We start from the raw sequence: 112,542 nt of genomic DNA on the forward strand, positions 1-112,542 counted from the left end.
GGCCTCGCCAGCGAATATGGTGACCCCCATATCGCGGCAAGCATCGAGGTCCACAGCGTGGCCATCCAGCATCGACAGGCAGCCCGACACATGAAAGCCGCCGATCGCCACGGCAATTCCAGCTGCTCGAAATGGGCGTGCGATGTCGAGTGCACGAGGATACTGATTGGATTGAACACCGATGAGGGCAACGCATCCGAACCCGTTGTGACGACCGAAACAGGAAAGAAGCGCCGGGATATCCACGCGCGTATTCGTCTCGTCGATGACCTGGATATCGACGGCTACATCCGGGCCCAGCACCCGACGTTCGGCGCAATCGGATGCTATGCCGTATACCGCGGCCAATGAGTTGGACGGGGTCATCGCGCGCCACCAGCGGATCACGTATCCGTCATCGTCATAGTGAGACGGCTTGATCAGGACGAGCTGAAAGCGCCGCTGCTCCGCTACATTTGGTTGCAGCATTGACGCTCTCCTGATGATGCACCCACGCCTTAGCACGGCAACCGATGATAAGCACCCGGCTATCTGCGGAGCGACATCCGGCTGATCCGGAATGCCGTGTGCCAAATCCTGGCTGCAATGGCGTTCTTGCTGGTCAAGGTGCTGATCCCCGCCAACCATTTTCTCGAAACCGAACTGGAGAAGCTGCGGGCGGCGGTCTCGACGGGTTATGCGAGAGGGAACCTGTCGTGTGATCGCTAGGATTGGTACTTGCCTTCGATGTCGGCTTCCTGGACAAAACCGGCATCGAACCAGCCGACAAGGAGACGTTTCACCGTGGTCGAGAAGCTCAGGCAGTCGGAATCGCAGTAGCCCAGGAATCTAGCGATGGCTATCATTGTCAGCCGCCACCCCAGAGCGAGATCACCGGAAAATGACCAAATCAGAAGACAGCCGACTGCTGGAGGTGCGAGAAGAAATGCGCCACCGGTGCGTCTGACCATTTGCATTGGTTGTCGAGTAACGGACGATTTGGCCGGGTCTAATGGATGTTGCGATGCGACAGCGCATTCGCGTCAAAGGAGAGAAGCGATGGACCTGAAGGGCGCGGTTGCACTGGTGACGGGCGGCAATGGCGGGCTGGGGCAGCGCATCTGCCACGCGCTTGCGCAGGAAGGCGCACATCTCGCTGTCATGTACGCTCGCAGCCGCGCCCAGGCGGAAAGCGTCGCCGGCGAACTGGCGTCGCGTTATCAAGTCAACGCTCGAGCTTTCGCCTGTGACATCACCGACGGCGCGGCTGTGGATCGGCTGGTCGGCGAGGTGACCCGGGCCTTCGGCCGCCTTGATGTCCTGATCAATGACGCCGCTTACAATATCTCGATCCCCTTCGGCGATCTCGACAATCTGACGCTGGAGGTATGGAACAGGATCATGGAAACCAATCTGACGGGGCCGATGCGCCTGACCAAGGCGGTAGCCCCTGTCATGAGGGCCCAGGGGCGAGGCCGCATCGTCAACATAGCTTCGGTCGCAGGGCTCAGCCCAACCGGCTCTTCGATCGCCTATGCCGTATCGAAGGCGGGGCTCATTCATCTGACGCGTTGCATGGCGGTGGCGCTGGCGCCCGAGACCCTCGTCAACTGCGTGGCGCCGGGTCTCTTGGACGGCACGCGCGCGACAGCCAATCTCCGGCCCGAGCAGATCGAGCGCTCCGCATCAAGCTCGCTCCTGAAGAAGCCGGCCGACAAGGACGACTGCGCCGACATGGTGGTCGCCATGTGCCGCACCGAGACCATGACCGGCCAGACCGTCGTCATCGACTCCGGACGCATCTTTCATTAAGACGATGGGCTCGAGTTGCAGCGGACGAGTTCTCATTCGATGCCGCCCGGTTTGGGGGATATCGGAGGTTCGATCGATGGTTGTCTGGTCTCCTTTGAGATTCAACAGCGGACGAGAGATGGCAAACCGGTTTGCAATTGCTCCGCTGACAACCGATTCGTCCCATGAAGACGGGACGGCTACCGACAACGAGCTCGAATTTGTACGGCGACGTGCGGCCGGCGGTTTCGGAGTCACCATTTCTTCCGCTGCTTACGTCGAGCAGAACGGGCGTTCCTGGCAGGGAATAGGTGCGGCACATGATGGGCACTTGTCCAGTCTCCGCCGGCTCGCTGAAGCGATGCGTGCCGCAGGAGGTCTTGCGATCCTCCAGATCTACGATGGTGGCCGCATCGCAAAGCCCGAGTTGATAGGCGAGCAAGGCTTGCGTGCGCCGTCTGCGGTTGCATCGTTGCGGCCCGGAGCAAGGACGCCAAGGGCGATGACGGCCGATGAGGTCGGAAACCTGGTTGCAAGCTTTCGGGATGCTGCTTCGCTGGCTCGAAAAGCCGGGTTCGACGGCGTCGAGATTCACGGAGCCAACCACTACGCGGTTCATCAGTTTTTTTCGCCGCGGGCCAATCATCGCGTTGATAAATGGGGAGGCACGCTTGCAAAGCGCATGAACTTTCCTCTCGCTGTCGCGCAGTCCGTTCGCGACGCACTCGGTCCGAAGCTGATCGCAGGGTTTCGCGTCACGCCATTCGAGGCCGAGGCGGATGGCTATACGCTCGAGGACGCCAAGCTGCTTTGTCATGAGCTTGCCAGGCTGGATCTCGACTACATCTCCGTTTCGCTCGATGATTATCGGAAGAGCCGGCCTGTGGGAGAGACCCGTGTCTATGATGGTCCGGTCCAGAAGATTCATACCCCGGCAGAGAGTCCGATCACGGAATTTGCCCGCGTCATAGCCGGCCGCAGTGCGGTCATGGCAAGCGGCGGGATCAAAACGTGCATGGATGCCGAGGGCGCGATCAAGCTGGGAGCCGATCTGGTTGCGGTAGGACGCGCCGTGGTGGTCGATCCGGAGTGGCTCTCCAAGGTCCGGAACAAGAGCGAAGCATCGATCCTTGCGGGACTGCCAAGGGATGAGCTCGAGATAGCCAAAGCTTTAACCATTCCTCCGCGCATGGTCGAATATCTGTTGAGCCGTCCAGGTTGGATCCCTCGTCTTTAGACCGAGCGGAGATTCGCTCGTCTCCGCTGCTTCACCCGAAGAGGCGAATCTTTCAGCCGAATCCAATCTCGCTTCGGCCGGCGCCCTAAGAGCGAAGGCGGAAGCGAGGATCGGCCTCGCGCATCGCCAGCCGCCCGTTGCGGACTCGACACGACCGGCAATTCGCACATATCCGCCATGCGCAAATTGCCCGTCGTGTTACTTTGCCGCACCACTTCGGACTTGTCGAAATCGGCGAATCAGAAATAGATTCCACCCCAGCCCGCCTCGCCACGAGGGACGTTACGGCCAATCGTCACGAAACGTGAGGCGGGTTGCGATGGACGCAAGGCGCGCCAACGACGAGGCGCGCGAAGCGTTCGACAAAGCCGTGTGGTCCCGACACCCCGATGCTGGTGTCAACCCCCGGGTCATGAGCCCGGGGGGACGGTGACTAGAACGCCCGGTACACCGAGGAGAGCACGGAATAAGTCGTCCAACATCGCGCGGGGAATGCCGGAGTGTGTTCGGTTGTACCTGTAGACTACTCGTGTGCGTTCTTTGCGCACTTTGTTGCACACGAGACTGCGGGTGCAACGGCACCCGGTGTTCCCCGCGCCCTCCTCCTTTCCCGGCGGGCGTTGCTTTCGAAAAACTCGGGCGCATCCCGCCGCGAGATCGGGAAGGCATGCTTAAATCACATTGTGAAGGATCATCAGGGGCTCTCGCTTGGGTTGCGAGAAGATTCCCATGCGATGGCCGCAACTGTCACTCTCGCGAGACAGCTCCCGCGGATCGATGCACGGCGCGCATCGATCGATACACAATCGGGAATGGTGTGCGGCCTTGCCCGCGCGCAAGCTTTGGCCCTGCAGTCGATGCAAGAAGCCGCTGCAAGCGCGAGCCTCGCATCGCGCGCGTGCCAGCCATGACCAGCGTCGCGCATCAAGCTGCTGGATCGTGTGGGCGGGCTGGGCTATGTGCTTCATCCAGCCGGTTAAAAGATCGGCCATTCCAGGGAGAACGAAGTGAATTCCAGGTTAATCCGTGCCCTTTCATTTGCGGTCGCTGCAACCGGGCTCGTTGCCGTCTCGGCACCCGCGCTCGCGCAGCAGAAGACCATCACGGTCTGGTGGACCAAGGGCTTCTACAAGTCTGAAGACGACGCGCTGCTTAATGTCGTGAAGAAATTCGAGGCGAAGACCGGCATCAAGGTCGAGCTCTCGCAATATGCCGTGCAGGACATGATTTCGAAGACCGTGGCTGCGCTCGATGCCGGCACCGTGCCCGACGTCGCCTATTCCGACACCTATGACGTGCAGGCGCAGGGCAAGTGGGCCTATGAGGGCAAGCTCGAGGACCTCTCGGACATTCTGGTGCCGATGAAGGCGGAGTTCGCGCCGAACACGCTTGAGACCACCTACCTCTATAATGGCCAGACCAAGAAGAAGGGCTATTACGGCTTCCCGCTCAAGCAGCAGAGCATGCACGTTAACATCTGGAACGACCTGTTGGAGAAGGCCGGCTACAAGCAGAGCGACATCCCGACCAAATGGAACGATTACTGGTCGTTCTGGTGCGACAAGGTGCAGCCGGCGATCCGCAAGGCGACCCACCAGCGCATCTACGCCATCGGCCAGCCGATGGGCGTGGAATCGACCGACTCCTTCCAGTCGTTCTACACCTTCATGGACGCCTACAATGTCAAGCTCGTCGACGACGACGGAAAGCTTCTGGTCGATGATCCCAAGGTCCGCGATGGCCTGATCCACGCGCTGAAGGACTACACCGACACCTACATCAAGGGCTGCACGCCGCCCTCTTCCACGAGCTGGAAGGACCCCGACAACAACGTCGCCTTCCACAACAAGACGATCGTGATGACCCACAACTTCACGATCTCGATTCCGGAGAAGTGGTACGAGGATTCCACCAATCCGGCGCTGACGCCTGAGCAGCGCGCCGCGGGCAAGAAGGCCTATTATGAGGACATCCTCACCACGTCCTTCCCCAACAAGCCGGATGGCAGCCCGCTCAAATATCGCTCCGACGTCAAGACCGGCCTGATGTTCGCCAACGCGAAGAACAAGGCGGAAGGCAAGGAGTTCATCAAGTTCCTGCTGCAGGAAGAGAACCTCGGGCCCTATATCGAGGGCGCACTGGGACGCTGGTTCCCGGTCACGGTCGCCGGCCAGAAGAGCCCGTTCTGGCAGTCCGACCGTCATCGCAAGCAGGTCTATACGCAGTTCACCAATGGCACCGTTCCGTTTGACTTCACCAAGAACTACAAGTTCACCATCCTCAACAACGAGAACGTCTGGGCCAAGGCGATGAACCGCGTGGTCAACGAGAAGGTTCCGGTGGACAAGGCGGTCGACGAGCTGATCGCCCGCATCAAGGAAGTTGCGGGCTAGCTGCTGCTTCGCCATCCCCGCTTGCGGGGAGAGGTATCCTAAAATAGATGAACGATGCCGGCCGCTCCCAAAGCGGCCGGCTCCGCAATTGAGCAGGTATATGACGATCACACTCTCCGCATCCGATGTCCCCGGCGCACCCCTGTCGGCGCGGTTCTCGCCGGCGCAGGTGTGGGGCATCGTGCTGCTGGTACCCTACCTCCTGGTGTTCCTCGCCTTCGTGGTCTATCCGATCGGCTACGGGCTGTGGCTCGCACGCGAGCCCGCAAGCTATGTCGCGCTGTACAACGACCCGATCTTCGCGCGCGCGGCCGTCAACACGCTGATCTTCCTCGTTATCGGCATCAATCTCAAAATGCTGATCGCACTGTTTCTGTCCGGCTTCTTCGTCGAGGAGCGCAGGTGGATCAAATGGCTCTCAGTGCTGTTCATCCTGCCCTGGGCGGTGCCGTCGATCCCGACCATCCTGTCGGTGCGCTTCATGCTCAATCCCGAATGGGGCATGATCAACCAGATCATCTTCAATCTTACCGGCGATGACGGCCCGAACTGGCTCAACGATCCCACGATCGCGCTCGCGATGGCGATCGCCGTGCACATCTGGAAATCGCTGCCGTTCTGGACCTTGATCCTGATCACCGGGCGGCTTGCCATCGCGTACGACCTGTTCGAGGCGGCTGCCGTCGACGGCGCCACCTGGTGGCAGAAATTCCGCTACATCACCTGGCCGTCGATGCAGACGTTGTACATCACCTGCACGCTGCTCTCGATGATCTGGACGCTCGGCGACTTCAACAGCGTCTATCTGCTCACGGGCGGCGGGCCGGCCGACCTCACCCATGTGCTGTCGACGCTCGGCATCCGCTATCTCGGGCTCGACCAGCTTTCGCTCGCGATGGCCTCCATCGTCTGCGCAATGCCGCTGGTGCTGCCGCTGGTCTATTTCATGATGAAACGGTTATCGCGATGAAGCTCCCCACCCTCCGCGAGGTCTCCAACGAGGCGCGGCTGCTGCTGATCGGCATTCCCGTCTTCATCTGGACCATGCTGCCGATCTACCACATGTTCCTGTTCGCGATCTCGCCCAAGGAGGATGCGTTCTCCGGAAAAATATGGCCGGACCATCCGACCCTGCACAATTTCTGGATCGTGTTTCACGAGCAGCACTATTTCCTGCGCGACTTCTATGTGCAGTTCTGGAATTCGGTGGTGATCGCGGCCGCCGTCGGCGCGCTGACGCTGTTCGTCGCGACCGCCGCGGCCTTCGCGATCTCGCGGCTCAAGGTGCCCGGCGGACGCGTGGTGATGAATCTCGCGCTGTTCACCTATTTCATTCCGGCGGCGTTCCTGGCCGTGCCGATGTACCGCACCATGGCCAATTACGGGCTCTTGAACAATCAATGGTCGCTGATTCTGGCGATGGTGACGGTCGCCTCGCCCTACGCGATCTGGGTCCTGAAGCAGGCCTCCGACAAGCTGCCGGTCGAGCTCGACGAGGCGGCGGTGATGGACGGCGCGACCACCCTGCAGATCTTCCGCCTGGTCTATCTGCCACTGATGATGCCGTCGCTGGTTGCGATCGGCACCTACGCGGTGCTGCTCGCCTGGAATGAATATCTCTATGCGTTCCTGCTGCTATCGAACGATACCGACATCACGCTGCCGGTCGCGCTCGGCAATTTCCTGTCCGCCGACGATTCGCCCTGGGAGCTCTTGATGACCACGGGCTTCATCTACGCGCTGCCGCCGGCTGCGGTCTACTATGTCTTCCGCCGCTACATGGTCGGCGGGCTGACGGCGGGCGCAGTGAAATCCTGATGATGGAAACTTACAACGGCGCGGCGCTTTCGCCACGCGCGTTCGCCAGCTTTGAGGCGAACGAGGCAACCACGATGACGACCGCGATCAAGGCGATCACCAGCGTGCAGATCGCGTTGATCTCGGGCTTCACGCCAAGCCGCACCTCCGAGTAAATCCTGATTGGGAGTGTTGCCGAGCCCGGGCCGGTCGTAAAGCTCGCGATCACGAGGTCATCGAGCGACAGCGTGAACGCCAGCATCCAGCCCGCGACGATGGCGGGGATGATCAGGGGCAACGTCACCATCAAAAACGCCCGCGCCGGATCGCAGCCGAGATCCATCGCGGCCTCCTCGAGGCTCCTGTCGAGCGAGCCGAGCCGCGATTGCACCACGACCGCGACGAAGCACATCGTGAGCGTGGTGTGGGCGATGGTCACCGTCCAGAAGCCGCGCTCGGCGTTGATCGCGACGAACAGCAGCAGCAGCGAAAGCCCGGTGATGACCTCGGGCATGACCAGCGGCGAATAGAGCATGCCGGAGAACAGCGTCCGGCCGCGGAATCCCTCGCCGCGCGACAGCGCCACCGCAGCGAGCGTGCCGAGCACGGTCGCGATCGTCGCCGACGTCGCCCCCACGGTGAGGCTCATCCAGGCCGCCTCGATCATCGCGCTGTCGTTGAAGAACTCGCGGTACCAGGTAAGCGACCAGCCGCCCCAAACCGTCACCAGCCGCGAGGCGTTGAAGGAGTAGATCACGAGGATGACGATCGGCAGATACAGGAACGCAAGCCCCAGCGTCAGCGAAGCGATGTTGAAGCGCGACACCCTGCGCCGGGCCATCACCGCGCCTCCAATTGCCGCCGCTGCAGCCGGTCGTAGAGCAGGAGCGGCGCGATGAGGAGCACCAGGAGCACGATGGCGCAGGCGGAAGCGACCGGCCAGTCCTTGTTCATGAAGAATTCCAGCCACAAGGTCTGGCCGATCATCAACGAGTTGGAGCCCGCGAGCAGATCGGGGATCACGAACTCGCCGACGATCGGGATGAAGCAGAGCAACACGCCTGCGCCGACGCCCGGCAGCGACAGTGGGAACGTCACGAGCCAGAACACCTCGGCTGGCGCGGCGCCAAGATCAGCGGCGGCCTCCTCCAGCGCCGGGTCCATCTTGGTGAGCGTCGCGTAGAGCGGCAAGATCATGAATGGCAGATAGGAATAGACGATGCCGAGATACATGGCGGTGTCGGTCGACAGCCACACCACCGGCTGCGACACAAGGTGCAGCGTGAGCAGGATGCGGTTGAGCAGGCCGTCATGCTGCAGGATGTTGATCCAGGCATAGATACGGATCAGAAACGAGGTCCAGAACGGCACGATGACGAGCATCATAGCCACGCCCTGCCAGCGCTTCGGCAGCCGCGCCATGCCGTAGGCGATGGGATAGCCGATCACAAGCAGGATCGAGGTCGAGACGAGCGCGACGACGACGCTGCGCAGATAGGACAGCACATAGAGATTGTCGGAGACCAGCAGGCGGAAATTGTCGATCGAGAGCGCGGCGAAGGCAGCCTTGAGCGCCGCGACGCCGGCGGTGAGGTCGAACACCGGCGTATAGGGCGGCCGCGCGATCGCGGTCTGCGACAGGCTGATCTTGAGCACGAAGCCGAATGGCACCAGGAAGAACAGCACCATCCAGACATAAGGCGCGATCGCGGCGAAGCGCGCGGGGCGAGTGAAAATCTGCCTGGTGCTCATTGCGCCAGCACCATGCAATCGTCCGGCGTGAACCACGCCACCACGCGCTGGCTCAGGCTGTAGGCATCGATGTCGATACGCGCGGTATTGGCCATCGTCGAGCGCACGATCGCGCCCGAATCGAGTTTGACCTTGTAGACGGTCAGGCCGCCGAGATAGCTGACGTCCGTGACTACACCTTCAAGGCGGTTGATCGACTGCGCGTGCGATGCGTCCGGGATCGGGCCGCGGCGCGACAGCTTGACCTTCTCGGGCCGGATCGCGACCGAGACCGCGTTCCTTGTGATCGCGTGGCGCGGCTCGGCGACCACGATCGCGCCGGCGTCGCGGGTCGAGATCACGAGGCGGTTGGGCTCGCGGCTTTCGACCTCGCCGTCGAACAGATTGACCTCGCCGATGAACTCGGCGATCCAGCGCGACAGCGGCGCCTCGTAGAGCTCGCGGGGGGTGGCAACCTGGTCGAGCCGGCCCGCATCCATGACGCCGATCCGGCTTGCGACCGTCATCGCCTCCTCCTGGTCGTGGGTGACGATGATGAAGGTCATGCCGAGCCGGCGCTGCAGCTCCATCAGCTCGAGCTGGGTGCTTTCGCGCAGCTTCTTGTCGAGCGCCGCGAGCGGCTCATCGAGCAGGAGCACCTGCGGCCGCCGCGCCAGCGAGCGCGCCAGCGCCACGCGCTGCCGCTGGCCGCCGGAAAGCTGGTCGGGCTTGCGCTTCTCCAGCCCCCCGAGCTTGACGAGCGCCACCATCTCGGCAACGCGGGTGTTGATCTCCTCGCGCGCCATGCCGGCACGCCGCAAGCCGAAGGCGATGTTGTCGCGCACGGAAAGATGCGGAAACAGCGCGTAGTTCTGGAACATCATGTTGATCGGCCGCTCATGCGGCAGGACCTGCGCGATGTCCCTGCCGTTGAGCAAGATTCGGCCCTCGTCCGGCGCCTCGAAGCCGGCAAGCATGCGCAAGAGCGTGGTCTTGCCGCAGCCGCTCGGGCCGAGCAGCGCGAAGAACTCGCCGGCGGCGATGTCGAGCGAGACGCCATCGACGGCACGAAAGCCGCCGAATTTCTTCACCACTTCCTCAATGCGGAGCAACGGAACGTCCGGCTGAAGCTGGACGTGCGTTTCGGCTCTCTCGACCAACGTGGCGTGCGGCTCGGACCTGGGCGGCGGCACAGCCTGCACCGGTCCCGAAGCCGAATCGTTCTTGGGTGCTTCCTCAGCCATGTTCCCCTGCCCAACGCCCCGCGCCAAGCTAGCGGCGGAAGCGCATAGGCTCAACCGCTCCTTTGTCGGATAGCCGAATGGAGCGAGCTACACGCCCGCCCCCTTCGCCATGAAGGCCGCCAGCGCCTCCCGATCCTCCGCCGGCATGGTCAGACCGAGCTTGGAGCGGCGCCACAGGATATCATCGGGAAAGCGCGCCCATTCCCTCGTCATGAGATAGCGGACCTCGGCTGCGCTCAACTCGGGACCAAAGCTCTGCCCAAGGTCGGCGCGGCTCTTGGCCTCGCCCAGGATGTCGGCGATGCGTTTACCATAGGCGCCGAATAGCCGCTGCGCCTGCACCTCCGACAGAAATGGCCAGCGCTCACGCACCGCCATGACCTCCCAGTCAAAGCGCTCCCAGGAAAAGTCGCCGCCCGGCAACGGCGCCGTCGCGGTCCAGCGTGGCGACATCGGGAAATAGCGCGTGAGCTCCGACACTGCCTGCTCGGCGCGCCGTCGCGAGGTCGTGACGTCGCCGCCGAATAGCGTGAGCAGCGGCGGCTTTCCGCGCTGGTGGCCCAGCATCATCGCGCCGTCGCGCATGGCAGGGTAGCCGCCGCGCTCCGGCGCCAGATTGACGCCGGAGACGCTGCGGACCACGTCGGACGCCTCGATCCGCTCGCGGAAATAACGGTTGGCCGCCTCGCAGAGATAGGCAACGTCGGAGGCACCGACCGCGACGATGGCGGGATCGCCGGTGAAGGCATGGGCGATGGTGCCGATCAGCGTGAAGTCGCGCTCATAGGGGCTTGCGAAGATCAGCCTTCGGTCGGAGTTCTGAAAGACATAGACGTTGTCGCTGTCGAACAGGCGGCGCACCACGATCTGGCTGACCTGAACTGCGGCGAGTTTCGGAAACGGGATGCGCAGGACGGTTTCCGCCACCATGCTGGTCCAGCCCCCGCTGGTGTTGGCAAGCGCCCTTGCCGTGATCACCTGGCGACGGCCGCGGTCGATCACCGCCAGCCGCCAGAGGCGTTCCCGATCGGCGCGGACGCAGCGGGCGCCGGTGCGGATATCGGCCCCCCGCTCGGCCGCATCGCGTGCGACGAGCACCACGAGGCGGGAATCGTCGACGACGCAGTCGGAGTATTCGAAGGCGGTGCCGAACGGCCGCCTCAGCGCGTCGCCGACGGGATGGTGGTTGATGTTGATCATCGCCGAGCGCGGCAGGCGGCTCTTCGAGGCAATGCGGTCGTAAAGCCAGAGCGCGGTGCGCAACTTCCAGCGAGGACGTTCCTCGACATGGGCAGGGATTGCAAAGCGCATCGGCCGCACCACATGCGGCGCGTTCCTGAGCCAGGTATCCCGCTCGTTGAGCTGGGTGCGCACGCGCGCAAACGCGCGGCGCTCCAGCACCGAGAGATCGCCATGGATCAGCCGCGACGTCGCCGACGAGGCGGCACCGCCGAGATCGCCCTGCTCCAGAAGGACCACGCGCAAGCCCCGGCCCGCAGCGTCGCGCGCCACGCTGACCCCGTTCAGCCCGCCCCCGATGATCGCCAGATCGTAATCCGCCATGCGCTAGCTCTAGCGCATGATCTGGAAAAGTGTGTAGCGGTTTCCCGAAGAAATCATGCAAGCAAAAACGGCGAAAGCGCGATCTCGCTTAGCCTGTCTTGCGCACCGCCTCCATGCCGGCGTTGCGGCCCACGAGCGGGCCGTACTGCCCGATCGGCAGCGGCCTGCCGATCAGATAGCCCTGCACCGCGTCGCAGCCTTCGTCGGCGAGGAAGGCGAGCTGTTCCACGGTCTCCACGCCCTCGGCCACCAGCGACATGCCAAGGCCATGGCCGAGGTCGATGACGGCCGAGATGATCGCGGCCGATTGCGGATTGCGGCCGAGATTGATGACGAAGTCGCGGTCGACCTTGATCTTGTCGAACGGGAACGCCTGCAGATAGCTCAGCGAGGAATAGCCGGAGCCGAAATCGTCCATCGAGATGCGCACGCCGAGCGCCTTCAGGCGCCGCAGCAACGCAAGACCGCGGTCGAAATCCTCGATCAGCACGCCCTCGGTGATTTCAAGCTCGAGCCGGCCGGGCATAAGCCCGGTCTCGAGCAGGATCGAATGGACGAGGCCGACAAGGTCGCCGTGCACGAATTGTGCCGGTGACAGGTTGACGGCGACCTGCAGCGGCTTCGGCCAGGAGGCGGCCTCGCGGCAGGCCTCGCGCAGGATCCATTCGCCCATCTCGACGATCAGGCCGCTCTCTTCGGCGAGCGGAATGAAATCGCTGGGCGGAACGAACCCGCGCACCGGATGCAGCCAGCGCGCCAGGGCCTCGAAGCCGGTGATCTCGCTTTCCTCGACGGTCGAGCCCGACATCGCCTGCGGTTGGAAGTAGAGCGACAGCTCGCCGTTGCGGATCGCAACCGAGAGGTCCTGATGCAGCACGCGACGGTCGCGGATCTGCTGGTCCATCTCCGGTTCGTAAACGCTGATCGTGCCGCGCGATTTCTGCTTGGCGCGGAACAACGCAGCGCCGGCATTGGCAAGCAGCGAGGCCGCGTCCGCTCCGTTGTGCGGGAACACCGAGATGCCGGTGGTGAGACCGGTGCGGACCGACTTGCCGTCGATCAGGAATTCCCTGGCCATCGCTTCCACAAGGTGCTCGGCGAGCTCGATCCCGGCCGCGGGCTGCTTGCCGTCGATGATGAGGCCGAATTCGTCGCCGGAGAGCCGCGCCACCACGCCGCCGCGCGCCGCAGCCTGGATGCGGTTGGCGACCTCGATGAGGAGCTTGTCGCCGGTCGCGTGGCCGAACACGTCGTTGACTTCCTTGAGGCCGTCGAGATCGACCGAGAGCACAGCGAATTCCTCGCCGGTTCCGGCGCAGGCCTCGATCATCTGGGTCAGCGCCTTCAGGAAGGCAGGGCGGTTCGGCAGGTCGGTCAGGCCGTCGTGATAGGCCATGTGCGCCATGCGCGATTCGGTCTGCCGCCGGTCGGTGACGTCTTCGTGGGTCTTGATCAAATATTTCGGCTGGCCGGCCTCGTCGAGCACGGTCATGCGGCGGGTCAGGAACAGCCGCAAGCCCTCCTTGGTCGAGATCGGATGCTCTTCGGTGAGCAGGTCGCGTTTCTTGATCGCGGCCTCGTCGCGGGCAATGATCAGCTTGGCCTCGCGGGGATGGAAGATGTCCGCGGCAGTCAGTCCCGTGACCTCCTCGCGCCGGCGGCCGAGGATCGTCTCCGCGCTGCGGTTGGCCAGCAGATAGCGACCGTCGCTGACGCGCTCCACGATCAGCGACACCGGGATATTGTCGACCACGAGCTCGAGGAACTTCTTGGTGCTTTCGAGCTCGACCGACAGCGACCGGCGCTCAGTGACGTCCTCGAACAACGCGATCAGGAACACCGGCTGGTTGTTCTCGTCGCGGGCGACGACGCGATTGGAGAAGAGCACGCGCTTCTCCGGACCACGCTCGACCAGGAACTCGCTGCGATACTGGCCGTCCGGCGAATCGAGGGCAGCGCGGTCGGCGGCATCGATGTTGGCCGCGGTGTCGGGCTGGAAGATCTCATCGCCGCGCTTGCCGACGATGCGATCGCGCGAAAACCGCGAGAAGCGCTCGAACGCGCGATTGGCGAAGATGTAGCGGCCGTCCTCGATATTCTTGGCGGCGACGCAGACCGGCACGTTGTCAAGCACCGATTCCAGGAATTGCTTGGTCGACGCCAGCTCCCGCGACAGCTTGCGCTGCTCGGTGCAATCGAGATGCGTCGCAATCGAGCCGCCATTCGGCAAAGGGAAATATCTGACGAGGATGGACCGGCCATTCGGCAGTTCGGTGATCAGACCTTCGGCTCTTCCCGCCGGCGCATAAAAATCATCGTCGCTGGCGTCGAGGGCGCTCGCTGCGCGGCGCAGCTCCAGGAGCTGCGCGCCGGTCATGTTGGGCGGGAACGCAGAGCGCGACAGGCCATAGATTTCGAGATAACGCTCGTTGACGAACACGACCCGCTGCCTCGGATCGGTCATCACCACGCCCTGGTGCAGATTGTTCAGGGCGGAAGAGACGAACGCGTTGCGGCGCGCCTGCGAACGCTTGACCCGGCGCAGCGCCGAATAAATCCACAGCGCAATCGACGCCAGGAAGGCGCAGACGACGATGCCGCCGATCAGGAGTTCCCAGAGCACGTTAGGATCAAGCGAGCGGATATAGCTCGCGGGCGCGATGGTGTCGGACATCGCCCAGGCGCGCCCCGAGGACGCGGCGACCGCGGCCAGGCACAGAAGAGCCTGCGCAGGAATCAGATCCTTGCTGCCTGCCTGCCAATTCTTGCCAGCCATCGGTCACCCGCGGATTTCAGCGGCGGAGTGTCTGGCTTGACGGGTTTGGATCGGGTAAACGCGTACCCGCGCGGGTTCGAAATATGACTCAAATTACGGCAATTGCCCTGACATGATTAATGCTTCTCTAACGGCGCATGGCTCAAGTGATAATCCAGACGATCCAATGGCTTGACCGCCGGCTTTCGTTAACGACAGGCTAATCTTCAACGAGCGGCGAGCCCCTTCGCTGTGGCAATTCCGGACTTGAAACTCAAGCAAATGGACAAGGTTGAGTGCGTCGTAGTCGGGGCGGGCGTGATCGGCTTGGCGATCGCGCGGCGCCTCGCACAAGGCGGCCGCGAGGTGGTCGTGCTCGAGGCGGCCGAGGGCATCGGCACCGTGACCTCCTCGCGCAACAGCGAGGTGATCCATGCCGGCATCTATTACAGGGCGGGCAGCCTGATGGCGCGGATGTGCGTGACCGGCAAGCGCGCGCTCTACGACTATTGCTCAAGCCACGGCATTCCGCACAGAAATTGCGGCAAGCTGATCGTCGCCACCACGCCGAAGGAGACCGAGAAGCTGCAATCGATCCGCGCCCATGCCGAAGCCAATGGCGTGCTCGACATGCGCCTGCTTTCGGGCGAGGCTGCGCGCGCGCTCGAGCCGGCGCTGAACTGCGACGCCGCATTGCTCTCCCCCTCGACCGGTATCATCGACAGCCATTCCTACATGCTGGCGCTGCGCGGCGACGCGGAAGCGGCAGGTGCTGCCTTCGCCTTCCACACGCCGCTCCTGCGTGCCAAGGCGAAAGCCGGAAGGATCGAGCTCGATGCCGGTGGCGAGGCGCCGATGAGGCTGGAATGCGAGCTTCTGATCAATGCCGCGGGGCTCGACGCGCCGGCAACCGCACGGCGGATCGAGGGCATGCCGGAAGCGCTGATCCCGCAGGCTTATCTCGCCAAGGGCAATTATTTCAGTTGCAGCGCGCGGGCGCCGTTCTCACACCTGATCTACCCCGTGCCCGAGCCGGGCGGACTCGGAGTTCATCTCACCCTCGACATGGCGGGACAGGCGCGGTTCGGCCCCGATGTGGAGTGGGTCGATCGCATCGACTATGCGGTCGATCCGGCACGTGCAGAACGCTTCTATCCCGCGATCCGCAGATACTGGCCGACGCTGCCCGACGGCACGCTGATGCCGAGCTATTCCGGCATGCGGCCGAAGATCGTGCCGCCGGCGATCGCCTCGCAGGACTTCGTGATCCAGGGCCCGCACGAGCACAGCGTCGCGGGGCTGATCAATCTGTTCGGGATCGAGTCGCCGGGACTGACGTCTTCACTCGCGATTGCAGATCACGTGGGCGAGCTAACCGGCATGTAGGCCACCGCAGCGCGTTTTCGCGCGATGCTACCTAAGGGAGAATCCCGCCGCTCGGACGATGAGCGCCAAAGAGCGCTCATCCGGGGCCGGGGATCATAGCGACGCTAAAAATTTTCGTTAATGCAGTGTTTCGTCAGCGGACTGCTTCAACCGCTCGATCTGGTCCTTCACCATCAATTTCCGGCGCTTCAATTCGGCTATTTGCAGGTCGTCCGTTGAAAGGTGGATAAGGGCTTCGTGCAGTTCGTTCTCGAGGCTCTTGTGTTTCCGTTCCAGTTCAACGAGATGTGCCTGAATCGCCATTCGAAACCTCCTTGGTTGATCAGAAACCTCAGATTCGATCCGGAATTGCAAGTGTACACTTCCGACCGAATCTGTCGATGGTTATCCGAATCAGCCCGCGTCATTTTTTGACGGTCATATGTAATGAAGCGTGAGCACGGAACCGTGATCCCCGGCGTCGGTCAAATCCTGACTTTGCCAAAACCTTTAAGGTCTTGCCTGTGGGTTTGCCCGTTGCGCGGGGCGGCGGCAGGGGCGATATTTCCCACAGGGTTTCCACAGCCTTTCGCAATCTCATCGCGTTTTTCGGCTAAGCTATATCATGACCGACGAAGATGAGCGTGCGCTGCATGCCGAGCTCGCACGGCTGCAGCAGGAACACCGCGACCTCGACGCGGCGATCGATGCACTTCAACAATCGCCGGCGCCCGATCTGCTGCGGTTGCAGCGGTTGAAGAAGCGCAAGCTACAGCTGCGCGACCGCATCGCTTTCATCGAAGACCAGATCACCCCCGACATCATCGCCTGATCGGCGGGTGCCGGCCCGCGATCCGTCAGCGGCTCTCCCTCAAAATTTCCGCACGCCCTGGCCCGGGCCCTTGACTCCGTGAGAACAAAAGAGGAACATACCGATCGTCCTCGACAGACCCGGAGTGTCGCCATGTCCGTCTCACCGACCGCGTTTGACAACAGCCATTACGAGAAGGCCTGCGATCAGGCCATCGCGATGTGCGACGGCAACCTGCGCAGCACGATCAAGGCGCTGATCATGGCCAATGAATTCCTGGAAGCCGAACTGATGGAATTGCAGGCGGCGATCTCCTCAGGCTGCGCGCCCTTGCAATCGGAGCCCACCGAGAACGCGGCCTGACGGAGCAAGACGATCCATGGCCGACATCACCTATTACGTTGCGATGCCGTTCCTGCAGGACGACACAGGCGCGCTGATCGCGGGTGCCGCAGAGGAATGCCAGAGTCCGACCACCGCGCTGCGGCGTGCCGAGACGTTGTCGCGGATCGCCGGCAATATCGGCGCGGTGGCGTTCAGCCGCAGCGGCGATCCCATGGCCGGCGAGTTTGGCGATGCCAAGCTGCTCAGAAAATTCGGCGAGGTGCCGGAGGATCTGAGCGCGCTTTAACCGGCGGCCGATTTCGTCTCATGCCGGCGCTGGGCCTTGCGCATATACATTGCGCTATCGGCCTCTTCCAGCGCGCGAGCCGCTTCGGATTGCGGTCCGAGGATCGCAACGCCGGCGGACGCGCCGGCCGTCACGTTCCGTCCGCCGAAGCTGAAGGTCAGCCGGTCAATATCGGCTTCCAGCGCGGCTGCTTTCGCGCGCGCATCGGTCTCGGTGAGATTCCAGAGCAGGATGCCGAACTCGTCGCCGCCGAGCCGCCCCACCACGTCGGAGGCACGGACTTGCCGCGTCAACACGGCAGTGATCGCCTTCAGCACCTCATCTCCGGCGGCGTGACCGAAAGCATCGTTGACCGGCTTCAGGCGATCGACATCGAGCAGAATCAGCGCCCCGCTCGCATGGTAGCGCTTGATATAGGCGATGGCGCGTGCGAGCTCGTGCTCGAAGCCGCGCCGGTTCGGAATCTCCAGCAGAAAATCGGTATCGGCGGAGGCCTGCAGCTCCTCGATCCGCTTTAGCGCGGCCGCAAGCTCGGCCCGAAGCTTGCGGATGATGGCCTTGTCGCGCTTTTCCGCCCTTGGCGATCCGGACGCCGCCCGCGTGCGGGCCGCTGCGGCCGCTGTTGCGGGTGTCCGAACTCGCTTTTTCATGGGCATGAAAGGGCTGGTGGGTGCGTTTGGAGACTTGCCGGATTTGGCCAAGACAGGATAGTGCATTCCCGCTCCCTTGCCACGCCTTGCCGACATCGGGCCCGAACCTATAATCCGGCCTATGTTTTTGGATTCCTGAGAAGAATTAACCCTATGCCCGCTCCCGTCGCCATCATCATGGGAAGCCAGTCCGACTGGGAGACCATGCGGCACGCCGCCGAGACGCTCAAACAGCTCGGCGTCGATTGCGACAGCCGCATCGTTTCCGCCCATCGCACCCCGGACCGGCTATTCAACTTTGCCAGGGGCGCCAAGGCGGCCGGTTTCAAGGTCATCATCGCCGGCGCCGGCGGGGCAGCACATCTGCCGGGCATGACCGCCGCGCTGACGGAACTGCCGGTGTTCGGCGTTCCCGTCGATTCGAAGGCCCTGTCGGGTATCGATTCGCTCTATTCCATCGTCCAGATGCCGGCGGGCGTGCCCGTCGGCACGCTCGCGATCGGCCGCGCGGGCGCCATCAACGCCGCGCTGCTGGCAGCGAGCGTGCTCGCGCTCGGCGATGCCGCGCTGGCCTCGCGGCTTGCCGCCTGGCGCAAGAAAAACACCGATGCGGTCGCCGAGCGCCCGGAGGGATCGGCGTGAGCACTTCCAATCGGGTGAAGCTGAAGCCCGGCAACACGATCGGCATTCTGGGGGGTGGCCAGCTCGGCCGGATGTTGGCGATGGCGGCCGCGCGGCTCGGCCTGCGTTGTCAGATCTTCTCGCCGGATCCGGACTCGCCCGCCTTCGACGTGGTGCTGAATGCGACCTGCGCCGAATATGCCGATGTCGAGGCGCTGGAGACGTTCGCCAACGATGTCGACGTCATCACCTATGAGTTCGAGAACGTGCCGGCCTCCGCCGCACTGGTGCTGGCGGCGCGTCGTCCGCTGCTGCCAGACCGCAAGATCCTGGAGACGACCCAGGACCGCCTCGCCGAGAAGAATTTTGTGACAAAGCTAGGCATCGGCACGGCCGCCTATGCCGACGTCTCAAGCGTTTCCTCCTTGCGCGAGGCGATCGCGCACATCAGCCTTCCCGCGGTGATCAAGACCCGCCGCTTTGGCTATGACGGCAAAGGGCAGGCTCTCGTCCGCGAGGGCGACGATCTCTCGCAGATCTGGACAGAGCTCGGCACCAAATCCGCCATCCTCGAGGCCTTCGTTCCCTTCGAGCGCGAGATTTCGGTGATCGCCGCACGCTCGGCCGACGGCGAGGTCGAGTGCTTCGATGTCACCGAAAACGAGCATCGCGACCACATCCTGAAAATCTCGCGGGCGCCGGCCGCGATCCCCGATGAGCTGGCTCAGGAAGCGCTCGGCATCGCAGCCAGGATCGCAACCGCGCTCGACTATGTCGGCGTGCTCGCGGTCGAGATGTTCGTGGTGGCCAATGGCGCCGCCCGCCCCAAGGTGCTCGTCAACGAGATCGCCCCGCGGGTGCACAATTCCGGCCATTGGACGCTCGACGGCGCCTCGATCTCGCAATTCGAGCAGCACATCAGGGCGATCGCCGGCTGGCCGCTGGGAAGGCCGGCGCGCCACGGCAACGCGATCACCATGACCAACCTGATCGGGGACGAAGTCCTCGGCTACCAGGAATGGCTCGCCGTGCCCGGAGCCAGCGTCCATCTCTACGGCAAGAGCCCGCCTCGCCCGGGCCGCAAGATGGGCCATGTAACCCAGGTCGGACATAAGGTCGGACACAAGCTCGCCCCCCCGGTCGGAACGACACCTTCAAAAGACGGTTAGCGGATCGCAAGGCCCTATTTTCGCCGCTCAAACCGTATCTTATTGCGTCCCGAGCGGTGGACATCGGACCTTTTGTCTGATACAGACGCGCGCTCAAGCTCGGGGGCAAGGTGGTCTTGCCGGCCCTGGAGCCTTTACCCGATTACATTTCGTTTGACTCAAAAGAGGATGCCGCGTGCAGGTTCTCGTCCGCGATAACAATGTTGATCAAGCCCTCAAGGCGCTGAAGAAGAAGATGCAGCGTGAGGGGATTTTCCGCGAGATGAAGCTCCGCGGCCATTACGAGAAGCCATCCGAAAAGAAGGCCCGTGAAAAGGCCGAAGCCGTGCGCCGCGCACGCAAGCTGGCTCGCAAGAAGCTGCAGCGCGAGGGCCTCCTGCCGATGAAGCCAAAGCCCGTGTTCGGCGCCGGCCCCGGTGGCGAGCGTGGTGCGGGCGGTGGCCGTGGCGGTGCAGGCGGCGGCTCGCGCGGAATGCGCTAAGCGGACAAGCTGATCGATATTTCGGGCAACGCGGGCTTTTCGCCCGCGTTATTGTTTTGCAAGGGCTGCTTTTTGCGGCGCGCCGGGCTACCAATAAGCGTGTCGTTTGCGCATGAGTATTTCGCAGACATGGCCAGTCCGGTTTCCCGCCGCGGTTCAGGCGCTTCGCATCCTTACCCGTGCGGGCCGCTTTGCGCCGCCCTGATTGCGGTCGCGCTCGCCGGTTGCTCGATCAATCTGGGATCGCTGACGTCTTCCTCCGAACCGGAGCCCGCCGAGCTCACGTCCCCGACCAACATCGCTTCGCTCTCTGAAACCATCAAGAACAACCCCAACGATCCGCAAGCCTACAATATGCGCGGCTCGGTACTGGCGCAGGCCGGCAAGACCGATGAAGCGCTCGCCGATTTCAACAAGGCTATCAGTCTCGATCCGAATTCCGGTCAAGCCTATGCCAATCGCGGGCTGATCTACCGGCAAACCAGGCATCTCGACCAGGCGATGGCCGATTATGAGCACGCGATCTCGCTTGATGCCGGCTACGCGCCCGCCTATCTCGGCCGCGGCATGGTCTATAAGGCGCGGAATCAGCCGCAGGAGGCGCTGGCAGATTTCAACAAGGCGATCACGCTCGCCCCTGACAATGCCGAGGCCTATTACAACCGCGGCCTGCTCTATCAGGCCGAGAAGCAGCACCAGGAAGCGATCGATGATTTCACCGCGGCCAATGGGCTGGTGCCGCAGCAGGCCGAGCCGTTGCTCGCACGCGCGCTGAGCTATCTCGCAACCGACCGCGCCAAGAAAGCGGCCGCCGATCTCGATGAGGCGGTGCAGGACGATCCGCAAAATGCGCAGGCCTGGCTGACGCGCGGGCTCGCCTATGAGCGGCTGGGCGACAAGACGAAGGCGGCCGGCTCCTACGGGCGGGCGATCAACCTGCGGCCGAGGGATGAAGTGGCGCGAAACGGCTTTAGCCGCGTCGGCGGCAAGCCCGGCCAGAGCTACGATACGTTCTGATCAGACCAATTCGGGTAGCAGCGTCAATCCGTGAACTGGCTTGCGCTGCTGCTGTCGTCTTGCCGGTTCGAACCCGGCAGAACCGCGTGGAACATCGACCTCGCCGCATGCAGCATGTCCTGGGCCATGTTGGTCGTACGGGTCGCAAACTTGTTGGCGCCGGCCCTGAGATCGATCGGCGGCGCCGGCGCGGGCGGCGGAATGTCCGCTGGCGGGATCGGCCGGTTCGGATCGTCATTGCTGATCGAGGCTGTCGCGGTCGGCCCTTCTACCGGCGGGGCGGCGACCGTGATCGGCGGCGGCAACGGCCGGACTGGCGCAGCGGCCATGGCCGGCGGCGGGGTCACAGAGCGGGGCACTTCCTGCAGGCGCGGCGCCTCAGGCGCGCGCGAAGCGTCCTGGGCGCGCGACTGGCTGTCCGCGTTACGCAGGCGTTCGATCGCCGCGCGCGCCAGTTCGTTGACATCGCGGTCCTCCGCAGCCGGCACCGGCGCTACGGCCGTCTGAACCGGTGCCGCGGGGGACGCAGCCGGCGTCTTCGCGATCGCCTTCTCGCGTGGAGCGGCAACCGGCGCGTGGCGGCGCGCGTCGGGAATCGAGGCCGTGTCGGTCGGCCTGGCTTCGCGCTGCTTGGCTTCCTGGGCCTTGGCTTCCTGGGCCTTGGCTTCCTGAGCCTTGCCTTCCTGAGCCTTGCCTTCCTGAGCCTTGGGTTCTTGCGCCTTGGCTTCCACCGGCTTGGGCTGGGTCGGCTTGACTTCGGCCGGCCTCTCCGCCGCCGACTTCTCCAGCATGGCGCGCTCGGAGATGCCTTTGGCCGTCACGCCCGGCTCGGGGATGTTTGCGACTTCAGCCGAGCCGTTGGCCGGTTTGACGTTCTTCTTGGCGTTGGCAGCGGTGACCGCCGCGGCAACCGGGGCGTTGGTGGCGGGTCTGGAAACGTAGTGATTCACGATGTAGGCGCCGATTACCGTCGCGGCCACCGACGGCAGGATCTCCAGTGCGAATTTCTTCAGGTAATTCAGCATTGCCGACCACTCCCCAACAGCGAGTCTTGGGGGAACTTTGAGGCACATTGAGGGATCAACTGCGGCACGCTAATGGCAAACCCGTAAATGATTGATTTAGGGCTTCAACTCGACCTCAAGAAACACGATCTCGGATGCCGTTTCATTGAGCACATCGTGCTCCACCCCGGCCTTCCGGAAGTAGGATTTACCGGCCCCGAGCTGGGCCTTGGAGCGCTCGCCATTCGGCGCCACAATGGTCATCTCGCCTGCGGTCACGGGGACGATGACATAATCCATTTCATGGGTGTGGTGGCCGGTGGCGCTGCCGGGCACGAGCCGCCATTGGGTGACGCGGACCTCGGGGGTGTCGACCTGGACCTCGGATTGGGCAGCGAGCACGGCGATCTCCAGTTACGGGACGAAGACAAGAAACACGAATATCGCAAAAACCACCATGTGAACCAGCCCAAACAGAATGTTGGTCCGCCCCGTTCCGAAGGTCAGCATGCTCAACGCGAAGGTGAGCACAAGTTCCACCGTGTTCTGCTGGTTAAGTCCAAGCTCAAGCCGTTTGTCCATGGTGAAGGCGGCAATCGCCACCGCCGGCACGGTCAAGCCAATGGTTGCCAATGACGAGCCAAGCGCGAGGTTGATGCTCTTCTGCAGGTCGTTCTTGCGCGCGGCCGACACCGCCGCGACGCTTTCGGGCAGCAGGATGAGCAGTGCCACCACCACGCCGGCAAACGCCGCCGGCGCGCCGATCGCGGCGGTCGCGGCATCGACCACGACTGAGAATTTCTTGGCGAGCAGCACAACTGCAAGCAAGGAAACGAGCAACAGGATGACGCTCAGGGCGAGCTCACGTGCCGGCATCGGCGCGCCGTCGTCGGCCAGGCCCGCAACATCGCGGACGAAATAGTCGCGATGCCGGCTGGTCTGGGTATAGAGGAAAACGCCGTAGAGCAGGATCGTGACGACGCTGACGACCTCGAGCTGCGCCTCGGAATAGATCGGACCCGGCGTGGTCAAGGTGTAGTTCGGCAAGATCAGCGTGATGGTCGCTATCGTGAACAGCACGCTGAGATAGACGTTGGCGCCCGAGACCTGGACATCCTGCTCGCGGTAGCTCAGACCGCCGATGAAGATGCAGATGCCGACGAGGCCGTTGCAGACAATCATGACCACCGCGAAAACGGTGTCGCGCGCGAGCGTCGGCACTTCCTTTTCGCCGAGCATAAGCGTTGCGATCAGCGCGACCTCGATGATGGTGACCGAAAGCGTGAGCAGCAGAGTGCCGTAAGGTTCGCCGATCCGGTGCGCAATCACCTCGGCATGATGCACGGCCGCAAACACCGTGCCGAACAGGATCACCAGGAGCATGACGGCGAACAGAACGCCGCCCGCGGAGGGCGAAAAGCTGTAGCCGGTCGCGGTCACGGCCGCAAACAGCAGAACCGCCAGCAGAGGAAATATCCACGCCGATTTCGGCATCGGGCCGCGCGCGCTCATCGATCCTCAATGCGCAAATGATCGGTGCGATCAGCCTTTCAAACCGCCGATGAATTGTCGAGCGGTTTCAATCGCACCGAAATCATCCAGATTGTCGTGGCCGCCGCCGCGAAAACGGATGAATTGCTTGGGTTCATGAGCGAGCGCAAACAGCCGCTCGCCAAAGGCGATATTGATCGCGTCATCGCGGTCACCATGCATGATCAGGAGCGGCACACTGACGCTGGCGATGCGCCGGTCGGAGCGGAATTGATCACGCATCAACAGCCTGACCGGCAGAAACGGAAACGATGACGTGGCGATGTCGACTGTCGAGGTATAGGGCGCCTCCAGGATCAATTTGCCGATCGGATGCTCGGCGGCAAGCGCGACCGCAACGCCGGTGCCGAGCGAAAAGCCCCAGGCAACAATCCGGCTCGGCTCGTAGCGCGCGGCGGCGAAGGCGTAAGCCGCCGCCGCGTCCTGCAATAGCCCCGCTTCGCTCGGCGATCCGCTCGATCCCGCATAGCCGCGATAGGACAGGGCCACGAGGCCGCTGCCGTCGGAGGTTATGGCCTTGAAGCGACCGACGACGCCGGCAAGGACATCGCCGTTGCCGGGGAAATAGAGGATCACGGGGCGGCCGGCTTTGGCCGGCACGTACCAGACGATGACCTTCTCGGCATCGGCGGTGGTCAGCACATGTTCTTCGGCTTGCGGAAGACCGGCGACGGCCGGCGCGATGCGCCCGACCGGCGGGATCGGAAACAGCAGGGCGCGCTGCCTGAAATAGAGCACGGCAAGACCGCCGAGATAGATGAGCGCGGTGACAATGATGATCCATTTCAGCGCGGTCATCACGGGCTGCCGCTAAAGCGCAATGGTTTGAGGATAAATCATCATCGCGCTTTGGCTCTTTTTGTTTTGCGCATGATCTTTTCGGAAAACCGCTCAACACTTTTCCGGATCGGGGGCGCGCCTGCGCGTCTTCAAAAGCTTCTCGACGTCGGCCTTGATGCTGTCCGGAATCTCGCGGCACGAGCAGTCGCGCGCATGCGCGACGTGCCATCTGATGCGCTGCTCCCGCGTCGCCCGCGGTGGCATACGATTTAGCCGATGCCACTCCTTGTTGAGGGCCACGGCGTGAGCCTCACATGCCCTTGACGATGTTCTCGGTCATCTTCTTGGCATCGCCGAGCAACATCATGGTGTTGTCGCGATAGAACAAGGGATTGTCGATGCCGGCATAGCCCGAGGCCAGCGAGCGCTTGATGAACATCACAGTGCCCGCCTTCCAGACCTGCAGCACCGGCATGCCGTAGATCGGTGAGGACTTGTCCTCTTCGGCGGCGGGATTGGTGACGTCGTTGGCGCCGATCACGAAGGCGACATCGGCCTGCGCGAATTCGGAATTGATATCCTCGAGCTCGAACACCTCGTCATAGGGCACGTTGGCTTCGGCGAGCAGCACGTTCATGTGGCCGGGCATGCGGCCCGCGACCGGGTGAATGGCGTATTTCACCTCGACGCCTTCCTTCTTCAGGCTGTCGGCCATTTCGCGCAGCGCGTGCTGCGCCTGCGCCACCGCCATGCCGTAGCCGGGCACGATGATGACCTTCGAGGCGTTCTTCATGATGAACGCCGCGTCGTCCGCCGAACCGAGTTTTGCGGGCTTCTGCTCGCCGACGCCGCCGCCGGCCGCCGCAGTCTCGCCGCCGAAGCCGCCGAGGATGACCGAGATGAAGGAGCGGTTCATCGCGTGGCACATGATGTAGGACAGGATCGCGCCGGAGGAGCCGACCAGCGCGCCGGTGATGATGAGCGCCGAATTGCCGAGTGTGAATCCGATGCCCGCCGCGGCCCACCCGGAATACGAGTTCAACATCGAAATCACGACCGGCATGTCCGCGCCGCCGATCGGGATGATGATGAGGACGCCGAGCAGAAGCGCCGCGATGGTGTTGAGCCAGAAATAAGCCGGGCTGCCGGTGAGCACGAGGCCGACGATGAATGCGATCAGCGCGATGCCGAGCGCGATATTGATTACGTGGCGCGCGGGCAGGATGATCGGTGCGCCGCTCATGCGCGCCGAAAGCTTCAGGAACGCGATCACCGAGCCGGTGAAGGTCAAGGCGCCGATGGCGACGCCGAGCGACATTTCGACGAGGCTCTGCTGATGGATGTTGCCGGGCGTGCCGATGTCGAAGGCTTCGGGCGCATAGAACGCACCGGCGGCGACCAGCACCGCGGCCATGCCGACCAGCGAGTGGAACGCGGCGACGAGCTCGGGCATCGACGTCATCGGCACGCGGCGGGCGATGAAGGCGCCGATGCCGCCGCCGATCGCGACCGCGAGGATCACAAGCAGCCAGGCGATCGGGTCGGCGGGAGGGTGGTTGGCAAGCGTGGTCGCTACCGCGATCGCCATGCCGATCATACCGAGCAGATTGCCCCGGCGCGAGGTCGCCGGGCTCGACAGCCCGCGCAGCGACAGGATGAACAGCACACCCGCCACGAGATAAAGAAGTGCCGACAGATTGGCGTTCATCTCAGGTCCTCATCTTTCCCCATCACCCTGAGGAGTGTTTCGCTCACTTCGCCTTCCTCTTGTACATCGCCAGCATGCGCTGGGTGACCAGGAAGCCGCCAAAGATGTTCACGCAGGCAAAGGTGAGCGCGACAAAGCCGAAGCCGCGCGCCCAGGCGCTGCCCGACGAGACCAAACCGACGCCGACCGCGAGCAATGCGCCGACCACAATCACCGACGAGATCGCGTTCGTCACGCTCATCAGCGGCGTATGCAGCGCCGGCGTCACCGACCACACCACGAAATAGCCGACAAACACCGCCAGCACGAAAATCGAAAGCCGGAACACGAAGGGATCGACGGCCTGTGCCATATGCTCCATGGCTAGTCTCCTCTTTAAGCCTTCTCTTTAGGCCTTCGGCTGGAAGTTCGGATGGATGACGGCGCCGTCCTTGGTCAACGCGGTGGCCTTCACCAGCTCATCGTCCCAATTGACCGCGAGCGTCTTGTTGGCCTTGTCGATCATCGTCTCGATGAAAGCGAACAGGTTGCGCGCGTAGAGGCCGGAAGCCGACGCGGCGACGCGGCCGGCGACATTAGTGTAGCCGACGATCCTGACGCCATCGATATCGACGACCTCGCCCGCCCTGGCGCCCTCGACATTGCCGCCGCGCTCGACGGCGAGATCGACCAGCACCGAGCCCGGCCGCATCGATTTCACCATCTCGGCCGAGATGAGGCGCGGCGCCGGACGGCCCGGGATCAACGCGGTCGTGATAACGACGTCCTGCTTCTTGATGTGCTCGGCGGTGAGCGCGGCCTGCTTGGCCTGATACTCCTTCGACATTTCCTTGGCATAGCCACCGGCGGTCTGCGCGTTCTTGAACTCCTCGTCCTCGACGGCGAGGAACTTTGCGCCCAGGCTCTCCACCTGCTCCTTGGTGGCGGGCCGTACATCGGTCGCGGTCACGATGGCGCCAAGCCGCCGCGCGGTTGCGATCGCCTGCAGGCCTGCGACGCCGACGCCCATGATGAACACTTTTGCGGCCGGCACCGTGCCGGCCGCGGTCATCATCATCGGGAAGGCGCGGCCGAAAGCCTCGGCGCCCTCGATGACGGCGCGATAACCCGCCAGGTTCGCCTGCGAGGAGAGCACATCCATTACTTGCGCGCGGGTGATGCGCGGCATCAGCTCCATCGCGAAGGCGGAGATGCCGGCGTCCGCCATCGCTTTCAGCGCGGCGTCGTTGCCGTAAGGATCCATGATCGCGATCACGAGCGCCCCGCGCTTGTATTGCGAAAGCTCGGATGCCTCCGGCCGCTTCACCTTGATGACGATGTCGGCATCCTTCAGCGCATCGGCGTTGACAGCGGCGCCGACCGCGGTGAAATCGGAATCCGGCAGGCCGGACTTGATGCCCGCTCCCGGCTCGACCGCAACCTCGGCGCCAAGCGCCTTGAATTTCTTCACCGTGTCGGGCGAAGCCGCGACCCGTGGTTCGGCGGGATCGATCTCCCTGGCAACCGCAATCTTCATGAAGCCTCCGGACGGCGCGAGGCGCGCGCAAGACGAGCATTGCGCAGGCGCGGCGCGGCGCAATGCTGATGGATCAGATCAGAGCAGGAAAATCGCCATCAGGATCAGGATGAGCGCGACCGTGCCCGTGCCGTATTTCACCAGCATGATGAAACCCTCATAGGTCGCCTCGTGGGCCGGATAGTCCATGCCGTCGGCGGTCGTGAAGGCTACTTCGCTATGATCTGCCATTGCTGTCCCCAGTCGGAAATCGAACGTTGCGCCGAATTACCGCAAAGAGACCTGCAGGGCAACGGCGCGCGAACAGGATGTCGTTCTCTTATCGGCTCATTTCGCAGGCCAATTGTCCCTGATCCAGCGGGTGAGGCTTTCCTCGCTGACTTCACCAGCGGCGAGCGCAAGGATGATTGTCGTCGCCTGCGCGGGATCGGGGGAGAACGGGACGCCATTCTTGTGCAGGAACGTCATCATCGCCATGAAGGCGATACGTTTGTTTCCATCGACAAAGGCATGGCTCTTGGCCAGCCCGAACGCATAGGCGGCCGCCAGCTCTGCGAGCGGAGCCTGCTCGTAGGTCCACTTGTTGACAGGGCGCTCAAGCGCTGACCTCAGCACGCCCTCATCGCGCAAGCCGGGCGCACCGCCAAACCGGCGGAGTTGGCGGCTGTGGATGGCGATGGCTTGCTCGTAGGTAATCGAAAGTGGCTCGTTCGGCTCGGTCATTTGGCGAGCGTCGCAAGCGTATCTCGATATTTCTCCATGATCTCGTCGGCGATCTCCATCGTCCGCTCGAAATCAGGATCATAAGGAAGCGCCTGGAACCCGCCGCCAGGCAGCTCCGTGATGTGGAGCTGCTGACCACGCTTGAGGTCAAGCCGCTGCATCAATTCACGAGGGAGCAGCAGTCCGTCGGAATTGCCGATTTTCTTGATCTCGATCTTCACGGCCGTTCTCCCTTCGAGAAAGGTAAACTGAAAAGGAGCATGTTATACAATTGTATAACATGCTCTCTCGGCTCGTTCAACAAATGTTTTACGGCCGCGCCGCGCCCGGCTCAGCCCATGGCCTCCAGCTCGTCGATCATGCCGGAAATGACGGACAGCCCGCCGTCCCAGAATTTCGGGTCCTTGGCGTCCAGACCGAAGGGTTTGAGCAGCTCCGAATAATGCTTGGTGCCGCCGGCAGCCAACATCTCGAGGTAGCGCTCGGCGAACCCCTCGGAGGCGTGCTCATAGACCGCATAGAGCGAGTTCACCAGGCAGTCGCCGAAGGCATAGGCGTAGACATAGAACGGCGAATGGATGAAGTGCGGGATATACATCCAGAAATTCTCGTATCCCGGCTTGATCTCGATCGCGGGTCCCAGGCTCTCGCCCTGCACGGAAAGCCAGATGTCGCCGATCCGCTCGGCGGTCAATTCGCCGTTCTTGCGCTCGGTGTGGACGGCGCGCTCGAAGGAATAGAACGCGATTTGCCGCACCACGGTGTTGATCATGTCCTCGACCTTGCCGGCGAGTAGCGCCTGGCGCTGCTTGGCGTTCCCGGTTTGCGACAAGAGCCGCTTGAAGGTCAGCATCTCGCCGAACACGCTCGCGGTCTCGGCAAGCGTCAGCGGGGTGGGCGCCATCAGCGCGCCGTTCTTCGCCGCCAGCACCTGATGCACGCCATGGCCGAGCTCGTGGGCGAGCGTCATCACGTCGCGTGGCTTGCCCTGATAGTTCATCAGCACGTAGGGATGCGCCGACGGCGTGGTCGGATGCGAGAATGCGCCCGGCGCCTTGCCCGGCCGCACCGGCGCATCGATCCAGCGATCGGTGAAGAAGCGCTCGGCGATCTCGGCCATTTTCGGCGAGAAGCCGTGATAGGCGGTCAGCACCATACTCTGCGCCTCCGGCCAGGCGATGGTGCCGGTCGCAGCAAACGGCAGCGGCGCATTGCGGTCCCAATGCGCGAGCTTCTTCTTCCTGAACCAGCCTGCCTTCAGCCGGTAGTAGCGATGCGACAGCTTCGGATAGGCCGCGCGCACCGAAGCGACCAGCGCGTCCACCACCTCGCGCTCGACGCGGTTGTTCAAGTGGCGCGAGTCCGCAACATCGGCGAAGCCGCGCCAGCGGTCGGAGATGTCCTTGTCTTTCGCCAGCGTGTTGGTGATCAGCGCAAAGGTGCGCTCATTGGCCTTGAAGGTCTTGGCGATCGCCTCCGCCGAGGCCTTGCGCTTCTTGCCGTCGCGATCCTGCAACAGATTGAGCGCCGGCTCGATCGCGAGTTCCTTGGCCCCGACCTTGAAGCGCAGCGAGGAGATGGTCTGATCGAACAGCCGGTTGAAGGCGGAATAGCCGGTCTGGGATTTCTCGTGGAACAACTGCTCGACGCGATCCTCGAGCTGGTAGGGCTTGTCCTTGCGCAGGTCCTCGATCCACGGGCGGTAATGGGCGAGCTCCGGCGTCTGCATCGCGTGCTCGATCACGGCATCGTCGATACGGTTGAGTTCGAGCGCGAAAAACAACAGATGCGTCGAGGCCGCCGTCAGCCGCTCGGACACGTCGCCATAGAATTTCGAGATCGCGGCATCGACACTGTCGCCGGCATGCACGAGGCCCGCATAGGAACCGAGGCGGCCGGCGAGATCGTCGATCGCCTCATAGCGTCGCACCGCTTCCGCGAGCCATTGTCCGCCATCTTCGCGCGCCGCGTGCTCGGCGAGCTTGCCCTTGTAGTCGGTCTCAAACGCGACGCATTCGGCATCCATTCTGGCGAGATCGTGCGCAACTTCCGGCGCCTCGATGCCGGCGTAGAGGTCGGCCAGATTCCATTCCGGCAATTTGCCGGTCTTGACATGGGTCTTGACTGCGTTCTTGGACTTGGTTGCGGGTTTAGCGGAGTTCTTTTTGCGGAGAGCAGACGTGGAGCGCGAGGTCATCTGGATGGAAACCTGTGTTCAACCGGGGCGGACGGCAAAATTTAAATGTGCGTTAATCGGCATCGGCGAAAGTGCCCCGATTCGAGACAAATAATGTAGCGTTGCGGGGAAAGCCATGGCTGCCAGCATTTTGATCGCCGACGATGATGCCGTACAGCGTCGCTTGGTCGAGAATATGGTGCAAAAATGCGGGTATGAGGCCGTGGTTGTCGATGGCGGCGATGCCGCGGTCGCCCTGCTCACCGGCGCTGATGCGCCGGCCATCGACGCCGTCGTGCTCGATCTCGTGATGCCGGGCCTCGACGGCATGGGCGTGCTCACAAAAATTCGTGAAGCCGGGATCAACATCCCCGTGATCGTGCAGACGGCTCATGGCGGCATCGACAACGTCGTCTCCGCGATGCGCGCCGGCGCGCATGATTTCGTGGTGAAACCCGTTGGCATCGAGCGGCTTCAGGTTTCGTTGCGCAACGCGCTCAACACGTCGGCGCTGAAAGGTGAATTGCAGCGCATCCGTCACAGCCGCGAGGGACGGTTGACGTTTTCCGACATCATCACGCGCTCCGAGGCGATGGCGCCCGTGCTGCGCACCGCACAGAAGGCCGCGAGCTCTTCCATTCCAGTGCTGATCGAAGGTGAATCAGGCGTCGGCAAGGAGTTGTTCGCGCGCGCCATCCATGGCTCGGGTGAGCGCAAGTCGAAGCCGTTCGTCGCGGTCAATTGCGGGGCGATCCCCGACAATCTCGTGGAGTCGATCCTGTTCGGTCACGAGAAGGGCGCGTTCACCGGCGCCACCGAGCGCCACGCCGGCAAGTTCGTCGAAGCCCATGGCGGCACACTGTTCCTCGACGAGGTCTCGGAATTGCCGCTGACCGCGCAGGTGAAATTATTGCGCGCGCTGCAGGAAGGCGCAGTCGAGGCGGTCGGCGGCCGCAAGCCCGTGAAGGTCGATGTCCGCATCATCTCCGCAACCAATCGCAGGCTGCTCGATCGCGTCAAAGGTGGGCATTTCCGCGAAGATCTGTTCTACCGCCTGCATGTGCTGCCGTTGACAATCCCGCCCTTGCGCGCGCGGCGCGAGGACATTCCGCATCTGCTCAGGCATTTCCTGGCGCGGTTCGGCGCCGAGGAAAACCGCACCGTCACCGGCATCAGCGGCGAGGCGATGACCTATCTTTCGCAGCTCGATTGGCCCGGCAATATCCGCCAGCTCGAGAACGCCGTTTACCGCGCGATGGTGATGAGCGAGAGCGATCAACTCGGGCTTGCCGATTTTCCGTTTGCACAGGCCCAGGCGCCGGCGCTCGCTGAGATGCACTGCGAGCCGCTGATCGTCTCCCCTGCGATCCAGGCGTCGGCGCCGGCAGTGGTTTCCGGTAGCGAAATACCTATCGTTCCCTCACACGCCAATGGCGCGCTGTCGATGCTAACCCCATCCGGGGAAGTACGGCCCCTGGAAGAAATGGAGAACGAAATCATCCGTTTCGCGATCGCGCATTATCGGGGTCAGATGTCGGAGGTCGCCCGCCGCCTCAAAATTGGCCGCTCAACTCTCTACCGCAAACTCGATGACGCTACGGCCGATCATCACGCCGGCGGCGGCAGCGAACCGTGAAAGCACTGGAAGCCTCGGTGATTTCAGAAGATTTGAACCGTGGCCTGGAGGTGACAGACAAATAAGGACGTGCGTGGCAAAAGCGCACGATCGTCTTGGGAGGGGCTTGCTCAAGGTCGCGGAAGTCAGTTTGTCGTGAGAGGCTCTTTGAGGCGCTGGCTGACAAGGCGGCGCCTGTGTATCGTCTGCCAATGAATCGTGGCGTGCAGACGGAACAACGTCGGCAGGCCGGTTTTTCGCGGAAGCTGACACAACAATAACCAGGACTGTTCCAGCCGGGGCAGTGTCACCCGAGGGGTGTGATGATGCGAGACTGTTTGAATCATCGTGGTGGATTTGACCGCGTATTGACGGCCGTCGCGGCGACGTTCCTCACGGTGTCGGCAACCTCGGCAATGGCGCAGGATGCTCCCCGCGCTACGCCTGCAGAGCTCGCAATCGAAGCAGCGATCCCACGCCCCGAGCCCGCCAATGTACCGCCGCCGACCGCGGCCGACTTCAAGATGGACAACACGGCGTCGACGACGCCGGCACCTGCCGACGCTGCCAAGCCGGCCACGACGGATGCGGCCGCGGCGGATGCCGCCAAGCCGGCCGCCAACGATACCGCGAAGGCGCCCGCTGTTGATGCCGCCAAACCTGCCGCTGCTGATGCGGCCAAGCCGGCCGAAACCAAGCCTGCGGATACCGCGGCTGCGCCACCTGCACCCGCCGCGACGGACAACGCCGCGCTGGCGCCCGCGGTCCCGCTTCCGGCTACTCCCTCCGCTGAGCCCGCCGCGCCCGCGACGGCCGCAGTTGCTCCGAGCGCGCCGGAGGCGAGCCCGGCTGCTCCGGCTGCAGAGCCGACCAAGGTCAGCAGCGTCCCGCCGGCCGACCAGCCCGTCGCCGACAAGCTGAAGGACATGCTCGCCAGCAAGAGCCTGCACGACTTCGAGCGCAAGGCCGAGCGGACGGACGTCGAGAAGTTCTACACCGCGCGTGAGTTTGCGCCGCTGTGGACTCAGGGCGGCAGCCTGACCGACAACGCCAAGGGCGTGATCGCGCGCCTGAAGGACGCGGCCGTCGACGGTCTCAACGCGAGCGATTATCCAGTGCCGGATTTCGCCGCGGCCACCACGCCGGAAGCACTCGCCGAAGCCGATCTCAAGCTGACCGAGAGCACGCTGGACTATGCGCGCCAGGCCCAAAGCGGCCGCATGCACTGGTCTCAGGTATCGCCCGACATCCAGTATCCGGAACATCCGACCGATCCGGAGCAAGTGCTCTCCAATGTCACGACTGCAAAGGACGCCTCCGCCGCGCTCGAAAGCTATAACCCCCCGCAGAAGCTCTACCAGGAGCTGAAGGAGAAGCTCGCCGAGCTACGCGGAGAAGGCAAAGGCCCGGTGATCACGATCGCCCAGGGACCTGCGCTGAAATACATCCCGGCCCGGAACAAGAAGCAGCCGGCTGTCGTGATGCAGGATCCGCGCGTGCCGCAGCTTCGCGCCAAGCTCGGCGTCGAAAATGCCGACGATACGCATTACGATGCCAAGGTCGCCGAAGCGGTGCGCCGCTTCCAGGATAGCGCCGATATTCCTGTAACCGGCGTGCTCGACAACCGCACCGTTACAGCCCTCAACAGCCCGAAGCGCGACAGGCAGATCGACACCGTGATCGTGAACATGGAGCGCTGGCGCTGGCTGCCGCGCGATCTGGGTGCGCCTGCGATCGGCGACGCTTACGTCATCCTCAACATCCCCGACTTCACGCTGAAGGTGATGCAGCACGGCGCGCAGCTCTGGACCACCAAGGTCGTGACCGGAAAGCCCGGCATCCACGCCACGCCGCTTCTGACCGAGACGATGAAATACATCACGGTCAATCCGACCTGGAACGTGCCACCGTCGATCGTCTACGGCGAATATCTGCCGGCCCTGCAGCAGGATCCGACGGTGCTGCAGCGCATGGGCTTGCGGGTCGAGCAGGAGCGCGACGGCAGCATTCATATCTCGCAGCCGCCCGGTGACGGCAACGCGCTCGGCCGCATCCGCTTCAACTTCCCCAACAAGTTCCTGGTCTATCAGCACGACACGCCGGACAAGTACCTGTTCGCGAAGGACGAGCGCGCCTACAGCCACGGCTGCATGCGCGTGCAGTATCCGGATCAATACGCTTCCGTCCTGCTGAACATCACCGAGCCGAACGAGCATTGGACGCCGGAAAAGATCCGCAGCATGTACAGCTCGAACGAGGTTGATCTGAAATTCCCGACCCCGATTCCGGTCAACATCACCTACCAGACCGCGTTCGTGGACGATGCCGGCAAGCTCGAATTCCGCAAGGACCTCTATGGCCGCGACGCCACCATGATCGCGATGCTCAAGGCCCCGCACACGCGGGACCTGGAGAATGTGGTCGCGCATTCGCAGCCGAGCTATAGCAGGCCGGCCGGCTACACCCTGCCCCCGGGCGTCGGTTACGCCAGCAACGAGGGCGGTTTTTCCGGCTTTTCTTCGGGACCGTCGTTCTTCGAGCGGCTGTTCGGTGGTGGACCGCCCACCCCGCCTGCCCCGGTCGGCCGACATCCCACCCAGCGGCGGATCTTCACCCGGTAATCCACAGCCCGCTGTCCGGATATTCCGTTTTGGAATCAACGACCTCGCCGCAAAGCGAGGTCGTTTAGCGTTGACTATTGTCTATCCGGCTTCGGGCGGCTGGCACTTTTTCGCCATACTCGACGGGTTAGCTGAAACCTAACTTGGGGGCGGGATGGTCAAAGTTCATTAACCATCTCGCTTTAAGAGAGTGTTCATTCTCTCTTTCGCCTCACCCGGGGTTGGCGAAAGGTGTTTGACCGCTCCGCGATCGGGTGGGCTCATCGTGCTGATTGACCTCGCACGTCAATTCAAATTGCTGTCCACGCCCAACGCAGGGGTCAGGGCCGCGGGTTTCAGGGTCGGAACCCGCATCGGCCTCGCTTCGCTCTTGCTCCTCTTCGGCGCCGGATCTGTCCACGACGCGACCGCGGAAAACGAGACCCGCACGCTTTCCTTCCACCACACGCATTCCGGGGAAGACCTCACTATCACTTTCAAGCGCAACGGGCGTTATGACGAAGAGGCGCTGAAGCAGCTCAATCACTATCTCCGCGATTGGCGTACCCAGGAACAGACGGTGATGGACCCTCACCTCTTCGACATCATCTGGGAAGTCTATCGCGACGTCGACGGCAAGCAGCCGATCCAGATCGTCTCCGCCTACCGCTCGCCCGCCACCAACGCCATGCTCCGCCGCCGCTCCGCGCATTCGGGCGTGGCGCGCTTCAGCCAGCACATGCTCGGCCATGCGATGGACCTCTATATTCCCGGCGTGCCGCTCGAGCAGATTCGCTTTGCCGGCCTTCGTCTGCAGCGCGGCGGGGTCGGCTTCTATCCGACCTCGGGATCGCCTTTCGTTCATCTCGACACCGGTAGCATCCGTCACTGGCCCCGGATGACGCACGACCAGCTCGTCAAGGTGTTCCCGGATGGCCGCACCGTCCATATCCCCTCCGATGGCGTGCCGCTGAAAGGTTATGAGCTCGCCAAGGCTGACATCGAAAGGCGCGGCGACGAAGCCGGGCCGGCGAAGCCCTCGTTCCTGGAGGCGCTGTTCAAGGGCAGCAGCAAGGCAAGCGACGACGAGGACGATGCGGCTGGTCCCACCGCCGACGAGCAGGCCGCTCCGGTGGTCGTCGCGGCCAAGCCAGTAGTTCCCACTCCGCTGCCGCGCGCAAAGCCGCGGCTTCCGGCGGCGCTTCAGCTTGCCTCGGCAGACGCTCAGGTGGTGCAGCCGTTGAAGGCGAAGGCGGCTGCGGCCGACGAGGCTGACGCCGGGCCGGAGACGCCGGTCGACATCATCAATGCCCGCGGCTTCTGGGGCGATAGCGCGAGCGCGCCGAAGCAGGAATCGGCCGCCCAGGTGATCGCCGCGGTCGCCGCCCGCAAGGCGCTGGAAGCCGCCGATCCGCAGTCGACCGCCAGCGCGTCGGCGCCTTACCAGGCGATGGCTTACGCGCCGCCGGCCTCGTCCCCGGTCGATCGCGCCAACATCGTCGCCGTGTCCGCGCCGATCTCACGCACCACGCGCCCTTCGGCGCCGCGCAATCTGAACGTCGCCGCCGAGATCAACGCTGTCGCCGCTCCTGGTGCATCCGGGCAGAGCGATCGGATCGTTGACGCCGCGCGGATTTCTGCCGCCAGGGGCGACGAGATCTGGCTCCGCATTGTGATGCTGGCGCCGAGCGTGACCACCGGGATGTCGGTGACAGTCATGGGCGACACCGACATGACCCAGATGCGGGCCTTCTTCGTAAAGCCGCAGACCTCGATCTCGATGGGCTTCTCAGACGATCCCATGCAGGGGCTCTCCACCGACCACTTCTCGGGGTCGGCGACCACCAAGCTCAAGATCGCGCCGTTCTCGCTGCGTGCCGCGCTGCTCCAGTAAACGGTCGACGCGGTTCTTGTCGATTCGCGATCTCAATTTCCCCTGGTGAGGAAGCCTCCCGGCACTTGAGGTTAAAGTCGGCCGACCCTCGTGGTCGCGCTGACCTATGCTAGAATCCCCGAAAGATTCGCCCGGAGAATCGAGACCTTGCAAAGCAACGTCGGCGGCCGCGCCTTGCAGAGCGCGAAGCTGCAGAAGAAAATGAGGAAGCAGGCGGAGACGTTGCTGACCGCGTTCACCGCCTATCGTGAGGGCAGGCACGCGGATGTTCAGTCGCTTTGCCGGCGCGTGCTTCGGGATCTGCCCGACTTCTTTGATGCCGTGCATCTCATGGGCGTGTCCGTGCTCGAATGCGAGCGGTTCGATGAGGCGCAGCGGATCCTCGAGCGCGCGGTTGCCCTCGATCCGTTCTCGGCGGAGGCTCATTCCAATCTCGGTTTTGCGCTGTTCAATCTCAAACGCTATGATGAAGCCCGTGCCTGCTGCGAAACGGCACTCTCGCTGAAGCCGAATTTTCCGACGGCCCAGCGGAACCTGGGCAATGCGTTGTTGCGCCTCGAACGGGGCGAACCGGCGGTCGCTGCCTTCACGCGCGCGATCCAACTAAAGCCGGACGACATCGACGCTTATTGCAATCGTGGCGTCGCAGAAATGATGGTCAAGCGACACGAAGCAGCCCTCATGAGCTACGAGCGGGTGCTTTCGCTTCAGCCGCGCCACTTCGAAGCCATGGTTGGCAAAGGGCTGGCCCACCTCGAGCTCCACCACTACGCGATAGCGGAAGCGGCGTTCAATGCGGCGCTCGCAATCAGGCCGGACATGGCGGAACTGCTCGCCCACCGCGGACGGCTCAATCTGCTGCTCAGACGGAGAGCTCAGGCGGAAGCCGATTATGATGCCGCGGTCGCGCTCGAGCCTTCGCTCGAGCTGGCATGGCGGGGCAAGGCGCAAGTCAGCATGCTCACTGGCAGCGTTGCGCAGGCAATCGTCGCCTGCAAAAAGGTGCTCGAGCAGAATCCGACGTCCGAAATCGGCCTCACCTTGCTCGGCGCTTGTCTCGGAAGGCTCGGAGACACGCGCGCCGCAATCCAGCATTTCGATCGGGCGCTGGAGATCAGACCGGATTGCGATGAGGCGATTTCGAAGAAGATTTTCTATCTGGACTTTCTTCCCGATGCGGGTTTCGCCGCCCAGCAGGCGACGCGAAAATACTGGTGGGAAGCGATCGGCTGCAAGTTGGGAAGGCGGAAGCTGGCGGCTCGGCCGCTCGATCCGCAAAAGCGCATCGTCGTCGGATATGTTTCTTCCGACTTCAGGACGCATTCGGCGGCATTTGCTTTTCTGCCGGTGCTGCGATGCCACGACAAAGCGAGCTTCCAGATCAACTGCTATTCGGGCTCGCCGGCGCGAGATGCGCTGACGGACGTTTTCCAGTCACTTGCCGACGTCTGGGTCGATGCCCTCAATCTTTCCGATAATGAACTGGCCGACCGCATTCAAGCCGACGGCGTTGACATCCTTGTCGACCTCTCGGGCTATACGACGGGCAATCGCATCGGCGTGTTCGCGCGCAAGCCGGCGCCGGTTCAGGTCACCGCCTGGGGCAGCGGCACGGGGACGGGCCTGAAGACCATGGACTATTTTTTCGCAGACCCCGTGACCATTCCCCAAGACGTCCGGCATATGTTTGCCGAGCGCGTATACGATTTGCCGTCGGTGATCACGATGGAGCCCATCTCCGAGGTGCAGCCTTCCACGCTTCCGATGCTGCGCAACGGCTTCGTCACCTTCGGCGTATTCAACAGGATCGACAAGATATCCGACGAGGTGCTGGCCGTCTGGGCAAAACTGCTGCGTGCCGTGACGGGATCGAAGATCGTCGTCAAGCACCTTGCCCTCGACGAAGCGTTCTTGCGAGATGGCCTGGTCGGCCGTTTCGTGGCCCAGGGGATTCCGCAGGACAGGGTCATTTGCATGGGCTCGAGCCAGCGCCGCGAGCATCTCATGGCTTTCGATAACGTCGATATCTCGCTCGATCCGTTTCCGCAGAACGGCGGCATCAGCACCTGGGAATCGCTCTATATGGGCGTTCCGGTCGTCGCCAAGCTCGGCAACGGCGCATCATCTCGCGCTGCCGGAGCGATCTTGAAAGCCATCGGTCTCGACGACTGGGTCGCCGAGAATGACGACGATTATGTTGCGATTGCGCAGAAATATGCAGCGATGCCCTCGTATCTGGAGCAACTGCGGGCTGACCTTCCGGCTAGAATCGCGAGCTCTCCGGCCGGAAACGTCACCGTCTACACACAAAGGGTCGAGGCGGGTTATCGCCAGTTCTGGCGCGATTATTGTGCGACGGCCTCCAGCGCGGGTTTCGGGTGACAAGTAATTGAGTTCGTCATGCCCGCCTTGTGCCGGGCATCCACGTCTTCATTGCCAGCAAAAGACGTGGATGGCCGGGACAAGCCCGGCCATGACGAAAGCACATGGATACGCGGGTCAAGCCCGCGCATGACAAGCCTTACAGCATCCCCAGCGCCTGCATATAGGTTTCCAGAATGGTCTCCTGCTCCTGGCGCTCGTTGGGGTCCTGCTTGCGCAGGCGGATGATTGTCCGCAACGCCTTCACGTCGAAGCCGTTGCCCTTGCTTTCGGCATAGACGTCGCGGATGTCGTCCGAGATCGTTTTCTTCTCTTCTTCCAGCCGCTCGATGCGCTCGATGATCGACTTGAGCTGATCCTTGGCGAAACGTGTCGCCGGTTCTTCTTCCTTCACGGCGGCGGGGGTAGCCATCTCTTACTCCTGAAAGCGAACTGACAATGAGCCTGGAGCGCGCAAGCCTGCTTCCATCGCCCGCGGCTCTTCGCGGACGACCCTCAAGTTTGGGGGGACTTCCGTCAAGGCAACAGGCGGTTCATCCACAGCGGCACCCACACCTTCCCGCTGAGTCGGAGAAAGCTGTGGATCGCGGGACGGGGCGCTCCTGTAAGGCTACGGGAGTTGCGTCTAACCGGGGATCAGTGACCCGGATGCGCCTTCTTCATCGCCGCCATCTGTTCGGGCGTGGCGCCGCCCTGATATTTGGTCTTCCACGTCTCGTAGGGCATGCCGTAGACCGCCTCACGGCTTTCGTCCTTGGTGAGCGCGACGCCATGCGCGTCGGCAGCCTCCTTGAGCCAGTTGGACAGGCAGTTGCGGCAGAAGCCCGCGAGATTCATCAAGTCGATGTTCTGGACATCGGTCCGCTCGCGCAAATGCGTGACCAGGCGCCGGAAGGCGGCGGCTTCGAGTTCCGTTCTGGTTTTGTTGTCCATGATCGTTATCCCGCCGTTACACATTTCGCTATTATGTGGACCTTGTCATAGATTTTGCCATATCGCAGCATAAACAGGCGCTTATGGGACGATTCGGCCGGTGTCGGCCCCTGAAATACCCGCCCAAACGTTGACGCCGCCTCGGCTTTACGCGAAATCGATAAGCAACCCATAGTGCTTCGCGCAATGATCCCTCAAAGCTTCGCTCGCCCTCGCCATCTCACCGCCAGCGTACTGCCAGCACTTGTGCTTGCATTCCTCTGCCTCTGGAACAATCCCGCTGCCGCAGACTTTCGTCTGTGCAACAACACCTCCAGCCGGGTCGGCATCGCGCTTGGTTACAAGGATGCCGAGGGATGGACAACCGAAGGCTGGTGGAACATCTCCTCGCGAAGCTGTGAAACCTTGCTGAAGGGCGCGCTGGTGGCTCGTTACTATTACATCTACGCGCTCGATTATGATCGCGGCGGCGAGTGGTCGGGACAAGCCTTTATGTGCTCGCGCGACAAGGAGTTCACGATCAAGGGCACCGACAATTGCCTGGCACGCGGCTTCGACCGCACCGGCTTCTTCGAAGTCGACACCGGCGAGCAACGGGCCTGGACCGTGCAACTGACCGACGCCAATGAGCAGCCCACGCCGCAGACAGTGCCCGGCCTGCCGGGCACGGTTGGGCCGGGCGGCAAGGTTCCGGGCCTGCCCAATACGACGCCGGGTACACCGGGTGCTGCGCCTCCGGGCGTGACTGGTCTGCCGCCAGCCGCCACGCCCGGGACCAAGCCATGAGACGGCTGCGCCGTATCAAGATCCTCGCTACCCTCGGACCGGCCTCATCGGACAGCGCGATGATCCGCCGCCTGTTCGAGGCCGGCGCCGATATCTTCCGCATCAACATGAGCCACACGCCGCACGACAAGATGCGGGAATTGGTGGCAACCATCCGCAACGTTGAATCGAGCTACGGCCGGCCGATCGGCATTCTGGTCGACCTGCAGGGCCCGAAACTGCGTCTCGGTGCGTTTGCGGAAGGCGCAGTGCAGCTCCACAACGGCCAGAGCTTTGTGCTCGATTCCGACAAGGCGCCCGGAGATGCCACGCGCGTGCAGCTTCCGCATCCGGAAATTCTGGCAGCGCTCCGCCCCGGGCACGCGCTCCTGCTCGATGACGGCAAGGTGCGGCTGATTGCCGAAGAGACTTCGCCCGAGCGCGCCGTTACCCGCGTCGTGATCGGCGGCAAGATGTCGGACCGCAAGGGCGTCAGCCTGCCCGATACCGACCTGCCGGTCTCCGCGATGACGCCGAAGGATCGCGCCGACCTCGAGGCGGCGCTGACCACGGAAATCGACTGGATCGCGCTGTCCTTCGTGCAGCGCGCCGAGGACGTGATCGAAGCCAAGAAGTTGATCCGCGGCCGCGCCGCGGTGATGGCCAAGATCGAGAAGCCGCAGGCGATCGACCGCCTGCCCGACATCATCGAGGCCTCCGATGCGCTGATGGTGGCGCGCGGCGATCTTGGCGTCGAGCTGCCGCTGGAGCGCGTGCCGAGCCTGCAGAAGCAGATGACGCGGCTTGCGCGCCGCGCCGGCAAGCCGGTGGTGATCGCAACCCAGATGCTGGAATCGATGATCCAGGCGCCGGTGCCGACCCGCGCCGAGGTCTCCGATGTCGCCACCGCCGTCTACGAGGGCGCGGATGCGATCATGCTCTCGGCGGAATCGGCGGCCGGCAAATTTCCGGTCGAGGCGGTCGCGACCATGAATCGCATCGGCGAGGAGGTGGAGCGCGATCCGACCTATCGCCAGGTGGTGACGGCGCAACGGCCCGATCCGGAGGCGACCGCGGGCGATGCCATCGCCGACGCTGCGCGGCAGATCGCCGAGACGCTCGATCTGCCCGCGATCATCTGCTGGACGTCGTCGGGCTCGACCGCAATCCGCGTGGCGCGCGAGCGTCCCAAGCCGCCGATCGTCGCGATCTCCCCGAACCTCTCCGCCGGGCGCAAACTGTCGGTCGTCTGGGGCGTGCATTGCGTGGTCGCCGAGGACGCCCATGATCTCGATGACATGGTGGACCGCGCCGGCCGCATTGCTTTCCGCGACGGCTTTGTCCGCGCCGGTCAGCGCGTCATCATCGTCGCCGGCGTGCCGCTCGGCATTCCCGGCACCACCAACATGGTGCGCATCGCCTCCGTCGGCCCCGACGGCGACGCGAACATGTGAGCGCGGCTCACGCTCCGACCAGTGTTTTCGCCGGCAGCACCGCCTGCACCACGAGGCCGCGGGCACGCGCGTCCATCACGCCCACGGCGCGGAGCGCCAATAGCGTCACGCTTTGCACCGTGTCGCGCATCTTTCCGGGATCATCGAGGTTGTCCGGCGCGAGCGGCCCGACGAGAGCCTCGTGCAGCGCGCCGAGCAGCGCGGTTGCGGCGAGCTGGCTATCCTGCGCCGGCAAATGTCCGGCCTTGACCGCGGCATCGATGCGGCTTGCGATCTCGCCCGCGATCTCGCGCCGGCTCGCGAGCCGCGAGGCCGTGACATCGACGTCGACCGGCTCGGCCAGAATGCCCCAGGCAAGCTTGCGCTGGGACAGCACATGCACCGCAACCGTCGAGACCGCGGCGGCAAGCGCCGACGACGGCCCCGGCGCCGCATCCGCCGCGCGGCGGATCGCGGCGAGTTCGTCGCGGGAGACATCGGCGATCAGCTCCGAGATCAAATCCGCCTTCGAGGGAAAATAGCGATAGACGGTGCCGGCGGCGACATTGGCGCGGACCGCAACCGGAGCAATCTGCACCGCCGACATGCCGGCCTCGGCCGCCGCATCGCGCGCGGCCGATAAAATCGCGCTGCGGCGCGCCGCAAGACGCTTCACGACTTGATGGGTCCGCCGATAAACCATGGCGCGTTTCTCGTCCCGTTACGCGGACCGGCTTCGAGGCACGATCGAACGCGTCTTCACTGTTTTGAGCGATTTGGCTTGCAAATCGCTGTGAAGAACTGAACTACTATTCAGGACGGAACACAAGAAGCAAATATGACGGTTCTCTATGTTTCTATACGGGAGCCGCAGCGCCGGCGGACGCCGGCTCTCGCCGCCACCAGGGACCGGCGCGGCGCATAACCAGAGCGCCGATGATCAAGGTCGCGCCGAGGCCGGTTGGAATGCCCCAGAAGGTGAAGCAGAGGATCAGGCCAAGCGCACAGGCAAAGCCCGGCAGCTCGTAAGGCAGAAATCCCTCCGCAAGTCCGAGCCGCGCGAGATAGGCAACCGGAATCGCCAGCACCATCATGTCGTACATGAAGAGATACGGCGTGATCAGCATGGTGCCGATCGCCAGGCTAGCGGCCTTCAGCTCATAGCGTACCTTTCGGCTGCGCCACATCATGATGAGCGCGACCGCAACCGCGAGGCTCACGATCCACTGGCAAATCCAGGCAAGCTGCTCGCTGCCGCCAGAGTAACGCACCAGCGACAGCACGCTCTGCAACTTCCACCATGTCGCCTTGCCTTCGGACAGGAAGGCTTGCGAGAACATCGGCATCCAGTGGAAGAACGCCTGCCAGCTCGCGGTGCCGAACGCAAGCCACGACGCAAAGGCGAGCGCGACCGCCGTGATCGCGGCGCTCATGAACACCGTCCATTCCGACGCCGCGATCAACACAAGCGGAAACAGCAAGCCGTATTGCGGTTTGTAGGTGAGAAGCCCGAGACAAATACCGGACGCGACCGGACGCGTCGGCATCAGATAAAGCGTGCCGCCGATCAGGGCCGCGGTCAGAAATCCGTTCTGCCCGACCAGCGCATTGTTGAGCACCATCGGAAACGCGACCGCGAGCACGAGGCCAAAGCCGCGGCCGACGATCGCGCGCATCACGGCAAGATAGGGCAGGATGCTGACCGAGACCCAGCCGATGAAGGCGGCAGCATAGGGAAACATCGCGAGCAACGACGCGACGAACAGGAACGGCGGCGGATAGTGCCAGGCGAAATAGCCGATGAAATCCTGCTTCAACAGCGCGAGCTCGACCTGCTTCTGCAGGTCCCAATCGTAGGCAAGCGCGGGGTGTCCATCGAGCACCATCCTGCCGGCGGCCCACACGTTGACGAAATCGGTCGGCACGCCGAGGCCATGGTTGTCGTAGATCCACGCGTGCGAGAGATATGCCACCGGAAACAGCGAGAGGTTGATGACGAGCAGCACGAAGCAGACGTTGAACAGGGCTGATGGCACGCCGTTCGGCGCAACGTCGAGTTTCGAAGTGGGAACGGCAGTTGCCGAGTCAAGTGCCATGGGAAGCCTCATTGCGCCTTGACACCGGATCTGCGGGCGCATGCGCTCCAGCAATAGGCTCGTTTGCGTTGAGGAAATCTTAAGGTTTGGCGGCGGGCCAGGCGGAATCACGGTCGCAACTCCATAGTCTCGCGGCATGACATGCCCGAGTGATGCACCGTCATTGTCCCTCGGAAAATTCAGAGGGCGCAGGGAATGCCGGGCGCCGTTGCACCCGCGGTCTCGTGTGCAGCAAAATTAAGGGAACGCACACGAGTTGGTCACAGGTACAACCGAACACGTCCGGCATTCCCCGCGCGATGTTGGACGACTTACTCCGTGCTCTCCTCGGCGTACCGGGCTTTGTAGTCACCGTCGCCCCGGGCTTATGACCGGGGGTTGACACCAGCATCGGGGTGTCGGGACCACACGGCTTCGTCGGACGCCTCACGCGCGCTTCGTCCTTGCGCGCCGACGGCGTCCATCGCATCCCCGCCTCACGTGTCGTGACGATTGGCCGAACGTCCCTCGTGTCGAGGCGGGATGGCAGGACTATATTTCTGATTTGTCGATTTCTGCAATATCGAAAAGATGCGACAAAATAACACGACGGGCAATTTGCGCATGGCGGGTATGTGCGGACTGCCCGTCGTCGGGCAATCACTTCTCCGGCCATTCATGCCGGCCTGGCGGCGAAAAACTGCACAAAATTGCACCGCGATTGCCAAGCCGATATCGTGACACCTCGACCAAAGCAAAGCCAACGGCAACCATTCGCGTTCAGGGAGAGAAGCCATGACCAACACTTCGCGCATGCTCGGGCTTTCGCGCCGTCATATCCTTGCCGGACTCGCCGCCACTCCCGCCCTGAGCGCCGCCTTCCCGGCGGCCGCACAGACAGCCGGACCGCACTGGACACCGCAACAGACACAGGCGGCACTGAAAGACGCCAAGGGCACCAAGCTTGTGCTGCTCGGCACCGCCGCCGGCCCGGTGCCCGGCCGCTCGCGGCAAATGACGTCGCACGCGATGCTTAGCAACGGCTCGGCCTATGTGCTCGATTGCGGTATGGGGGTCACCGATCAATACGCACGCACCGGCATCCCGTTCAGCGCGCTCAAGTCGATCTTCATCACCCACCATCACCCCGACCACAATATCGAATACGGCCCGCTCTTGATCGTCGGCTGGGTCCAGGGTCTGCCGCTCGACATTCGCGCCTTCGGTCCGCCGCCGCTCAAGCAGATGACCGAGGACTTCATGCGCGCCTACAAGCAGACCGTCGATTTCTGGGCCGAGGATTTCCACATGAAGCCGCTCACTGCCGTCAATGTGCAGGAGGTCCCCGGCGCCGGACCGGTGATGCAGGACGACAACGTCAAGGTCTCCTCGATCGTCGTTGAGCATCCGCCGGTGAAGCCGGCGCTCGCCTATCGCTTCGACTTCAAGGACCGCTCGATCGCCTTTTCCGGCGACACCACACCGCTCGAGGCCGTCGCGGAAATGGCGAAAGGCGCCGACGTGCTGGTTCACGAAACAATGTACGTGCCGGCCGTCGAGACATATGTCAGAGGCATGGTTGCCCAAGGTCGGCCGGTCAAATTCGACGCCTTCATGGCGCATATGAAGGCAGACCATACCCCCTCCGAAGATGTCGGCCGTATCGCCCAGGAAGCAGGCGTCAAAACACTGGTGCTGTCACACCTCACTCCGGCGATCGATAGCATCGACGATGAAACCTGGCGTGCCCCGGTGGCAAAATACTTCAAGGGCGAGATCATCGTCGGAAAGGACCTGATGGTGGTGTAAAACGGTCAGAGCCCGCGATGCCCCTTTGGCATTTGCATCGCTCGGGCGCGGGTCGGCTCATCCGGTCCGCCCTCGATAACGGACACGTAAGCGAACACCGGCACTCGCCGGCCGTCACTGACATCATTCGATCCGGACCGACCACTCCGTGGGGCGATCACTGGGCGCTGCAAGTCGCCGACGTAATCCGCGGCTTGTCGCAATAGGCGAGTCCGAAGGATGTCACGAAAGTGTATTGTCGTTTTCCCGGTTTGAGCCGATGACTTATCTTGATCGCGCACTTGTGGCCGCGAACTGTGAGATCAATCACCAGCTTGTTGTTGGGATAGTCCCGTATGGCGCGAAGACTTCGCCTGCTGGTCACTCGCAGTGAGGCAGAGCCGCTCTCGGCCTCTATCGGCTTGCCTCCAAGCTTTGCATTGTAGATCGTATTTTCAACATTGCCCGAGACGGCCAGGGTGGCGGTTCGGTCGGTCGATAGCTGTCCCGCGCCATCGATATGAAGAGGATAATCGCGAACGGCAGGTTGGGTGCAATTGACCAGTCCATCGACGGTGAATTTTGCTTCTGCTTGAGCATGTGCCGGCAACGAAGAGAGCAAAAACGACAAAAGCGAAGCAACGACCACCGTACCGCGCATAACTCTTCGAGCTCCACCCAGCAATGTGCAACATTATCATTGCGCAAGACGCGGGGGAAGCCCGTGGCTAGACCACCCTCAGCCGTCATCCCAAGTCAGCCCCGCCAGGTTGAGCCCTGAGTGAGAGCGATCCTGTCCGCTTGGCGCCCAAACCGGCCCAAAAGCAGACAAGCGAACATCGATGCGATGGGCCAATATATGCGACCTGGACGTGTTCGGCTGCGCGGACCTCCAGGGTACTGGGTCCGCCCTGACAAGTTCATTTTGGGATAGTGAAGCCGCTTACATTTGTCTGCTCTTGGACGAGCTAGCATTGACCCAGCTTCTTGTTTTCAAGGAGGCGTCCGATGCTAAGGGTGATGAACAAGCGAAAGACCCAACATAATGCTCACGACTGGATGACGACGCTCTTGGGTAGTGTCGGCTTTCCGCCATCGATTGTGTTTCGAAGGGAGCGCGGTGAACGCAAGCCCAAGCCGGCCTGGAAACAATTCGACGACACCCATCATTGGAATTCAACCGCTGAGGAATGGATCCCGAATGATCTGACGCGATGATATTGTTCGACATGCACTGGCACCGGTCAGCGAGAAAGCGGATGAATGCGCGTCGTTCGGTCGATTTGGCCACACTCGGCGCTTTGCGGTTCAGCCCGAACAGCCGCGTGCGGATGAACGCCAGCCTTCGTCGGTAGGGGCCAGTTGCGGAGTCTGCCCATGTTTGGTGGCTCACTCCGCCCTGACACTAGCGTCTTGACGCCGGCGGTGCTTTCGACACGGGTCGTGTCTTCATCAAGCTGCGCGATATCAAAATCTCCTTTAAGGGGAGATGACCATGATGGTTCTATTTCTCGTTGCTGCCATCGGGTTCGATTTAAAGATCGCTGGCGACTGCGAGGCGAAGTCCAGTTACTACGTTGTTCGCGATTGATCGAACTCAACGATCCGCGGTGCAGATTGATCTGCAGCACTTGGATGTCCTCTGATACCGATTTCGTTTCCTGCTTTAGGCGCGAAATCGCCATCGGATTCATCGGACACAAACTCCCTCCGGCACCTGTTCATTTTGCGCCGAGGGTGAAAATGACCGAAATCTATCGCGTGGGACATTAACGGTAATGATCAAGCGAGGGTTCGATCATGCCCGCCATATTCGATCTGATTTACCGCGAGTACTGCCGTGCCCGCCTCGCCGAAATGCGAAAACAGCTTCGGCTCTCGGTTGCTAGCGATGAAATCCCGGAAGCGAGTTGGGATGCCAGCGATCCTGCCGGCCCTGGTGATCGGGTTAGCGGTTTGGGCGACGGCGCCGCGACGAAAGAAGCCTCAGCCATCCAAGCCTCGGAACCGCGCAAGGCACGATCTGCTTGGTAGCGCATCTGTATTGTCGCACCACTCGCAAAGTTCGAGCGCCAGCCGCGGCTGAATGCCGCAAACCAATTCATGTTAATCTCGAAACGTGAAAAGATTGGGATATCTTTCTTTGCCGTAGCCCAGGATTTCGGCTAGCCGCCAATCAGTCAGTGGTGGTGCGAAATGCAGCAAATTGCGGACTGGCTCAACACACTTGGCCTGGTGCAATACGCGCAGCGTTTCGCCGACAACGACATTGATCCAAGCATTCTGCGCGATCTGACGGACGAGGATCTCGAAAAAGTCGGTGTCTCGCTCGGCCATCGCAGGAAGATATTGCGCGCGATTGCGGGGCTCGACCAGGACGGACCGAGACCCAGGATGGAGGCCGAGAGACGGCAGGTCTCGGTTATGTTCGCTGATCTTGTTGGCTCCACGGCGCTTTCGACAAGGCTCGACCCTGAGGACTTGCGGGAGATCATTGGTGCGTACCACCGCTGCTGTGCCAAGCAAATCGAGAAATCTGGCGGGTTCGTTGCCAGATACATGGGCGACGGCGTGCTCGCATATTTCGGCTATCCACGGGCGGATGAAGACGACGCTGAGCGCGCGGTATCCGTCGGGCTGGCATTGGTCGCGGCCGTGGCAGGGCTCGATACTGGCCCGGAGGCAAGATTGCGAGTGCGAGTTGGCATTGCCACCGGCTTGGTGATCGTCGGAGATCTCGTCGGGAGGGGCGCATCGCAGCAACATGAGGTAGTCGGCGAGACTCCCAACCTAGCCTCGCGCCTTCAGGCGCTGGCCGAGCCGGATACTGTCGTCATCGATGGCAGCACCCGCCGCCTCGTCGGTGGGCTCTTCGAGTATCTTGCTCTCGGGAGCGTGCCCATCACAGGCTTCAGCGAGCCAGTGCCGGTCTGGCGAGTCATCGGTGCGAGCGCGGTCGATAGCCGCTTCGAGGCCTTGCGCGTAGCCAGGACGCCACTGCTCGGCCGCGATGAGGAGATCGAGCTACTGATGCGACGCTGGCAGCAAATAAAGCACGGCGACGGCTCGGTCGTGCTGATATCGGGTGAGCCCGGCATCGGCAAATCACGCCTCGCCGAAACTACGCTGGAGCAACTGAGCAAAGAGCCACACATCCGCTTGCGCCGTTTTTGCTCACCGCACCATCAGGACAGCGCGCTGTTCCCAACCATCTCACAGCTTGAGCGGGCGGCGGGATTCCGGCGTGACGATACGGACCATCAACGGTTGACCAGGCTAGAGGCCTTGCTCGCGGAAGCAAACGTTGACCTCAGCGAGGCTGTTCCTCTGATCGCGGACCTGCTGTCGGTGCCAATCGGCGATCGCTATCCACCACTCAACCTCAGCCCGCAGAAGCGCAAGGAGAAGACGCTTGGTGCCCTCCTGGCCCAGCTCGAGGGGCTGGCGGCGCGCCGGCCCGTGCTGATGGTGCTCGAGGATGTGCACTGGATCGACCCCACATCGCTCGACCTGTTGGACCGCATGGTCGACCGGGTGGCCACCCTGCGGGTCTTGCTCATCATCACTTTTCGTCCGGAGTTCGCGCCAGCCTGGATCGGGCGTTCGCATGTAACATTGATCAGCCTTGGTCGCCTGCCACGTGGACAGTGCGCCGAGATGATCATGCGGGTGACCGGTGGCAAGGCGTTGCCCCGGGAGATCGCCGAACGGATCATCGATCGCACCGATGGAGTACCGCTATTCATCGAGGAATTGACCAAGACGGTGATCGAAAGCGGCATGCTGACCGACGCGGGCGACCGCTTTGATGCGAGGGGGCCCGTGCCTCCGCTTGCCATCCCAAGCTCGCTCCACGCCTCGCTCCTGGCACGGCTCGATCACTTGGCACCCGTGCGCGAGATTGCGCAGATCGGTTCGGCTCTCGGTCGGTCGTTCTCGCATGAGCTTATCAGTGCCGTCTCGCCCATTCCGCGGCAACAGGTGGACGAGGCCTTGGCGCAGCTCGTGCGTGCTGAACTAGTCTTCCAGCGGGGTACCGCGCCCGAGGCAGAGTACACCTTCAAGCACGCGCTGGTCCAGGACGCAGCCTACAGCACCATGCTGCGCGGCCGACGCCAGCAGATTCATGCTCGCGTTGCGACGACGCTGGAGAGCCAGTTCCCTGAGATCGCAGCCGCTCAGCCGCAACTCATGGCCCACCATTGCGCGGAGGCTGGTTTCAACGACAAGGCGGTCGGCTACCGGCTCAAGGCCGGTCAGCAGGCGCTCGCGCGGTCGGCGATGACGGAAGCGGTGGCGCAATTGCGGAGGGGTCTGGAATTGCTGGCGAACATGCCCGAGGAGTCGCGGCCCCCGCAGCATGAGCTCGACCTGCAAATTGCCCTCGGGCGGGCCCAGATGGCAGCGAGCGGGTATTCGGCACCAGTGGTGGCAGACACCCTCCTCAGGGCGCGAACACTCGCTGAGCGGTTCGACCGGGCGGATCGTCTCGCTCCGCTGCTCTATTTCCAATGGGGTTTCCATATGGTTCGGGCCGAGCACGAGCTGGCGGTGTCGCTTGCCGAGCAGATGGAGAAATTGGGTGAGACAAGAAAAGATCAAGCCACTCTCCTGCTGGGTCACTATATTCACGGCGCCAGTTGCTACTTTCGCGGGGAGTTTGTGGCAGCGCGAACCCTTCTCGAGCGGTGTGATGGCCTGAGAGATCCGGCCGCCCGCACGATTTGCGCCGCGATAGCCGTGGCCGATCCGCACGCGGCGAGCCTGGGTCACTTGGCGTCGACATTGGCGCTTTTGGGCGAGATCGATCAGGGATGTGCGCGCGCGGACGAAGCGTTGTCGGAAGCCCGCCGGCTCGACCATCCGTTCACGGTGGCCTTTGTGCTGAGCAAGGTGTGTGCGGTGGAGGCGGCCGCCGGCTTGCTGCATGACGCAAGGCGGCACGCGGAGGAGCTCGTGGCTCTCTCCAACGAGCACGGCTTTCCGCTCTGGTTGGGCGTCGGACTTCTTCAGCACGGTCGTTCATTGACAACACTTGGACAGGTGCAGGACGGCCTCGCGCTGCTCGCCAGGGGGCTCTCGGTGCTTCGTGCTGCCGGAGCCGTCGTGCATACGCCGCTCGCGCTCTGCTTTCTCGCCGAGGCTCACGCCAAGGTTGGGCTTCTGCAGGAGGGGCAGAATTGCCTCGTTGAGGCTGCGCAGCTGATCGAGACGACCAACGAGCGGTGCGGCGAGGTCGAGCTGTATCGACTTCGAGGCGACATGATGAATGCGCGAGGCGACCAGGCTGCTGCAGAGCAGAATTATCATCGAGCGCTCGCTCTGGCGGAGCACCAAAGCGCGAAGACGCTTGGGCTCCACGCGGCAACCAGCCTCGCCCGCCTGTGGCGCGATCAAGCCAGGTGCGCCGAAGCTCACGACCGCCTCGTACCGGCGTATCTCTCGTTCACCGAGGGCTTCGACACGCCGGTCCTGCGAGACGCCAAGGCGCTGCTCGACCAGCTCGCCTGATGCAGTTCACCGCTTGCGCGGCGGGATAGCCGTTCATCGCCTGCACTGTAAGGCTTGACGCATTTCGGCCGATGATCCCATCACGTGTCAAGTGCAGCTCGTCGCCGCCGGTGCGCAGAGCGTGAGCATGGGGTACGATTGCAGGCGCATGACCCACGTCGTCGGGCTCGAAAGCGGACCGCTGGCGCCAATGGCCCCTGATCGAAGTCGAGGCCGTCCGAACTCTTATGCGGCCATCAGCATGTGGATGTCGTGGTCCTCGTCCAGCGTGGCGACCTGGCGCTGGAGCATGCTCGCTCGTTCGGCTCCAATGACCGGATCGGCGAGGCTATGAAATTTGGCCACGAGGCGCCCACCCTGGCGATCCAGATCTCGATCCGGGATCGCCACGTCAAAGCTGGCGTCAGCCGTTTGGCCGCCGCTCGTCTTGACCATGACGTGGGCATCCCGGCCTGCACCGCGATCGGCGTGCACAGTCACCCGTTCGCGAACCATGGTGAGCGTCGCATCACGGGCGTTCTCATCGGAATAAGTCTGGATCGCGGCGGTATCCTTGCCGCAAGCGGCGAGGGAAGCAGTGTGACGCAGACTGAACTTGGTTTCGAGCCCGCTCCGCGGCGAGGCAATGTTGCAAACCGACAGATGTCCCGGCCCGACATGGATGTCGATGCTTGCCACATCAGGGCCGCTGAAGGACAACTGCCGGCGCAACAGCTTGATCGCCTCGATGCTGGAATGGGTGAGATAGCAGGCGGCGTGGTATTTGAAGAGCGTCTCCACAACCAGGCTGCCCGGACGCGGCAAGGGCAGATCGGCCGATGGGTCGCCATCGCTCTGGGTCGCGACGAATCCCTGCGCCGCCTCGAGCACGCCGGGATTGGCCGTGAATCCGCGCGCCGCAAGGCGTGCAGCGAGCACGCCGTTGGCCGCGGCGCGACCGGCATGGAACGGCTTGGCCATGGTGCCAAACATCGATTTCAGCCCGGCCGCCTGGGTGCCGGCAAGACCAAGCGCAATCGTCATCTGCGCCTCATCGAGATCGAGCAGGAGCCCAGCCGCTGCGGCCGCACCGAACGAGCCGAGGGTCGCGGTCGAGTGAAAGCCACGCTCATAGTGTGAGCGCATCACGAGCGAGCCGACAAATCCGGCCGCCTCATAGCCTGCGATGAAGGCACGCAGCACGTCCATTCCCGAACGCCCTTTCGCCTCAGCGATCGACAGCACCGCCGGCAGCACTGCGGCGGTGGGATGACCGATCAGCGGATGAACGTCGTCGTAGTCGAGCGCATGGGAGGTCGCGCCGTTGATCAAGGCAGCATCGACCGGCGAGCAGCGCAGATTGAAGCCCACGATCGACGATGGACCTTGCGCAGAGGCCGCCAGCTCCTCACGCAGAATGCGCGCAACCGGCTCGTTGGTGCCGGCAAGCGTAACGCCGTACCAATCCAGAACGCACTGCTTGGCCACCGTCAGCGCCGCGCGATCCAGCTCGGCGCTGCGATAGCCAACGATATGGCGGGCAAGCTTCGCGGTGAGGTTCGGCATGTTTCGCTCCCGTGCCTTAGGACTTTGATGAAGTTAAGTTTGAACTGACGCGGCATCGGAGCTTCCACCTCTCCCTTTGGGAGAGGTGAACCGAATTCGCGGCCGACTGATTCAATCAGAACTCATCCTGCCTTTTGGATACGGCACTGTCACGCGGCGCGCCGTTGTATGCAAGACCGGGATGCTCCCTAAAGATCGAAATTCGTGGGCAGCATGACGACGTCGCGAATGGTCATGCCGCGCGGCCGCGTCAGCATGAACGTCACCACATCAGCCACTTCGCTGGCCTCCAGGAGGCTTCCCGACTCCCTGGCTTCCTTCAGCTTCTCGGGTGGCCAGTCCGCGAGCAGTGCGGTGATGACGGGTCCGGGCGAGATCGAGCCCACGCGAATGCCGTATTTGAAGACCTGTCGTCGTACCGTCTGGACAAAGCAGTTGATCGCCCATTTGGACGACGCATAGACCGGTTCCCATGGTGTCGGAAAATGCGCGGCCAGCGAACTTGTAATGATGATGTCGCCCGTCCGGCGCTCGATCATGTGAGGCAGCACGTCGTGCACATTCTTCATCACGACGTTGATATTCAGGTTCAGCATCCGGTCGATCGCTGCCGTATCGGCATCCACCAGATCGCCGCCGACATAGGTCCCCGCATTCGCATGCAGGATGTCGAGTTGGCCGGTCTTCTCCAGGATTTTGGGCAGCAACGTCGCGCAGTCCTTCGGCTCTAGCAGGTCGATGACCAGGGGGACCACGACGTCGCCGTGCTTGTTGCCGAGCGCCTTCAGGGCCCTCTCGTCGCGGTCGACCATCACCACGCGCGCGCCTGCCGCCAGCATCGCCTCGGCACTCGCCAATCCGATGCCCGACGCCGCCCCGGTCACGGCGGCAATCTTGCCTTCCAACTCTCTCGCCATCGCTCTCCACCCTGATCGGGTCACCATGACACGTACAGACCGAACCAGCTAGCTAGACCGCGCTGATCGTGTGCAACGCCTTCAACATCACGAGCGCCTTTTCGTCGCCGACGCCGAACTCGTTGATCACATCCGCAAGCCCGATTGCAGCCTTGGACATCGGTGGCGGCGAAATGCAGAGCTCGCATTTGACATCTTCGGGCAACGTTGGCGCAGCCATGGCGGCGGCATAGTCGATCATGGCAGCGTAGCAGATCACGTGATGATTGCAGAAGATATCGAGGCGGATGTCGGCCTGCGCCGTTGACGGCTGAAGGACGGTGGCCTTCGACAGCGTCGCATATCCGAGCGCAGGGACATGCGTCACGAGATCGAGGATGTAGTTGTAGAGCTGGTAGTTCGCGACGGTTCCGTCGAACAGCGCCGTCCAGGCGGCATCACCGGTGCGCGGCGAAGCGAACAGGCACGCCGTGGCGCGCGCTCCAAGTTTCACCGCAACGTCGAGGGTGAGATAGGTCGCGAGCGCGCTGCCGAGACTATGGCCGGTGAGGGTGACGGAGCCGGCGCCGATCATGGCCGCGATGCCATCCGCCGCATTTGCATGCGTGGTCGCGCCCGTCGCGGGATCTGCAAGACTCATGGTCTGATAGACACCCAAAAATCCCTGCTCCACCTGAGTGGTGGGATAGGCCGGATGCTTGACGAGCAGGAATTTCGCATCGATGAGCCATTCGACCAGACCGTCGGTGCCGCGGACCGCTACGACAAAGGACGCGGGATCTGCCTTGCTCTTCGCAAGAAAGCCGTAGAACACGCGCTGTGACCGATCGACGGTCAATCGACGGTCCGCGTCGCTGGGGTCTGGGATCAGCACATCGTTGGCGGTGAGATAAGCCGCGATGTCCCAGCCTGCCGCGGCGACGCGGGGATCGGCGGGCGGATTGAGCAATCCACCGGTGTACATGTCCTCCGCATACATCGCGAGAAGACCGAACGAGACCGCTGTGTTCATGGAAACTACCGCGTGCTGGAGGTGGCGATTATTTCGAGGATCACGCCACGGATCGAACCATCGGACCGGGCGGGATGCAACCTGAAAGTGAAACTGACACCTGAATTGGGTTCGCCGAACCTCCACTCATTAGCGAGGATGCGAATACCGATGCGACGGCCCGTTTGCCGAACAATGGGAGACGTCAGGGAAGCCCAAGAGAATCGACTATCCGGCGCAGCCCGTTGACCGATCGTCGCGTGGTTGCGGCCGGCTCCGAGGCGGCATGCGTCTCGATCGTCAGCGTCAGGGGCGCCTCGCGGGCGGGCAGCGTCGCAGCCAGCAGGGCCGCGATCGGGATGTCTCCCTCGCCGACGGCGACGAAACGGCGCGCCGCATTGGCGTAGTCCTTGATGTGCAGGATATCGGTGAACGGCAACAGCCGCGCGAGATCGACTGCCGATGGCGGCGTGGGCGTCAGATAAGCATTGGCGATGTCGGGCAGTGCCCTGAGCCGCGGATGCCGATACGCCGTGATCAGCGCCTCGAGCTCGGCTAGACCAGCGATGTTGCAGACGCCCTCATTCTCGACGTGCAATGTCATGTCGAACTTTTCCGCAAAGCCGAGCAGTTCGTCGATCGGCTCGCGCAGATCATCCTGGCGGTAACCGTCGTAGGCGAGGTAGCTGAAGACGCGGAGCTTGCGCGCGCCGAGGATCTCCGCGGCCGCGAAGGCGTGGGCGTAGACGTCGCGCGGCGTATGGTCGCCGAGCTTGAAGCCGAACTGATCGCCTTCGCTTCGCGCCGTCTTGCCGGGCGGGCTCCATTTCAGGAGCGGCGTGCAGAGGCACGACACCGATAGTCCCGCAGCCCGCACGCGCCGTGCCGCCTCGGCCAGCTCGCCGCGTGACAGCGCCAGCACATTGCGGCCATCGATGACGCGCAGGTCGATCGTGCCGATCCCCTCCTCGCGTGCGAAGGCGAGCCCGTCGTCGAGCGAAGGCGAAACCTCATCGGTTATCAGGCCAATTGTCAGATCCGAGCGGCGCATGGGGGATTTCCGGTTCATCGCAAGCCGGACTCACGAGCGCAAATTCCTCACGGGTGAAGATCAGCCGGGGAGCATGCGCTGCATGACGCGGTCCCGATAGACGAAGATGTGCACCAGGGCCGCAAGCACATGCAAGCCGACGAAGACCAGCAGCGTCCACTCGGCCACCTGGTGCCAGCCGTCAATCGCCTTGCCCGCGGCCGCATTGTCGGCAGCGAGCATCGGGAGCGGAAACAGGTCGAAGAAAGACACGGTCCAGCCACGAAAGGATGCGAACAGCCAGCCCGACAAGGTCGTTGCGAGCACCAGGACGTAGAGCGTCCAGTGCACCAGTGCGGAGCTCAGGCGCTGCCAGGGCTGCAACGTGCTCTCGAGCGAGACGGGATGGGTAAGGCGCCAGATGAAGCGCAGCACGATCAGAATGAGGATCGAGATGCCCAGGGAAATGTGGGCGGTCATACCGGCACCGGGCTCTTGACCGCGGTGAATGTCCGGCATCAGCCAACCGATCAGGTACTGCACGACCAGCAGCCCGACGATGAGCCAGTGAAACACCTTAGCCGTCGTGCCGTACTGGAGGCGTGCAATCATGGAGAAAATCGCCTTGAGACTCGTGAACCCACAACCAGCGGCCGCGCAGCGCAAGTTGCGAGCCGCTTCGTAGCCGGCTCCCGCGCCCATGTCCAAGGCGTTTTACGGAACCTCTCGGCCAAGGTCGAGTGCAAGTCCATGGACTTCGAGCACGCCGACCTGGTCACGGTTTCCAACGGCGTATCAACCAACAGTTTTCAAGTCACCAGGACGATCCAGCCCGGGTTGAACTACAAATTCGACTGGATGCCCTGAAGGTGCGCTCAGGGCCTCAGACTGGCTGATGCCGACTTGATCTATTGGCGCCCACCGAGGCTTTGAAAGAACGATGGGGCCTGGGGTGGCTGGGCATTTTGTACGGGCTGACCCTGTGCTTGCCGGGGTTCAACCGGCGCATTCCGATCCCGCTGGACCCTTGCGCGGGGGTTCCGCACCGGTCGCATCTCTGCCCGCGCATTTTGGTCTGCCCGCGCATTTTGCACGTGTCGGATCTTTTTGTGCTTTAGAGCGGGCCGGACCGATGCTTGAGCATCCTGCATAATTGGTGCTGGTCCATCTTCGACAGGCTGCACCGGCTCGACTTGCGCCCGTGCGTCTTCCACGGGTCGCACAGACTGCTCGACTTGTGCCTCTGCATCCTGTTGAGCCGCCCATGCCTGAAATTGCTGAAACAGGGCGGCAGATGATGCCTCGCTGGTTTCTGCCTGCTTCTGATCGGCGTTGTCAAAAGTGGCAGAAATGATGTTGTCGCGCCCAGGCGCGCCCGTCGCGGTCGGAGGCAAAGTCGCCGGCAAAGCCTGAACGTCAGCGGCTGATTGAATTTTCACCGTCGCTCGAACGGTGTCGGGCCGAGAGGTCGACGTGCCGGTCAGCGAAGCCCTGACGTCAGCAAAGACCTTCGCCGGATTTCCCAGCGATAGCATCATCGCCAACCCGACCAGCGCCGTCGTCAGGACCAAAATGCTCATATTGAGGAGTACGGGCGAGTCGCGCTGCTCCTCTTCATCAGCGTGACGAGAGAGAAACAGGGGCAAAGGATCGTCAGGGGCAAACCTGTCTTCCGTCGGCACTGGGACGTCTCCTCTTGTTGTCCTCTTCGACCGGTAGCCTGCTATCGAGGTCCAAAAGAGGAGAAATCTTGGATTCAACGGGGCCGGCCCCCCCCGGAAGGGGCTACCGGCGCCGGATTGGCAGGGTGGCCCGCGGCCGTTATGGTTTGGCTGCCACTTTGGCTGCCTTTTGGGCCAGGACCGATCCTATGACCGATCTCAGCTTTGAAGCCGCCCTGAACGAGCGCGTCGGCGAGATGCTGGATGCCTGCACAAGGTGCGGCAAATGCGTCGAGGCTTGTCCGAGCGTTCGGCCTGCGGGTATCGCGGACGCGTCCCCGACCGATGTGATCGCCGGCGTGATCGATTTGGTGCGGCTGGGCGAAGGCTCCGAAGCCTCGCGCAAATGGGCATCCTCCTGCATGCTGAGCGGCGACTGCATCCGCGCCTGCGACTACGGCGTCAATCCGCGCTTCCTGCTCGCGATGGCGCGCAGCGCCATGCGGCGGAAGGAGTCGGATCTCGCCACGCGGCGCCGCGCCGGCGTGACCCGCTATCGCGAGACCAGCCGTGACGTCGCGACGCTGGCGCGGATGCAGCTCGACCATGCCGCACTGGAGCGCCTCGGCCAGGGGGCGGCCACGCTCGCCGCGAAGGACGAGGTGCCAGATTTCGTATTCTACACCGGCTGCAACGTGCTGAAGACACCGCACATCGCGCTATTGGCACTCGACATCATGGATGTGCTCGGCATCTCCTATTCGGTGATGGGCGGCCCCAGCCATTGCTGCGGCGTGATGCAGTTCCGCACCGGCGACACCGAAATGTCCGGGCGCATGGGCACGAGCTCCGTCGACAAGATGTCGAGCAGCAGGTCGGGCGTCTTGTCCTGGTGCCCGAGCTGCTATGTCCAGTTCAGCGAGACGACGCTGCCGGCGATCGAACGGCAGCGCGGCGCAAAGCCGTTCGAGATGACGCCGTTCCTGCGCTTCCTGCGCGGCCGGCTCGACCAGTTGCGGCCGCATCTGCGTGCGCCGGTCGAAATGCGCGTCGCGCTGCATCGCCATTCCGGCGTCGCCGGTATCGTCGAAGCCGTGCTCGAGTTGCTTGAGGCCGTGCCCGGCATGGAGATCGTCGATCTCAGGCAGCCAGCGGCCGGGCTGCAGAGCGCGAGCATGTCAGTGCTCCCCGACTACAAGCGCGAGCTGCAGCGCGCCGAGCTGGAGGCGGCACGTGAGGCGGGCATCGACGCGCTGGTCACGATCTACCATTCCGATCACCGTGAGCTGTGCGCGCATGAGCGCGACCAGCCGTTCCGCATCCTCAACATCCTGGAGGTGCTCGGGCAAAGCATGGGCCTCCATCGCCGCGACCGGCACAAGGAATTGAAGATCACCCAGGATGCCGACCTGATCGTCAGGGAGTGCGAGGATCTGATCGCCGCGCACGCGCTCGATTCCGCGTTCGCGCGCGAGGTCGTCGTCAAGGCGATGCTTGGCGACCAGCCGCTGCCGCTGGAGGCAAGCCCGCGGCCGTGATGGTGCCCTTCCTTCTCCCTCTCCCCGCTCTTCGCGGTAAGAGGTTGGGTGAGGGGCTGGTTCAACGAAGGATACGGTGAGCGACGGAACCGCGGAGAGTCCAAAGCGTCAGCGCTACTTCGAATGCTTGCCGCGCTCCGCCTTCGGGATCACGAACTTCAGCCCGGACCACACCTCGTCGACGGCGCAGACCCTGGTGTCGACGAGGCCGAGCGGCAACGCGGTGTCGCGCACCGCGACATCGCTGAGATAGGTCTCTACGCCTGAAGCTTTTTTCGGCCAGGACACCCAGATCATGCCGTCGGGCGCGATCATCTCGCGATATTTGCGCAAGGCAGCGGCAAGCCCCTTCGCCTCGCTTGTGAACAGATGCACCATGTCGAGCGGCACCTGTGGTTGTCGCACGAGCTTCGCGCCGTCAGGCCATTCGCCGACGATCTTGCGATAGTCCGCGGGCGAGCCGTCCACGAAAATACAAAAGCCCGGCTTGATGCCGAGCTTTTGCGAGAGTGACTTACCGGAATACCCGGCCATTTTCGAAGGACCTCAAGCCTGCGGCTGCGGCTCCAGGCCGGGGTCCGGATCGGGACGCGGGCGCGGCTTGCCGGCCGGCGGCACCGCGGAGGCGCGAGGCGTGGTCGGCTCCAGCACCGACTCGCGGTTCGGCTTCTTGCCGTTGATAAGCTCCTTGATCTCGTCACCGGTCAGCGTTTCGAACTCGAGCAGACCCTGAGCGATCTTCTCCCAGTCGCCGCGGTGATCGAGCAGGATGCGGCGTGCCTCCTGCTCGCCGTCCTCGACGAGGCGGCGGATTTCCGCGTCGATCAGGCGCGCGGTCTCTTCGGAGATGTTGGTCGAGCGCGCCACCGAATGGCCGAGGAAGACCTCCTGCTCATTGCTCTGGTAGCGCACGCGGCCGAGCTTGTCGGACATGCCCCATTCCATCACCATGGCACGCGCGAGATTCGTCGCCTGCTGGATGTCGCCCGAAGCGCCATTGGTGACGCGGTCCGGACCGGAATTGAGGATCTCGGCCTCGCGGCCGCCGAGTGCGATCGCAAGCCGCGACACGCACCACTGGCGCGTATAGCCGATGCGGTCGCCTTCGGGGAGCTGCATCACCATGCCGAGCGCGCGGCCGCGCGGGATGATGGTCGCCTTGTGCACGGGGTCGCTCGCAGCCACGTGCAGCGCCACGATCGCATGCCCCGCCTCGTGGTAGGCGGTGTTGCGCTTTTCCTCTTCGGTCATGACCAGCGACTTGCGCTCGGCGCCCATCATGACCTTGTCCTTGGCCTCTTCGAACTCGGCCTGCGTCACCATGCGCTTGTTGCGCCGCGCCGCGGTGAGCGCAGCCTCGTTGACGAGGTTCATCAGGTCGGCGCCCGAAAAGCCGGGCGTGCCGCGCGCAATCGTCTTCAGGTTGACGTCGGGCGCCAGCGGCACCTTGCGGACGTGAACTTTCAGGATCTGCTCGCGGCCGACGATGTCGGGGTTGGAAACCACGACCTGGCGGTCGAAGCGGCCGGGGCGCATCAGCGCAGGGTCAAGCACGTCGGGCCGGTTGGTCGCGGCGATCAGGATCACGCCTTCGTTGGCCTCGAAGCCGTCCATCTCGACCAGGAGTTGGTTCAGCGTCTGCTCGCGCTCGTCATTGCCGCCGCCGAGGCCGGCGCCGCGATGACGGCCGACCGCGTCGATCTCGTCGATGAAGATGATGCAGGGCGCGTTCTTCTTCGCCTGCTCGAACATGTCGCGCACGCGCGACGCACCGACGCCGACGAACATCTCAACGAAGTCGGAGCCCGAAATGGTGAAGAACGGCACGTTGGCTTCGCCCGCGACCGCGCGCGCGATCAAGGTCTTGCCGGTGCCGGGAGGGCCGACCAGGAGCACGCCGCGCGGAATCCGTCCGCCCAGGCGCTGGAATTTGCCGGGGTCGCGCAGAAACTCGACGATCTCCTGCAGGTCCTGCTTGGCTTCGTCGACGCCGGCGACGTCCTCAAAGGTCACGCGGCCATGCGCTTCGGTCAGCATCTTGGCGCGCGACTTGCCAAAGCCCATCGCCTTGCCGGCGCCGCCCTGCATCTGCCGCGACAGGAAGATCCACACGCCGATCAGCGCGATGAACGGCAACCAGGAGACGAGCAGCGAGACGAACCACGGCACGTTGTCGCCCGGCGGCTTCGCCGTGATCGAGACCTTGCCGTTATAGAGGCGCGAGACCAGCGTCGGATCGCTCGGAGCATAGGTCTGGAAGCTCGAGCCGTTGGTGAAGGTGCCGTGAATTTCGGGGCCCTGGATCACGACGTCGCGCACATGGCCCTGATCGACTTCGGTCAGGAGCTGCGAGAACGAGATATCCTGGGAGGAGGTGCGTTGACCGGGATTCTGGAAGAGCGTGAACAGCGCCAACAGCAACAGCACGATGATGACCCAGAGGGCGAAATTGCGCAGATTGGCGTTCATCGATTTTCCTTCGTGGTCGCGCGGATCGCGGCCTTGTGTCCTTTTTGGACTGATCCCTTGGTAGCCACGAGGGAATCCCCTCCACGACCATATTGCAAATTTAGGTGCCGCCCGCCTCGATGCCAAGGGAACCACGCCTGACTATTTAGCGCATCCGGGCGAGATTCCCGGGAAAAAAATGGTGCTGGAAACGGCCTTTTCTGAGGTGGTTAAGACTCTGCAACGCGGATTATGACGCAACCTTCGGTGTTATTTGCCACCCGTTGAGGCTGATCCGCGTCGCCGCTTGGGCGCCGGCGTAATCAGGACCCGGCCCCGGCTGACGCTTACCAGGGCGCCTGCAAGGGTCTGTTTCAGGTGGATTTGCGCTCGCTTCGGGCTGCTTTCGGCGCCGTTTGCGGCAAAACACCGGTCCATTTGCGCGAGCAGGGTCTCGGCCTTGCCGAGCTCGGCCGGGCCCTCATGTCCGAAGGCGTTGATAGCGCGGATCAAAAGGCGAAGCCGGATCTCCTCGGGCAGCGCGGCAAAGGCTTCCGCATCGAACTCCCGCCCCTCCTGCCGCGGCGGCGCGCGCCCTCTCAACGCAAGATAGCGCTCGGCGCCATCGGCCAGCACCTCGACCGCCTCATTGGCCCGACCGAGCCGTGCGGCAAGCCGGGCGAGGCCGCGCGCGTCGCCGCCCTCGGCTGCAAGCATCGGCAGCAGCGCACGCAAGCGCGGGCGGGCGAACGCAAGGTCGCGGTTGGTCGGATCGTCGGCGTAGGCGATGCCCGCTTTGCCCAGCGTCGCCACCAGCCGCGATTTCGGAACGGAGAGCAGCGGGCGCGCCAGCACGACGCCGTCGCGCATGCTCTCGCGCGCCATCGCCGACAGGCCCGCAATGCCGCTGCCGCGGAACAGCCGCATCAACACCGTCTCGGCCTGGTCGTCGCTCGTATGCGCGGTGAGGATATGGGTCGCGCCCGCGCTTTTCGCGGCGTCAGCGAGCAGGCGGTAACGCGCGGCGCGGGCCGCGGCCGGAATGCCGTTCTTCGGCTTGGCGCCGGTCCATTTCATGGTGCGATGTTCGATTTCAAGTGAACGCGCAAGCCGCTTGACGTCGCGCGCCTCGCGCGCAGATTCCGTCCGCAGGCCGTGATCGACGGTGACCGCGATCAGGTGCGGCCCGCGCGAAAGCGCGCGGCGCCAGCGCGCGAAAAGCCACATCAGCGCGACCGAGTCGGGCCCGCCGGACACCGCAAGTACCAGGGCTGGCGCGTTTCTCCAGCCCGCGAACAGGGTTTTCGCGTCGCTGGCCGAGATCGGGGATTGGTCGTCATCTCGCATGGCGGTGCTGCAGTTCGAGCCCGCTCATCCTAAGCGCGCGAGATGCGAGGCGCTACCGGATCAGGCGCAGCGCACGCCTCGATCTCAGCACTTGACCCGCTTCTGCTCGCGGTCGACGGCGGCTTTGACGCCGGCGGCGGCGCGCGGATATTTGCGCATGACCTCGCCGAAGGCGGCGCAGGCGGCCTCCTTCTCCTTCAGTGCGGCGAGCGATTGTCCGAGCCGCAAGAGCGCATCGGGCGCCTTCGTCGCCTTGTCGTACTTGCTGGTGACATTGAGGAAGACTTCGGCGGCGTCGCGATATTGCTGGCGCTGGAAGTAGCTTTCGCCGAGCCAGTATTGGGAATCGCCCACCAGGGGATCGTTCGGATATTTCTGCGCAAAATTCTTCATCGTGTCTTCGGCGAGCGCGTAGTCCTTGCGCTGCATGTAGCCGATGCCGAGATCGTATTCGTCGCGCGGCGAGTTCGTGGGCGGCGCGGTGACGAGGCCACCGCCGGTGCCGTTGGGATTGCGCGGCGGCGGGGGCGGCGGAGCACCCTGCTGCGGCGGCAGGCCGGCCTGGATGTTGGCGCCGTTGGAGAGGTCGAGCGGCGCGCCGGGTACGCGCCCGTCGGGCACAGCGCCCGAGCCGTCGGCCTGAATCGGCATTCGGCCGCCGCCCAAGGCCTGCGGGGCGCCCGGCGCGTTCGGGTTCTGGGTGGGATCGAAGGCATCGCCGCGACCGCCGCGCGACGCCGGTTCAACGATCGGCGCGGGAGTGGTCGCGATCTGCTGCTGCGGATAGCCTTGGCTCGGGTAAGCCTGCTGCTGCGGATAGCCCTGCTGCGGCCGGCTATAGCCGGGCTGGGGTTGTTGCCCGTAACCCGGCTGCGTGTAACCGCCTTGATAGCCGGGTTGATAACCCGCCTGGGCCGGCTGCTGGTTATAGCTCGGCGCGGTCTGCGCCGGCGGCGACGCGGCGACGCTGGGCTGCTGCCCCTGCGCCGGCTGTGGGTTGGCCCCGAGTTGCCGCAGTTGCTGCTCGAGCAGTTGATTGCGGTGCTGCAATTCCTCGTTCTGCCCGGTGAGCTGCCGAAGCTGCTCTTCCAGCTTCTGGATGCGCATCTCCGGATCCGCATCATCCGATTGAGCAAAGGCCTGCGACGACAGAAAGACCAGCGCGGCGATCGCCGCGGCGCCGGTCAGCTTGAGGAAATTCGACGACATATTGCCCTGACGAGGAAATCAGCCCGACATCGGCGAGCCCGGCACAAATGGGAGACGGAGTACGCCGGAATTGTGACCGGAGTTCCGAATCCGACGCCGGATCGCGCAGGTCAGGTTTAGTACCGGCTTCCAAACAAGCAAGGGGCTTGTTGGCGCAGGCTGTTCATCAAGATGACTGAGGCCGGAACCTGGGGCAATTCCGCGGTTCATCCCACGCCGGCTTCAGCACCGCCAGCCGCGGCGCGCGATGCCCGCGTGCGAGCCTGCTGAAATGAAACCGGCGCCCGAAGGCGCCGGCAAATTCGAGGCTGGCTTGCGCGCCGCTTTCTCAAGAGCTCGCGTTCAGCACAGTGACCGCACGGCGGTTCTGCGACCAGCAGGAGATGTCGTTACAGACTGCGACCGGGCGCTCCTTGCCGTAGGAGATCGTGCGCATGCGGCTCGGATCGATGCCGTGGCCCTGCATATAGGCTTTGACCGTCTGGGCGCGGCGGGCGCCGAGCGCGATATTGTATTCGCGGGTGCCGCGTTCGTCGGCGTGGCCTTCGATGGTGAAGCTGTAGCGCGGATAGGCCTGCAGCCACTGGATCTGCTTGTCGAGCGTGGCAACCGCCTGCGGGCTCAAGTCGGTCTGGTCGCTGTCGAAGAAGACGCGGTCGCCGACATTGACCACGAAGTCCTGCTGGCTGCCGGGTGTCGCAGCGCTCGCCATCGCGTCGGCCCCGAGCTTGTTGGCGCAGGCGCCCATTGACAGCGCGACAGCCAGCACCGCAGCCAGCCTCAATCCCTGGAGGATACGCATAGCATTTTTCATTCCGGAGCCTCCACGCTCACGTCTTGGTACTGCCATCCGGTCTACAGGGGGTTGGTTAAGCGAACGTTCCGTCAACCTTGATGGGGTGTTGCCTCGCCCGATCAAATGCCCCCGAACCGCGAAAAGCCGCGGCAATAGTTAATGGGTTGTAAATGTGGCGCGAGGGTGAAGGCAAGTCACGTCAGGCAGCGCAGGCGCCCCTTTTCGCGGGAATTTTGCCCGTGTTGTCCGAATGCCACCGCGGAGCGCCGCGGGTGAGAGGGAACCGGCGGCCGGCTAAAGCGATAGGGCCTCGTCCGGGCTGAGCGGCACCGAAGCGAGGACCGGCCGCGGCGAAGCCTTGCGGTGGCTTGTGCGGTCGAACAGCATCCGCCGCTCGAATGCATTCGAGCGCATGATGGGAAACCGCGCCAGAATCTTTTCACGGACCTTCCGGAAGTCTGACGCCATCAAGACGACCTGTCTGGTATTCCAGCCCGGAAATGGACGCGGTCCGGCGATCGTTTCGGACAGAAGGACGCGGCGATAGAACGCCTGATGATCGGTACGCACCATCGCAAGGCCCGTATCGGCGTTGAAATAATCGCAGGCCATATAAGCGAGCCGAACCGTCAGATAAGGGAGTTCCTGGAACCGTTGCGCCTTTTCCGGGTCTGCCGTGAAGCGCGCCGGGTCGACGAAAACTTCGCCTCGATCGAGGCGTTCGTGAAGGACATCGCCAAACAATTCAGTTGAATAGGACTGCCGCCACTCCGACGTCAGCACATGGATACGGAAAGAACCACAGAGCTCTCCATCGACGAATATGCCGAAAAGCCAGACGTTAGGCGCATCGTCATAACGATCAATGACGCGCCGCGACTCCGATGGCGAAATCAATCCGCCATGCAGGTAGGCCCGGTAACGCATCAAGTAGATGGCATCTTTTTCTTCGGGAGCTTCGATCAGCCGGTAGTCGACGCGCTCAAACAGCCTTGCTCCTCGCACAAGCGGCGAGCTGGGTTCGGCGCCGGACTTCATCAGGTACTCCCAAACTTCCTATCAACTTCCGCGAGTGGGAGACCTTAACGGTTCCTTAAGGAAATTGCAAAGCCTTGAAAGGGTTAGGGTTAACCTTTCGGCACCGCAAAAACCCGGTTATGCCGGGGAAAAAAGCGGCGGATCGGGACAGATCAGGCGATCGATCGCGAAGGGACGGAGACGATCCGATCCTCCGGAGTGCGGCGGCCATGCGAAGCGTTGAGGAGCTGGCGCACGCGAACCGCAGGGACCGGCCGGCTGAACAGATAGCCCTGCGCCTCGGTCACCGTGCCGTCGGCCGAGATCCGCTCGAGCTGCTCGTTGGTCTCGATGCCTTCGACCACGACGGACATGCCGAGATCGGCCGAAAGCCGAGCCACCCCTCGCAGCAGCGTCAGCGGGCGATCGCTGTCGATGCCTTCGAGGAAGGAGCGGTCGATCTTCACCTTCTGCAGCGGGAAGTTATGCAGATAGGAAAGGCTCGAATAGCCGGTGCCGAAATCGTCCAGCGAGATACGCACGCCGGTGGCGCTGAGCTGCGACAGCACGTCGTGAGTGAGCTGCGTGTTGCGCAACAGCGAGGATTCGGTGATCTCGATCTCGAGCCGTTGTGCCGGCAGGCCCGAGACCTCGAGCGCATAGCGAACCTCGCTCAGGATATCGCGCTGATGGAATTGCTGCGGCGAGAAGTTGACGGCGACGCTGACGCCTTCCGGCCATTTCATGCATTCCATGCAGGCCTTGCGCAGGATCCAGCGGCCGAGATCGACGATCAGTCCCATGTCCTCGGCAACCGGGATGATGTCGATCGGCGACACCGTGCCGCGCACCGGATGATTCCAGCGCAACAGCGCCTCGCAGGTGGTGATCTTGCCCGACTTCAGATTGACCAGCGGCTGGTAGAAGAGCTCGAACTCCTCGTTCGCCAGCGCCTTGCGCAGGTCGAGCTCGAGAGTCCGGCGAGCCTCGACGATCTGCGCGAGCTCGTCGCGGAAGAAACAGAAGGTGCCGCGGCCGTCCGCCTTGGCACGGTATAGCGCCATGTCGGCGTTCTTGAGCAGGGTATCGGCGGAGACGCCGGGCGAGGTCATCGCGATGCCGACGCTGGCGCCGATCTCGACAAGGTGATTATCGATCTTGTAGCGCTCGCTCAAGTGGTCGACGATGCGACGCGCCAGGCCGGCCGCGTCATCGGCGCCATGGATGTTCTGCTGGAACACCACGAACTCGTCGCCGCCGAAGCGCGCGACGAAATCTTCCGGCCGCATCATGTTGCGCAGCCGCTCGGCGACGGCGCACAAGAGCTGGTCGCCGCAGGGATGACCTAGCGTATCATTGACCTGCTTGAACTGGTCGAGGTCGATGAACAACAACGCCGAGAGCCGGTCGGCATCGCACGGCGCCTTGAGCAGGCGTTCGATCTCGTCGCGGAAATTGACGCGGTTGGGCAGCGCGGTGAGCTCGTCAAAGCGCGCCAGATGGATGATCCGGGCTTCGGCGTTGCGCCGTTCGGTGATGTCCTCGAGCAGCACGACGCCGCCGCCGGCCATCGGCTGGAACTTCCAGGACAGCGAGCGGCCGCGCGCAGAATCGGGATCGGTCGTGATGATCTCGCGCGTCTGCGTGCGCTCGATCTCGGCGAGGATCATCGTGCCGCCCTCCGCCGGGATCGATCCCGCGGCGACACAGGCTTCGATGAGATCAGACGCGCTCAGATGGCGGTCGAGGGCGTCATCCGGCAGGTTCAGCATTTCACGGAAGCAGTTGTTCATCACGACCAGTCGCCCGTCGGCCCGAAACATGCAAAGGCCGTTCGGCATGTTGTTCAGGGCCGTGTCGAACTGGCCCGCCAGCGCTGCTTCGCGTTCGCGCGCCACGACCGCGCGCATGAAAATCCTGTGCAGATTGGCCGAGAGCTGCATGACGGCAAAGAGGAATGCGGCGCAGACGGCCGACATCGCGATGTAGTAAGGAGTGGCATGCAACGCCAACGCAATCACGGTTGGGCCGAACATGATGATAGCCTGGAGACGGAATATCCCCTTCCGTCCGTAGGCCCTCCCGGCAGCTCCCGCCACAATTCCCGTGGTAACGGACAGGGCGATCATGTGAGCGACTGCGTCGTCATTGCTCAACAGGCTGGCGAAGCACCATAGGCCGATCACGGCCGCCTGGATCATCGCTCCCACCTGATAGCGCCTCTGCCATCGCGCAGCTTCTTCGGCGGTCAGGGTCGATTTGCGGGTCTGGTACCGCCACAAATCATACGCGCGGGCAGCTCCGGCGAGAATGAGCAGCGGAACGAACATCCAGATCAAAATCTGTCCCGTCTTCAACGCGGTCAGGGATGCCGCGAAGGCCGAGAAGACAATGCCGGTCAGCACCGTACCAGGAGCCTCGAAGAGAGAATCGGTCAGCGCCGCCGCAACGTTCGGCGAGACCTGCTGATCTGTCTCCTTGTTCTGGCTTTGGAGCTGCATTTGAAGACGGCGCGTCCTGTTCGAGAGCAGTTCTACAATTGCTAAATGAAGCCTTTCTGAGCGAACATCGTTAAAGGCGCGTTGTCTCGCATCGCGCATGAACGAAATTCCGTCATACAATCAATTGAATAGGAAAAGTTTGCCGACCACGATGCAAAGCGAACGCGCATGCGCCTGAAAAAGCGTGCAAAGTTTTCCGAAAACAGTGCGTGTTCAGGCGGGCGGCGACAAACGCAATGGGAAGCGGACGAATGTCCTTTTCGCTCAGCCTTCCTGCTCGCTCGCACCTGATTGGCCTGAAAACCGATCGCCGACTTTACGCCGGCGCGCACCTCCGGGTCCGGATCATCCGCTCGCGCATGCTCACGACAACAATGGCGACCAGGCGGGGTCGGAGGCATAGCCCGGCGTCGGCACGCGTTGCTCGTTGCGGCCGTTGACGTCGACGGTAAACAACGACGGCCCGCTGTTGCCGCCGGGGTCGCGGAAGAACATCAGCACGCGCCCGTTCGGCGCAAAGGTCGGCCCTTCGTTGTGGAAGCCGGAGGTCAGGATGCGCTCGCCGGAGCCATCGGTCTTCATGATGCCGATGGCGAACTGGCTGTCACCCTGCTTGGTGAAGGCGATGTAGTCGCCGCGCGGCGACCAGACCGGCGTCGAATAGGTGCCGTCGCCGAAGGAGATGCGCTGCGCCTGCCCGCCGGCCGCCGGCATGACGTAGATCTGCGGCTTGCCGCCACGGTCGGACTCGAAGCAGATCTGGCTGCCGTCCGGCGAATAGGAAGGCGCGGTATCGATCGCCGGCGTGTCGGTGAGGCGCGTGGTCGATTTGGAGCGCAGGTCCATCACGAACAGGTTCGCGTTGCCGCCCTCCTGCAGGCTCATGATGATACGCTGACCGTCCGGCGAGAAGCGCGGCGCGAACGACATGCCGGGGAAGTTGCCGACGATCTCGCGCTGGCCGGTCTCGAGGTTGAAGAGATAGACGCGCGGCTCGTCCTGGCCGAATTCCATATAGGTGATTTCCTGGGTCGAGGGCGAGAAGCGCGGGGTGATCACGAGATCGGCGCCCTTGGTCAGGTAGCGCACGTTGGCGCCGTCCTGGTCCATCAGCGCGAGGCGCTTGATGCGGCGTTGCGAGGGGCCGCTCTCGTCAATGAACACGACACGGCTGTCGAAATAGCCCTTCTCGCCGGTGAGCCGCTCGTAAATCTGATCGGAGATGATGTGAGCGATGCGGCGCCAATATTCCGGCGATGTGACGTATTGCTGGCCGGTGAGCTGCTGGCCGCTTCCGACGTCCCAGAGACGGAATTCGGCTTTGAGCCGGCCGTCGCTTTGGCGGGTCGCACGGCCCGTCACCAGCGCCTGTGCATTGATCTGCTTCCAGCTTGCAAAAGTCGGAGGCTGGTCAGGGTTCTTGATTTGCTCGATGAAGGCATTCTGGTCAATCGGAGCAAAGAGCCCCGAGCGCTTCAGATTGTTGGTGATCACCCCCGTGATGCCCGCGCCGACATCGTCGTCCGTCGGCGCGCCGCCGACGAAGTTGGGGATCGCGATCGGCATCGGCTGGAATTCGCCTGGATCGATTCGCAGCCGTCCCTGCCCCCATGCGGATTGAATACCGAGGGTGGCCACCGCCGATCCGGTGGCGATCATGAACCGGCGTCGCGTGACAAAGGGGATGTTGCTCATTTCAACCACTGCCTTGGATTTACAATCACAGCAAGTCTTTAAGGCCGAACGTCATCGGAATGTACTTCCAGGTGTCATACTGATCCTTCGGCAGGAACGCATAGGCCTGGCATTCCTCGACGGCGCGCTTGGCGCTCTCGGCCATGGCGTTACCGACCGAGCGCGAGGGGCCACGGACGGCGACGATCACGGGCTCGGAGGCCACCGTGCCGTCGAGCCGCAACCGGATGTCGATATCGACCTCGAATTGATCGGCGTCCTGCCCGTTATAGGGGAAGTTGAAGCAGCGGCGGACCGCCCCGACGAACGCGCCCTTCCAGGTCGCGATCATCGCATTGGCGTTGCCAGTCTTGGTGCCGAGCGCGGCGTTGGAATTGATCACGGCACCGGTCACGGCCTGCCGCGTCGGATCGCGCTTGTCGAGCAATGCGGCGATCCTCGACTCGTCGAAGATGCGCTCCTTCCGCTTCGGCGGCTGCGGCGTGACTTTGGCTGCCTGCTTCGGCACCGGTTTCTTCTTGTCCGCCTTCAAGGCATCGGCGATCGGATCGTCGCCCTTCTCATCAGGCTTCTTGTCCGCCTGCTTGGATTCCGCTTTCTTGGGCTCCGGCTTCGGGTCGGGCTTTTTCTCGATCGGCTTGTCGACGGGCTTCGGCGGCGGATCAGGCGTAGAGGTTGAGGTCACGACCTCCTTCTTGTCGATCTTGCCGACCGCGTCATCGACGGGTTTTGCCTCGGCAACCTTGTCGACCAGGGGTTTCGGATTTTCCTTCTTGCCGCTCTTGATGCCGGCGGTCATCTTCGAGGTGTCGTCCATCGAGATGTCGACGGGGATGATATCCTCCGGCGGCGGCGCCTCCAGCGAGCGCGCCGAAAACGAGATCAGACCCCATCCGATCACAAGCACGTGCAAGGTGATGGACAGCGCCGTCCCCTTACGCTCGCGCAGTTTCCGGATGAGGTCGCCGGCTCTCACGAACCCTGCTCCGGGACCACCACGATACTGGCGCGATAGCCGGCGTCGCGCGCCAGGCCCAGCACCTTCATCATGTCGGAGTAACAGGTGTCGCGGTCGCCGCGGATCTTGACCACCTGCTCGCCGCCGCCCTTGGAATCCTTGATGGCCTTGATCTTGGGACCAAGTTGATCCAACGGGATCTGCGTGTCGCCGAGATAGATATCGACATTGGAGACGCAGGTGCTGTTGCCGTTCTTCTTGACCGTCACCTCGAGCGGCTGCGTGTCGGCGTTGCTTGCGGTGCCGCCGGCGGCCTTCGGCAGATCGACCTGGATATTGACGGTGAGCAGAGGTGCGGCCACCATGAAGATGATGAGGAGCACCAGCATCACGTCGACCATCGGCGTGACGTTGATCTCCGCCATCACCGGTTTGCGCCGGCCGCGGCGGCCGCCACCCCCGGACGAGCTTGCCACGTTCATCGCCATGTCTTGGTGCTCACCGCTCCGCTCATATTATACCGTGCCTCAAGCCCGCTCGTCGATCTGACGGGACAGGATCGCCGAAAATTCATCGGCGAAGCCCTCGAGCCGCTGGGCCTGCCGGTTCACCTCGGATGTGAACTTGTTATAGAAAATCGTCGCCGGAATGGCGGCAATCAGGCCGATCGCGGTAGCAAACAGGGCTTCCGCGATGCCCGGCGCGACCACCGCGAGCGACGTGTTCTTCGAGGCCGCAATCGACTGAAAGCTCGACATGATGCCCCAGACCGTGCCGAACAGGCCGACGAAGGGGCCCGCGGAGCCGACGGTCGCGAGCACGAGCAGCCGGCGCTCCAGCCGCTCGATCTCGCGCGCAATCGAGACGTTCATCACCTTCTCGATCCGCATCTGCAAGCCGGCAATCGAGCGGGCGTGGCTTTCGAACGACCGCTTCCACTCGCGCATCGCCGCGACGAAGCAGGCCGCCATCGATTGCGTCGGTTTGGCTGCCAGCGCGCGATAGAGCTCTTCGATCGATTCACCCGACCAGAACGCCTGCTCGAAACGATCCATGGCGCGGCGGGTGCGCGAATACAGAAACAACTTGTCGATCGCGATCGCCCAGACCCAGACCGAGCACGACAACAGGCCGAGCATCACGCATTTCACGATCCAGTGCGCCTGCCAGAACAACGCGATCAGCGATACGTCTGCGGCAGCTGGCAATGGAATGGCTGCCTGGGCCACATCGGCCGGATTCATCAGCGATATCCCTTCAACGCAAGTGTCCCAATTTACGGAGCGCTAGTCGGCCGCCGGACTCAAAACCCGCGCGGCTCGAGCCGCGGCGGTAAGCGCCTGCGCAAAAAGCCCTGTCTCTCGCATGGGAGGCCCGCCGAAGCCGTGAGGCCTGCAATCCCCTGCCAACATGTCAAAACGAGGGCTTCGTGCCCGGCGTTACCCTGCTTACCCAACGCTAATCAGAGTTAACGTCCAGTTACCAAAGGGGAATTTTAACTGCGTCAAATGCGGCAGGATTAGCGTCCGCCAAACAGATTTAATGTTCCCGGATAAGAAAACCGCCCGTTTGCGGCTTGCAAACGGGCGGTTCTGTGGGGCCTCGGGCTTTTTGGGGGCATGACGCCCGGGCTTTGGCTTAAGGTTAGCGCCTGATCCGATCGGAAAACCGCTGCGCACTTTTACGGATCATGTGAAGCACTAGCCTTGCGGCGGCTGGTCGTTCGGCGGGGTCGTCGGACGGTTGCGGTGCTGCGCCATGAACGCGTCGAACTCTTCCTTGTCCTTGGCGTGGCGGAGGCGGGTCAGGAATTCCTTGAAGTCCTGCTGCTCCTCCTCCAGGCGCCGCAGCGTCTCCTGACGGTATTCATCGAAGGCGCGGTTGCCGCTCGACGGCGGACCGAAGCCGAAGCCATGCCGCTCCATGCGGTTCCTCATGCGCTCCATCTTCCACTGCATCCGCTCCATCTTGTTCTGCCATTTGTCGTTCCAGCGATCGCGGTCGTAGCCGTTCCAGCAACCCATTTTTCTGCTCCCGAGTGTGAAAAAGAGAAGGGCAAGTCCGATCGGCCACCAGATCAGGAAACCGAGGATGGTCACGGCGATCCAGCCGGGGTGCCACGGACTCTCGAGCATGCGCGGGCGGTAGTAGGGCTCTTCTGTGGGGCCGCGCCATCGATTGACATCTGAGGTGTAGGCCATCTGCCTCTCCATACATCATCACGCTACGGCATCACGCCGCCGTGAATGTAAATAACATTTACATACGTATCGCATCCCCGGATTTTGTCAAGCCGACGACGGGTCGCGCCGGCCAACTTATTTTTGGAACATTATTTCGGCTTGCCCCAGGGACTGGGTTTCTCGTCCGCCGGCTTCGGCTCGGGTGAGCGGCGATCAATGGGGAAACCGAGTCCGCGAAGGTAGATCAGCACTTCGGCTTCGAGCAATTCATCCGCCGTCATCGGCAGCCTGCGCCGGGCGCCGTCGGCGCGCGCAAACAGAGACGCGACGCCATGCGACATCGCCCAGATGTGCAGCGCCATCATCAGGGCCGGCGGGCGCGGCACGCCAGGGGGCGCCAGCGCAGCCAGTCGCTCGGCCGCGGCGCGGATGATCGCAAACGCCCGCTCGCTGGCAGCAAGCAAGGCCGAATTGGTGTCGAGCGGAATGCTCGATTCGAACATGGCCGAATAGTACGCGGGATTTTCACGCGCGAAGTCCAGATAGGCCCTGCCGACGCGTTCGAAGGCGGTCACGGTATCGGGACGACCGTCGTCCCAGGCGTCCGTCAGCGCCGCCTCGAACTGCTCAAAACCGCGCTGGGCGATAGACGACAGCAACTCGTCGCGGTCGCGGAAATGACGATAGGGCGCGGCGGGACTGACGCCCGCCATGCGCGCGGCATCGGCAAAGGTGAAGCCGGCCGCGCCCTTCTGCCCGATCAGGTCAAGCGCTGCCTGCAGCAGCGCTTCCCGTAAGTTGCCGTGATGGTAGCCGCGCTCGCGGCCCTGATCCTTGCGCCAGTTCATGTAAACAGCTTTTACATGAAGCCGGCGCAAAAAGCACTAGCAATGCCGCGCAGGCCGGCGCGGCATTCATGCGAATGAACGAGGCGGCAACAACCGCTAACGGCCTGGGATCGGCAACACCGGCATGATCTCGACGGCTTCACCCGGAAAGATCGCGAAATGCGGATGACTTTCGAACATCTTCGCCGCCGCCTCATGCGATTCGGCGCGAACGACGGTGAAGGCCCCCATCTCGTTGCTGATGTCGGCAATTCCGCTCGCGCCAACCCGCTTGGTCTTGCCGAGCGGCCCGCCCATGTCTGCGAGCGCCCCCTGGTGCTTCGCCACCCATGCATTCCAGGCGGCCATGCCCTCTTTCTCCTTGGCCTTCCGCTCAGCCTCGGATAGCGCGTCCCATGCGGCCCGCTTCGCACTGTTCTTGCTGCCGACGAAAACGGCGAGGTAAGTGTTGCTCATCGTGTGTCTCCCTGGTTGAGGCGATGGATCAGTTCTTGCGAGCCTGCAATTCGTTAAAGCCGGAGGCCGCCTCCTGAATCTCCGGCGGGAAATCGGCCATCTCCTGCACCTGGCGGATCTCGATGACCTCGTTATTGGAAGCCGGGCATTTCTTGGCCCATTCGATCGCCTCCTCTTTCGATTTCACCTCGATCATCCAGTAGCCGCCGATCACCTCCTTGGCCTCAGTGAACGGCCCGTCGGTCACGACAGGTTTGCCGCTTGCAAAGGAGACGCGCACGCCCATCGACGGCGGATGCAGCCCGTCGAGCGTGACCAGCACGCCGGCCTCCTTCAGCGCCTCGTTGTATTTCATCATCGCCGCCACACGCTCGGGATCGAGCTTCACATCGGGCGGCGCGGTCTCGTAGCCCGATGGGATCATCAGCATCATGAATCGCATTTTTGTTTCTCCGTTTCGAAGTCTTTTTGGCGGCGGCTCAAGCCGACACTCGTCAACAAGACGATGGAGGTTGTGCGGCGCCGACAGTCCTGGCGGAATTATTCCGACGTGGTTGCCTCATGAGCGTCGAGGCTCAATCGTCGATCGCCTGATAGGCGGCGGTCCAGAAGTCGGCCATCACCTGTGGAGCTATCGGCGAGTCCATCAGCCGCTGGGTCAACAGGATCCCGGTGAGCTGTTCCCTGGGGTCGGAATACCAGGACGTGCCGTAGCCGCCCTCCCAGCCGAAACGGCCGGGGTTGGTGTGAAGGTGATCGCGCCTGGTGAAGACAGAAACGCCAAAGCCCCAGCCGCGATTGTCGTTGAAGAACAGCTCCGAGCCGACCTTCTGTTCCGCTGTGAGCTGGTCGGATGTCATCAGCTCGACCGCGGGCCGCGACAGAATGCGCTCATTGCCGAGACGGCCGCCGTTCAACAGCATCTGTGCAAAGGCGTTGAAATCTTCCGCGGTCGTGACCAGCCCGGCACTTGCATTTTCGAACACCGGTGGACTTGAAAATTTGCCGGTGACGGGATCATCGAACACGATGAGCTTGTTGGACTCGCGATCGCGGACATAGGTGGTGGCGAAGCGGTCGTGCTTCTCCGGCGGCGCGTAGAAGCCAGTGTCGTTCATACCAAGCGGCTCGAAGATGCGCTCGCGCAGGAATGCGCCGAGCGTCCTGCCGGAGACGCGCGCGATCAACACGCCCAGGATTTCCGAACCGGCATTGTAGAGCCAGCGCTCGCCCGGCTGATAGACCAGGGGCAGCGTGCCGTAACGCCGCATCAATTCGTCCGGCGGCATTTGTGGAAACACCGGTCCCGGCGCGAGGCCTATCGCGGTGATTGCCTTCTGGATCGGATAGCGATCCGGAAAGACCGGGATCATCCCGATGCCAAGGCGGAAGGTCAGGATGTCGCGCAACGTGATCGCGCGCCTCGCCGGCACGGTGTCGTCGATCTCGGATTCGATGGAGCGCAGTACCCTGCGGTTGGCAAGCTCCGGCAGGATATCGTCGATGGGATCATCGAGCCGCAGCTTGCATTCCTCGACCAGGAGCATCGCCGCGACCGCGCCGACCGCCTTCGTCATCGAGGCAATGCGGAAGATCGTATCGGGCTGCATTGGCGTGCCACCTATTGCCATATTGCCGATAGCATCGACATGCACCTCGCCGTGACGGCTCACCAGCGCCACCAGACCCGGCATGCTGCCGTTCTCGACATGGCCGGACATGATGTCGCGCATGCGCCTCAGGCGGGCCTTCGACAAGCCTCCGATCGCGACCGATCCTTGCATCCTGCTACTCCCCGAAAATTTTGATCCGCAGTGCTAAGACGAACGAGGCCGGCCTGATGCGACATGCCAGGCCAACATTATTTCGTGCTCGCCTGTCATTTCGTTCCTACCCACCGCCGCACCGGTTCCCTCTCGCCTTCCGGCGTCGCCTCAAAGATAGGCGAGGCCAGCACCGCGTGAAGATGCAGCGTGCCTTCTCCGCTGTTGCGAAAGCCGTGCAGCCGCCCGGCAGGGATCAACAGCGATTGCCCGGCCGTGACCCTGACATGATCGGCGTCGATCCACATCTCGGCCTCGCCATCGCGCACGGTCAGCACCTCTTCCACCGGATGCGAATGCGTCGGCGCGCCGGTTCCGGGAGCGACCCATTGCTCGAAGATGCAAAGCTGCGCTGCCCCGCGCTCTGCGGAAAACAGCATCCGTGTCTCAACGCCCGGGCGCCAATGTTCCACCGGGCACCTGGCAGAATCGCAGATCGTCATGACAAACCTCTCGCGTAACCGTCCGTCCGCGCAGTAAAAGCAGACCGCTCGCCGCTACGCCAGATTTGACAGGATAAGGATGGACCATCGATGACCGCTTCCGCGCCAAAAGTCGCCCTTGTCACGGGAGCCGCGCGCGGCATCGGACTTGCGACCGCCAAACGCTTTCTCGCCGACGGCTGGCGCGTGGCGCTGCTCGACATCGAAGGCGACTTGCTCGACCGCGCGGTGGCCGCGCTCGAGAAGCCGGACGACACGCTGGCGCTAAACTGCGACGTCTCCGATTCCGCCGCGGTGGCGGGGGCTATCGCTCAAATCGCAAAGCGCTTCGGCCGGCTGGATGCGCTGGTCAACAATGCCGGCGTTGCGGTGTTCGCGCCGCTCCTGGAAACCTCGGACGCCGACTGGAGCCGGATCCTTTCGGTCAATCTCACCGGACCGTTTCTCTGCACCAAGGCGGCAGCGCCCCTGATGCGCGAGCACGGCGGCGGCGCCGTGGTCAACGTCACCTCGATCTCGGCGGTGCGCGCCTCCACGCTGCGCTCGGCCTATGGCACCAGCAAGGCGGGGCTTGCGCACCTGACCAAGCAGCTCGCGGTCGAGCTCGCTTCGCTTGGCATCCGCGTCAATGGCGTCGCGCCCGGGCCGGTCGACACCGCGATGGCGAAGGCGGTCCATACGGCCGAAATCCGCGCCGATTATCACGATGCGATCCCGCTCAACCGCTATGGCCTTGAAGAGGAGCTGGCCGAGGCCATCTTTTTCCTCAGCAACGATCGCGCCAGCTACATTACGGGGCAGATCCTGGCGGTCGATGGCGGATTCGATGCCGCAGGCATCGGCCTGCCGACGCTGCGCGGCCAGCGCCGAAACGGATGACGCGCCCGAGGACAGCAGACCATGAGCATGATGCGTATCATCTTCATTCTCCTGCTTGCAATCGCGCTGTGGTTCTTCGCAGCGAGGCTGGCGCGCGCGGATGTGCGCATCCTCAGCAGCCCTGGCGGCGCGGTCGAGCCCTTCATCGACCTGTTCGACAAGGTGCGCACCTCCGGAGAGCGCGTCGTCATCGACGGCCCCTGCATGTCGGCCTGCACACTGGTGTTGAGCATCGTGCCGAGCAACCGCATCTGCGTGACGCGGCGCGCGGTGCTTGGCTTCCATGCCGCCCGCTCGATCGACCGCCGCGGGCACATCTATGCCGAGCCGGAAGCCTCAAGGCTCGTGCTCGAAGCCTATCCCGGCCCGGTGAGAGACTGGATCATCCGCCGCGGCGGATTGACGTCGCACCTGTTGTTGTTGCGCGGACGCGAGCTGGCGGCGATGTACCGCTCGTGCCGGTGACGATCACGGTCTGAGATTGTGCGGAAGTTCGTAGGGTGGGCAAAGCCAACGGGTCCGCGCGAACGCGCGGCCCGATGACAGACTCCGCGTGCCCACCATCGCGACATCAGATAGATGGTGGGCACGGCTTACGCCTTTGCCCACCCTGCCAAGTCAGCTCACATCCCTTCGAGCGGGCAGTTGACCATCCAGGGCGTGCCGAACTGGTCGACGCACATGCCGAAGCCCTTGGAGAAGAAGGTCTTGCCGAACGGCATGTTCTCAGCTCCGCCATCGGCGAGCTGCTTGAACTTGTGCTCGGCCTCGGCGAGATCGGCAATCGTCAGCGACACCGAAAATCCCTGCGGCTTGTTGAAATGTCCGGGAGGGGCGTCGGAGGCCATCAAGGTTTGGCCGTTGATCGACATCCGCGCATGCATGATCTTCTTTTCCCAGCCGGGTTGCGGCTTCATGTCCGCCGGCCCCTCGTCGGCGCGCAGCAAGAACTCGATCTTTCCGCCCAGCACTTTCTCGTAATACTTGAACGCTGCTTCGCAGTTGCCGTTGTAGAACAGGTAAGGATTCAACATCGCTTGCTCCTTGGTGGGTGATGGGCGGGTGGAACTAGGTCTCGGTGATGGTCTTGAGGTTGGCGAGGCCGGTCTCGAAATCCTTGCCGATCATGCGGTCCATGTTCATGAACACCTGCATCACTTTCGACATGAAGGGAGCAGGACCATGCATCACCCAGATGACATTGGTGGCACCGCCCAGCGGCGACATTGTGAACTCGGCGGTGTTGTGCCCCTCGAACGGCTTGAAGAAATCGAGCTTGATCACGATCTTCGAGGGCTGCGTCGCCTCGAGGATTTCCATGCGACCGGAGCCGACATTCTTGTTGCCGTCCCAGGCGTAGACCGCGCCCCTGCCCCGCTCGGCTCCCGAATAGGTCCGCTTCAGCGCTGGATCGCGTCCCTCCCATGGCGACCATTTCAGCCATTGATGGAAATCCGCGATCAGCGGAAACACCTTGTCGGCCGGCGCGTTCACGACGGCCGTGCGCTCGATGCGGAAGGTATCGGGCTTGCGCGCGGCCAGGATCAGCACCACCACGATGATGATCGCAAGCACGGCGCTAATGATGATCAGGGTCTCGAACATGAATAGCTCCATTTGCTCTCAAAAGATCTTCAGGTGCGTGGCGACGACCTCGCCAAGATAACCGGTCCACAGGATGGCGCCCACGAATGACGTCGGCGGAAAGGTCGTTAGCGCCAGACACGGCATGCTGATGGTGCCGAGCGCACGCGCCAGCGCCTCGCTCGCACCGTAGCCGATCCGGTCCATCGCTTCCGTCACAACCGGCCACGGCACCAGCCGGTTCACGCCGTCCAAAAGCAGGAACAGGATGACAAGTCCGCCGATCAGACGGCCCAGCAAATAGGCCCGCATCGAGACCGGCTCGCCCAGCGCGTAGGTCGACATGGCACTCTCCCCGAAATTCGTCTGCATCAGTGATGCTCTGGCCAATAGACGAACGGGGAAGACGCGGACCGACAGGTGGGTGCAAATTTTTCGCAATCCATTCTGTCGTCATGCCCGGGCTTGCCCCGGGCATCCATCAGGACAAGCAAAGTCATTGCTAGGTGATGGATGGCGGGCCTTCGCCGCGCCGAAGGGGCTTCGGCCCCGCAGGCGGGTCAAGCCCGGCCATGACGAGGTCGTAGGTTGGAGTTACTTCCCCGCTTTCGCATCGCGCTGCTTGCTGTCGCGCATCAGGCGATCGAGATGCATGCGGATGTGGGCGGCCTCGGCCGAGGTATTGGCGAGCGCGATGGCGCGGTCGAAGGCGACGCGGGCTTCCTCATTGCGGCCGAGCTGCAGCAGGAAGGCGCCGCGCACGCCGAAAAAATGAAAGTAATTCGAGAGCCGCGACGCCAGGGGCTCGATCATCTCCAGCGCCGCCTCGGCGCCCTTCACCTTGGAGACCGCGACCGCGCGGTTGAGCGTCACCACCGGCGAGGGCTGCATGACTTCGAGCGCGCCGTAGAGCAGGTCGATCTGCCTCCAGTCGGTATCTTCCGGCTTTTCCGCGCGGGAATGCAGGGCCGCGATCGCGGCCTGGATTTGATAGGGCCCGCTCTTGCGATGGCGCACAGCCTTGTCGATCAGCGCGAGCCCCTCGACAATCAGCTTCTGATTCCAGCGCGACCGGTCCTGGTCCTCCAGCAGAATGAGCGAACCATCCGCGGCGAATCGTGCATCGGTGCGCGCGTACTGCAACAACAGGAGCGCGGTCAGTCCCATGATCTCCGGCTCGCTCTGGAACAGCCGCAAGAGCAGCCGCGCCAGCCGGATCGCCTCCTCACACAGCGGCTTTCGGATTTCGGCGGTATCGCCGCTTGCCGAATAGCCCTCGTTGAAGATCAGGTAGATCATGGCGGCCACCGCAATCAGCCGCTCGGAGCGCTCGATTGCACCCGGCGTTTCGAACGGCACATTGGCCTCCGCGACGCGGGCCTTCGCGCGCGTGATGCGCTGCTCCATCGTGGCTTCGGAAACGAGAAAGGCGCGCGCGATCTGCTTCACCGTAAGCCCCGAGACGATGCGCAGCGCCAGCGCAATCTGCTGCGTCGCCGGCAAATCCGGATGGCAGCAGATGAACAGGAGCCTCAGGATATCGTCGCGGTAATGCGAGCCGTCGAGCCGCTCGGCGATCTCTTCCTCGGCATCGTCGAGATCGGAGATCGCCTGGTCGTCCTCGGGCAGCGGCTGCTGCTTGCGATGGCGCCGCACCTCGTCGATCGCGACATTGCGCCCGACCATGATCAGCCAGGCGGCGGCATCGCGGGGCGGGCCGTTTTGCGGCCAGGTCTTCAGCGCGCGCAGGCAGGCGTTCTGGAACGCTTCTTCCGCGGTGTCGAGATTGCGGAAATAGCGGAGCAGCGCGCCGACCGCCTGGGGCCGCGCCGACGTCAGCGCGGCGTCGATCCAGGCGGTGTCGGTCGTGGTCATGCAGGCGCCCTCCCGGGCGAGAACATGCCGACCGGGCGAATTTCATAGGCCCCGCCAGGATTGGCGGCGCCGAGATCGCGCGCGACGTCGAGCGCTTCGTCCAGATTCTTGCAGTCGATCACGTAGAAGCCGAGCAATTGCTCCTTGGTCTCGGCATAGGGGCCGTCCAGCACCAACGGCGGATCGTCCTTGCGGAGCGTGGTCGCTGCAGTGGTCGGCAATAGCCGCGCGACCGGACCGAGCCGGCCCTGTTTGGCGAGCTTCTCTTGCACGGCGGAAAGCCTCTTCATGACGGTTTCGTCCTGCTCCTTGGTCCAGGAGCCGACGAAATCCTCGTCATGGTAGCAAAGGATGGCGTAGAGCATGCGTTACGGTCCCCGTTCATCTCGAAGACGAACGAGTATGCGCGCTGCCGACAGCGACAGGTAAGAAAATTTTCTGGCGCAGGTTCCGCGCAATCAAGCGCGTCTTTCGCAACTCCGGGGGGCGGCCGCGGCGAAAGGGCATCACCGCGGCCGCAAAAATCGTGCGAATTACCAGGAGATGCCGTATCTGGCGGCGATCCGCCGCGCCTTGGCCTCGTCGCTTTCATGGCCGCGGGCCTGTACATGTCGTCTGGACGCGTGGGGTTTGCCGCTATCGGCAACCTGCGGCTTCGGCGTTTCCGCGGGCTTGGCGGCGTCCGGGTGAGCGACCGGCGGAAGCGGCTGAGCCGTAGCAGTGGTCGCCGCCGGGGGCGGGTCATTGGCGGCAAGAGTCGGATCGGTGCTGGACCCGCCGGCCTGGGCGGACGCCGAAACCAGAAGCAGGGCAGATATCAGGATCAGCTTGCGCATGGGAGGGTCTCCGTGTTCGGTGGCGGCAAACTGGACCCTTGCGCCGATCCGCACTGTGGTGCAGGTCACGCTGAGTCTTTTGGGGCAAATTTCATGAGCAAAGGCGCGCTGGCGCTATTGATCCACGGTGGAACCGACAATTGGTCGCCGGAACGCTGGAAAGCGAGATTCGACGAGGTTTGCCGCGAGCGCCGCGTGCTGCCGCTGGCCGAAGCGAAACGGGCGGCTGGCGAGGTTCACTACGCCGCCGTCTGGAAGCCGGCGCCGGGCGAGCTCGCCGGATTTGCAAATCTCAAGGCGATCTTCAATCTCGGCGCGGGCGTCGACGCCTTGATGGCCGACAAGACCTTGCCGGACGTGCCGCTGGTGCGGGTCGCCGTCGACGACCTCACCGGCCGCATGGCCGAATATGTTGTGCTGCATGTGCTGATGCATCATCGGCAGGAGCTCTATTTGCGCGAGTCGCAGCGCGAAAAGCGCTGGGCGCCGAAATCACAGTGGCCGGCGGGCGCGATCTCGGTCGGCATCATGGGGCTGGGGGTGCTTGGCGCCAACGCGGCAGAAGTGCTCGCCCGCATCGGCTTTGGTGTTGCGGGCTGGAGCCGCAGCGCGCGGACGATTCAGGGCGTCGAATGCTTTCACGGCGAGGCCGGCTTTGAGGCCTTCCTGCGCCGCACCGATATTCTGGTTTGCCTTTTGCCGCTGACGCCTGGCACGCGCCACGTCCTCAATCGCCAGGTTTTTTCAAAGCTCCATCGCGATAGCCCGATGGGCGCGCCGGTTCTGATCAATGCCGGCCGCGGCGGGCTGCAGAACGAAGCCGATCTCCTCTCCTGCCTCGACGACGGCACGCTGGGTGCGGCGTCGCTCGATGTGTTCGCTGAGGAGCCGTTGCCAAAGGAGAGCCCGTTCTGGACACACCCGAAGGTCGTGCTGACGCCGCACAATGCCGCCGACACCGATCCCGACGAGATCTCCAACTATGTCGCGCGCCAGATCGAACGTTTTGAGGCGGGCGACCCGCTCGAAAATGTCGTCGACCGCGGACGGGGGTATTAGGCGCTGCAAAGCGATTGCCCCGACCCGCCGGGGCGATCGCCTGTCGCTTCATGCCGTCTTTGCTCTGGCAGCCTTCGCTCGCTTGGGCGCCGCCGTCTTCTTCGGCGCGTTCTTCTTTAGCTTGGCGTGATTGTAAACAATCGCGGCGCGGACGAGATTCTTCAGCGCGCGCTCGTTGATCTCGTCGCCCTCGAGAATGTCGATCGCGCGTCTGGCGTTGCCTTCGCCAGCATTAAAGAGCTTGTCGGGATCCGGCAGATGGGCCCCATAGGCAAACGTAACCTTCACCTTGCCTTTGTGGGCGTTGGCGATGGCGATCATTCCGTCGCGAGACCACAGCGGAGTTCCCATCCACTTCCATTCCTCGATTATCTCGCCGTCGGTCTCAAGGATGAGCTTGCGGATGCCGGCAATGGTCTTGCCACGCCAATCCGCAAGCTCTGCAATCATCCGGTCAATCCGTTCCGATGGATTCATTGGATCCTGGTCCCGTCTCGTGTAGCCACCACAAGCCTGTGGCGACCACATTATTGGACGGGACGCAAGCGACAAGAGGTGGCGTACGGTCTGACGGTTACCCTGTCGAGATTTTCCGCCGCGGCGTCAGGCCGCGCGCAACATCACGTCGATGGCGCCCTTGACGATCGCTTCCAATTCCCGACGCGGAACACCGGCGCGGGCACGGATCGCAATGGTGTGGATGGTGGCGGATGCGAGTTGCGACAGCACAATCGGGTCGGCGCTCTCGGCAAGCTCGCCTGTCTCCCTGGCCTTTCGGAAGCAGGACGCAAAGGCCTTGTCGAGCTCGCCAAAACCGTCCAGCACCATCGCGCGGATCTCTGGATCAAACACCGCTTCGGATGCCGCTGTCATCACGGTGAAGCAGCCGCGGGGGCTTTCGCCACCAAGATAGATATCGAGCGCGGCCGCGTAGATGCGTTCCAGCCGTTTACGGATCGGGATTTCGTCGCGGAACAGATTGATCATCCGGGTGCGCGCGTCATCGCGGTAGCGCTGGTAGCTCTTGATGTAGAGCTCGCGCTTGTCGCCGAAGGCGCCATAGAGGCTCGGCCGGTTCATGCCGGTCGCAGCGCTGAGGTCATCGAGTGAGGTCGCCGCAAAGCCGTCCTTGCGGAACAGGTCGAGCGCCTTGCCTAGCGCGACATCGGGCTGATAGGCGCGCGGCCGGCCCCGGCGCTTGGGCGCCACAGGCTCGATCTTGGGTGCCGCGGCTTCCGGCGGACCGGCTCTCTTACTTTTTTGTACCATTTCGCAAATAATTCCTTGACCGTCGATATATTATGCGAGACAGTATAAAAATCAATCCCGGCTCACTTTGCGTGGGCAACTGCTTTAGGAGGCACCCCGATGGACCTTTATTTCTCGCCGCTCGCCTGCTCGATGGCGACCCGAATCGCATTCTACGAGGCCGGCGAAGCCGCGAACTATCTCGAGGTTGATCCCAAGACCAAGGTGGTGCGGAACGACGGCTCGGATTTCCGACACGTGAACCCGCTTGGCCTGGTGCCGACGCTGCGCACTGACAACGGCACCGTGCTGACGGAGAACGCGGCGATCCTGCAATATGTTGCTGACCGCTTCCCCAAGGCCGGTCTCGGCACCACTTCCGCCATCGAGCGCAGCCGGCTGCACCAATGGCTTTGCTTCATCGGGACAGAGCTGCACAAGGGTTTGTTCGTTCCGCTCCTGGACAAGAAGGCGGGACCGGAAGTGAAGAGCTACGTGCTGGAGAAGAACCTGTCGCGGCTCGACTACCTCGAGAATTATCTGAAAGGCCGCGAATACCTGCTCGACCATTTCAGCGTGGCGGATGCCTATCTCGTCACCGTCATCAACTGGACCATGGCGACGCCGCCGGTGGAGCTTGCGAAATGGCCGGCCGTGAAGGCCTATTACGAGCGGCTGCGCACACGGCCGAGCATCGCGAAGGCGCTTGCGGAGGAGTTCGAGCTCTACAAGGCCGAGATCGCGCGTCACAAGGCGGCGGCGTGAGCGCCGTGCGCATGGTCGTCCCCGCCAAAAGCGGGGACGGCTGATCTTGGAATGCCGCCGCCGCGATGTTACTTCGGCAAGACCAGCGCTCAGCTCTGAGCGCGCTCTTGCAGTGCCGCGACGCTCCATGTCACGCATTACGATCATCGAAACAGGACTTGTCAGCAAGCGAGACCGCACGCGCTACGGCTCCTTCCCCGAGATGTTCGAACGCATGATCCGCGCGGAAGATGCGTCAATCGATTTCGACATCGTCAGCATCGTCAACGGCCAGCCGCTTCCGAATCCTGATACTTTGCAGGCGGTCCTCATTACGGGCTCCGCGGCGGGCGTTTACGACAAGCTCGACTGGATCGCGCCGCTCGAGGAGTTCGTACGCAACGCCTATGCGAGCCAAATCCCGACGGTCGGCGTCTGCTTTGGCCATCAGCTGATGGCGCAGGCCCTCGGCGGCACCGTGCGGAAGTCTGAAAAGGGCTGGGGCATCGGACGACACATCTACAACATTGCGCCTGGCAACGGTGTCATCGACGGCAAGCAAATCGCCATCGCCGCCTCCCATCAGGATCAGGTGATCGAGCCGCCGCCTGGGGCGCGGACGATCCTGTCCTCCGCTTTCACCGAACATGCCGGACTGCTCTACGGCAACGGCGCGGCGCTGTCGGTGCAGCCGCATCCGGAGTTTGACACCGCCTTTGCCTATGTGTGCTGCGGGCTGCGCGACGGCCACGCGCCCGATGCCGTTGTTGCGCAGGCGAAGGCGTCGCTCGCAGAGCCGGTCGACAATGCCGCGCTCGGCGGCGCGATCACCCGCTTTCTGACCCGCGGGCCACGTGCCTAGAACGGCTTCTCGCTCAGCCCCGCCACGTCGGCCGGCCGCGGGCCGGGCGCGGGCCAATGAAAGCGTCGGTCCTTCCCGGCGATCCTCACATCGTTGATGCTGGCTTCGCGCCGGCGCATCAGGCCGCGCTCGTCGAACTCCCATTGCTCGTTGCCGTAGGAGCGATACCACTGGCCATCAGCATCATGCCACTCATACTGAAAGCGCACTGCGATGCGGTTGCCGTCGAAGGCCCAGAGATCCTTGATCAGGCGATAGTCGCGCTCGGTGGACCATTTGCGCTTGAGGAAGGCGACGATCGCCGCGCGCCCTTCGAAGAACTCCGAGCGATTGCGCCAACGGCTGTCTTCGGTATAGGCGAGCGCAACGCGCTCGGGATCGCGAGAATTCCAGGCGTCTTCCGCCATGCGGGCTTTCTGAATGGCAGTCTCTTTCGTGAACGGCGGCAGCGGCGGACGTGACATGGCGGGGCCTCGGACTTGAAGGGATACGCACTCTACCGCCGCAACACTGCAAGTCGATGGCCGATCACCTATCGGGCGATAGCTAGATCAGATCGGCCTTCATCAGCGCGCGGATCGATTTCGGGATCGGCTGCGCCCCGCCCTCACTGATGAAGGCGACGCGCACCTGGGCCTTCACAAGCACGTCGTCGCCGCGCCGCACCTCCTGCCCCAGCACGATGGAGGCGCCCTTCACCGCGAGTGGCCAGGTCACGACCTCGAGCATGTCGTCCATCCGCGCAGGTTTCAGGAAATCGAGCGTCATCGAGCGCACCACAAAAGCAAAGCCCGGCGTCTCCGTCTCGGCTTCTGCGAACAGCGCGTGCTGCTCGGCGCCCATCAATCTGAGATGATTGGTGCGCCCGCGCTCCATGAAGCGCAGATAGTTGGCGTGATAGACGATGCCGGAGAAATCCGTGTCCTCGTAATAGACGCGGATCAGCATGTGATGACGGCCGTCACGGATCTCGCCGTCGATGATGGGATTGGTCACTCGTGGCCCCCGATTGTCCCAGGTACCGTTTTGCGCAAAACTATTGCCCGCGCAAGCGGGACTACGACACCGACGGTCCCACGCCCAACGTCCCATCCACGATTTCCGGCGGGACCACTTAGACGTACGCTGCGGCTTCTACTCCCTGACATCAGCAGCAAGCGATAGCGAACGGGCCACCGCGAGCAATCGTTTGTCACGCGTCCAGATCGCTGTCTCCGGGGTCAGCGCTGTCGCCGCCAGCAGATGGGCATCGACATATCCGATGCCTGAACCCGGCAATTTTCGCTCGGCGATGAATTTCAAGATTTCGCCATCGCTGGCGACAGCAACTTTTGGCAGGGCATTCAAGTCATCGACCATTTTGGTGACCTTCACATTTCCAAGCAACAGCTCGCCAACCACGAAGGGGTGCATGGCAACTTCGCCGCGATCAAGACGTTGGGCCAACTGCCTGTCGCCACCGCGAAGATGATCTATCCAGATCGAAGTATCGACCAGGATCATCGTTTGAAGCGGCGGCGGGGCGGCGCTTTGGCATCCGGCATGCTGCCGCCCAGTCGCGCAAGGCGGCGCGCGGCTTCACGCTCGATCAGCGCTTTCAGGGCCTCCCGAATGAGAGCGGACTTTTCGTGCAAGCTGGTCAACTGCTCTGCCCGAGCCAGCAATTCATCGTCGAGGGTGATTGTCGTCCGCATGGCATATCTCCGCCGCATCAAATATAGCACCACTTGATGCGGATTTCCATGCCCGCCGCACTCCGTGCGGTGCCTCAGGACAAAGCCGGCCCGACTCCCAGCGTCACTTCCACGATTTCCGGCGGCACACCCAGGCGAAACGGCATGATGCTGCAGCCGAGGCCGCCGGAGACGATCACGTCGCAATTGACCCTGGCGTGACCGTAGGCGAGCCGATTGCCGTAGCGCGACGGCACGACCGGCGACCATCCGAACAGCCGCACCTGGCCGCCATGAGTATGACCCGACAGCTGCAGCGCGACGCGCTTCGGCACGCGCATGGCGATGTCCGGTTCGTGCGCGAGCAGGATCACCGGCGCATCGTCGGTGACTTTCGCAAGCGTCGCGTCGAGGTCGTCGACGCCCATCCGGCGCCGGGTGCCGAGCCGCCACGCCCGCACGAAAGCGATCTGGTCGCCAAGCCCGGCCAGCCAGAAGGCATGACCATTCCTGGTCAGACGCGTCACGTCGTTTTCGTAAACGGGAATGCCCACGGCCTCCAGCGCCCGCCGCGCGACGGTCTTGCCCGTTCCTTCCCGCTGCACCTTCGGGTCGGACCAATAGTCGTGGTTGCCGAGGATCGCATGGACGCCGAGCGGTGCCTTTAGCTGCGCGATGACCGACGCCCATTCCGACGCGGGCATTGGCTCAGTCACGTAGCGGAGCCCCGCCACGTAGTCGCCGAGCATGACGATGACATCGGCATTGAGCGCATTGGTGCGTTCGACAATGGTTTCGACGTGCGCAGGCGACATCCAGGGATCGCAGGCGTGAAGATCGGCAATGACGGCGACCTTGAGCTCAAATCCCGTTGGCCATTTCGGCGGCGTGAGGCGATAGCGGGCGACGCGAAGCCGCAAGAGCGGCTCGACGCCGACACCATAGGCGGCGGTGGACGTGGAGAAGGTGCCGAGGCCGGCGAGGAATTTCAGGAACTTGCGACGTGAGATCATGAAGGCAGGCGGCTTACGATGCCTGTCTTTCCTGGATTTGGATTGCAGCGGAATTCGGGTGCGTTCGTGCAGCCCTTCAGCAGGCCGCGTTAACCTTTAGTCATCCTCGCCATCGCCGAACAGACCGAACTGCGCGGGATCGCGCGCGGGTTCCGCGACGCCGAGATGGCGGAAGGCATGCGAGGTGAGCAAGCGCCCGCGCGGCGTGCGCTGCAGATAGCCGCATTGGATCAGGAACGGCTCGATGATGTCCTCGATCGCATCGCGCGGCTCCGACAACGCGGCGGCAAGCGTCTCCACGCCGACCGGCCCGCCGCCATAGTTCACGGCAATCGTCGTGAGATAGCGCCGGTCCATGGCGTCGAGGCCGGCGGCATCGACTTCGAGCGCGCTCAGCGCGTGATCGGCGATCCTGCGGTCGATCTGTTCGGCATTTGCCGCGGAAGCAAAATCGCGCACGCGGCGAAGCAGTCGCCCCGCAATGCGCGGCGTGCCGCGGGCGCGGCGGGCGATCTCGTTGGCGCCATCTTCCGTCATGCCGATCTTGAGCACGCGAGCGCCGCGACTCACGATCTTCTCGAGTTCCTCCTCGGTGTAGAAATTAAGCCGCACCGGAATGCCGAAGCGATCGCGCAGCGGATTGGTGAGGAGGCCCGCGCGCGTGGTGGCGCCGACGAGCGTGAATTTTGCCAGCTCGATCTTGACCGAGCGCGCCGCAGGTCCTTCCCCGATGATGAGGTCGAGCTGGAAATCCTCCATCGCAGGATAGAGCACCTCCTCAACCGCGGGACTGAGGCGATGGATCTCGTCGATGAACAGCACATCGCGCTCTTCGAGATTGGTGAGGAGGGCGGCGAGATCGCCGGCCTTGGCGATCACAGGCCCGGACGTCGCGCGAAAACCGACGCCGAGCTCGCGCGCCACGATTTGCGCGAGCGTGGTCTTGCCGAGACCCGGAGGACCGACGAACAGCACGTGGTCGAGCGCCTCGCCGCGCTTGCGCGCCGCCTCGATGAACACAGAGAGGTTCGCGCGCGCTTGCGCCTGGCCGACGAACTCCGACAGCATCTGCGGACGCAGCGCGGTGTCGCCGGTGTCCTCGTTCCGCCTCTCGGGCGTGACGATGCGCGAGGGTGTGTTCACTCGTTGCCCCGCTTGTATTTGTTCGGCAAGAGTTCGCCGATCCTGGCGACCTTCGGCTCCTTGCCGTGGTTGGGAACGATGACGCGCGCCTTGGCGTCATAATCGTGGATCAGCTCGCGGCAGATGCCACAGGGAGAGACCACCGCGATCTTGCCAGGCTCGCCGGGCTTGGGATGGCGCACAGCAACGATGGTCTCGATACCATGATCGCCGGTCTCGGTGATGGCCCGGCCGATGGCGATCGCCTCCGCACAGACCGCAATGCGGCCGATATAGGCGTCGATGTTCACGCCGGTGACGATGCGGCCGTCGCGGGTGCGCAAGGCAGCGCCGACTTCCTGCCAGTCGTTGCGATAACGCTCGCTGATCGCATGGGTGGCGGCTGCGATCAGTTCCTTGTCTTTCTTGCTCAGCATGCTGGGGAGTGCATTCTTTCGTCGATCGGTAGTACGACGGATATAGTCTATTTCGACAATTCCTTCAGGCCCAGCCGGATTAATTGTGCTGTCTCGGCATGTTCGCCGGCGCTGCGCGAGGCAGAGGCGATCGCGGCTGCCGCTTGGGGCTGGCCATAGCCGAGATTGACCAGAGCCGAAATGGCGTCGGTCACCGGGCGTGGCGCGCGCTGATCGTCGATCGCGCCGGAGAGGTTGACCACGGCCGGATCGACGTTGGCGAAAGCGGGCGCCTTGTCTTTCAATTCCGTGACAATGCGCTCGGCAACCTTCGGGCCGACGCCCGGCGTGCGCGACACCGTGGCCTTGTCGCGCAGCGCGATGGCGTTCGCGAGCTCGGCCGGCGGCAGCGTGCCGAGCACTGCGAGGGCCACCTTGGCGCCGACGCCCTGCACCGTCTGCAACAGGCGAAACCATTCGCGCTCGATGTCGCTCTTGAAGCCGAACAGTTTTATCTGATCTTCGCGCACATAGGTCTCGATCGAGAGCACCGCAGCCCCGCCCGGTGAGGGCAGGGCCTGCAGCGTGCGCGCCGAGCAATGCACCTGATAACCGACGCCGCCAACGTCAAGGATGACAAAATCCTCGCCATAGGAATCGATCAGGCCCTTGAGCTTGCCGATCATAGGCCGACCGCCTTCAGTCGCAGCGTCGCGCTACCGCGATGATGCGCGTGCGTGATCGCAATCGCGAGCGCGTCCGCCGCGTCGGCGGAAGCCGGCTCAGCTTTGGGAAGAAGGATCTTCAGCATCACCGCAATCTGGCTCTTTTGGGCATGGCCCGCGCCGACCACGGTTTTCTTCACCTGGTTCGGCGCATATTCGGACACTGCGATGCCGAACATTGCGGGCGCCAGCATGGCAACGCCGCGCGCCTGCCCGAGCTTCAGCGTGGCGACCCCGTCCTTGTTGACGAAGGTCTGCTCGACGGCGGCTTCCGCCGGCTTGAAATCGCGCAGCACGGCAGCAAGGCCGTCATGAATGGCCAATAGCCGGCTTGCGAGCGGCAGGCCATCCGGCGGCTCGACCGAGCCACAACCGATAAAGGAAAGGCGGTTGCCGTCGCTCTCGATCACGCCCCAACCAGTGCGGCGGAGCCCCGGATCAATGCCGAGGATGCGAAGGGGGGCGCGAATCGCTTGCGGTGCCATGCCACAGTGATAGCGGCTCGGCGCTATGGGCGAAACAGAAACAGAACGCTTTACCCCAGCTCGTCAGCCGACCATCTTCGCCATCAGTGCGTCCGACACCTCGAAATTGGCGAACACGTTCTGCACGTCGTCGTGCTCGTTGAGCAGGTCGATCAGTTTCAGCAGCTTCTCGCCGGTGTCGTCGTCGACGGCGACCGTGGTCTGCGGCTTCCAGGTCAGGGCAGCTTTGCGCGGCTCGCCGAATTTCGCTTCCAGCGCCTTCGCCACCTCGCGGAAGCCCTCCTGCGAGGCATAGATCTCGTGACCGCTCTCGCCGGAGATCACGTCGTCGGCGCCGGCCTCGATCGCAGCGTCGAGCATGGCGTCGTCGGAGGCGACGCTGCGGTCGTATTCGATGATGCCGGTGCGATCGAACATAAAAGACACCGAACCGGTTTCTCCCAGATTGCCGCCCGCTTTGGTGAAGTAGGAGCGGATGTCGGAGGCAGCGCGGTTGCGGTTATCGGTCAGCGCCTCGATGATCACGGCGACCCCGCCCGGGCCATAGCCCTCGTAACGGATTTCGTCGTAGTTTTCGCCCTCGCCGCCGATCGCCTTTTTGATGGCGCGCTCGATATTGTCCTTCGGCATGTTCTCCTGGCGCGCCGCGACCACGGCGGCCCGCAGCCGCGGGTTCATGGCGGGATCCGGGGTTCCCAGCTTCGCCGAGACCGTAATTTCCCGGGCCAGCTTGCCGAACAGCTTCGACTTCTGGGCATCCTGCCGGCCCTTGCGGTGCATGATGTTCTTGAATTGGGAATGGCCGGCCATGCAGGTATCTCGTTAGGGAATCGATGATGTAGGGCGAAAAGCGCGGCCTTATAGGCTCAAGGGCCGCCAAAATCAAAGATTTGGGCACCCCCGGAATATAAACCGGTACTGCCGCCTACCGGAATATGAGGCAATCGTTAACCCTCACTTCACAGCTAAGTGCAAGGATAACGTTCGCAACTCCCGCTTGCCCGTTAGAGACATCATGGCGTTCGGCTTATTCAGAAATCGAGTGCCGGAGCCGGCTGCGCTTGTTCCCGAAGCAAAGGCGCCCCAGCAGGCATCGGCCGGCCTTGCGGCCGGGCAGAATCAGCGTTCCTATCTGATCCAGAGCTATGCGCGCGACATCGGCGGCGGCAACACCGTGATGATGCGCGAAACCAATGTGCCGATCCGCGTGCGCGGCCGGCCTTGGGGTGGGTTCCGCACGGCGTATAAACTATGACGATGACTCTCGAAGCTTCCAAATTGAATTCCGCCCCCTCGGCGAGCGAGCGGCTCGTCGATCAACTCTCCAACCGCATCGGCGGCCTCGGCGTCGAGCTCGCCGACGTCGCCGGCAATGTGCAGGAGGTGGCGCAACGCGTCACGGCGCAGTCGGAGCGGTTCGGCCATCTGCAGAAGACGGCGGAGACCATGGTCTCCGCCAACCACGACATCGCCGGCGCCTCGAAAGCGGTGCAGACGGCGTCTTCGGCGGCCGTCGAGGAGATCACCCAGTCGCGCACCGCGGTGGAGACCGCAGTCGGCCACATCGCGCAACTCATCGAAGCGGTCGGCCGCATCGAAAGCCGGCTCGGCGCGGTCTCGTCCGCGCTGTCGCAGGTCGCGCAGGTGTCGACGTCGATCGAAGCGATCGCCAAGCAGACCAACCTGCTCGCGCTCAACGCCACCATCGAGGCCGCGCGCGCCGGCAATGCGGGCCGCGGCTTTGCGGTGGTCGCAGCCGAAGTGAAGAACCTCGCGGAAGCGACGCGGCAGGCGACAAAGCAGATCGGCGACACCGTGCGCGGCCTCGACGGCCAGCTCGGCTCGCTCATCGGCGAGAGCGGAGAGGCATCCGTGCGCGCCAAGAATGCCGGCGAAGGTGCTGCGCAAATCCAGGGCATCATCAGCCGCGTGCAGGACGGCTTTGCCAGGGTCGGCCACGAGATCGACGGCGTAGCGAAGGCCGCGACCTCCAACCTCGCCCATTGCGACGAGGTGATCGAGGAGCTCACCAACCTCGCCAAGGGCGTCGATCTGTCCTCGAGCGATCTCAAGCATGCCGACGAGCGCGTCGCCAAGCTGCTTGAAACATCCGAGGGTCTGATCGCGATGATCGCCGACTCCGGCGTGGAGACCTCCGACGCGCCGCTGATCCGCGTCGTGGTCGAGACCGCCAGGCGCATCTCGCAGACGTTTGAGGCGGCGATCGACCGCGGCGAAATCCGGCTCGATCAGTTGATGGACGAGAACTACCGCGAGATCCCCGGCACCAGTCCCAAGCAATATATGACGAACTACGTGGAGTTCACCGATCGCGTGCTCCCCGCCATCCAGGATCCGATCCAGAAGTCCGATCCGCGCATCGTGTTCTGCGTGGCCTGGGCCAAGGGCGGCTATCTGCCGACGCACAATCCGAACTACCGCAAGCCGCAGGGCAAGGACCCGGTGTGGAACAGTGCCAACTGCCGCAACCGCCGGCTGTTTAACGACCGCGCGGTGAAGAAGGTCGCGGCCAACACCAAGCCGTTTCTGGTGCAGACCTACCGGCGCGACATGGGCGGCGGCAATTTCGTGCTGATGAAGGATTTGTCCTCGCCGATCTTCATCCGCGGCCGCCACTGGGGCGCGTTCCGGATGGGATTCAGGGAGAAGTGATCCTTCGTCATTCCGGGGCGCTCGCATCAGCGAGCGAGCCCGGAATCTCGCTCCGCAATTTCCAGATTCCGGGTTCGCGCTTCGCGCGCCCCGGAATGACGGCTAGGCCCCCCAAAATCCCGGCAGTGCGGGCTCCAGCCGGCCGCCGATGCGCACGGGCGCGATCTTGCGAGCGAGCCCCGTCGCATCATCGGTCTCGACCGCGACCCCGCTCAGCGTCGCAGCGCCCATCGCCGGCTCGAAGCGGCTCGAGGGGATACCCGACGTGAAGCGGCGCAGCGGCTCCTCCTTCTGCATGCCGATGATGGAGTCGTAATCGCCGGTCATGCCGGCATCGGTCATGTAGGCGGTGCCGCCGGAGAGGATCTGGTGATCGGCGGTCGGCACATGGGTGTGGGTGCCGACGACGAGGCTCGCGCGGCCGTCGCAGAAAAAGCCGATGCCTTGTTTTTCGCTGGTCGCCTCGCAATGAAAATCGACCACGATCGCGTCGCACGCCACATGCAACGGACAGGCCTCGAGCTCGCGCGCAACGGTGGCGAAGGGATCGTCGAACGGCGTCATGAAGACGCGGCCCATGGCGTTGACGACGAGCGCGCGCTTGCCGGTCTTGGTCTCGATCAACGCCGCGCCCCGCCCCGGCGTCCCCTTCGGGAAATTCGCGGGCCGCACCAGCCGCGGCGCGCGTTCGATGAAGACCAGCGCCTCGCGCTGATCCCAGGCATGGTTGCCGAGCGTGATGGCATCGGCGCCGGCGTCGATCAGCTCCTGATAGATCGTCTCCGTGATGCCGAAGCCGCCGGCGGAATTCTCGCCGTTGACGACGACGAGATCGAGCGACCAGCCCCGGATAAGGCCGGGCAGATGCTCGTTCACCGCAGCGCGCCCCGCCCTGCCCACGACGTCACCGACAAACAGAATTCGCAACGCTAACCGCTCCGGAAATCGAACACCCGCTTTTCCGTTAGCACATAATCGAGCGGCACGTCGTGCGACAAGGCCGGAACGGAAGCGATTTCCTGCGCCGCGAAGGCAAGCCCGACGCCGATGATGGGCTTGTGCCTTCTCAGGTGCGCAAAGGTGTAGTCGTAATGGCCGGCGCCGTAGCCGATGCGATGGCCGGCGGCATCGAAGGCGGCGAGCGGCACCAGCATGATGTCGGGCAACATTTCGGCTGCCGCCGGCGACGGCTCGGGAATGCCGAGCATGCCGAGCGTAAGCCGGTCGCCGACGTTGTAGCTGCGGAAGATCAGCGATTTGCCGCGCGCGGTCACCGTCGGCAGCGCAAGCCGCGCGCCCTGTTTCGCAAGCTTCTCCATCAACGGCAAGGGATCGATCTCGTTTCGGATCGGCGAATAGCCGGAGATGATGAGGCCTTCGGTAATCGCGAACGGCAGGCCGCGTTTGGCGAGCGCGTTCGCCGCGGCATTGCGCTGCTTCTCGCTCAGCTTCTCGCGCTTGGCGAGCGCTGCGCTGCGCAGCTCGGCTTTCGACGGGATTGCTGACATGCGCCGTATGTCTCCTGCCGCCCGCACGCGGCGGGCGATGCCATTTTCCAGAACCGGGGTGAACCGCTCGGCCGAGCGGTGTACTGGACTGACGCGGACAACAAGCAAGGCAAAGTGCGAAGCCGCGAACGCCGTTGAAGCACTCGATCCCGGAGTTCCCTACGAAAGTAGGTGGGCACCATATGTCCGGGTCCACGGACCCGGCCAGGGACAGTTCCCTAAAGGATCGATAAGGCCCCGGGGATATATGGCTCCTGACGCGCGGCGCAGCCTCGCAGAACGCAATGTAGCAATGATGCGGGCGGACCGCCAGCGGCGGGGCGGGTAGTCCCCGCTCTCATGCGCCGGATGCGGGTAACTCGTAGCCCGCATGGCGCTCTCCGATCTACGGCGGACGGGCGGCTCATCCGGGCTAATCTCGGATTCGAATTTCAAATAGCCGATCTCTCCCGTCATTGCGAGCGAAGCGCGGCGATCCGTACTGCGTCCGCGGAGATAGTCTGGGTTGCTTCCGCCTTCGCTGCTACGGCGGACACACGTCGTCGCGGTGCCTGTCGTCGGGCCGCGCGCCGGCGCGCTACGGAATGACGAGAGTCTGTCGCGCGTGCGATGGTGAGGCGCTTCTTAAAGTCTCAGCAGCCCTGATTGGATTTGGCAGAGGGATTCTTCGCCTGCTCCGCGGCGGTCGGTTGTCCCTGCATCTGGCGCTGGGTGTCCTGCGAGGACGTTGCGGTGTTACCGACGGCCTTGTTCATCGAGGCGGTCGGCGGATGCTGCTTGTCCGGCGCCTTGCCGGTGGTTTGCCCGGCATAGCCGGGAACGTTTCCGGCTCCTGCGTCCCTGCTCGCCGTATTGGTGCTGCAGGGACCCGCAGAGGCCGCACTGAGGCTGAACATCAGGACGGTGCCTGCAACCGCGAATTTGCGAACGGTCATCATGAGCTCTCTCCTCCATCTGCGAAAGTCGGCCATCGTCTTGCCGGCGCCTCGCCAATCGGAGCCAACCCGGGGAACAACCGTTCCGTTCCTCGTTCGTTGAGTTCGGAGGGTGGGATAGCCCAAGGGGTCCGCGCAAGGCGCGTCCCGATCATAGGCTGCGGCATAACCCACTGTTTTGTCGCCAGGAAATCGGCGGGTTATGCTTTCGCTAACCCATCCTGTTATCTCACGTTTTATTTCGGCGGCCGCAGGCCGGACGAGTTGAGCCACTCCGTGAGATGAGATGTGGTCTCGGCGTGTCTTGCTCTCAACAAAAGTTCGTCGCGCTCCCGGCACGGCGGCAGCGCCTCGGCGCGTTCACGGTCCGCTTGCGCCTGAACGCGAAGCCTCTCTTCCAACGGTACAGTCTGCTTGACTCGTCGCCTGTGCATGACACGCTCCTGATGGTCGAGTGAGCGGGAGCGCAACCTGGCGTTCTCATCACCGGCAATTGTCTAAAAGGATCCTATGGTACTGGAGGAAGCATACGCCGCGCGCGGCATCGGCGCGATTACATAAATCAACGTGCTGGACAATAGACCCGCTGCTCTCGTTAAGTTGCATAAGACGCCGAAAAAGCGGGATTTTACAACAAGCATCGTCTCAAAGCGGCACCCCGACACGATCGAGCGGGCGCAATGCCATGGCCTCAATCGCCCGGCGCAGATCGCTTGTGACGCTATGACGCAGCGCGCGGCGCAAGCCGTCGCTTCTCAAGCGTCGGCAATCGCACGGCGCGCCCACCGGGCTTTGCCCCGCGCCGTCCCTTGAGCCGCTCCTCGATGGTGGGCAGATGCGCAATGCCGCCGAGAAGCTGCCACTCGCGCACCAGCGCGCTCATCCTGGCGCGCATCGCCATCAGGCGGAGCGCGGCCTGCGTGCAGTCCTGGTCGTGATTGACCTGGTGACGGATCACGCCCTCGGCGCGCAGCATGTCCGCGCGCAAGACGTTCATCTCCTTACGAATTTGGTTCAGCCGGTTGTCCATCAAAGCCTCCTGAAGAGGAATGGGACCATAAGTACAAACCGTGAACAAATAGTCAAGCCCGATCTTGGTCCGGATGGTTAGCAAATCGTTACCGCGATCCTTCGAATGCGCGGTTTCGGGCGAGGCGGACCTTAAAATTTTAGCGGTATGGTTGGGCGCATAAGCACAAACGAGCTGGGGGGCTCATATGGACGTCTTGGGGATCGAAGTCTTGGGGATTTTTGGATTCGTTTTCGCAGCAACGGCGGTCGGCGTGCTGGTGTACGAGCACGAAATGGACGTGCTGCATGGGCCATATATCGAAGGCCGCAAAGCGCCGCGCATCGTCGCAGCAATGTTCGATCCAGTGCGGCCGCTCGTCGAGGCCGTGATGGCGCGGATCAACTGGCGCGCGCGGAACGTGGTGTATCTGGCGGCGATGGCGTGAGGGGTTGCACCCCTGCCTGCGCAGCGTTCGTCTTCTCGAAATAAAGGAAATAAGAAGAAAACGGCGGCCCAACCGGGCGTCCAACTATCCGCATTGATCGCGGTGTTCACCGCAACAGATAGATCCCTATAATTCCAATTAACCTTCACCCTTAGTTCGTCCACCAACACGTTGATAACGACACCGAGCCTGCGCGAGTCGTCACTCAACAAGCTCACTCGACACCGTGGAGCGAGCTTTGCAAACTCGGCAAAATATTGAGGCGGCGGACCGTTCCATTACGCCGTTACTTAGCAGGTGACCTGCATGAGCGACAGAGACATGCGAGTGATCGCGCTAGCTGCTCAGGTTCGTCATGCCCGGCCTTGTGCCGGGCATCCACGTCTTAGCGTCATCGGCAAGAAAGACGTGGATGGCCGGGACAAGGGCATGACGACGCAGTTTCAGTTGTGCAAGCTAAACGATTTCTTCCACGCGACATGCATGAAGCGATCGAACGCTAGCCGCCCCCTACCCGATCGCCACCCCGCCCCCGATCGTCCGGTTCAGCACCTGCGTCGTGCGCTCGATCCTTTCCGCGGCGGCGTTGAGCGCGTTCGCAACTGCTGTCTGCGTCTGCCGCGCGCGGTCGACGGCGACGGAGCGGACGTCGCGCAAGGTGTTGAGCTCCTGCTCGAGGTTGCGGATGCGCTGCCCCGCATCGAGCAGCTCGTCGCAGACGGTCAGCGCCGCCATCACGGTGAGGCGCTGGTCGCCGATCTCGCCGAATTTTCCGCGCAGCTGCTCCACACGCGACTCCAGGCTCTCGGCGAGCTTCAACAGCCGCACCTCCTGCCCCTCCTCGCAGGCCATGCGGTATTGTCGGCCGTTGATGGTGACGTTGATGTGGCTCATTCCTCCTCGTCCTCTTCTTCGTCATCATCGACGTCTTCGGCGAGCGCGGCCACCAGCTCCGAATGGTCCGAATGATCCTCGCCGTTCTGCGCGGCCTTGGCCGCGTTGCCGAGCACCTCGCGGATGGTGTCGATGGCGTAGTCGAGCTTCTCGGCGATCTCGCGGCTGGTGCGCTCGAGCTTGCGCGACTTGACGAGGCTGATGTCGAGCTCGTCGGCAAGGCGCGAGCGGTCGGCGCCGAGCGCCTGGATGCGGGTTGCCAATTCGTCTTCGTCGCGGTCGGCCTCGCGCCGCCGCTCGACCGCGCGCTCCAGTGCGTCCAAGGCCTGCATCAGCCGCCGCGTCGCAGAGTCGATGTCCGCAAACGGCGGTTCCACTGGCGCTGGATGATTGGCGGGACGATCGTTCATGCGACTGGATACTGGCCCTGGAGAAGCGCTGACGACTCCGTAAAATCCACGGTCCGGCAAGCCCTTATGGCAGGAAGCTTACGTGCGCTGGCCATCCGGCGCAACGCCGGCGCAAAGCTATGCACCGCAAAGCAACTTTTGGGGGAAGGAAGGCGTTGGACAACGGGAACCAAGATGCTATCAGCCCCTTGACGCCGCAAGCGCCCCGTTCCCGCCCGCGTTGCGCACGTGACCAAGCACCTCATTTCAGACGGATTTTCACTCATGACGCAGGTCGACCACACCCGTATGGCCAACGCGATCCGGGGGCTCGCGATGGATGCCGTGGAGAAGGCGAAATCCGGCCATCCAGGCTTGCCGATGGGCGCCGCGGATGTCGCGACCGTCCTGTTCACGCAATTCCTGAAATACGACGCCGGCAATCCTTCCTGGCCCGACCGCGACCGATTCGTGCTCTCGGCCGGTCACGGCTCGATGCTGCTCTATGCGCTGCTCTACCTCACCGGCAATCAAGAGATGACGCTGGACGAGATCAAGCGCTTCCGCCAGGTCGATTCGCTCACCCCGGGCCACCCCGAGAACTTCCGCACCAAGGGAGTCGAGACCACCACCGGCCCGCTCGGCCAGGGCATTTCGACCGCAGTCGGCATGGCGCTCGCGGAGAAGATGCTGGCCGCTGAGTTCGGCAAGAAGATCGTCGATCATCACACCTACGTGCTCGCCTCCGACGGCGACCTGATGGAAGGCGTGTCGCAGGAGGCGATCGCGCTCGCCGGACACTGGCGGCTCAACAAGATGATCGTACTCTATGACGATAACGGCATCTCGATCGACGGCCCGACCTCGATCGCGGACTCGGTCGACCAGATCAAGCGCTTCAAGTCGGCGGGCTGGGCCGCCGACTTGATCGACGGCCAGGACCAGGCCGCGATCGCCGCCGCGATCACGCGGGCGCAGAAATCGAACAAGCCCTCGCTGATCGCCTGCAAGACCACGATCGGCTACGGCGCGCCGAACAAGGCCGGCACCGCGAAGGCGCATGGCGAGGCGCTCGGGGCTGATGAGTTGAAGGCGGCGAAGGAGAAGCTCGGCATCTCGCTGGAGCCGTTCTCGGTGCCGGACGATGTGCTCAAGGCCTGGCGCGAGGTGGGCGCACGCGGCGCTGCCGCGCGACAGGAGTGGGAAGCGCGGCTCGCCGAGATGGGCCCGCGCAAGCGCGCCGAGTTCGAACGCAGGCTCCGCCACGAGCGGCCGGCGTCGCTGGCGAAGGCGTTGCGCGACCACAAGAAGAAGCTGCTCGAAAACCCGCTCAATGTTGCGACCCGCAAATCCTCGGAAGCGGCGATCGATGTCATTGCCGAAGCGATGCCGTTCGAATTCGTCGCGGGCTCGGCAGACCTGACCGGCTCCAACAACAACAAGGCGAAATCGGCAGAGGCTTTCTCCGCCAAGAAGCCGAAGGGCCGCTTCATCCATTACGGCGTCCGCGAGCACGGCATGGCGGCAGCGTTGAACGGCATCTTCCTGCACGGCGGCTTTGCGCCGAACGGCGCGACGTTCCTCGTCTTCACCGACTACGCGCGCCCGGCGATGCGGCTCGCGGCGCTGATGGGCAACGGCGTCGTCTACGTGATGACGCATGACTCGATCGGGCTGGGCGAAGACGGGCCGACGCATCAGCCGGTGGAACATCTCTCGGCGCTGCGGGCGATCCCGAACATGCGCCTGTTCCGGCCGTGCGACGCCATCGAGGCCGCCGAATGCTGGGAGCTTGCGCTCAACCGCAACACCGGCCCGACCGTGCTGGCGCTGACCCGCCAGAACCTGCCACAGCTCCGCACCAACGCACCGGCGGAGAATCCGTGCGCGCAGGGAGCCTATGAGCTGGTTGCCGCCCAGGGCGAGGCGAAGGTTTCTCTGTTCGCCTCGGGCTCAGAGGTCGAGATCGCGGTCTCGACGCAAAAGCAGCTCGCCGAGCGCGGCATCGCGTCGCGGGTGGTGTCGGTGCCTTCGCTCGAGCTCCTGCTCTCGCAGCCGGAGGACAAGCAGAAGGCCATCATCGGCAACGCCCCCCTCAAGGTCGCGATCGAGGCCGCGGTGCGCTGGGGCTGGGACGCCGTGATCGGCCATGACGGCCTGTTCATCGGCATGCATGGTTTTGGCGAAAGCGGCCCGGCCAAGGACCTTTTCAAGCACTTCGGCATTACTGCCGAGGCCGCGGTTAACGCAGTCCTGAAGCGTCTGGGAACCGGTTGAGCTAGGCCCCGAAAAGGGCTAGGACATTGTCATCTTTTCCGTCCCCGCCCGGCCGAACCGGGCGAAACCGCCGTCAGCTTCTCCGCCGGGCGCCGCCTTGTGGGGACGGCTTGGGCATTTGAGAGGAGAAACGCAATGGCAGTCCGGGTTGGTATCAACGGGTTTGGCCGTATCGGCCGCAACATCCTACGCGCCATCGCCGAGTCCGGCCGCAAGGATATCGAAGTGGTCGGCATCAACGACCTCGGACCGGTCGAAACCAACGCGCATCTCCTCCGCTACGATTCGGTGCACGGCCGCTTCCCCGGAACCGTGACGGTCGAGGGCGACTCGATCAGCCTCGGCAACGGCAAGATCAAGGTCTCGGCCGAGCGCGATCCGTCAAAGCTGCCCTGGAAGGCACTCGGCGTCGATATCGCGCTGGAATGCACCGGCATCTTCACCGCCAAGGACAAGGCCTCTGCGCATTTGACTGCCGGCGCCAAGCGCGTGCTGGTCTCCGCGCCCGCCGACGGCGCCGACGCCACCATCGTCTACGGCGTCAACCATGAGACGCTGACCAAGGATCACCTGGTGGTCTCGAACGGCTCCTGCACCACCAACTGCCTTGCCCCGGTCGCCAAGGTGCTCAACGACACCGTCGGCATCGAGACCGGCTTCATGACCACGATCCATGCCTATACCGGTGACCAGCCGACGCTGGATACGCTGCACAAGGACCTCTATCGCGGCCGCGCCGCGGCGATGTCGATGATCCCGACCTCCACCGGTGCGGCGAAGGCAATCGGCCTCGTGCTCCCCGAGTTGAAAGGCAAGCTCGACGGCGTTGCCATCCGCGTGCCGACGCCGAACGTCTCGGTCGTCGACCTCAAGATCGTGGCGAAGCGCGCAACCGACGCCAAGGAAATCAACGAGGCGATGAAGCGCGCCTCCGAGCAGCAGCTCAAGGGCATTCTGGCCTATACCACCGCGCCCAACGTCTCGATCGACTTCAACCACGATCCGCATTCGTCGACCCTCCACATGGACCAGACCAAGGTCATGAACGGCAACCTCGTGCGCGTGATGAGCTGGTACGACAACGAGTGGGGCTTCTCCAACCGCATGGCCGACACCGCGGTGGCGATGGGGAAGGTGATTTAAGGCAAATGTTTTCGTCGTGCCCGGCCTGAAGCGCGAAGCGCGTCTTCGCTTTGGAGTGCCGGGCATCCGCGTCTTGATGCACCGTCATTCCGGGATGGTCCGAAGGACCAGACCCGGAATCTCGAGATTCCGGATTCGCGCTTCGCGCGCCCCGGAATGACTGCCCGGAGTTAGAGTCCGCCCATGTCCAAAAACTTCCGCACCCTCGATGACGTCGACGTGAAGGGCAAACGCGTGCTGCTCCGCGTCGACCTCAATGTTCCCACCGAAAACGGCCGCGTCACCGACACCACGCGGCTCGAGCGCGTCGGGCCGACCATTATCGAGCTTGCAGGCAAAGGCGCGAAAGTGATCCTGCTCGCGCATTTCGGCAGGCCGAAGGGGCGCGATCCGAAGGAGTCGCTCAAACCGGTCGCCGCCGCGCTGTCGCAGGTGATCAAGAAGCCGGTCAACTTTGCCGATGACTGCATCGGCGTGGCCGCGCAAAATGCGATCGCGGCGCTCAAGGATGGCGACATCCTCTGCCTGGAGAACACGCGCTTCCACAAGGAAGAGGAGAAGAACGACCCGGCCTTTGTCGCAGAGCTCGCAAAACTCGGCGACATCTGGGTCAACGACGCCTTCTCCGCCGCGCATCGCGCCCACGCCTCGACCGAAGGCCTCGGCCACAAGCTCCCCGCCTATGCCGGCCGCACCATGCAGGCCGAGCTCGACGCGCTGTCGAAGGCGCTGGAGGCGCCGACCAAGCCGGTGATTGCCATCGTCGGCGGCGCCAAGGTCTCGACCAAGATCGATCTCCTCGAAAACCTCGTCGCCAAGGTGGATGGGCTCGTGATCGGCGGCGGCATGGCCAACACCTTCCTGCATGCGCAGGGCGTGCACATCGGCAAGTCGCTCGCCGAGAAGGACCTTGCCGCGACGGCGCTGCGCATCCTGGAAAAGGCCGACAACGCCAATTGCGCGATCATCCTGCCCGTGGACGCGGTGGTCGCGGGCCAGTTCGCGGCGAATGCGCCCTCGCATGCCTATGGCCTGGATGCAATTCCCCCCGATGGCATGATCCTCGACGTCGGCCCGCAATCGGTCTCGCGGATTCATGCGGCGATCGACGATGCCGCAACGCTGGTCTGGAACGGCCCGCTCGGCGCCTTCGAGATGACCCCGTTCGACAGGGGCACGGTGATTGCGGCAAAACACGCCGCCGAGCGCACCAAGGCCAAGAAGCTGATTTCGGTTGCGGGCGGCGGCGACACGGTCGCGGCCCTGAACCAGGCCGGCGTTGCCCATGACTTCAGCTATGTCTCGACCGCGGGCGGCGCGTTTCTCGAATGGATGGAAGGCAAACCCCTGCCCGGCGTCGAGGTTTTGAAAATACGCTGAGTTTTTTAGACCGCAAACACATCTACCGGAGATACCGATGGCTCGCATCACCTTGCGTCAATTGCTCGACCATGCGGCAGAGCACGACTACGGCGTGCCGGCCTTCAACATCAACAACATGGAGCAGGCGCTGGCGATCATGGACGCGGCGTCCACCATGGATGCGCCCGTCATCATCCAGGCCTCGCGCGGCGCGCGCGCCTATGCCAACGACGTGATGCTGCGCCACATGATGGATGCGGTCACCGAGATCTATCCGCAGATCCCGGTCTGCGTGCATCTCGACCACGGCAACGAGCCCGCGACCTGCATGACCGCGATCCAGGCCGGCTTCACCTCGGTGATGATGGACGGCTCGCTGAAAGCCGACGGCAAGACGCCGGGCGACTGGGACTACAATGTCGGCGTGACGAAGACCGTCACCGACATGGCGCATCTCGGCGGAATCTCGGTCGAAGGCGAGCTGGGCGTGCTCGGCTCGCTCGAGACCGGCATGGGCGACAAGGAAGACGGTCACGGCGCCGAAGGCAAGCTGTCGCACGACCAGCTCCTCACCAATCCGGATGAAGCGGTGAAGTTCGTGAAGCAGACCAAGGTCGACGCGCTCGCGATCGCGATGGGCACCTCGCACGGCGCCTACAAGTTCACCCGCAAGCCCGACGGCAACATCCTCGCCATGAACGTGATCGAGGAGATTCATCGCAAGCTGCCGAACACGCATCTCGTCATGCACGGCTCCTCCTCGGTGCCGGAGGACCTGCAGGAGATCATCAACGCCAACGGCGGCAAGATGAAGCCGACCTGGGGCGTGCCGGTTTCCGAGATTCAGCGCGGCATCAAGAACGGCGTGCGCAAGATCAATATCGACACCGACAACCGCATGGCGATGACCGGCCAGATCCGGAAAGTGTTCAAGGAGCACCCCGAGGAGTTCGATCCGCGCAAATACCTCAAGCCCGCCATGGAAGCCATGACCAGGCTCTGCAAGCAGCGCCTGCAGGAGTTCAATACCGCGGGCCAGGCGAGCAAGATCAAGAAGGTGCTGACCACTGCAGACATGGCCAAGCGCTATTCCAAGGGCGAGTTCGATCCGAAGGTGGCGTGATCGGGCACGCAGTCTCTCCGTCGTCATTCCGGGATGCGCCGACCGAACTCGGGTTTACCCGGGTTCGGTCTTATTGTTTGTCCAAGTCGGCAACAGCCGACTTGGACGGCGCAGACCCGGAATCCATAATCCTAGACTGTGGTTGTGGATTCCGGGCTCGCGCTTCGCGCGCCCCGGAATGACGGAGAATTCGCGGTTCTGCCCCTCCCCCGCGACAAACGTTACGCTCGGCATTTGCCCGATTACGGTCTATTTTATGAGCAAATAGATCACCCGCCGGAGGAACCGATGAATCTCGAAGGTCTCAACAAAGTTGCGCGCGCCATGGTCACGCCGGGCAAGGGCATCCTTGCCGCCGACGAATCCTCAGGCACGATCAAGAAGCGCTTTGACGCCATCAAGGTGGAATCGACGGAAGAGAACCGCCGCGACTATCGCGAGATGCTGTTCCGCTCGCAGGAGGCGATGAGCAAATACATCTCCGGCGTCATCCTCTATGACGAGACGATCTGGCAAAATGCAAAAGACGGCACGCCGCTGGTCAAGCTGATCGAGCAGGCGGGCGCGATCCCCGGCATCAAGGTCGACGAGGGCACGCAAGCCTTGCCGGCCTGCCCCGGCGAACTCGTGACGGCCGGCCTCGATAAGCTCGCCGAGCGGTTGAAGAAATATTACGAGCGCGGCGCGCGCTTTGCGAAATGGCGCGCGGTGATCGATATCGGCGCCGGCATCCCGACCATGACCGCGATCCGCGTCAACGCGCATGCGCTGGCGCGCTACGCCGCGCTGTGCCAGGCCGCGCAGATCGTGCCGATCGTCGAGCCGGAAGTCCTGATGGACGGCGATCACGACATCGACCGCTGCTATGAGGTGAGCCAGCGCGTGCTGAACCAGACCTTCCGCGAGCTCAGGACCCAGCGCGTCGAGCTCGAAGGCATGATCCTCAAACCCAACATGGCGATCGCGGGCAAGAAGAGCGCGAAGCAAGCGTCCGTTGACGAGGTGGCGGAGATGACCATCCACCTCCTGAAGGCCTGCGTGCCGGCTGCGGTGCCCGGCATTGCGTTCCTGTCCGGCGGCCAGTCGGACGAGCAGGCGACCGCGCATCTCAATGCGATGAACGCGATCGGCAACCTGCCGTGGCGGCTGACCTTCTCCTATGGCCGCGCGCTGCAGGCTGCTCCGCAGAAGGCGTGGTCCGGAAGAGCGGAGAACGTCGCGGCCGGCCAGCGCGCCTTTACCCATCGCGCGCGCATGAATGCACTGGCGAGCACGGGCCAGTGGGCGACCGACATGGAAAAGAAGGCGGCTTGAGAATTGGCCTCCAAGCCTGCTCCGCTGCGTCCCATTCCGCGACTTTATCTCGCAACACCGGTCGTGGATGACCCGTCTGCGCTGGTGTCGAGCCTGCCGGGCCTGCTCGCTGATGCCGACATTGCGGCAGTGCTGCTCAAACTTCAGATGACTGACCAACGCACCATGATCGCGCGGATCAAGGCGCTGGCGCCTTCGATCCAGAACGCCGGCGCGGCGCTCTTGCTCGATGGTCATGCGGAATTAGTCGCGCGCGCCGGAGCCGACGGCGCGCACCTTTCAGGACTTGCCGCGCTGGAAGAGGCGTTGCCGAGCCTGAAGCCGGATCGCATCGCCGGCGTCGGCGCTCTCGCAACGCGGCACGATTCCATGACCGCGGGAGAGTTGGGCGCCGACTACGTGCTGTTCGGCGAGGTGGATGCGAAAGGTCATCGGCCGTCGCTGGAAGCGGTCGCCGAGCGGCTCGACTGGTGGGCCGAATTGTTCGAGCCGCCCTGCATCGGATACGCGGCCTCGGGCGAGGAAGCCTACGAGCTCGCGCGCGCCGGCGCCGATTTCGTTCTGGTCGGTGACGCGGTCTGGAGTGATGCGCGCGGCGCTAAGGCAGCGCTCGCCGAGTTCGGCCAGGCGCTGCGCCAGGCGCATGCCGACGCGCGTGCTGCCGCGAAAGCCGGACAGAGATAGGTGGTCATGACTTTCCGGCTCTCCTCATCGGTTCTTGTACTTTCGTGGCTGTTGATGACCGGCGCAGCGGCGCAGCTTTCGATCACGCCGCCGACGCCGGCCGAAAAGGAGCCGGTGAAGAAGGCTGCCGAAAAGGCCAAGCCAAGGCCGGCGGTTGCCAAGAAGTCCGAGGCAAAACCGGAGGCCGCGCCACCTGCCGCGGCCGCGACGCCCACGCCCACGCCGTCACCTGCGCCCGACGACCCCAATGTCGACCTGGTCTACGGCGCCTATCAGCGCGGCTACTACAAGACCGCGCTCAATCTGGCGCTGCCGCGGGCGCAAGCCGGCGACATCCACGCCATGACCATGCTTGGCGAGCTCTATGCCAACGGCCTCGGCGTCAAGCGCGACTATGCCAAGGCGGCCGAGTGGTACAAGAAGGCCAGCGACGGCGGCGACCGCGAGGCCATGCTGGCGCTCGCCATGATGCGCCTCGGCGGCTTCGGCGCCACCGCCGACAAGAAGGAGGCCGACAGGCAGGAGGCCGTGAAGCTGCTCGCCTCGTCCGCCAAGCTCGGCGAGGCCAAGGCCGCCTATAACCTCGCGCTGCTCTATCTCGACGGACAGACCTTGCCGCGGGATGTCAAGCGCTCCGCCGAATTGCTCCGCCAGGCGGCCGATGCCGGCAACCCGGAGGCGCAATACGCGCTGGCGACCTTCTACAAGGAAGGCAACGGCGTCCCGAAGGACATGGAGAAGGCGGTGACGCTGTTGCAGGCCGCGGCGCTCGCCGACAATGTCGACGCCGAGGTCGAATACGCCATCGCACTGTTCAACGGCACCGGCACGCCGCGCAACCAGCCGGCCGCGATCGCGCTGCTGCGCAAGGCCGCCAAGCAGGGCAGCCCGATCGCCCAGAACCGGCTCGCCTATGTGCTGGTGAACGGCATGGGCGGCGTGCCGGTGGACAAGGTCGAGGGGCTGAAATGGCACCTGATCGCGAAAACCGCCGGCAAGTACGATCCCGATCTCGACATCGAACTGTCCAAGCTGAGCCCGGAGGATCGCGCCGAGGCCGAGAGGAGAGCGCATCACTGGCTCGGCGACCAGCTTGACGCGGCCGCGCCCGCAGGGCAACCACACCAGATCGCGCCCGCCATACCCGACCTGGTGTCCCCGGGGGCAGTCCCCGGCATACCGCAGGTCCCATCCTTGCCCGCCGCCGCTAATCGCTGAGACGACATCGTAACGCCATGCTCCATTCCGCCCTCATCAACGTCATGGTCAAGGCGGCGCGCCGCGCCGGCCGCAGCCTCAAGCACGATCTCAACGAGATCGAGCATCTGCAGGTCTCGCTGAAGGGCCCGGCCAATTTCGTCTCGCTCGCCGACAAGCGCGCCGAAGAGATGCTCTACACCGATCTCGCCAAGGCGCGGCCGGGCTACGGCTTCCTCGGCGAGGAAGGAGGACAGCGCGAAGGCACCGACAAGAGCCATAGCTGGATCGTCGATCCCCTCGACGGCACCACCAATTTCCTGCACGGCATCCCGCAATTTGCGATCTCGATCGCTCTGTCGCGCGAAGGCACGATCATCGCGGGCGTGATTTACAACCCCGCCAATGACGAGCTCTATATCGCCGAGCGCGGCAAGGGCGCGTTCCTCAACGACCAGCGCCTGCGCGTCGCCGGCCGCCGCAAGCTGAACGAATGCGTGATCGCCTGCGGCCTGCCGCATATCGGACGCGGCGACCATCAGCTTGCCTTAAAGGAGATGGCCGCGCTGCAGGACAAGGTTGCGGGCTTCCGCCGCTTTGGCGCGGCCTCGCTCGACATGGCCTTTGTCGCAGCCGGCCGGCTCGACGGTTTTTGGGAGCGCAACCTCTCGCCCTGGGACATGGCGGCCGGCCAGATCATGGTCCGCGAAGCCGGCGGCATGGTCTCAGGCATCGAGGGCCACGACAACGCGCTGACGACGGGCAATGTCGTGTGCGGCAACGAGTTCGTGCGCGGCGAGCTGGTGAAGATTTTGAAGGCGGTGTAGGCCGGCGCTATCCTGCCGTTCCGTCAAAAATCCCCCGTCCTGCAGCAAGCTTTTCCTGGTCCAAGCCCCGGTCGCAGTTGAACCGGTCAGGGCTCCTTCCTCCAACCGCGTCATTGTGTTCCTTCCTGCCAACCCAACACACGGGCCATGATGCCGTCGGCGACATGCGAGTCATCGCAGCCGGAGCCGCGCCACGCGATGTGCTGGTCTGGTCGCACCAGCAGAAGCCCCCGACCATAGATGTTTGTCAGATCGGGCGCCTCACTCCGTATCACCGTCATCGGCACACCTCTTTTGGCGGCGGCGGCCACGAGTGTTTCGCTGGGACTCACCCCGAAGCAGGCGAGCGTGAACCACGGCCCGAGGCGATCAAAGATCGGCGTGCCGTCGCCCATCACCACGCTGGGCATGCGCACTCCAGGCACGCTTGTCGGCAAGTAGCGCAAAGGATCTCCCGGGATTTTCGCGCCGGGTTCGCTGCAGATGATCGGCGAGTGGCTGTAAGCATAGCCGAGCTCGATGCCAAAGCTCTCGTTCTCGGCGTTGCCTAAGGCAGCGATGCGCAGTCCTGCCTGGGCTCGTGCCGCCTCGCCCCGCGATCCCGGCGCCGCCAAGTCAGGATGGTAAAGCGCTCCGATTTCAGCGCGCACCTGGCTATGACGGGCAGAAGCCGCCCGGTTACGAAGGCCGATCGGACGTCGCTCGGCATCATACGACGCCACCAGGCCTGGACCTCCGAAGCCATGCAAGATTGCGGCGAGCTTCCAGCCGAGGTCGCAAGCATCGCCGATGCCGGTGTTCATGCCATAACCGCCGGTTGGAATGTATTGATGAGCAGCGTCGCCTGCCAGCAGGACCCGATCGGTCCCATAGGACTCCGCCACGAGCAGGTGCGGAGTCCAGGCGTTGGCAACCAGGATTTCGTATTCAAAGTCGCAGCCTGCAAATTCCCGCAGCAGCCCGTGCGGGTCCACCGCCTCAGGTGCAACACCTGCCGGCCATCGCGTCTGAAGGGTCCATGTGTCGCGATCGTTCTGCGCGATCAGCGTGCCGACAGCCGATTGATAATGCCAAGCCACTCCCCAACGCTGCAGCACGTTGGTCGCCCTGGAGCGGAAGTGCGTCATGAAGCGCTGCATCACGCGCGATTGACCTTCAAGGCGAATGCCAAGACAGTTGCGCACCTGGCTTTGACCTCCGTCGCAACCGACCAGGTAAGTAGAGCGCACCTGTTCGGTCCGCCCGTCCGCGGTGCGGAGCGTCGCGGTCACCCCGTCTGCATCTTGCGATAGCTCCTCGAAGGCGACGCCCCAATGCGCCTCGACGCGAGGATCGGCCTGGATGCTACGCTGCAGCACCGGCTCGATCTCCACCTGCGACACCCGCATTGGCGGCTCGCCCGGCATGCTGCCGTCGTTGGTATCGCGGATCAGTCGCCACCACTCTGTGACGTTCGGGTATTGGAAGCGATGCAGCTCGTGCCCTGAAAGCGACGTGATCCAGGAGACGTCGAAATTGCTGCTCTCAGGCACTGCCACGGCCCGGAGCTGGTCCGCCAAAGCGAGCCGTCGGAACAGCTCCATGCTGCGGGCGTTCGTGATGTCCATTTTGGGATGACGTGTGGTGGTGCGATTGCGCTCCACCAAAACGCAGGTGATGCCACGACGCGCCAAGTCTCGCGCGAGTGTCAAGCCCACCGGGCCGCCGCCGGCGATGAGAACCTGGATCTGCTTCATGGCGCGAGAACACCTGCCATCGATTCCGGATTATCCGCTTGCACTGGTGACGTACGATCTCCCCTCGATATCTGGTCGAGCGTAAGTCGAGAGCACGCAGGAGTCGACTTCGGGCTGTTGACCCACACCGAATAATATAGAGCTCTCGGCGGCGAGCCGATGCCGGGGACGGCCGCCCGAGTTCGGAACTGGTGGCGGATGAAACCGAGACGTGGAGCAAAGTGATCCGCGCCGCCGGTATCAAGGCCAGGTAGACCGTTCGGTCCTCGGGCTGCGGGCCATTCCGAAAGGACCGGCGTGATGTCCTCACAGCGCTACCGCTGGGGACCCATCATGCGGTTGGCATTCTCCGCACAGAGGATGTGGTGATGCAGATTGGCGATCCACTGCCGGCCCGAAACCGTCAGGTTGAGGAGTTTTGTCCCCTCGCAGATGTGGTCCGACACCGAATTCCAGAAGAAGGCGGGATATTTGTCGATCAGGTCCGCCGGCGATGAATATCCGAACTGCCGGTTGAGCCCGGTCTCCTCGAATTCGTAAAACAAGGCGTTCGCCTTTTTCGGATAGAGCGGGTCGCCCAATTGCCCGATCAGATCGGCGGCCTGCACCAGCTTCGGCTCCAGGCCGACCGTCTCGACAGTATGGTCGATGCTTGCGGGAAACCGGGTCTGCTCGATCGCCCTTGCGATCCGCTTGGCGTCGACCAGCGGGGAGGGTCCAAGCCGCTCCAGCGCGAACATCTTGGAGCGCTCGACGTGATAGGGCATCAGCGCAGCATCCGATGCCCCGCGCGGCACCGTGACCTTCGTGCCTTCCTGATCGATCACATACTCGGTCTCGGTATCGCCGCTCAGGACGCCCCGGACATAGCCGATATCATGCAACAGGCAGGCGGTGATGAGATGGCTGTACTCATCCGGCTCGATGCGATGGACGAGTGCAAGGCCTTGCAGTATATCGCGTCCGACCAGGGTAACCAGAAACGTGTGCTCGAGATTGTGATAGAGGGCATCGCTCCTGCCCAGGCATTCGATGGTGCTGCGCGCCATCGATCCGAGCCGGTCGGCCGTCTCGGCGTAAGCGGGGCCGAAGATCTTGCGGAAATCCTTCGACAGAAACTTGCCGAGTTGCTTCGCCGCCGATGCCGTGATCGTTCTCACAGACATACTCCGGTTTGCCGAACGACGAGGCCGACGATAGCACCCCGGTTGCCGCCTTCAACTGGCATCGCCGCCGAAAAGACCGGCCGACCAGACTCGGGCGGCGCAGAGCCCACCCTTATACCTCCGGTGCGGCAAGCGGGCGATGCCATTGCCAGATCGCGAGACGCAAGCTTCTGAACTCTCTTTGGTCAGGCGACCATGCCATCGCGCATCGGGGGGCGATCCTGGCTGAATTGATCAAGCG

Annotated in this window: 114 protein-coding genes, 1 other RNA gene and 1 pseudogene (1 of these 116 only partly in view); 39 read left to right on the forward strand and 77 right to left on the reverse strand. The window is 63.4% G+C overall.

The window, feature by feature from the left end:
- A pseudogene (locus VKR55_RS17790) lies at positions 1-468 on the reverse strand (radical SAM protein); the annotation flags it as partial.
- A gap of 236 nt (positions 469-704) precedes the next feature.
- The gene (locus VKR55_RS17795) at positions 705-845 is read right to left on the reverse strand and encodes a hypothetical protein (protein WP_324405289.1); all 141 of its coding nucleotides are present in this window, start codon (positions 843-845) and stop codon (positions 705-707) included.
- Positions 846-1,038: 193 nt separating this feature from the next.
- Here VKR55_RS17795 and VKR55_RS17800 point away from each other — a divergent pair, with 193 nt between their 5' ends.
- The 5 genes from VKR55_RS17800 to VKR55_RS17820 all read left to right on the forward strand — a co-directional run bounded on the left by VKR55_RS17800 (position 1,039) and on the right by VKR55_RS17820 (position 7,218).
- Positions 1,039-1,791 (forward strand): SDR family NAD(P)-dependent oxidoreductase, encoded by a 753-nt coding sequence (locus tag VKR55_RS17800; RefSeq protein WP_324405290.1) that lies wholly within the window; start codon positions 1,039-1,041, stop codon positions 1,789-1,791.
- A 76-nt stretch (positions 1,792-1,867) separates the two neighbouring features.
- Positions 1,868-3,007, forward strand: a complete 1,140-nt coding sequence (locus VKR55_RS17805; protein WP_324405292.1) for an oxidoreductase — start codon at positions 1,868-1,870, stop codon at positions 3,005-3,007.
- Between the two features lie 1,007 nt (positions 3,008-4,014).
- Complete coding sequence (locus VKR55_RS17810; RefSeq protein WP_324405293.1) at positions 4,015-5,400, forward strand: ABC transporter substrate-binding protein; 1,386 nt, start codon at positions 4,015-4,017, stop codon at positions 5,398-5,400.
- Positions 5,401-5,500: 100 nt separating this feature from the next.
- Complete coding sequence (locus tag VKR55_RS17815) at positions 5,501-6,370, forward strand: carbohydrate ABC transporter permease (RefSeq protein WP_324405294.1); 870 nt, start codon at positions 5,501-5,503, stop codon at positions 6,368-6,370.
- Complete coding sequence (locus VKR55_RS17820) at positions 6,367-7,218, forward strand: carbohydrate ABC transporter permease (RefSeq protein ID WP_324405295.1); 852 nt, start codon at positions 6,367-6,369, stop codon at positions 7,216-7,218. Before VKR55_RS17815 ends, VKR55_RS17820 begins: the two co-directional genes overlap by 4 nt.
- 10 nt (positions 7,219-7,228) lie before the next feature.
- Here VKR55_RS17820 and VKR55_RS17825 read toward each other — a convergent pair whose 3' ends face one another.
- The 5 genes from VKR55_RS17825 to VKR55_RS17845 form a co-directional block, all read right to left on the reverse strand.
- Complete coding sequence (locus VKR55_RS17825; RefSeq protein WP_324405296.1) at positions 7,229-8,038, reverse strand: ABC transporter permease; 810 nt, start codon at positions 8,036-8,038, stop codon at positions 7,229-7,231.
- Positions 8,038-8,949 carry an ABC transporter permease gene (locus VKR55_RS17830; RefSeq protein WP_324405298.1) on the reverse strand — a complete coding sequence of 304 codons (912 nt, stop codon included), beginning with the start codon at positions 8,947-8,949 and terminating at the stop codon, positions 8,038-8,040. Before VKR55_RS17830 ends, VKR55_RS17825 begins: the two co-directional genes overlap by 1 nt.
- Complete coding sequence (locus tag VKR55_RS17835; RefSeq protein ID WP_324405300.1) at positions 8,946-10,172, reverse strand: ABC transporter ATP-binding protein; 1,227 nt, start codon at positions 10,170-10,172, stop codon at positions 8,946-8,948. Before VKR55_RS17835 ends, VKR55_RS17830 begins: the two co-directional genes overlap by 4 nt.
- Positions 10,173-10,259: 87 nt before the next feature.
- Positions 10,260-11,735, reverse strand: coding sequence for a glycerol-3-phosphate dehydrogenase (locus VKR55_RS17840; RefSeq protein WP_324405301.1), 1,476 nt, complete (start codon positions 11,733-11,735; stop codon positions 10,260-10,262).
- A gap of 88 nt (positions 11,736-11,823) precedes the next feature.
- On the reverse strand, positions 11,824-14,511 hold the full coding sequence (locus tag VKR55_RS17845) for a sensor domain-containing protein (RefSeq protein ID WP_324405302.1): 2,688 nt from the start codon (positions 14,509-14,511) through the stop codon (positions 11,824-11,826).
- Positions 14,512-14,772: 261 nt separating this feature from the next.
- Between VKR55_RS17845 and VKR55_RS17850 the strand changes: the two genes are divergently transcribed.
- Complete coding sequence (locus VKR55_RS17850) at positions 14,773-15,876, forward strand: NAD(P)/FAD-dependent oxidoreductase (protein WP_324405303.1); 1,104 nt, start codon at positions 14,773-14,775, stop codon at positions 15,874-15,876.
- 117 nt (positions 15,877-15,993) lie between these two features.
- Here VKR55_RS17850 and VKR55_RS17855 read toward each other — a convergent pair whose 3' ends face one another.
- The gene (locus VKR55_RS17855) at positions 15,994-16,179 is read right to left on the reverse strand and encodes a YdcH family protein (RefSeq protein ID WP_324405305.1); all 186 of its coding nucleotides are present in this window, start codon (positions 16,177-16,179) and stop codon (positions 15,994-15,996) included.
- A 301-nt stretch (positions 16,180-16,480) separates the two neighbouring features.
- On the opposite strand from VKR55_RS17855, the gene VKR55_RS17860 reads away from it, so the two are divergent.
- From VKR55_RS17860 to VKR55_RS17870, 3 genes are all read left to right on the forward strand, one after another.
- Complete coding sequence (locus VKR55_RS17860; RefSeq protein ID WP_324405307.1) at positions 16,481-16,687, forward strand: YdcH family protein; 207 nt, start codon at positions 16,481-16,483, stop codon at positions 16,685-16,687.
- Between the two features lie 132 nt (positions 16,688-16,819).
- Entirely contained in the window at positions 16,820-17,029 is a 210-nt protein-coding gene (locus VKR55_RS17865; RefSeq protein ID WP_324405308.1) for a hypothetical protein, read from the forward strand.
- A 16-nt stretch (positions 17,030-17,045) separates the two neighbouring features.
- Complete coding sequence (locus tag VKR55_RS17870; protein WP_324405309.1) at positions 17,046-17,297, forward strand: hypothetical protein; 252 nt, start codon at positions 17,046-17,048, stop codon at positions 17,295-17,297.
- Here VKR55_RS17870 and VKR55_RS17875 read toward each other — a convergent pair.
- On the reverse strand, positions 17,294-18,013 hold the full coding sequence (locus tag VKR55_RS17875) for a GGDEF domain-containing protein (protein WP_414642392.1): 720 nt from the start codon (positions 18,011-18,013) through the stop codon (positions 17,294-17,296). The genes VKR55_RS17870 and VKR55_RS17875 overlap by 4 nt on opposite strands.
- An 87-nt stretch (positions 18,014-18,100) precedes the next feature.
- On the opposite strand from VKR55_RS17875, the gene purE reads away from it, so the two are divergent.
- The 4 genes from purE to VKR55_RS17895 all read left to right on the forward strand — a co-directional run bounded on the left by purE (position 18,101) and on the right by VKR55_RS17895 (position 21,235).
- Positions 18,101-18,589, forward strand: coding sequence for a 5-(carboxyamino)imidazole ribonucleotide mutase (gene purE, locus VKR55_RS17880; protein WP_324405312.1), 489 nt, complete (start codon positions 18,101-18,103; stop codon positions 18,587-18,589).
- Positions 18,586-19,737: a 5-(carboxyamino)imidazole ribonucleotide synthase gene (locus VKR55_RS17885; protein ID WP_324405313.1), complete on the forward strand. Its 1,152-nt coding sequence runs from the start codon at positions 18,586-18,588 to the stop codon at positions 19,735-19,737. The genes purE and VKR55_RS17885 overlap by 4 nt, the downstream gene beginning before the upstream one ends.
- A gap of 175 nt (positions 19,738-19,912) precedes the next feature.
- Positions 19,913-20,218 (forward strand): 30S ribosomal protein S21, encoded by a 306-nt coding sequence (rpsU, locus tag VKR55_RS17890; RefSeq protein WP_324405314.1) that lies wholly within the window; start codon positions 19,913-19,915, stop codon positions 20,216-20,218.
- Positions 20,219-20,347: 129 nt separating this feature from the next.
- Entirely contained in the window at positions 20,348-21,235 is an 888-nt protein-coding gene (locus tag VKR55_RS17895; protein WP_324405315.1) for a tetratricopeptide repeat protein, read from the forward strand.
- A 23-nt stretch (positions 21,236-21,258) separates the two neighbouring features.
- On the opposite strand, the gene VKR55_RS17900 is transcribed toward VKR55_RS17895, so the two are convergent.
- The 12 genes from VKR55_RS17900 to VKR55_RS17955 form a co-directional block, all read right to left on the reverse strand.
- Positions 21,259-22,260: a hypothetical protein gene (locus VKR55_RS17900; protein ID WP_324405316.1), complete on the reverse strand. Its 1,002-nt coding sequence runs from the start codon at positions 22,258-22,260 to the stop codon at positions 21,259-21,261.
- Positions 22,261-22,356: 96 nt separating this feature from the next.
- Positions 22,357-22,641, reverse strand: a complete 285-nt coding sequence (locus VKR55_RS17905; RefSeq protein ID WP_324405318.1) for a cupin domain-containing protein — start codon at positions 22,639-22,641, stop codon at positions 22,357-22,359.
- Between the two features lie 12 nt (positions 22,642-22,653).
- The gene (locus VKR55_RS17910; RefSeq protein WP_324405319.1) at positions 22,654-23,751 is read right to left on the reverse strand and encodes a calcium:cation antiporter; all 1,098 of its coding nucleotides are present in this window, start codon (positions 23,749-23,751) and stop codon (positions 22,654-22,656) included.
- Between the two features lie 30 nt (positions 23,752-23,781).
- Entirely contained in the window at positions 23,782-24,588 is an 807-nt protein-coding gene (locus VKR55_RS17915; RefSeq protein WP_324405320.1) for an alpha/beta hydrolase, read from the reverse strand.
- Positions 24,589-24,681: 93 nt separating this feature from the next.
- Complete coding sequence (locus VKR55_RS17920; RefSeq protein WP_324405321.1) at positions 24,682-24,870, reverse strand: hypothetical protein; 189 nt, start codon at positions 24,868-24,870, stop codon at positions 24,682-24,684.
- Positions 24,871-24,880: 10 nt separating this feature from the next.
- Complete coding sequence (locus VKR55_RS17925) at positions 24,881-26,278, reverse strand: NAD(P)(+) transhydrogenase (Re/Si-specific) subunit beta (RefSeq protein ID WP_324405322.1); 1,398 nt, start codon at positions 26,276-26,278, stop codon at positions 24,881-24,883.
- Between the two features lie 43 nt (positions 26,279-26,321).
- A complete protein-coding gene (locus tag VKR55_RS17930; RefSeq protein ID WP_324405323.1) occupies positions 26,322-26,639 on the reverse strand; it encodes a proton-translocating transhydrogenase family protein in 318 nt (105 codons plus the stop codon).
- Between the two features lie 27 nt (positions 26,640-26,666).
- On the reverse strand, positions 26,667-27,794 hold the full coding sequence (locus VKR55_RS17935) for a Re/Si-specific NAD(P)(+) transhydrogenase subunit alpha (protein ID WP_324405324.1): 1,128 nt from the start codon (positions 27,792-27,794) through the stop codon (positions 26,667-26,669).
- A gap of 78 nt (positions 27,795-27,872) precedes the next feature.
- Entirely contained in the window at positions 27,873-28,025 is a 153-nt protein-coding gene (locus VKR55_RS17940) for an aa3-type cytochrome c oxidase subunit IV (RefSeq protein ID WP_324405325.1), read from the reverse strand.
- Between the two features lie 96 nt (positions 28,026-28,121).
- A complete protein-coding gene (locus tag VKR55_RS17945; RefSeq protein WP_324405326.1) occupies positions 28,122-28,517 on the reverse strand; it encodes a type II toxin-antitoxin system death-on-curing family toxin in 396 nt (131 codons plus the stop codon).
- Positions 28,514-28,738 carry an AbrB/MazE/SpoVT family DNA-binding domain-containing protein gene (locus tag VKR55_RS17950; RefSeq protein ID WP_324405327.1) on the reverse strand — a complete coding sequence of 75 codons (225 nt, stop codon included), beginning with the start codon at positions 28,736-28,738 and terminating at the stop codon, positions 28,514-28,516. The genes VKR55_RS17945 and VKR55_RS17950 overlap by 4 nt, the downstream gene beginning before the upstream one ends.
- A 110-nt stretch (positions 28,739-28,848) precedes the next feature.
- Positions 28,849-30,714: a M3 family oligoendopeptidase gene (locus VKR55_RS17955; protein WP_324405328.1), complete on the reverse strand. Its 1,866-nt coding sequence runs from the start codon at positions 30,712-30,714 to the stop codon at positions 28,849-28,851.
- Between the two features lie 115 nt (positions 30,715-30,829).
- Between VKR55_RS17955 and VKR55_RS17960 the strand changes: the two genes are divergently transcribed.
- From VKR55_RS17960 to VKR55_RS17975, 4 genes are all read left to right on the forward strand, one after another.
- Entirely contained in the window at positions 30,830-32,329 is a 1,500-nt protein-coding gene (locus VKR55_RS17960) for a sigma-54-dependent transcriptional regulator (RefSeq protein ID WP_324405329.1), read from the forward strand.
- Between the two features lie 305 nt (positions 32,330-32,634).
- A complete protein-coding gene (locus VKR55_RS17965; protein WP_324405330.1) occupies positions 32,635-34,929 on the forward strand; it encodes a L,D-transpeptidase family protein in 2,295 nt (764 codons plus the stop codon).
- A 265-nt stretch (positions 34,930-35,194) separates the two neighbouring features.
- A complete protein-coding gene (locus VKR55_RS17970; protein WP_324405331.1) occupies positions 35,195-36,802 on the forward strand; it encodes a peptidoglycan L,D-endopeptidase MepK in 1,608 nt (535 codons plus the stop codon).
- Between the two features lie 201 nt (positions 36,803-37,003).
- Positions 37,004-39,184 carry an O-linked N-acetylglucosamine transferase family protein gene (locus VKR55_RS17975; protein WP_324405507.1) on the forward strand — a complete coding sequence of 727 codons (2,181 nt, stop codon included), beginning with the start codon at positions 37,004-37,006 and terminating at the stop codon, positions 39,182-39,184.
- A gap of 139 nt (positions 39,185-39,323) precedes the next feature.
- Here the strand turns inward: VKR55_RS17975 and VKR55_RS17980 are convergent, their stop codons facing one another.
- Positions 39,324-39,596, reverse strand: a complete 273-nt coding sequence (locus VKR55_RS17980; RefSeq protein WP_324405332.1) for a DUF2312 domain-containing protein — start codon at positions 39,594-39,596, stop codon at positions 39,324-39,326.
- Between the two features lie 224 nt (positions 39,597-39,820).
- Positions 39,821-40,117, reverse strand: coding sequence for a DUF1244 domain-containing protein (locus VKR55_RS17985; RefSeq protein ID WP_324405333.1), 297 nt, complete (start codon positions 40,115-40,117; stop codon positions 39,821-39,823).
- Between the two features lie 186 nt (positions 40,118-40,303).
- Here VKR55_RS17985 and VKR55_RS17990 point away from each other — a divergent pair, with 186 nt between their 5' ends.
- Positions 40,304-40,903 (forward strand): DUF1036 domain-containing protein, encoded by a 600-nt coding sequence (locus tag VKR55_RS17990; protein ID WP_324405335.1) that lies wholly within the window; start codon positions 40,304-40,306, stop codon positions 40,901-40,903.
- Positions 40,900-42,336, forward strand: a complete 1,437-nt coding sequence (gene pyk / locus VKR55_RS17995) for a pyruvate kinase (RefSeq protein ID WP_324405336.1) — start codon at positions 40,900-40,902, stop codon at positions 42,334-42,336. The genes VKR55_RS17990 and pyk overlap by 4 nt, the downstream gene beginning before the upstream one ends.
- Positions 42,337-42,343: 7 nt before the next feature.
- Here pyk and VKR55_RS18000 read toward each other — a convergent pair whose 3' ends face one another.
- Positions 42,344-43,018: a TetR/AcrR family transcriptional regulator gene (locus VKR55_RS18000; protein ID WP_324405337.1), complete on the reverse strand. Its 675-nt coding sequence runs from the start codon at positions 43,016-43,018 to the stop codon at positions 42,344-42,346.
- Positions 43,019-43,172: 154 nt separating this feature from the next.
- Positions 43,173-44,411, reverse strand: a complete 1,239-nt coding sequence (locus VKR55_RS18005) for a glycosyltransferase family 87 protein (protein ID WP_324405339.1) — start codon at positions 44,409-44,411, stop codon at positions 43,173-43,175.
- 774 nt (positions 44,412-45,185) lie between these two features.
- Between VKR55_RS18005 and VKR55_RS18010 the strand changes: the two genes are divergently transcribed.
- Positions 45,186-46,199, forward strand: a complete 1,014-nt coding sequence (locus tag VKR55_RS18010) for an MBL fold metallo-hydrolase (protein WP_324405340.1) — start codon at positions 45,186-45,188, stop codon at positions 46,197-46,199.
- Positions 46,200-46,356: 157 nt separating this feature from the next.
- Here the strand turns inward: VKR55_RS18010 and VKR55_RS18015 are convergent, their stop codons facing one another.
- Positions 46,357-46,839 (reverse strand): hypothetical protein, encoded by a 483-nt coding sequence (locus VKR55_RS18015; protein ID WP_324405342.1) that lies wholly within the window; start codon positions 46,837-46,839, stop codon positions 46,357-46,359.
- Between the two features lie 1,139 nt (positions 46,840-47,978).
- Between VKR55_RS18015 and VKR55_RS18020 the strand changes: the two genes are divergently transcribed.
- Both VKR55_RS18020 and VKR55_RS18025 read left to right on the forward strand, forming a co-directional pair.
- Positions 47,979-48,212 carry a hypothetical protein gene (locus VKR55_RS18020; protein WP_324405343.1) on the forward strand — a complete coding sequence of 78 codons (234 nt, stop codon included), beginning with the start codon at positions 47,979-47,981 and terminating at the stop codon, positions 48,210-48,212.
- A 162-nt stretch (positions 48,213-48,374) separates the two neighbouring features.
- Positions 48,375-51,689 (forward strand): adenylate/guanylate cyclase domain-containing protein, encoded by a 3,315-nt coding sequence (locus VKR55_RS18025; protein ID WP_324405344.1) that lies wholly within the window; start codon positions 48,375-48,377, stop codon positions 51,687-51,689.
- Positions 51,690-51,914: 225 nt separating this feature from the next.
- Here VKR55_RS18025 and VKR55_RS18030 read toward each other — a convergent pair whose 3' ends face one another.
- The 6 genes from VKR55_RS18030 to VKR55_RS18055 all read right to left on the reverse strand — a co-directional run bounded on the left by VKR55_RS18030 (position 51,915) and on the right by VKR55_RS18055 (position 57,854).
- Positions 51,915-53,234 (reverse strand): MmgE/PrpD family protein, encoded by a 1,320-nt coding sequence (locus VKR55_RS18030; RefSeq protein WP_324405345.1) that lies wholly within the window; start codon positions 53,232-53,234, stop codon positions 51,915-51,917.
- A gap of 188 nt (positions 53,235-53,422) precedes the next feature.
- Entirely contained in the window at positions 53,423-54,151 is a 729-nt protein-coding gene (locus tag VKR55_RS18035; RefSeq protein ID WP_324405346.1) for an SDR family oxidoreductase, read from the reverse strand.
- A gap of 52 nt (positions 54,152-54,203) precedes the next feature.
- Positions 54,204-55,163 (reverse strand): lipase family protein, encoded by a 960-nt coding sequence (locus tag VKR55_RS18040; protein ID WP_324405347.1) that lies wholly within the window; start codon positions 55,161-55,163, stop codon positions 54,204-54,206.
- Between the two features lie 184 nt (positions 55,164-55,347).
- Positions 55,348-56,193: a sugar phosphate isomerase/epimerase family protein gene (locus VKR55_RS18045; protein ID WP_324405349.1), complete on the reverse strand. Its 846-nt coding sequence runs from the start codon at positions 56,191-56,193 to the stop codon at positions 55,348-55,350.
- Between the two features lie 60 nt (positions 56,194-56,253).
- Positions 56,254-56,784 (reverse strand): cytochrome b, encoded by a 531-nt coding sequence (locus VKR55_RS18050; protein ID WP_324405351.1) that lies wholly within the window; start codon positions 56,782-56,784, stop codon positions 56,254-56,256.
- A 296-nt stretch (positions 56,785-57,080) separates the two neighbouring features.
- Positions 57,081-57,854 (reverse strand): hypothetical protein, encoded by a 774-nt coding sequence (locus tag VKR55_RS18055; protein WP_324405353.1) that lies wholly within the window; start codon positions 57,852-57,854, stop codon positions 57,081-57,083.
- Between the two features lie 188 nt (positions 57,855-58,042).
- On the opposite strand from VKR55_RS18055, the gene VKR55_RS18060 reads away from it, so the two are divergent.
- The gene (locus VKR55_RS18060) at positions 58,043-59,371 is read left to right on the forward strand and encodes a (Fe-S)-binding protein (RefSeq protein ID WP_324405355.1); all 1,329 of its coding nucleotides are present in this window, start codon (positions 58,043-58,045) and stop codon (positions 59,369-59,371) included.
- Between the two features lie 114 nt (positions 59,372-59,485).
- Here VKR55_RS18060 and VKR55_RS18065 read toward each other — a convergent pair whose 3' ends face one another.
- The 17 genes from VKR55_RS18065 to VKR55_RS18145 all read right to left on the reverse strand — a co-directional run bounded on the left by VKR55_RS18065 (position 59,486) and on the right by VKR55_RS18145 (position 77,032).
- Entirely contained in the window at positions 59,486-59,905 is a 420-nt protein-coding gene (locus VKR55_RS18065) for a DUF3052 domain-containing protein (RefSeq protein ID WP_324405357.1), read from the reverse strand.
- A gap of 12 nt (positions 59,906-59,917) precedes the next feature.
- Positions 59,918-61,840, reverse strand: coding sequence for an ATP-dependent zinc metalloprotease FtsH (gene ftsH, locus VKR55_RS18070; RefSeq protein ID WP_324405358.1), 1,923 nt, complete (start codon positions 61,838-61,840; stop codon positions 59,918-59,920).
- 249 nt (positions 61,841-62,089) lie between these two features.
- The gene (gene tilS, locus VKR55_RS18075) at positions 62,090-63,166 is read right to left on the reverse strand and encodes a tRNA lysidine(34) synthetase TilS (protein WP_324405359.1); all 1,077 of its coding nucleotides are present in this window, start codon (positions 63,164-63,166) and stop codon (positions 62,090-62,092) included.
- Between the two features lie 84 nt (positions 63,167-63,250).
- Entirely contained in the window at positions 63,251-64,375 is a 1,125-nt protein-coding gene (gene ybgF, locus VKR55_RS18080; RefSeq protein WP_324405361.1) for a tol-pal system protein YbgF, read from the reverse strand.
- Positions 64,376-64,703: 328 nt separating this feature from the next.
- The gene (gene pal / locus VKR55_RS18085) at positions 64,704-65,189 is read right to left on the reverse strand and encodes a peptidoglycan-associated lipoprotein Pal (RefSeq protein ID WP_324405363.1); all 486 of its coding nucleotides are present in this window, start codon (positions 65,187-65,189) and stop codon (positions 64,704-64,706) included.
- A 276-nt stretch (positions 65,190-65,465) separates the two neighbouring features.
- A complete protein-coding gene (locus tag VKR55_RS18090; RefSeq protein ID WP_324405365.1) occupies positions 65,466-66,209 on the reverse strand; it encodes an N-acyl amino acid synthase FeeM domain-containing protein in 744 nt (247 codons plus the stop codon).
- Positions 66,210-66,361: 152 nt separating this feature from the next.
- Positions 66,362-68,689 (reverse strand): putative bifunctional diguanylate cyclase/phosphodiesterase, encoded by a 2,328-nt coding sequence (locus VKR55_RS18095; protein WP_324405367.1) that lies wholly within the window; start codon positions 68,687-68,689, stop codon positions 66,362-66,364.
- A 363-nt stretch (positions 68,690-69,052) separates the two neighbouring features.
- Positions 69,053-70,384, reverse strand: a complete 1,332-nt coding sequence (tolB, locus tag VKR55_RS18100; RefSeq protein WP_324405369.1) for a Tol-Pal system beta propeller repeat protein TolB — start codon at positions 70,382-70,384, stop codon at positions 69,053-69,055.
- A 25-nt stretch (positions 70,385-70,409) separates the two neighbouring features.
- Complete coding sequence (locus VKR55_RS18105; protein WP_324405370.1) at positions 70,410-71,360, reverse strand: protein TolA; 951 nt, start codon at positions 71,358-71,360, stop codon at positions 70,410-70,412.
- Entirely contained in the window at positions 71,357-71,830 is a 474-nt protein-coding gene (locus tag VKR55_RS18110) for a biopolymer transporter ExbD (protein WP_324405371.1), read from the reverse strand. The genes VKR55_RS18105 and VKR55_RS18110 overlap by 4 nt, the downstream gene beginning before the upstream one ends.
- A 39-nt stretch (positions 71,831-71,869) precedes the next feature.
- Positions 71,870-72,586, reverse strand: a complete 717-nt coding sequence (gene tolQ, locus VKR55_RS18115) for a protein TolQ (protein ID WP_324405372.1) — start codon at positions 72,584-72,586, stop codon at positions 71,870-71,872.
- A 456-nt stretch (positions 72,587-73,042) separates the two neighbouring features.
- The gene (locus VKR55_RS18120; protein WP_324405373.1) at positions 73,043-73,543 is read right to left on the reverse strand and encodes a DUF2852 domain-containing protein; all 501 of its coding nucleotides are present in this window, start codon (positions 73,541-73,543) and stop codon (positions 73,043-73,045) included.
- 131 nt (positions 73,544-73,674) lie between these two features.
- Positions 73,675-74,373 (reverse strand): TetR/AcrR family transcriptional regulator, encoded by a 699-nt coding sequence (locus VKR55_RS18125; RefSeq protein WP_324405374.1) that lies wholly within the window; start codon positions 74,371-74,373, stop codon positions 73,675-73,677.
- Between the two features lie 96 nt (positions 74,374-74,469).
- Complete coding sequence (locus VKR55_RS18130) at positions 74,470-74,829, reverse strand: hypothetical protein (protein WP_324405375.1); 360 nt, start codon at positions 74,827-74,829, stop codon at positions 74,470-74,472.
- 28 nt (positions 74,830-74,857) lie between these two features.
- On the reverse strand, positions 74,858-75,271 hold the full coding sequence (locus VKR55_RS18135; protein WP_324405376.1) for a YciI family protein: 414 nt from the start codon (positions 75,269-75,271) through the stop codon (positions 74,858-74,860).
- Positions 75,272-75,404: 133 nt separating this feature from the next.
- Complete coding sequence (locus tag VKR55_RS18140) at positions 75,405-76,613, reverse strand: serine hydrolase domain-containing protein (RefSeq protein WP_324405377.1); 1,209 nt, start codon at positions 76,611-76,613, stop codon at positions 75,405-75,407.
- Positions 76,614-76,708: 95 nt separating this feature from the next.
- Complete coding sequence (locus tag VKR55_RS18145) at positions 76,709-77,032, reverse strand: cupin domain-containing protein (RefSeq protein ID WP_324405378.1); 324 nt, start codon at positions 77,030-77,032, stop codon at positions 76,709-76,711.
- 153 nt (positions 77,033-77,185) lie between these two features.
- Between VKR55_RS18145 and VKR55_RS18150 the strand changes: the two genes are divergently transcribed.
- Positions 77,186-77,974, forward strand: a complete 789-nt coding sequence (locus VKR55_RS18150; RefSeq protein ID WP_324405380.1) for an SDR family NAD(P)-dependent oxidoreductase — start codon at positions 77,186-77,188, stop codon at positions 77,972-77,974.
- Between the two features lie 27 nt (positions 77,975-78,001).
- Entirely contained in the window at positions 78,002-78,439 is a 438-nt protein-coding gene (locus tag VKR55_RS18155) for a hypothetical protein (protein WP_414642393.1), read from the forward strand.
- Positions 78,440-78,597: 158 nt separating this feature from the next.
- On the opposite strand, the gene VKR55_RS18160 is transcribed toward VKR55_RS18155, so the two are convergent.
- From VKR55_RS18160 to VKR55_RS18185, 6 genes are all read right to left on the reverse strand, one after another.
- Positions 78,598-79,008: a VOC family protein gene (locus VKR55_RS18160; protein ID WP_324405381.1), complete on the reverse strand. Its 411-nt coding sequence runs from the start codon at positions 79,006-79,008 to the stop codon at positions 78,598-78,600.
- A gap of 34 nt (positions 79,009-79,042) precedes the next feature.
- Complete coding sequence (locus VKR55_RS18165; RefSeq protein WP_324405382.1) at positions 79,043-79,579, reverse strand: SRPBCC family protein; 537 nt, start codon at positions 79,577-79,579, stop codon at positions 79,043-79,045.
- Positions 79,580-79,597: 18 nt separating this feature from the next.
- Positions 79,598-79,903 (reverse strand): DoxX family protein, encoded by a 306-nt coding sequence (locus tag VKR55_RS18170; RefSeq protein WP_324405383.1) that lies wholly within the window; start codon positions 79,901-79,903, stop codon positions 79,598-79,600.
- A 249-nt stretch (positions 79,904-80,152) separates the two neighbouring features.
- Positions 80,153-81,433 carry an RNA polymerase sigma factor gene (locus VKR55_RS18175; RefSeq protein ID WP_324405384.1) on the reverse strand — a complete coding sequence of 427 codons (1,281 nt, stop codon included), beginning with the start codon at positions 81,431-81,433 and terminating at the stop codon, positions 80,153-80,155.
- Complete coding sequence (locus tag VKR55_RS18180) at positions 81,430-81,798, reverse strand: YciI family protein (RefSeq protein WP_324405385.1); 369 nt, start codon at positions 81,796-81,798, stop codon at positions 81,430-81,432. The genes VKR55_RS18175 and VKR55_RS18180 overlap by 4 nt, the downstream gene beginning before the upstream one ends.
- Before the next feature lie 168 nt (positions 81,799-81,966).
- Positions 81,967-82,269, reverse strand: coding sequence for a hypothetical protein (locus tag VKR55_RS18185; protein WP_324405388.1), 303 nt, complete (start codon positions 82,267-82,269; stop codon positions 81,967-81,969).
- A 93-nt stretch (positions 82,270-82,362) separates the two neighbouring features.
- Here VKR55_RS18185 and VKR55_RS18190 point away from each other — a divergent pair, with 93 nt between their 5' ends.
- A complete protein-coding gene (locus VKR55_RS18190; RefSeq protein ID WP_324405389.1) occupies positions 82,363-83,328 on the forward strand; it encodes a 2-hydroxyacid dehydrogenase in 966 nt (321 codons plus the stop codon).
- A gap of 48 nt (positions 83,329-83,376) precedes the next feature.
- Here VKR55_RS18190 and VKR55_RS18195 read toward each other — a convergent pair whose 3' ends face one another.
- Together VKR55_RS18195 and VKR55_RS18200 are read right to left on the reverse strand one after the other, a co-directional pair.
- Positions 83,377-83,805 (reverse strand): DUF1801 domain-containing protein, encoded by a 429-nt coding sequence (locus tag VKR55_RS18195; protein ID WP_324405509.1) that lies wholly within the window; start codon positions 83,803-83,805, stop codon positions 83,377-83,379.
- A gap of 126 nt (positions 83,806-83,931) precedes the next feature.
- On the reverse strand, positions 83,932-84,597 hold the full coding sequence (locus VKR55_RS18200) for a TetR/AcrR family transcriptional regulator (RefSeq protein WP_324405390.1): 666 nt from the start codon (positions 84,595-84,597) through the stop codon (positions 83,932-83,934).
- Positions 84,598-84,696: 99 nt separating this feature from the next.
- On the opposite strand from VKR55_RS18200, the gene VKR55_RS18205 reads away from it, so the two are divergent.
- On the forward strand, positions 84,697-85,341 hold the full coding sequence (locus VKR55_RS18205; RefSeq protein ID WP_324405391.1) for a glutathione binding-like protein: 645 nt from the start codon (positions 84,697-84,699) through the stop codon (positions 85,339-85,341).
- A 127-nt stretch (positions 85,342-85,468) separates the two neighbouring features.
- Entirely contained in the window at positions 85,469-86,182 is a 714-nt protein-coding gene (locus tag VKR55_RS18210; protein ID WP_324405392.1) for a type 1 glutamine amidotransferase, read from the forward strand.
- Here the strand turns inward: VKR55_RS18210 and VKR55_RS18215 are convergent.
- The 10 genes from VKR55_RS18215 to VKR55_RS18260 all read right to left on the reverse strand — a co-directional run bounded on the left by VKR55_RS18215 (position 86,179) and on the right by VKR55_RS18260 (position 92,426).
- Entirely contained in the window at positions 86,179-86,646 is a 468-nt protein-coding gene (locus VKR55_RS18215) for a nuclear transport factor 2 family protein (RefSeq protein WP_324405393.1), read from the reverse strand. The two genes, VKR55_RS18210 and VKR55_RS18215, sit on opposite strands and share 4 nt — an antisense overlap.
- 82 nt (positions 86,647-86,728) lie before the next feature.
- Positions 86,729-87,130, reverse strand: a complete 402-nt coding sequence (gene ybgC, locus VKR55_RS18220) for a tol-pal system-associated acyl-CoA thioesterase (RefSeq protein WP_414642394.1) — start codon at positions 87,128-87,130, stop codon at positions 86,729-86,731.
- A 186-nt stretch (positions 87,131-87,316) separates the two neighbouring features.
- A complete protein-coding gene (locus VKR55_RS18225) occupies positions 87,317-87,685 on the reverse strand; it encodes a type II toxin-antitoxin system VapC family toxin (protein ID WP_324405398.1) in 369 nt (122 codons plus the stop codon).
- Positions 87,682-87,876 carry a type II toxin-antitoxin system VapB family antitoxin gene (locus VKR55_RS18230; RefSeq protein ID WP_324405401.1) on the reverse strand — a complete coding sequence of 65 codons (195 nt, stop codon included), beginning with the start codon at positions 87,874-87,876 and terminating at the stop codon, positions 87,682-87,684. Before VKR55_RS18230 ends, VKR55_RS18225 begins: the two co-directional genes overlap by 4 nt.
- A 74-nt stretch (positions 87,877-87,950) precedes the next feature.
- A complete protein-coding gene (locus tag VKR55_RS18235) occupies positions 87,951-88,868 on the reverse strand; it encodes a metallophosphoesterase (RefSeq protein WP_324405402.1) in 918 nt (305 codons plus the stop codon).
- A gap of 96 nt (positions 88,869-88,964) precedes the next feature.
- Entirely contained in the window at positions 88,965-90,011 is a 1,047-nt protein-coding gene (gene ruvB / locus VKR55_RS18240; RefSeq protein ID WP_324405403.1) for a Holliday junction branch migration DNA helicase RuvB, read from the reverse strand.
- On the reverse strand, positions 90,008-90,427 hold the full coding sequence (locus VKR55_RS18245; RefSeq protein WP_324405404.1) for a cytidine deaminase: 420 nt from the start codon (positions 90,425-90,427) through the stop codon (positions 90,008-90,010). Before VKR55_RS18245 ends, ruvB begins: the two co-directional genes overlap by 4 nt.
- Positions 90,428-90,474: 47 nt before the next feature.
- A complete protein-coding gene (ruvA, locus tag VKR55_RS18250; protein ID WP_324405405.1) occupies positions 90,475-91,092 on the reverse strand; it encodes a Holliday junction branch migration protein RuvA in 618 nt (205 codons plus the stop codon).
- On the reverse strand, positions 91,089-91,616 hold the full coding sequence (gene ruvC, locus VKR55_RS18255) for a crossover junction endodeoxyribonuclease RuvC (protein ID WP_324405406.1): 528 nt from the start codon (positions 91,614-91,616) through the stop codon (positions 91,089-91,091). Before ruvC ends, ruvA begins: the two co-directional genes overlap by 4 nt.
- Positions 91,617-91,679: 63 nt before the next feature.
- On the reverse strand, positions 91,680-92,426 hold the full coding sequence (locus tag VKR55_RS18260) for a YebC/PmpR family DNA-binding transcriptional regulator (RefSeq protein ID WP_324405408.1): 747 nt from the start codon (positions 92,424-92,426) through the stop codon (positions 91,680-91,682).
- A 205-nt stretch (positions 92,427-92,631) separates the two neighbouring features.
- Here VKR55_RS18260 and VKR55_RS18265 point away from each other — a divergent pair, with 205 nt between their 5' ends.
- On the forward strand, positions 92,632-92,871 hold the full coding sequence (locus tag VKR55_RS18265; RefSeq protein ID WP_324405517.1) for a hypothetical protein: 240 nt from the start codon (positions 92,632-92,634) through the stop codon (positions 92,869-92,871).
- Entirely contained in the window at positions 92,868-94,289 is a 1,422-nt protein-coding gene (locus VKR55_RS18270) for a methyl-accepting chemotaxis protein (protein ID WP_324405410.1), read from the forward strand. The genes VKR55_RS18265 and VKR55_RS18270 overlap by 4 nt, the downstream gene beginning before the upstream one ends.
- A gap of 102 nt (positions 94,290-94,391) precedes the next feature.
- Here VKR55_RS18270 and VKR55_RS18275 read toward each other — a convergent pair whose 3' ends face one another.
- The 5 genes from VKR55_RS18275 to VKR55_RS18295 all read right to left on the reverse strand — a co-directional run bounded on the left by VKR55_RS18275 (position 94,392) and on the right by VKR55_RS18295 (position 97,762).
- Positions 94,392-95,216: a TIGR00282 family metallophosphoesterase gene (locus VKR55_RS18275; protein WP_324405411.1), complete on the reverse strand. Its 825-nt coding sequence runs from the start codon at positions 95,214-95,216 to the stop codon at positions 94,392-94,394.
- Between the two features lie 2 nt (positions 95,217-95,218).
- On the reverse strand, positions 95,219-95,797 hold the full coding sequence (locus VKR55_RS18280; protein WP_324405412.1) for a 5-formyltetrahydrofolate cyclo-ligase: 579 nt from the start codon (positions 95,795-95,797) through the stop codon (positions 95,219-95,221).
- Positions 95,798-95,912: 115 nt separating this feature from the next.
- A non-coding RNA gene (ssrS, locus tag VKR55_RS18285) (6S RNA) lies at positions 95,913-96,073 on the reverse strand.
- 356 nt (positions 96,074-96,429) lie between these two features.
- A complete protein-coding gene (locus VKR55_RS18290) occupies positions 96,430-96,735 on the reverse strand; it encodes a hypothetical protein (protein ID WP_324405414.1) in 306 nt (101 codons plus the stop codon).
- Between the two features lie 718 nt (positions 96,736-97,453).
- Positions 97,454-97,762, reverse strand: a complete 309-nt coding sequence (locus tag VKR55_RS18295; RefSeq protein ID WP_324405415.1) for a hypothetical protein — start codon at positions 97,760-97,762, stop codon at positions 97,454-97,456.
- Positions 97,763-97,973: 211 nt separating this feature from the next.
- On the opposite strand from VKR55_RS18295, the gene VKR55_RS18300 reads away from it, so the two are divergent.
- Positions 97,974-98,189: a hypothetical protein gene (locus tag VKR55_RS18300; protein ID WP_324405417.1), complete on the forward strand. Its 216-nt coding sequence runs from the start codon at positions 97,974-97,976 to the stop codon at positions 98,187-98,189.
- Between the two features lie 510 nt (positions 98,190-98,699).
- On the opposite strand, the gene VKR55_RS18305 is transcribed toward VKR55_RS18300, so the two are convergent.
- A complete protein-coding gene (locus VKR55_RS18305) occupies positions 98,700-99,083 on the reverse strand; it encodes a cell division protein ZapA (protein ID WP_324405418.1) in 384 nt (127 codons plus the stop codon).
- Positions 99,080-99,493, reverse strand: a complete 414-nt coding sequence (locus VKR55_RS18310) for a DUF4164 domain-containing protein (protein ID WP_324405419.1) — start codon at positions 99,491-99,493, stop codon at positions 99,080-99,082. Before VKR55_RS18310 ends, VKR55_RS18305 begins: the two co-directional genes overlap by 4 nt.
- 264 nt (positions 99,494-99,757) lie before the next feature.
- Between VKR55_RS18310 and tkt the strand changes: the two genes are divergently transcribed.
- The 8 genes from tkt (at position 99,758) to VKR55_RS18350 (ending at position 109,399) form a co-directional block, all read left to right on the forward strand.
- Positions 99,758-101,749 (forward strand): transketolase, encoded by a 1,992-nt coding sequence (tkt, locus tag VKR55_RS18315; protein ID WP_324405420.1) that lies wholly within the window; start codon positions 99,758-99,760, stop codon positions 101,747-101,749.
- Positions 101,750-101,884: 135 nt separating this feature from the next.
- Positions 101,885-102,892, forward strand: a complete 1,008-nt coding sequence (gap, locus tag VKR55_RS18320) for a type I glyceraldehyde-3-phosphate dehydrogenase (RefSeq protein ID WP_324405421.1) — start codon at positions 101,885-101,887, stop codon at positions 102,890-102,892.
- Positions 102,893-103,075: 183 nt separating this feature from the next.
- A complete protein-coding gene (locus VKR55_RS18325) occupies positions 103,076-104,272 on the forward strand; it encodes a phosphoglycerate kinase (RefSeq protein ID WP_324405423.1) in 1,197 nt (398 codons plus the stop codon).
- Positions 104,273-104,309: 37 nt separating this feature from the next.
- Complete coding sequence (gene fba, locus VKR55_RS18330; protein ID WP_324405425.1) at positions 104,310-105,377, forward strand: class II fructose-bisphosphate aldolase; 1,068 nt, start codon at positions 104,310-104,312, stop codon at positions 105,375-105,377.
- Between the two features lie 288 nt (positions 105,378-105,665).
- Positions 105,666-106,691, forward strand: coding sequence for a class I fructose-bisphosphate aldolase (locus VKR55_RS18335; protein WP_324405426.1), 1,026 nt, complete (start codon positions 105,666-105,668; stop codon positions 106,689-106,691).
- A 3-nt stretch (positions 106,692-106,694) separates the two neighbouring features.
- A complete protein-coding gene (locus VKR55_RS18340; RefSeq protein ID WP_324405427.1) occupies positions 106,695-107,375 on the forward strand; it encodes a thiamine phosphate synthase in 681 nt (226 codons plus the stop codon).
- A gap of 6 nt (positions 107,376-107,381) precedes the next feature.
- Positions 107,382-108,593 carry a tetratricopeptide repeat protein gene (locus VKR55_RS18345; RefSeq protein WP_324405428.1) on the forward strand — a complete coding sequence of 404 codons (1,212 nt, stop codon included), beginning with the start codon at positions 107,382-107,384 and terminating at the stop codon, positions 108,591-108,593.
- Between the two features lie 17 nt (positions 108,594-108,610).
- A complete protein-coding gene (locus VKR55_RS18350) occupies positions 108,611-109,399 on the forward strand; it encodes an inositol monophosphatase family protein (protein WP_324405429.1) in 789 nt (262 codons plus the stop codon).
- Positions 109,400-109,509: 110 nt separating this feature from the next.
- Here the strand turns inward: VKR55_RS18350 and VKR55_RS18355 are convergent, their stop codons facing one another.
- The 3 genes from VKR55_RS18355 to VKR55_RS18365 all read right to left on the reverse strand — a co-directional run.
- Positions 109,510-111,135: an FAD-dependent monooxygenase gene (locus VKR55_RS18355; protein ID WP_324405430.1), complete on the reverse strand. Its 1,626-nt coding sequence runs from the start codon at positions 111,133-111,135 to the stop codon at positions 109,510-109,512.
- 314 nt (positions 111,136-111,449) lie between these two features.
- On the reverse strand, positions 111,450-112,295 hold the full coding sequence (locus VKR55_RS18360; RefSeq protein ID WP_324405431.1) for an HD domain-containing protein: 846 nt from the start codon (positions 112,293-112,295) through the stop codon (positions 111,450-111,452).
- A gap of 191 nt (positions 112,296-112,486) precedes the next feature.
- Positions 112,487-112,542: the 3' end of a bifunctional diguanylate cyclase/phosphodiesterase gene (locus tag VKR55_RS18365; RefSeq protein ID WP_324405432.1), read on the reverse strand. It continues 3,751 nt past the right edge of the window; only the last 56 of its 3,807 coding nucleotides appear in the window; its start codon lies off the right edge, out of view; its stop codon occupies positions 112,487-112,489.

The organism is Bradyrhizobium sp. (assembly GCF_035309285.1).
GTDB lineage: Bacteria > Pseudomonadota > Alphaproteobacteria > Rhizobiales > Xanthobacteraceae > Bradyrhizobium.

Excerpts from the sequence above, each read along its gene's own strand:
- VKR55_RS17795 (WP_324405289.1), bottom strand. The coding sequence starts at position 845 with ATGATAGCCATCGCTAGATTCCTGGGCTACTGCGATTCCGACTGCCTG.
- VKR55_RS17800 (WP_324405290.1), top strand. The coding sequence starts at position 1,039 with ATGGACCTGAAGGGCGCGGTTGCACTGGTGACGGGCGGCAATGGCGGG.
- VKR55_RS17805 (WP_324405292.1), top strand. The coding sequence starts at position 1,868 with ATGGTTGTCTGGTCTCCTTTGAGATTCAACAGCGGACGAGAGATGGCA.
- VKR55_RS17815 (WP_324405294.1), top strand. The coding sequence starts at position 5,501 with ATGACGATCACACTCTCCGCATCCGATGTCCCCGGCGCACCCCTGTCG.
- VKR55_RS17820 (WP_324405295.1), top strand. The coding sequence starts at position 6,367 with ATGAAGCTCCCCACCCTCCGCGAGGTCTCCAACGAGGCGCGGCTGCTG.
- VKR55_RS17825 (WP_324405296.1), bottom strand. The coding sequence starts at position 8,038 with ATGGCCCGGCGCAGGGTGTCGCGCTTCAACATCGCTTCGCTGACGCTG.
- VKR55_RS17830 (WP_324405298.1), bottom strand. The coding sequence starts at position 8,949 with ATGAGCACCAGGCAGATTTTCACTCGCCCCGCGCGCTTCGCCGCGATC.
- VKR55_RS17835 (WP_324405300.1), bottom strand. The coding sequence starts at position 10,172 with ATGGCTGAGGAAGCACCCAAGAACGATTCGGCTTCGGGACCGGTGCAG.
- VKR55_RS17840 (WP_324405301.1), bottom strand. The coding sequence starts at position 11,735 with ATGGCGGATTACGATCTGGCGATCATCGGGGGCGGGCTGAACGGGGTC.
- VKR55_RS17845 (WP_324405302.1), bottom strand. The coding sequence starts at position 14,511 with ATGGCTGGCAAGAATTGGCAGGCAGGCAGCAAGGATCTGATTCCTGCG.
- VKR55_RS17850 (WP_324405303.1), top strand. The coding sequence starts at position 14,773 with ATGGACAAGGTTGAGTGCGTCGTAGTCGGGGCGGGCGTGATCGGCTTG.
- VKR55_RS17855 (WP_324405305.1), bottom strand. The coding sequence starts at position 16,179 with ATGGCGATTCAGGCACATCTCGTTGAACTGGAACGGAAACACAAGAGC.
- VKR55_RS17860 (WP_324405307.1), top strand. The coding sequence starts at position 16,481 with ATGACCGACGAAGATGAGCGTGCGCTGCATGCCGAGCTCGCACGGCTG.
- VKR55_RS17865 (WP_324405308.1), top strand. The coding sequence starts at position 16,820 with ATGTCCGTCTCACCGACCGCGTTTGACAACAGCCATTACGAGAAGGCC.
- VKR55_RS17870 (WP_324405309.1), top strand. The coding sequence starts at position 17,046 with ATGGCCGACATCACCTATTACGTTGCGATGCCGTTCCTGCAGGACGAC.
- VKR55_RS17875 (WP_414642392.1), bottom strand. The coding sequence starts at position 18,013 with ATGCACTATCCTGTCTTGGCCAAATCCGGCAAGTCTCCAAACGCACCC.
- purE (WP_324405312.1), top strand. The coding sequence starts at position 18,101 with ATGCCCGCTCCCGTCGCCATCATCATGGGAAGCCAGTCCGACTGGGAG.
- VKR55_RS17895 (WP_324405315.1), top strand. The coding sequence starts at position 20,348 with ATGGCCAGTCCGGTTTCCCGCCGCGGTTCAGGCGCTTCGCATCCTTAC.
- VKR55_RS17900 (WP_324405316.1), bottom strand. The coding sequence starts at position 22,260 with ATGCTGAATTACCTGAAGAAATTCGCACTGGAGATCCTGCCGTCGGTG.
- VKR55_RS17910 (WP_324405319.1), bottom strand. The coding sequence starts at position 23,751 with ATGAGCGCGCGCGGCCCGATGCCGAAATCGGCGTGGATATTTCCTCTG.
- VKR55_RS17915 (WP_324405320.1), bottom strand. The coding sequence starts at position 24,588 with ATGACCGCGCTGAAATGGATCATCATTGTCACCGCGCTCATCTATCTC.
- VKR55_RS17925 (WP_324405322.1), bottom strand. The coding sequence starts at position 26,278 with ATGAACGCCAATCTGTCGGCACTTCTTTATCTCGTGGCGGGTGTGCTG.
- VKR55_RS17930 (WP_324405323.1), bottom strand. The coding sequence starts at position 26,639 with ATGGAGCATATGGCACAGGCCGTCGATCCCTTCGTGTTCCGGCTTTCG.
- VKR55_RS17935 (WP_324405324.1), bottom strand. The coding sequence starts at position 27,794 with ATGAAGATTGCGGTTGCCAGGGAGATCGATCCCGCCGAACCACGGGTC.
- VKR55_RS17940 (WP_324405325.1), bottom strand. The coding sequence starts at position 28,025 with ATGGCAGATCATAGCGAAGTAGCCTTCACGACCGCCGACGGCATGGAC.
- VKR55_RS17945 (WP_324405326.1), bottom strand. The coding sequence starts at position 28,517 with ATGACCGAGCCGAACGAGCCACTTTCGATTACCTACGAGCAAGCCATC.
- VKR55_RS17955 (WP_324405328.1), bottom strand. The coding sequence starts at position 30,714 with ATGACCTCGCGCTCCACGTCTGCTCTCCGCAAAAAGAACTCCGCTAAA.
- VKR55_RS17960 (WP_324405329.1), top strand. The coding sequence starts at position 30,830 with ATGGCTGCCAGCATTTTGATCGCCGACGATGATGCCGTACAGCGTCGC.
- VKR55_RS17965 (WP_324405330.1), top strand. The coding sequence starts at position 32,635 with ATGCGAGACTGTTTGAATCATCGTGGTGGATTTGACCGCGTATTGACG.
- VKR55_RS17975 (WP_324405507.1), top strand. The coding sequence starts at position 37,004 with ATGAGGAAGCAGGCGGAGACGTTGCTGACCGCGTTCACCGCCTATCGT.
- VKR55_RS17980 (WP_324405332.1), bottom strand. The coding sequence starts at position 39,596 with ATGGCTACCCCCGCCGCCGTGAAGGAAGAAGAACCGGCGACACGTTTC.
- VKR55_RS17985 (WP_324405333.1), bottom strand. The coding sequence starts at position 40,117 with ATGGACAACAAAACCAGAACGGAACTCGAAGCCGCCGCCTTCCGGCGC.
- VKR55_RS17990 (WP_324405335.1), top strand. The coding sequence starts at position 40,304 with ATGATCCCTCAAAGCTTCGCTCGCCCTCGCCATCTCACCGCCAGCGTA.
- pyk (WP_324405336.1), top strand. The coding sequence starts at position 40,900 with ATGAGACGGCTGCGCCGTATCAAGATCCTCGCTACCCTCGGACCGGCC.
- VKR55_RS18000 (WP_324405337.1), bottom strand. The coding sequence starts at position 43,018 with ATGGTTTATCGGCGGACCCATCAAGTCGTGAAGCGTCTTGCGGCGCGC.
- VKR55_RS18005 (WP_324405339.1), bottom strand. The coding sequence starts at position 44,411 with ATGGCACTTGACTCGGCAACTGCCGTTCCCACTTCGAAACTCGACGTT.
- VKR55_RS18010 (WP_324405340.1), top strand. The coding sequence starts at position 45,186 with ATGACCAACACTTCGCGCATGCTCGGGCTTTCGCGCCGTCATATCCTT.
- VKR55_RS18015 (WP_324405342.1), bottom strand. The coding sequence starts at position 46,839 with ATGCGCGGTACGGTGGTCGTTGCTTCGCTTTTGTCGTTTTTGCTCTCT.
- VKR55_RS18020 (WP_324405343.1), top strand. The coding sequence starts at position 47,979 with ATGCCCGCCATATTCGATCTGATTTACCGCGAGTACTGCCGTGCCCGC.
- VKR55_RS18025 (WP_324405344.1), top strand. The coding sequence starts at position 48,375 with ATGCAGCAAATTGCGGACTGGCTCAACACACTTGGCCTGGTGCAATAC.
- VKR55_RS18030 (WP_324405345.1), bottom strand. The coding sequence starts at position 53,234 with ATGCCGAACCTCACCGCGAAGCTTGCCCGCCATATCGTTGGCTATCGC.
- VKR55_RS18035 (WP_324405346.1), bottom strand. The coding sequence starts at position 54,151 with ATGGCGAGAGAGTTGGAAGGCAAGATTGCCGCCGTGACCGGGGCGGCG.
- VKR55_RS18040 (WP_324405347.1), bottom strand. The coding sequence starts at position 55,163 with ATGAACACAGCGGTCTCGTTCGGTCTTCTCGCGATGTATGCGGAGGAC.
- VKR55_RS18045 (WP_324405349.1), bottom strand. The coding sequence starts at position 56,193 with ATGCGCCGCTCGGATCTGACAATTGGCCTGATAACCGATGAGGTTTCG.
- VKR55_RS18050 (WP_324405351.1), bottom strand. The coding sequence starts at position 56,784 with ATGATTGCACGCCTCCAGTACGGCACGACGGCTAAGGTGTTTCACTGG.
- VKR55_RS18060 (WP_324405355.1), top strand. The coding sequence starts at position 58,043 with ATGACCGATCTCAGCTTTGAAGCCGCCCTGAACGAGCGCGTCGGCGAG.
- VKR55_RS18065 (WP_324405357.1), bottom strand. The coding sequence starts at position 59,905 with ATGGCCGGGTATTCCGGTAAGTCACTCTCGCAAAAGCTCGGCATCAAG.
- ftsH (WP_324405358.1), bottom strand. The coding sequence starts at position 61,840 with ATGAACGCCAATCTGCGCAATTTCGCCCTCTGGGTCATCATCGTGCTG.
- tilS (WP_324405359.1), bottom strand. The coding sequence starts at position 63,166 with ATGCGAGATGACGACCAATCCCCGATCTCGGCCAGCGACGCGAAAACC.
- ybgF (WP_324405361.1), bottom strand. The coding sequence starts at position 64,375 with ATGTCGTCGAATTTCCTCAAGCTGACCGGCGCCGCGGCGATCGCCGCG.
- pal (WP_324405363.1), bottom strand. The coding sequence starts at position 65,189 with ATGAAAAATGCTATGCGTATCCTCCAGGGATTGAGGCTGGCTGCGGTG.
- VKR55_RS18090 (WP_324405365.1), bottom strand. The coding sequence starts at position 66,209 with ATGAAGTCCGGCGCCGAACCCAGCTCGCCGCTTGTGCGAGGAGCAAGG.
- VKR55_RS18095 (WP_324405367.1), bottom strand. The coding sequence starts at position 68,689 with ATGCAGCTCCAAAGCCAGAACAAGGAGACAGATCAGCAGGTCTCGCCG.
- tolB (WP_324405369.1), bottom strand. The coding sequence starts at position 70,384 with ATGAGCAACATCCCCTTTGTCACGCGACGCCGGTTCATGATCGCCACC.
- VKR55_RS18110 (WP_324405371.1), bottom strand. The coding sequence starts at position 71,830 with ATGGCGATGAACGTGGCAAGCTCGTCCGGGGGTGGCGGCCGCCGCGGC.
- tolQ (WP_324405372.1), bottom strand. The coding sequence starts at position 72,586 with ATGAATCCGGCCGATGTGGCCCAGGCAGCCATTCCATTGCCAGCTGCC.
- VKR55_RS18120 (WP_324405373.1), bottom strand. The coding sequence starts at position 73,543 with ATGGCCTACACCTCAGATGTCAATCGATGGCGCGGCCCCACAGAAGAG.
- VKR55_RS18125 (WP_324405374.1), bottom strand. The coding sequence starts at position 74,373 with ATGAACTGGCGCAAGGATCAGGGCCGCGAGCGCGGCTACCATCACGGC.
- VKR55_RS18130 (WP_324405375.1), bottom strand. The coding sequence starts at position 74,829 with ATGAGCAACACTTACCTCGCCGTTTTCGTCGGCAGCAAGAACAGTGCG.
- VKR55_RS18135 (WP_324405376.1), bottom strand. The coding sequence starts at position 75,271 with ATGCGATTCATGATGCTGATGATCCCATCGGGCTACGAGACCGCGCCG.
- VKR55_RS18140 (WP_324405377.1), bottom strand. The coding sequence starts at position 76,613 with ATGCAAGGATCGGTCGCGATCGGAGGCTTGTCGAAGGCCCGCCTGAGG.
- VKR55_RS18145 (WP_324405378.1), bottom strand. The coding sequence starts at position 77,032 with ATGCTGTTTTCCGCAGAGCGCGGGGCAGCGCAGCTTTGCATCTTCGAG.
- VKR55_RS18150 (WP_324405380.1), top strand. The coding sequence starts at position 77,186 with ATGACCGCTTCCGCGCCAAAAGTCGCCCTTGTCACGGGAGCCGCGCGC.
- VKR55_RS18155 (WP_414642393.1), top strand. The coding sequence starts at position 78,002 with ATGATGCGTATCATCTTCATTCTCCTGCTTGCAATCGCGCTGTGGTTC.
- VKR55_RS18160 (WP_324405381.1), bottom strand. The coding sequence starts at position 79,008 with ATGTTGAATCCTTACCTGTTCTACAACGGCAACTGCGAAGCAGCGTTC.
- VKR55_RS18165 (WP_324405382.1), bottom strand. The coding sequence starts at position 79,579 with ATGTTCGAGACCCTGATCATCATTAGCGCCGTGCTTGCGATCATCATC.
- VKR55_RS18170 (WP_324405383.1), bottom strand. The coding sequence starts at position 79,903 with ATGTCGACCTACGCGCTGGGCGAGCCGGTCTCGATGCGGGCCTATTTG.
- VKR55_RS18175 (WP_324405384.1), bottom strand. The coding sequence starts at position 81,433 with ATGACCACGACCGACACCGCCTGGATCGACGCCGCGCTGACGTCGGCG.
- VKR55_RS18180 (WP_324405385.1), bottom strand. The coding sequence starts at position 81,798 with ATGCTCTACGCCATCCTTTGCTACCATGACGAGGATTTCGTCGGCTCC.
- VKR55_RS18185 (WP_324405388.1), bottom strand. The coding sequence starts at position 82,269 with ATGCGCAAGCTGATCCTGATATCTGCCCTGCTTCTGGTTTCGGCGTCC.
- VKR55_RS18190 (WP_324405389.1), top strand. The coding sequence starts at position 82,363 with ATGAGCAAAGGCGCGCTGGCGCTATTGATCCACGGTGGAACCGACAAT.
- VKR55_RS18195 (WP_324405509.1), bottom strand. The coding sequence starts at position 83,805 with ATGAATCCATCGGAACGGATTGACCGGATGATTGCAGAGCTTGCGGAT.
- VKR55_RS18200 (WP_324405390.1), bottom strand. The coding sequence starts at position 84,597 with ATGGTACAAAAAAGTAAGAGAGCCGGTCCGCCGGAAGCCGCGGCACCC.
- VKR55_RS18205 (WP_324405391.1), top strand. The coding sequence starts at position 84,697 with ATGGACCTTTATTTCTCGCCGCTCGCCTGCTCGATGGCGACCCGAATC.
- VKR55_RS18210 (WP_324405392.1), top strand. The coding sequence starts at position 85,469 with ATGTCACGCATTACGATCATCGAAACAGGACTTGTCAGCAAGCGAGAC.
- VKR55_RS18215 (WP_324405393.1), bottom strand. The coding sequence starts at position 86,646 with ATGTCACGTCCGCCGCTGCCGCCGTTCACGAAAGAGACTGCCATTCAG.
- ybgC (WP_414642394.1), bottom strand. The coding sequence starts at position 87,130 with ATGCTGATCCGCGTCTATTACGAGGACACGGATTTCTCCGGCATCGTC.
- VKR55_RS18225 (WP_324405398.1), bottom strand. The coding sequence starts at position 87,685 with ATGATCCTGGTCGATACTTCGATCTGGATAGATCATCTTCGCGGTGGC.
- VKR55_RS18230 (WP_324405401.1), bottom strand. The coding sequence starts at position 87,876 with ATGCGGACGACAATCACCCTCGACGATGAATTGCTGGCTCGGGCAGAG.
- VKR55_RS18235 (WP_324405402.1), bottom strand. The coding sequence starts at position 88,868 with ATGATCTCACGTCGCAAGTTCCTGAAATTCCTCGCCGGCCTCGGCACC.
- VKR55_RS18245 (WP_324405404.1), bottom strand. The coding sequence starts at position 90,427 with ATGCTGAGCAAGAAAGACAAGGAACTGATCGCAGCCGCCACCCATGCG.
- ruvA (WP_324405405.1), bottom strand. The coding sequence starts at position 91,092 with ATGATCGGCAAGCTCAAGGGCCTGATCGATTCCTATGGCGAGGATTTT.
- ruvC (WP_324405406.1), bottom strand. The coding sequence starts at position 91,616 with ATGGCACCGCAAGCGATTCGCGCCCCCCTTCGCATCCTCGGCATTGAT.
- VKR55_RS18260 (WP_324405408.1), bottom strand. The coding sequence starts at position 92,426 with ATGGCCGGCCATTCCCAATTCAAGAACATCATGCACCGCAAGGGCCGG.
- VKR55_RS18265 (WP_324405517.1), top strand. The coding sequence starts at position 92,632 with ATGGCGTTCGGCTTATTCAGAAATCGAGTGCCGGAGCCGGCTGCGCTT.
- VKR55_RS18270 (WP_324405410.1), top strand. The coding sequence starts at position 92,868 with ATGACGATGACTCTCGAAGCTTCCAAATTGAATTCCGCCCCCTCGGCG.
- VKR55_RS18280 (WP_324405412.1), bottom strand. The coding sequence starts at position 95,797 with ATGTCAGCAATCCCGTCGAAAGCCGAGCTGCGCAGCGCAGCGCTCGCC.
- VKR55_RS18290 (WP_324405414.1), bottom strand. The coding sequence starts at position 96,735 with ATGATGACCGTTCGCAAATTCGCGGTTGCAGGCACCGTCCTGATGTTC.
- VKR55_RS18295 (WP_324405415.1), bottom strand. The coding sequence starts at position 97,762 with ATGGACAACCGGCTGAACCAAATTCGTAAGGAGATGAACGTCTTGCGC.
- VKR55_RS18305 (WP_324405418.1), bottom strand. The coding sequence starts at position 99,083 with ATGAGCCACATCAACGTCACCATCAACGGCCGACAATACCGCATGGCC.
- VKR55_RS18310 (WP_324405419.1), bottom strand. The coding sequence starts at position 99,493 with ATGAACGATCGTCCCGCCAATCATCCAGCGCCAGTGGAACCGCCGTTT.
- tkt (WP_324405420.1), top strand. The coding sequence starts at position 99,758 with ATGACGCAGGTCGACCACACCCGTATGGCCAACGCGATCCGGGGGCTC.
- gap (WP_324405421.1), top strand. The coding sequence starts at position 101,885 with ATGGCAGTCCGGGTTGGTATCAACGGGTTTGGCCGTATCGGCCGCAAC.
- VKR55_RS18325 (WP_324405423.1), top strand. The coding sequence starts at position 103,076 with ATGTCCAAAAACTTCCGCACCCTCGATGACGTCGACGTGAAGGGCAAA.
- fba (WP_324405425.1), top strand. The coding sequence starts at position 104,310 with ATGGCTCGCATCACCTTGCGTCAATTGCTCGACCATGCGGCAGAGCAC.
- VKR55_RS18335 (WP_324405426.1), top strand. The coding sequence starts at position 105,666 with ATGAATCTCGAAGGTCTCAACAAAGTTGCGCGCGCCATGGTCACGCCG.
- VKR55_RS18345 (WP_324405428.1), top strand. The coding sequence starts at position 107,382 with ATGACTTTCCGGCTCTCCTCATCGGTTCTTGTACTTTCGTGGCTGTTG.
- VKR55_RS18350 (WP_324405429.1), top strand. The coding sequence starts at position 108,611 with ATGCTCCATTCCGCCCTCATCAACGTCATGGTCAAGGCGGCGCGCCGC.
- VKR55_RS18355 (WP_324405430.1), bottom strand. The coding sequence starts at position 111,135 with ATGAAGCAGATCCAGGTTCTCATCGCCGGCGGCGGCCCGGTGGGCTTG.